We start from the raw sequence: 115,343 nt of genomic DNA on the forward strand, positions 1-115,343 counted from the left end.
TTGAATCAATCTTCCAAAAACATTGATAAATACGATGTTTTTGGAAGATTTACTTTTTATAAAGTGGCAAAGTCGGGGAGAAGGCGGAGCCTGGGGAATTGCCCTGCTCGCATCCTATATGGTGCATCGTGAGGAAGATGAAAATCTGGCAGATTTCCTGGCAGAAAAAGTATTTGCAGGAGAAACAGGAATTGAGATGCAGGCGGATCCGGAAGATGTGGCAGGTTTTAATACCTTTATTGAGCGGTACAAAGAAGGGTTCCCGATTGAACGAGCGGCAGTAGACCATCTGAAATAGACGTGCTATACTATCGGTAAAAAAGAAAGAAGGACAAAAAGAACGACATGCCGAAAGTACAGATGACAACACTGGGATATATCGAAAAAGAGGATGCCTATCTCATGCTTCACCGCGTAAAAAAGGAGCAGGACGTAAATGAAGGCAAATGGATCGGGATAGGAGGAAAATTTGAATACGGAGAAAGCCCGGAAGACTGTATGAAGAGGGAGACAGAAGAAGAGACCGGCCTGACCGTGACATCCATGAAATTCCGGGGAATTTTAACCTTTATCTGTGATAAACAGGATCCGGAATACATCTGTCTTTACACGATAGACGGATTTAGAGGGCAGATCCGGGATTGTGACGAAGGCGTACTGAAGTGGGTTCCAAAAGACGAGATTTCCCGCCTGAATCTCTGGGAAGGAGATAGGATTTTCTTTGACCTGATTCAAAAAGATGCACCGTTTTTCTCTCTGAAACTTCGTTATGAAGGGGATCAGCTCATGGAAGCAGTCCTGAATGGCGAAAAAGATCTTGTACATATTTTTGGGGACGTGTTCCGATGATCCGGAACACGTCCCCTTTGACAAATTTGTACTGAAAACAGGAGATTTCGATAGTACAAATCTTGGATTTTGTATAAATTGTGCGTGACATGTTTGGATAATACTCCAACTTGTATTGTACAGGTGAATGGGTTATAGTGGTAGTATAATGAAAGAGAGGCTTTGGAATGCAGAAGAAGTACGAAGAAGTGGTTGCGTGGATCAGAGGAGAGCTGCGTGAGGGCAGGCTGAAGCAGGGGGATAAGCTTCCGTCCGAGAATACGCTGCAGGTGAGGTTTGGTGTGAGTCGTCAGACGATCAGGAAGGCGCTTTCAGTGCTGGAGGAGGAACAGATTGTGCGGAGTGTCCGAGGAAGCGGGACATATATTGAGATTGGAAAGCAGAAAAGACAGCGTTCCATGAGGATTGCGGTGATGACGACCTATGTGGATGTCTATATTTTTCCGTTGATTGTAAAGGAGATTGAACGGGTATTGTCGGATGAGGGATATTTTCTTCAGCTTGCCGTGTCTAATAATGCGATTGAGAAGGAGCGGATGATTCTGAAGGATTTTATTCGGGAGAGATCAATCGACGGGCTGATTGCGGAGACAACAAAGAGCGGGATTCCGAATCCGAATCTGAAGCTATACAAGGAGCTGGAGCGGATGGGTGTTCCGATTCTGTTTATTAACAGTTTTTATCCGGAGCTTGATATTGCGCATGTGAGCCTGAATGACAGAGCGGCCGGGCGGATGGTGACGCAGCATCTTCTTGACTGCGGGCATATCAATATAGCGGGGATTTTCAAGGCGGACGATGGTCAGGGGCACCAGAGGTATGCGGGATATGTGGATGCGCTGATGGATGCGGATATCAAGGTCAAAGGAAAGCAGGTTGTATGGATCGACTCGGATGAGATCGCGGAGATGCGGGACGACTGCAGTAGAATTCTGAAGCGGATCAAGGGCTGCACGGCCTGTGTCTGCTATAACGATGAGGTCGCAAACAAGCTGGTTGGTATCTGTATGGATCAGGGAATCCGGATACCGGATGATCTTTCCATTGTGGGAATTGACAATTCCGATCTTTCGAGATTCTGTGAGATCCCGTTTACGTCGGCCGATAATCCGGTGCAGGAGCTTGGAAAGATTGCGGCTGAGATGATGATTGATAAGATACAGGGAATCGGAGACATTGAGACGGTGGAGCTTATGCCGGATCTGGTTATGCGAAATTCCGTGAAAGTGATTACACATATATAATAAATCAATATAACAGGAGGAGAAAACAATGTTAAAGCAGAAAAACTACAAGTTCTGGTTCTGTACAGGATCGCAGGATCTTTACGGAGACGAGTGTCTGGCTCATGTGGCAGAGCATGCGCAGAAGATCGTGGAGGCGCTGAATGCATCCGGAGTTCTTCCGTATGAGATTGTCTGGAAACCGACGCTGATCACAAACGAGCTGATCAGAAAGACCTTTAATGAGGCAAACACAGATGAGGAATGTGCAGGTGTCATCACGTGGATGCATACGTTCTCACCGGCAAAATCCTGGATTCTCGGACTTCAGGAATACAGGAAGCCGCTTCTTCACCTGCACACTCAGTTCAATCAGGAAATTCCATATGATACCATTGATATGGATTTCATGAACGAAAACCAGTCTGCACATGGAGGCCGTGAGTTCGGCCATATCTTTACCAGGATGGGAATCGAGAGAAAAATTGTTGTGGGACACTGGTCTGACAGACAGGTACAGGAAAAAATTGCATCCTGGATGCGTACAGCTGTGGGTGTGATCGAAAGCAGCCATGTACGTGTCATGAGGGTGGCCGATAATATGAGAAATGTAGCCGTAACGGATGGAGACAAGGTAGAGGCACAGATTAAATTTGGATGGGAAGTAGATGCTTATCCGGTTAACGAAATCGCGGAAGCGGTCGAAGATGTAAAAGAAGGAGAAGTAAGTTCTCTGGTAGAGGAATATTATGATAAATATGATATTCTTCTGGAAGGAAGAGATCCGGAAGAATTCCGGAAACATGTTGCCGTACAGGCACAGATCGAAATTGGATTTGAACGGTTCCTGGAAGAGAAGAACTATCAGGCAATTGTGACTCATTTTGGTGATCTTGGAAGTTTAAAGCAGCTTCCGGGGCTTGCAATCCAGAGACTGATGGAAAAAGGTTACGGATTTGGCGCAGAAGGAGACTGGAAGACTGCAGCCATGCTTCGGATTATGAAAATCATGACGGAAGGAATGAAAGACGCAAAGGGAACTTCCTTTATGGAAGATTATACCTACAATCTGGTTCCTGGAAAAGAAGGCATTCTTCAGGCTCATATGCTGGAGGTCTGCCCGACTATTGCGGACGGTCCGATCAGTATCAAAGTGCAGCCGCTCAGCATGGGTGACAGAGAAGATCCGGCACGTCTTGTATTCACGGCAAAGGAAGGTCCGGCGATTGCAACTTCTCTCATTGATCTTGGAGACAGGTTCCGCCTGATTATCAACAATGTCAATTGTAAAAAAACGGAAAAACCGATGCCGAAACTTCCGGTTGCAACCGCTTTCTGGACACCGGAACCAAATCTTCAGACCGGCGCAGAGGCATGGATCCTCTGTGGAGGAGCGCACCACACGGCATTCTCCTATGACATTACCGCGGAACAGATGGGAGACTGGGCGGATGCAATGGGTATTGAGGCGGTTTATATCGATAAAGACACCAATATCCGGAATCTGAAAAATGAACTCAAATGGAATGCAGCAGCATATCGTAAATAAGGAAGAATAGAAAATACAGGCCGTATCTTTGTATTCTGCCTCAACAGCTGTGCCGGGTTCGTGGAACAGGCAAAAGGACTGGAAATGGATGCGATCTCGGCGGCGGTTATCGGAGGTACGCTTCTGAGCGGAGGTGTCGGAACACCGATCGGTACGCTGTTCGGAGTCCTGATTAAAGGTACGATTACAAGTCTGATTACTACTCAGGGGACCTTGTCGAGCTGGTGGGTAAGAATTGTTCTTTCCGCATTGTTATGCTTCTTTATTGTCCTTCAGTCCATACTTGGAAAAGTCAAAGAGAAGAAATAGCGGATCAGTCAGGAAGCATTACAAAGAAAATGAAACAGTCTTTGTAATGCTTCTTTTCATGCAGAGAAATTAGGTGTAAAATAAAAGGCAGAAATGTTTGAAAGAAAGGAAGCCGAAAGGCGTATGGTAGATGAATGAAAAAGGAAAATTTTGGACAGACAAGGGCAGGTGTGCAGGCATCGCTTTACACAATGGAAAATGAAAATGGAATGGAGCTGAAAGTAACCGACTATGGTGCAACCCTTGTAAACATTATGGTAGTGGACAAAAACAGTCGGAAAAGGGATGTAGTACTCGGATACGACGATGTGTCCGGATATGAGACAGGAGCAAGTTTCTTTGGCGCAACTGTCGGCAGAAACGCAAACAGAATTGCGGGGGCTTCTTTTGAACTTGGTGGAAAGACATTCCGCCTGGACGCAAATGAAAATGGAAACAACCTGCACAGCGGACTGAACTTTTATAACAAGAGACTGTGGGAAGTAAAGCAGTCGGATGCGCAGAGTATTACTTTTGCCCTGTTCAGTCCGGACGGGGATCAGGGCTATCCGGGAGATGTCAGAATTGAAGTTACTTATACTTTGACAGAGAACAATGAAGTGAAAATTTCCTACAGGGCAATTCCGGGTGAAGACACAATTCTGAACCTGACCAACCACAGTTATTTTAATTTAAACGGAGAAGGGGAAAATACGATTCTGAACCATGTCGTACGTCTTGACGCAGATGCGTTTACAGAGACAGACGATAAACTGATTCCGACCGGAAAGCTGATCGATGTGACAGGAACACCGATGGATTTCCGTCAGGCAAAAGCGATCGGGCAGGATATCGGGGCAGACTATGAGCCGTTGAAGCTTGCAGGCGGATATGATCATAATTGGGCTCTTGGCAATCAGGGAAATTGTGAGAAAGCAGCAGAGGTGTATTCACCGGAAACCGGTATTTCGATGGAAGTCCTGACGGACCTTCCGGGAATCCAGATGTATACGGGAAACGGTATTGAAAATGAAACAGGAAAAGGCGGAAAGCATTACGGAAAACATGCGGCAGTCTGCTTTGAGACACAGTACTTCCCGGATGCGGTACATCACGAAAACTTTGAGGCACCGGTGTGCAAGGCAGGGGAGACTTATCAGACAACAACAGTATATAAATTCAGGATTCATGAATAAAATGCTCTTTTCTTGCATTTTGAAAAATTTGTGCTATAATAATGGACAGCTGGCGTAGTAAGGCAGAAAAGAATGACAACAGGTGACAGTTTTCATTAGGAGGATTTATTATGGCAAGAAAACGCACATTGGCAAAGGTAACTGCAAAGACAGAAGCTGCAGCGGCGGAAACTGCAAAAGCGGCAGCAGAGAAAACAGAGGCTGTGAAAGAAGCGGCTGTGGAAAAGACAGAAGCTGTAAAAGAAGCAGTAGCTGAAAAAACAGAAGAAGTAAAAGAGGCTGTGAAAGAAGCAGCAGAAAAGACAGTAAAGACTGCAAAGAAGACAGCTGCAAAAAAAACTGCAAAGAAAGAAATCAAAGTAAGGACATTTGTTCAGTACTTCGGAAAAGAAGTAGAGGAAAAAGATATGATCGCTGCAGTCAAAAAAGACTGGACAAAGGCAAATGGAAAAAAAGTGGGCGATATCAAAGATATCACACTTTATGTAAAGCCGGAGGAAGCTGCAGTTTACTATGTGGTAAACGGGACAGATTCCGGAAAAGTTGCATACTAATGTACGGAAAAAGGCAGAGAAGATACCATATGGTCAGAGGACGGTATGGTATCTTTTTTTGTGTGCCGGGGCGCCTGAATCAACAGATAATTTAAAAGGAAATAATGTAAAGAAAGAAAAAACAGATAGAAACAGAAAAATATATTGACAAAAATAAGAAGGGATGGTAATATTAGGACAAGAAAAAGAAATAGAAATCAGAAAGGATTTCAGAAAGGAAGGTACGGACCACCGAAAACACATTTATAACTCATATAATCTGAGAAAGGGAAGGTTAACGAATGACTGAAGAACCAACAAAGTGAGGATGGGCGTTGATGATCAGATAAGCATCGGCGTCCATCTTTCGTGTTGCGGGAATATCAGTTTTGTATTAAAATACAAGTAGGAGGGAAACGAAAAGAGTATCAAATAATATACAAAGGAGAGACAAAGATGGAAAGAGTATTTGAAGCAGCAGATCAGATAAGCCGGCTGCTCTTTGAAGATGGATTGAAGAACATGGATTTCTCGTGGATCTTTTCGGAAGGAGGAACAGTGGCAGCTGTTGTGGCTGGTGTGATCGCGCTGCTGATGGTTTTCTTTGGAGCGAAGTGTAAATATGTTCTGTTTGCTCTGCAGGGGCTTCTGCTTGGTGTGACTGCTGGACTGGCGGCGTCCTGGTATTTGAATCTGGACGGTTGGATCATGATCGGCGTATGCGCAGCAGCGGGAGTGCTTCTTGCAGCATTCGAGGCGGTATTCCGCAAATTCGGGGCATTCGTATTTTCGTTTGTGGCCATTTTTGTAAGTGCCCTGGCACTTGCGGGCGGCAGAGGCTACATTGCACTTGGCATCGCGGCAGCGGCAGCACTGTTATTTGCGATTCTGGCAGCCGTTTTCGGTGATCCGATGATTATACCGGTCATGGGAATCGGCGGAGGTGTTCTCGGCGGTATTGTAGCATGCCGCTACCTGCCGTTTGACAGTACAATTGCATTCTACGGAGTGAGCATTGCTCTGGCAGTTCTTGGAATCTGCATCCAGTATGCTCTGAAGTCAAGTAAGATTGCAAAGATCGAGCGCAGTAAAGCAAAAGAAATTCGGGAAAAGAAATCGGTAGAATCCGAAATCGAAATGGCGAGAAACATTCTGGATTCTGATGAGAACGAATAAACGAAAATGAATAAGGGAGAAAATCTGACTGTGGGAATCAGAAAATGCGGACAGTATTACTGCCTTTCTGAAAAAAGGGTATAATAAGCCTGTAAGCAAAAGGGGGCTTGTGTATGAAGCTGGATATGCATTGTCATGTAAAAGAAGGATCGATTGACAGCAAAGTAGGCATTGAAGAATATATCGAAAAGCTGATCGATAATGGATATGATGGAATGGTTGTTACCGACCACGATACTTATAATGGATACCGATACTGGAAAAATGAGTTGAAAGGGAAAAAGTACCAGGATTTTATGGTATTTAAGGGGATTGAATACGACACGAGAGATGCGGGGCATTTTCTTGTCATTATGCCGGAGGGGCGGAAAATGCGTCTTCTGGAGATGCGCGGGCTGCCGCTTACCATGTTGATTGATCTGGTACACAAAAATGGAGGTGTGCTTGGACCGGCCCATCCGTGTGGTGAAAAATATCTGAGTTTTACAAATACAAAGCGGTTTTATAAATCCCCGGAGCTGATTAAGCGGTTTGATTTTATTGAGGTATTTAATGCGTGCGAGTCTGAGGAGTCAAATGAAGGCGCGGCCAGACTCGCAAAGAAATATAATAAACCGGGAACCGGAGGCAGCGATGCCCATAAGATCGAATGTGTAAGTACCGCGTATACAGAATTTGCGGGAACAGCCACATGTGAAACCGAACTGATCAATTTGATCCGTCAGAATCAGATTGTAAAAGCCGGCGGAAGATTTTATAACAAAACGGTGAAAGATAAGATGGGGAAGGCAAATAAGCTTCTCGCATACAGTTTCTGGTTCTACAACAAAGGTGGAGAGCTTTTGAAACGCAGGAGCAGACAGAAAAAGATGAAGGTAGAAAGTCCAGTAGATCCGATTGATCCGATCGAGATTCCTTACCTGCGGGAGGCAAAAAAAGAAAAAATGCAGAAATTAAGAGACTAGCTGGAAAGGAGAAGGAATGGAGTACAAAGGATTGGTAAGACGGCAGAAAGAGTTTTTTAAGACAGGGAAAACGAAGAAAACGGGATTCAGGGTATTTTATCTTGGCAGACTTCTGAAATGGATGGATGAGAATGAGGCACGGATTCTGGATGCCCTCAATAAGGATCTCGGAAAATCCGGCACGGAAGGATATATGACTGAGATCGGAATGGTAAAAGAGGAAATCAGGTTTGCCATGAAACATCTGACACTTTGGGCGAAGCCAAGAAGAGTCAGGACGCCGGTATCTCAGTTCCCGTCTGCCTCTTTTATTTACAGAGAGCCTTATGGTGTCGTACTTATTATGGCTCCGTGGAATTATCCTTTTCAGCTTACGGTGGCACCTCTGATTGGCGCGGTCAGTGCAGGAAACTGTGCAGTCCTTAAGCCGTCTTCCTACTCGGTGCATACATCTGCGATGATTCAGGAGATGATTCGGGAAGTGTTTCCATCCTGCTATGTCACAGTTGTGACAGGCGGCCGGGAGGAGAACGAGGCGCTCCTCAATGAAAAGTTTGACTATATTTTCTTTACGGGAAGTCCGAAAGTAGGAAAATCCGTGATGGAGAAGGCAGCCAGACATCTGACTCCTGTCAGCCTGGAGCTTGGGGGAAAGAGCCCTTGCATTGTTGATGAGACAGCGGATTTAAGAACCGCGGCAAAACGGATTGTCTGGGGGAAGTTTTTGAATGCCGGACAGACCTGTGTGGCACCGGATTATGTACTGGTGCAGCACAGTGTAAAGAAAAGGCTGATTCATTATATTATCAGACAGATTCAGAAGATGTACGGCCAGGAACCGCTGGAAAATGAGGAGTATCCGGCGATTATCAACCAGAGGCACTTCAAACGTATCAGTGGACTGATCAATGAAAATAAAGTCATTTACGGCGGAAAGACCGACAGTACCACGCTTCGGATTGAGCCGACAGTGATGGACGGCATCACCTGGGATGACGCTGTGATGAAAGAAGAGATATTCGGGCCGGTTCTGCCGATCATGTCCTACTATGATCTGCGGGAAGCGGCAGCTGCCATTGAAGCGCAGTCAAGCCCGCTGGCGCTGTATCTGTTTACGAGGGACAAAAAAAGGGAGTCCTACATTCTTGAAAAGCTATCCTACGGAGGAGGTTGTATCAATGATACGGTAGTCCATCTGGCAACACCATATCTGCCGTTTGGAGGAGTAGGGCAGTCCGGAATGGGAAAATATCATGGGAAGGCAAGTTTTGATACCTTTACGCATGAGAAAAGTATCCTCAAAAAATCGGTTCTTGTAGACATTCCTTTCCGGTACCCGCCGTTTCGGGATCATCTTAATTTGATAAAAAAGTTTATGTAAAAAGACCCTTTCCGGGCGGCCTGTAATCAGCCGGAGACCGGAAAGGGTCTTTGTTTTCTCTTTTATTTAAAACAGCAGTCCGATATGGTAGAAAATCACTGCGAAAATCCATGCAATGACAAGCTGGAAGCAGGCGAACGCGACAGTGATACTTGTCTTTCCCACTTCTCTGTGGATCGTTCCGATCGTTGCCATACATGGAACATAGAGAAGACAGAAAACCATCATTGCGTAGGCGTTGGCTGCGCCAAATCCCATGGAAGCAAGGACAGATACCATGCTGTCCATACCTGCGGAAGTCGTAATATTGGCGATGCCAAAAAGAACGCTGCAGCTGGAAACAACGACTTCTTTTGCAGCAATACCGGAGATCAGAGCAACGGCGATCTGCCAGTACCCAAGTCCCGCCGGAGCAAGTAAAGGGACAAGGGCCTTTCCGATGATTGCCCCGAAACTCTCGGAAATATCGGATACAAAGCCATGCGGTCCAAGGTTCATGACACCCCACATTATAATGGAGGCGATGAAGATGACGGTACCTGCTTTGGAGAGATAGTCCTTTACCTTTTCCCATACATAGATGGCAATCGTGTGAGCATTTGGAGTCTTGTACTCCGGAAGTTCAATGAGCAGTGCGTGTTCCGCTTTACTACCGTCAAATTTTGAAATGACGAAAGTCGCCGTGATGGCCACCACAATACCAAGCAGATACATGGAGTAGCATACGAGCATGCTGTATTTTCCAAAAAACATGGAAGAGAACAGGACATAAATTGGAAGCCTTGCACTGCAGGACATAAACGGTGTAACAAGAATGGTCTTCAGCCGGTCTTTTCGGTGTTCCAGAGCACGGGATGCCATGACAGCGGGAACCGAACATCCGAATCCAAGAAGGAGCGGGATGAAAGCACGGCCGGAGAGTCCGAGACGGCTCATCAGATCATCCATGACGTATGCGACACGTGACATATACCCACTGTCTTCCAGAAAAGCAAGTGCCAGAAACAGGATGAAAATATTCGGCAGGAAAGTCAGGATGCCGCCTACACCGGAGATAATTCCATCCACGACAAGAGACTGAATCAGTGGATTCGTATGGACTGCGGAAAGTCCGCCGGTCACCAGATCCGAGAACCAGACAAGAGCCAGCTCAAAATATCCTTTCAGCCAGTCACCGACTGTAAACGTTACAAAAAATACAAAAGCCATAATCAGAAGAAAAATCGGAAGGCCAAGATAGCGGCTTGTCAGATAACGATCAATTTTTTCTGTCATTTCTGCTTTTGCGCTTTTGTTGACGAGAACCTCCTGAATAATTTCTTCTATAAAATCATATTTCTGATTGATGATATCTTTTTCCAGACTTTCAGAAGCTACATCATCCAGCATGACAGGATGATTTTTCATGACGACCGGGTCATGCTCCAAAAGCTTGATGGCATGCCATCTTTTATTTGAAAGATCAGGATCCTGTGCGGAGAGCCGTTCGATAAGTATATCGATTTTATCTTCGATTTCATCGCTGTATACCATGGCATATTCCGCATGATGGTTGTGGCGGTGGGAAGAACTTGCCTCTTTTTCCTGGTGGTGGTGGATCAGCGGATCCTGGCCGGTCAGCCCTTCGTGGTGTTTGACCGCATGCATCAGGATGGAAAGACCGGTCCGTTTTCTCGCGGAAACCGGTATCGCAGGGATACCAAGCATTTCCGGAAGACGGTGAAGGTCGATTTCCATGCCCCGTTCTTCTACGATGTCCATCATATTCAGTGCAAGAACGACAGGTTTTCCAAGCTCGATCAGCTGGAGAGTCAGATAAAGGTTGCGCTCCAGAGACGAGGCGTCCACAACGTCAACGATGACATCGACGTCATCACTCATAATACATTCTCTTGATACGGTTTCTTCCATTGTATAAGAAGTCAGACTGTAGATTCCAGGAAGGTCGATCAATTTGAAACGATCCCCTTCGTACTCGGTCATTCCCTCTTTTTTTTCGACTGTTACGCCCGGCCAGTTTGCCACTTTCAGATTAGCCCCTGTATAGGCGTTAAACAGAGTTGTTTTTCCACAGTTTGGATTACCTATGAATCCAACATTGATGATATCACCCATTATTCTGCCTCCTCCACTTCAATATGGTCAGCAATCCGCTTACCGAGGGCAAATCTTGTCCCACGGAACCGAACAGTCATAGCTCCCTTTTTATCATTATTCAAAATGGTAATCAAAGCCCCCTCGGTAAGACCGAGAGATTCGAGCCTGCGTTCCAGCGAAAGCTCCAGCTGAATGGATCTGACAATATAGGTGTGCTGGTTTTCCCCCATTTTTAATGTCATATTCATTCTCCTTTAATCGACAAATTATACACGCATTTTATATTATATAATAAATTTCGCAAGGCGTAAATAAAAAAGACCGGATGTGTTTCTTTCAAAAGGAAATTTCCTGCATTTAACTGCCGGTGATCAGCAGGGTAAAACTCAAAAAACAGATCGCACTCTGATTTTTTCTTGCACATCTGTAGATATCTATGATAGAATATGAGGAAAGGCAGAAGCCAGAAAAAGAGGAGGCGCAAAAGACATGGGAATGACAATGACGCAGAAGATCCTTGCAGCGCATGCAGGATTGGACAGGGTGGCGGCAGGACAGCTGATTGAGGCGAAGCTTGACGTTGTAATGGCAAATGATATTACCGGTCCGATGGCTGTGCCGGTATTCAGGCAGATGGCGGACAAGGTATTTGATAAGGACAAAGTTGTACTGGTACCGGATCATTTTACTCCAAATAAAGACATCAAATCAGCGGAAAATTCCAAATCAATCCGGGAATTTGCAAAAGAGCAGGGACTGACGCACTATTATGAGATTGGACAGATGGGGATTGAGCACGCGCTCCTTCCGGAAAAAGGAATCACGGTAGCAGGGGAGTGTATCATCGGAGCGGATTCCCACACCTGTACATACGGCGCGCTGGGAGCATTTTCCACCGGTGTTGGAACAACGGATATCGCGACAGGAATGGCGACCGGAGTGCTCTGGTTCAAGGTGCCATCCGCAATTCAGTTCGTACTGAAGGGAAAACCTGGAAAATATGTTAGTGGAAAAGACATTATTCTCCATATCATCGGAAAGATCGGTGTGGATGGAGCATTGTATAAATCCATGGAGTTCGTAGGAGAAGGACTTTCCGAACTTTCCATGGATGACCGTTTCACCATGGCAAATATGGCCATCGAAGCAGGGGCGAAGAACGGAATCTTCCTTGTGGATGAGAAGGCAGAAGCGTATATGAAAGAGCATTCGGACAAAGAATATAAGATCTACACTCCGGATGAGGATGCAGTGTACGATGAAGTGATCGAGATTGATCTTTCCGAAGTAAGACCGACGGTTGCATTTCCGCATCTTCCGGGCAATGCGCACACAATTGATGAGATCGAGACTATGGAGCCGATCAAGATCGACCAGGTTGTAATCGGATCCTGTACGAACGGAAGAATGGAAGACATGAGAAGAGCGGCGGCGATCCTCAAAGGTCATAAAGTACATCCGGGTGTGCGTGTGATTGTAATTCCGGGTACGCAGGCGATCTATAAGGAATGTCTGAAAGAAGGCATAGCGGAGATTTTCGTGGATGCAGGATGCGCATTTTCCACGCCGAGCTGCGGACCGTGCATGGGAGGACACATGGGCGTTCTGGCAGCAGGTGAAAAGTGTGTTTCCACAACAAACAGAAATTTTGTGGGACGTATGGGACATGTGGACTCTTTGATTTACCTTGCTTCTCCGGAGACGGCTGCGGCAAGTGCCATCAAAGGTTATATCGCAAATCCAGAGAAAGCAGGTGAATAGAACATGGAAGCAAAAGGACATGTATTTAAATACGGAGACAATGTGGATACGGATGTTATCATTCCTGCAAGATATCTGAATTCGTTTGACCCGCAGGAACTGGCATCCCACGCGATGGTAGATATTGATCCGGAGTTTGCAGGCAAGGTTCAGCCGGGAGATATCATTGTTGCAAGAAAGAATTTCGGATGTGGTTCTTCAAGAGAACATGCTCCGCTCTGTCTGAAAACAGCGGGAGTCAGCTGCATTATTGCAGAAACATTCGCACGGATTTTCTTCCGGAATTCCATTAATATCGGACTTCCGATTATTGAGTGCAAAGAAGCGGCCGAGGAGATTGAAGCGGGGGATGAAGTGGAGATCGACTTTGACAGTGGGAAAATTTTTGACCGGACAAAAGGGACTGAATATCAGGGACAGCCGTTCCCGGAATTCATGCAGAAAATCATTTCAGCCGGAGGCCTTGTAAATTACACAAATCAGAAGCTGAATGGATAAATCCGGTTTAACATATGGAAAATGGATGGTGAAAAGGGCGGCAGCACTTTTGGAAGGCATGCCGCCCTTTTTCCATCGGACTTTTAAAACGAAATCCGAAGGAGAGTGGCAGGACGAATGACAGAAAGAAAAGAAAAAGGAAGTGCGGCGGCACTTCTTCCAATAGGAGTATTTCTGGTATTGTTTCTTGGATCCGGGTTTATAAGCGGCGACTTTTATGCAATGCCTGCTGTGCTGGCATTTTTGCTGGCACTGTTTGTAGCTTTTGTGCAGGACCGGAAACATGATTTTAACGAAAAAATTCATATTATCGCAAAGGGAGTGGGGGAGGACAACATTATCACCATGAGTCTGATTTTCCTTTGCGCAGGCGGATTTTCCGGTGCGGTAACAGCTGCCGGAGGGGCGGACAGCGCGGTAAATTTTGGACTGTCCATCCTGCCGTCCCAGGTGGCGGTTGCAGGACTGTTCGTGATCGGATGCTTTATTTCGGTTTCCATGGGAACATCCATGGGAACGATTGCGGCTCTTGCTCCGATCGCAGCGGGTATCAGCGAAAAGACCGGATATGATGCAGCCATCTGTATCGGTGCGGTCGTATGCGGAGCCATGTTTGGAGATAACCTTTCCATGATTTCCGATACAACGATCGCGGCTGTCAAGACACAGGGATGTGAGATGAAAGATAAATTCCGTGAGAATTTTCTGATTGTACTGCCGGCGGCAGTGGTCACGATCGGGATATTCTTCATTTTGACATCCGGGCAGGATTTTCAGATGGAGGAGGAACTGATATACAGTATCTGGAAGATTATTCCGTATCTGGTAGTTCTGGTAGGCGCCTTGATCGGCGTGAATGTGTTTCTTGTGCTGATGACGGGAACTGTACTATCTCTTGCTGTGGGAGTATTATCCGGAGAGATTGCGGTCTCCGAGATGTTCCAGGTTTTAGCGCAGGGACCGGATGGAAGTGGCGGAATCATGGGCATGTATGACATTACGGTGATTTCCATTATCGTGGCATGCATTGTTTCCCTTGTACGGGAGATGGGAGGAATTACCTTTCTGCTGCAGATGATTAAAAGCAGAATCAAGAAAAAACGCGGCGCAGAGCTTGGTATCGCAGGACTTGCCTTTCTGGTGGACATGTGTACGGCAAACAATACGGTTGCCATTGTCATGACGGGACCAATCGCAAAGGATATCAGTGATGAGTACGGCATTGAGCCAAGACGTTCCGCCTCACTTCTTGATATTTTTACTTCCGTTGGACAGGGGATCATCCCATACGGTGCCCAGCTTCTGTCGGCAGCAAGTCTTACGAAGCTGACTCCGTTTGAAATTATGCCGTATCTGTACTATCCGGTTCTGATGGCACTGAGCGCAGTGCTCTTTATCCTGTTCCGGAAAAGGAAAATCGATTGAATGTTCCAATAGTTTATGGTATAATTTCTGAAAATTGCAGATCAGAAAAGGACAAGGAGGAAACGCCATGGAGTTGTTTTATAGAAGTACGAGAAACGAAAATGTCATGCTGACTGCTTCGGAGGCAATCTTAAAAGGACTCTCCGATGAAGGAGGGCTCTTTGTGCCGGAATATATTCCGAAGCTTCCTGTTCCGCTTGCGGATCTTGCCGGGATGGATTATCAGGAAACTGCCTATGTCGTGATGAAGCAGTTTCTTACCGACTTTACGGAAGAGGAACTTAGAGGATGTATCCGTGCAGCCTACGATGACAAGTTTGATAACGAAGAGATTGCACCGATTGCGAAGGTGGACGGAGTCTATTATCTGGAACTGTTCCACGGTCCGACGATTGCGTTCAAAGATATGGCGCTTTCCATTTTGCCGCACCTGATGACAACAGCTGCCAGAAAGCATCACGTCACTGACGAAATCGTGATTCTGACTGCCACGTCCGGTGATACCGGAAAGGCGGCCCTTGCCGGATTTGCAGATGTGGAGGGGACGAGGATCATCGTCTTTTATCCAAAAGGAGGAGTCAGCGATGTGCAGCGGCTTCAGATGGTAACACAGAAGGGGGACAATACGGCGGTCATCGCTATTCATGGAAATTTTGATGAAGCACAAAGCGGTGTGAAAAAGATGTTTGAAGATGAGAGACTCAAAGCAGAGCTTCAGAAAGCAGGCTTCCGGTTCTCGTCTGCAAATTCCATCAATATCGGACGGCTTGTCCCGCAGATTGTCTACTATGTCCATGCTTACGGGTGTCTCCTGAAACATGAAGAGATTCAGGAAGGAGAAGCGGTCAATGTCGTTGTTCCGACTGGAAATTTCGGAAATATTCTTGCCGCCTATTTTGCAAAACAGATGGGCGTTCCGATTGCGAAGCTGATCTGCGCCTCCAATGAAAATAAAGTGCTCTTTGACTTTTTCGAGACCGGAACCTATGATAAAAACCGGGAATTTATCCTGACAGAATCTCCATCTATGGATATTTTGATTTCCAGTAATCTGGAACGGCTGATTTACCTGATTTCCGGAAGAAATGAGGCGAAAAACCGTGAGCTGATGAAGGAATTAAACGAAAACGGACGTTACGAAATTACCGGAAAGATGAAAGCAGAGCTGTCCGATTTTGCTGCCGGGTATGCATCGGCGGACGAGATGAAGAAAGCCATCCGCGACACCTACGAGAATACAGGATATGTGATGGATACTCATACAGCGGTTGCTGCCGCGGTGTACGAAGCGTATCGCAGAGACAGCAACGATCCGGCAAAGACGATCATCGCATCAACGGCAAGTCCATACAAGTTTGCGGAAAGCGTTCTTAACGCCATACGGCCAGGCGAATATGAAGGTCAGGAAGGCATTGCCCTTGCCGATGAACTGAGCCGGCTTTCCGGGACAGAGATCCCGAAGGCGGTAGAGGAGATCAGAAATGCCGAAATCCGCCATACGAGAGAGTGCGATGCACAGGAGATGGAAGCGGCAGTGAAAGAAATTTTAGGACTGAGGTGACAGGGATGGATTCGATCTGGGGACTGATTGCCCTGGCCTGCGGACTGTATTGTATGGCCGGGTATTGGAAAATGATAAAAAAAGGAGAGATTTTTCAAAGTGTTCTGCTTCCGAAGGAAGTGAACCTGAAAAAATGTAAAGACACCAAGGCATACATAAAAGAGGCGGCACCGAAAGTGATGATTTTGGGGATCGTAGTGACCCTCTGGGGGATCTGTGATCTGGCCTGCACCAGTCTTGGTGTCGACAATATGGCCATTTTCTGGGGCACCTTTGTAATTGTGATGGTTGTGCTTGTGTGGTTTGGAATTACAACAGGAAAACTACGGAAAAAATATTTTTCATAAACGAATCATGTGAAAGACTTTGCGAAAACATTCCGCAGAGTCTTTTTTTGTTAAATCTGTATGGGAGATAGTGTGATGGACCACGGATATGATATAATGGAAAAAAAGCTAAGGGGACAGGGTATGGAGAAAACATATGGAATGATGGCGGCCGCTTCTGTGATCGAGGAGGTGCAGAAGGCTGTCATCGGAAAACAGGATTGTATTAAAAAGGTAATGGCCGCAATTCTGGCGGGCGGACATGTCCTGATCGAGGACATTCCGGGAGTCGGGAAGACGACGATGGCGGTCGCATTTTCAAAAAGTATGGGCCTGGACCGGCACAGGGTGCAGTTTACTCCGGATGTGCTGCCGGCGGATATTGTCGGCTTTTCTCTTTATGACAGGCAGACCCAGCAGTTTGTCTATCAGCCGGGAGCGGTGATGTGTAACCTGCTTCTGGCGGATGAGATCAACCGGACGTCACCGAAAACACAGTCAGCGCTTCTGGAAGTTATGGAGGAGGGACAGGTGACGGTGGATCAGAAGACATACCCGGTGCCGGATCCGTTTATTGTGATCGCGACGGAAAATCCGTTTGGTTCTGCGGGGACACAGATGCTGCCGGAGTCACAGCTGGACCGGTTCATGATCTGTATTTCCATGGGCTATCCGGATATCCAGGCAGAGATTGAGATCGTAAAGGGCAGTCAAAAAGGGAATCCGGCAGATGCGGTCAAGGCGGTAGTCGGAACGGAGATGCTTCTTGAGATGCGCGCGGAAGTGGAACAGGTCTATGTGCATGATGCGGTTTATGAGTATATCGGACGGCTTGTGGAGGCCACCAGAAACCATCAGATGGTCAGGCTTGGAATCAGTCCGAGGGGTACGATTGCGCTTGCAAAAGTGGCGAAGGCGTATGCCTATCTGGAAGGACGGACTTTCTGTATTCCACAGGATGTGGCGAAGGTGTTCCCGGATGTGGCGGTTCACAGGCTGTTTTTAAGTGCCAGGGCCAGGGCGGCCAGGATGGAATCTTCCCAGGTGATCGAGGAGATTCTTGCCATGATCACGCAGCCAAAGGCCGGAAAAGGGAGAAGAGAATGAAAAAATGGTTGTATCTGGCTGCCGTTCTCGCAACAGTTTATCTGAATCTCGTTTACGAGTGGCCGGACGGTAGATATATACTTGCGGTAGAACTTGTATTTCCGGTTATTTTGTGCCTTCAGGCCAGAATGATGGGAGCGAAGATCCGGATCTGCCCGCAGGGGGATTTTCAGATGGCGGAAGAAGGAGAAACGCTGAATATTCCTTTTGTAGTGGAAAACTGCGGAGTGTTTCGGATCCCGTTTCTCAGAGTACAGATTGAACATAAAAAGCAGACGGTGCGGAACCTGAAAAAAGGGGAGAAGCATACCTTTCTGTTTCCATATGAGGCCAGCGCTTGTGGAAAGCATGAAGTCAAAGTGAAAAAAGCGGTGACGACCGATGCTTCCGGTATGTTCAGGATCCGGATCCGGAAGTTGCAGTCTGTCCCTGCGGAGATTCACATTGTGCCGAAGGCGTATCCGGTGCTTGCCGAGATCAGCGAAGCGGTCCGCCTGTTTGTGACAGAAGGCGAAGAGTACGCAAAAGACCGGGGCGGGGACGATACGTCCGAGGTGTTTGACGTCCATGAATATCAGCCGGGAGACAGAATTGCCCAGATTCACTGGAAGCTGAGCGCGAGAACAGATGAGCTGTACATGAAGGAATTCAGTTTTCCTCTAGGAGCGGCTGTCATTCTTCTTCTGGATCCGGGTGAGTCGAAAATGACAGAAGAGGCGGGCAATGTGTTTTTGAATCTGGCGGCTTCAGCCGGACGGGCGATGGTGGAGGAATCCTGCCGGTTCTATGCGGTCTGGAAAGAAAGCAGGACACAGATTTTTAAAAGGTTTCTGGTGAAGAACGAGGAGACTTTTTACGACTGGCTTTTAGCGCTTTCTTCCACGCAGGTTTCCGAACTTGACAGACTTGACGAAGATCTGTACCGGCACGAATTTTTTGAACCGTACTTGAAAGCGGTGCGTATTGGCGGAGATCTGTCTATTCAGTGCGGAGAGGAGATGCCGGTTTTCTTTCACGAGAAAACATTTGTAGAAGAATTAAACAGGAGGGTATTGGAAATATAGGTGGTCAGGGAGTATGAACACAAAAAAGATAGATAGTAATCGATGGGAAAAAATCTGGATTCTTCTGTCTGCGGCAGCAGGAAGTAGCGGTGTATACTTTGCTTTCGGATCGGTATTCGATCCGGCAGCTGATATCCGCATGTTCGGAATCGGAATGCTGATGTTTGTGATCTGCTGGTTTCCGTATGTGTGGATGGAAAAATATGTATGGGCAGGATGTGCTGTGGGAATTCTTCCTGTGGTATGGTTCTGGTTTGTGCAAAGAGAGGCCATACAGGAGGGGCTGAAAGAAGAGGTCATCGGAAATTCCGTGCTGCAGATTCAGCAGTATTTCAGGGAAATACAAAGTACAGTACGGGTCCAGGCGGACGAAAAGACCATGGCAGCGGGGATGCTGGCACTTTGCGGCCTGTTTCTGGCAGTCTGCGTTCTGGCAGGATCCGTCCGGAAGCTACGCATGGTTGTGATTCTTCTCTATGCGGCAGTCTTTTCCTTTCCGTTTTTTACCGGAATGACAATCAGGGCGGAGGGAGCGGCGCTGCTTGGATGTGCGGTTCTCTGCCTTGTGATGGCAAGTCCGGTCAGCGCAAAACGCCCGCTTGTCATTGCGGCCGCTGCAGCACTGGCAACCGGCGTGCTGATTCCGAAACAGCAGATGGAAACCTTTTTTGCGGATCCGGCAGCATGGCAGGACCGGATCGAGGACTTCTTTACGCGGGCTGCATACGGCGGCGTGTCGGACGGGAAACTGGGAACTTTTGATGAAATGGTGGAAAGCGGTGAACTTCAGCTTGAGGTAACCCTTTCAGAACGGCCGGAGCAGGACGTTTATTTTCAGGGATATATCGGAACGGATTACCGTGACAGCCGGTGGGTAAAATCAAAGGAAACAGGAGGACTTTCCGAAGAAGAGATCAGCAGAGCACGAAATGCAGAGTATGAGACAGTGCGGGAAAACAGTGGACAGCTCGGATATCAAAGTGTGACAGCTGAAATTACAAGAAGAGGGGCAAGCAGAGCGTACCGGTACCTTCCGTATAAAAACAGCCAGACAGATGATTTTTATGGAGATACCTATGTGGAAGGCCGGGGAAGAAACTATGCGGTGGAAGCCGTTCTGGCAGGCGATATCGGAGAGTTGAAAATCAGTCCGGAAAATGTGGCATATGAGCAGACAGAAGATAGAGAAGCCTATACAGACTTTGTAAACGAAGCCTATCTGCAGGTGCCTGAAGAATTCCGTGAAAAGTGGGAGGATACGGCACGGATTCTTCGAGGAAGAACACTTCGCAGCACAGTCCGGGAGGTGGCGGATTATCTTGGAACAGTTGCAGATTATACAAAAAGCCCGGGGAGAACACCGGATGGAGATGATTTCGTTGAATATTTTCTTGGAGAAAGCCACGAGGGATACTGCGTTCATTTTGCTTCAGCAGGTGTGATGTTCCTGAGAATGAATGGAATCCCTGCACGTTTTGTATCCGGATATATCGCAAGACCGTCAGAGTTTGAAGAGACAGAAGACGGAATGTATCTGGCTGAACTCGATGACAGTACGGCACATGCCTGGGCGGAGGTTTACGTAGAAGGCTGCGGATGGCTTCCGGCAGAAATGACGCCGGCATACCGGCAGAATTCTGCGGGAGGAACATCAGAGCCGGACGGGCCTGTAAGTGTAGTGGGGGAGACGGATCCGCAGACAGAAGAACCGCAGACACCGGAGCAGGATTCTACGTCTCAGCAGGAACCACAGCCGGATACGCAGACAGATGTACAGGACGGAACAGGACAGTCATCAGAAAATCAAAACGGAGATGGAACGAGAGAGGAGATGCTTTCCGGAAGAATCTGGATAATCCCGGTATCTGCCGCCCTGGCAGCGCTTTGTTTACTTCTTTTTGCACGAAGAAGAAAATGGAGAAGCGTCCGGATGCAGAAAGACTTGCGGAACAAATATCTCAGGCTGTACCGGATTCTTTATCAGATGATGGAGTATGACAGGAAGAAACCGATTCCGGAGGACGAGGAAGAGATTTGCCGGATCCTGAAAGAAACCTATCATATTTCCAACAAGAGGAGCAGGAAGATCATCATCCGGTTGCTGGAAACAGCTTTTGGAAACAGAAATCCGGAGAAAAGAGATTTCAAAGAACTGGAAAAACTCTGTATTTCTGTACGGGAGAAAAGTATGGCGTCCAAAAATCTCTTCCAGAAATTTCTGTTTGTGTTTGGAAAAGGATTCTAAATAAATATTGAAAGATGAAAGCGGATACGGTATAATAAATCTAACCTGAAATGTTCGATAACTCTTGTAATTTTGAACCTACAAAACTTTAAACGGGATTCCTATTATCTCTGTAATATGTCAGGCCTCATTACATCAGTGGAAGGCAGAAAAGCAGATGCGGTTGCCCACCTAGCGGACTGCTAGGAGTCAAAATACAGGAGCCGGCATTTTGGGGGTGCGTACGAAAGAGAAAGAGCAGTCGTGATACGGCTGCTTTTTACTTTATAGCGGAAGTTTTCCGAAAAGGACGGCTTTTTTCGACATGTCTTTGAGGAGGTGTTTTGGAAAGGATGCCGCTTCGGAAACATACATATAAAAAACAGATGAGACATACATTAGGATAAATGCGGCGGACAAGGTGCGTAAGATGAAAAAACACTGGAACGGTAATTTTTTATATTATTTTGGCGGGATTATACTGAGTCTTTTTTTGTGCGTAGGATTGGTGCATATGGTTTCGGGCGGATATGAAGCGGAGACTGGAAAGAAAGCGGTTTCCAAGAAAGAAGAAACAAAAGAGAAGAAGACGCCGGAGGAGCAAAAAGGAAAAGAGGAGCAGGAGCAGCCCGTCATACGGGTCCTTTTAAAGACCGGAGGGTATACGGATGAAGTACATCCAAATGTAGCCGTATCGGCAGGGGGAGGACTTCTTCTCGAAGGAGCCGGAGGAAAGCGGGAAGCCAAAGAGGGCGAGACCGTGACGATTGCCCCGGATGATCCGTTGTTTGAGGGCGGAACCATCCGTGTAAAAACAAAAAAAGAGGGAGATAAGATTACGATTTCCAGTCTGAAGAGAGGATACGGAGTGCCTTCCTACAGGGGAGAACTGGAGTTGTTTTCTACCGCTCAGGGAATTGCTGTCATCAACGAGCTTCCTCTGGAAGAATACCTGTATGCAGTAGTGCCGAGTGAGATGCCGGCTTCCTATGAAGAAGAGGCACTAAAGGCACAGGCAGTCTGCGCAAGAAGCTATGCCTACTGTCATATGGAAGGGCAGGCGTATCCGGAATATAAAGCCAATGTGGACGACAGTACAGCTTATCAGGTCTATGGAAATTCTGCCGAGCAGGAAAAGACGATTGCCGCGGTGGACGCAACAATGGGAGAGAAGCTGAAGTATCATGACACTGTGGTGAAAGCGTATTATTTTTCCACTTCCTGTGGAAGAACCACCAATGTAGAGGCGTGGGGCACGAAAGTTTCAGATGCAAATTCATACCTGAAGGGGACCAGGGTGGAGGAAAACGGAACCTGCTATGAAAAAGATCTGCCGTGGTTTTCCTGGAGCTGTGATATCCCGGTTGAGACCGTTTCCAATCTCTTTGGACTGAATACCGGACAGGATGTCGGTACGATTTCGCAGATCGAAATTACAAAAAGGGGGGAAGGAGATGTGGCACTGGAAATGAAAGTAACAGGATCCAAAGGAAGCGCTGTGATCCGGACGGAAAATAAAATCCGTAGCGCACTTGGTGGAAACGGGTATAAAATCCAGAAACAGGACGGCACAGAGGCAGCATCTGCTAAACTGCTGCCGAGTGCATTTTTTACAGTAGAAAAGCGGGGGGAAAGTTTTCACATTAAAGGAGGCGGCTATGGACACGGAATCGGAATGAGCCAGAATGGGGCGAATGAAATGGCAAAAAAAGGGAAAGATTATATAACAATCCTTGGAATGTTTTATGATGGTGTGGAAATTACAGCGGATTGATGGTATGATAACAGGAAAAAAGGACAGAATGAGGTAGAATATGATCAAAAAACAGTGGGACCGGATCATGAGAATATTGGATCGAGCGGCACAAAGCCATGTCGGGGCGTATGCTGCTCAGTCTGCGTTTTTCTTTGTCCTGTCACTGATTCCGATTATCCTGCTTCTAATGACAATGGTACAGTATACGCCGCTTACAAGAGGCGATGTGATGACGGCGGTTACGGAGGTATTCCCGAAGACTGTCACGCCCTTCCTGATATCCATTATCAATGAAGTATACAGCCAGTCCACAGCAATCATTCCAGTGACGATCCTTGTCGCATTGTGGTCGGCTGGAAGAGGGGTGCTTGCGATAACGTCCGGACTCAACTGTATTTATCAGAGCAAGGAGACGAGAAACTATTTCTATCTGAGACTTAGAGCATCCGTTTACACGGTGCTGTTTCTTCTGGTTATAATTTCCTGCCTTCTCCTTGCCGTATTCGGAAACCGGATCAGCATTTTCGTAGAAATAAACGCTCCGGTGCTGCAAAAGGCAGTTGACTTTTTGATCCGAATCCGAACCTCTTTGACAGTCGGAGTAATGATGCTGTTCTGTATGCTCTTGTACCGCTTTCTGCCGGACGTAAAAATCAGAACCAAATGGAAGCATCAGATACCAGGATCTGTTTTCAGCGCAATTGGTTGGCAGATTATTTCCCTGATTTTCTCTGTCTATCTGGACATTTTTGAGGGATTTTCCACTATGTACGGGAGTTTGACGACCATTGTCCTTGTCATGCTCTGGCTGTACTTCTGTATGTACATGATTTTGCTTGGCGGCGTGATCAACATTACCATTTTCAAAGATAATCTGGATAAGGCTTGACAGACAGCGGCAGCACACCGTATACTGGAAAGGCAAAGAAATAAGAAATGAGGTGAAAGGATGATCATTACTTCCTGTAAATGTTAAGACAATGAAACATAACGTACACAGAAGACGCCGGAGGCGGATTCTGCCCGTACACATTGCAGGAAGAGACATTCTTTTTTCATTATAGAAACAAGAGGAAAAGATGGCCAGAAGAGTCATGAAAAGAAGAACTGTTCTTTTCATGACTCTTTTTCTTTTGGCGATGTTCGGGGACGTGTTCCGATGCACCGGAACACGTCCCCGGTATAGCCTAAGTTAAAGTCGGGCTTTTTTGCAGTGTGTGCATGGTGAAAGGGGATGATGAGATGTCGCAGATACAGATTACAGATCTTACTTTTTCGTATGATACGCATTTTGAGTCGATTTTTGAGCATGTGAGTGTGCTTTTGGATACGGACTGGAGGACGGGGCTGATTGGTCGGAATGGGACCGGAAAGACGACGTTTTTGAAGCTGTTATCGGGTGCGTATCCGTACCGGGGAAGGATCCGTATGTCGGAGACGGCGGAGTATTTTCCGGTGGATATCCGGGATGTGAGGAAGTCTTCTTTGGAGGTCCTGGAGGAAATTGATCCGGATTATGAGTTCTGGAGAGTTTTAAGAGAGATGGAATGGATGGGAATGGATTCGGCCATCCTGGAGCGGCCTTATGGGACGCTTAGTCCGGGAGAGCGGATCCGGCTACAGCTTGCGGTGCTGTTTGCCAAGGAGCATGCGTTCCTTCTGATTGATGAGCCGACAAATCATCTGGATGAGGAGGGGAGGCAGATGCTGGCCTCTTATCTGAGCAGGAAGAAGGGATTCCTTCTTGTTTCCCATGACCGGAGGCTTCTGGATGCCTGTACGGATCATACGATGGCGATTGAGCGCAGCAGCATCCGGATCTACAAGGGAAGTTTCCAGACATGGCAGAGAGAAAAGAGTCTGCGGGATCAGGCGGAGTTGGAGCAGAATCAGAAGCTGAAAAAGGAGATCCGCCATCTGGAGGCGGCGGCAAGGGAGGCCGGAAGATGGGCAGGTAATAAGGAGAAAGAAAAGATCGGTCATAAAGTGGGAGGACTGAAGCCGGACCGGGGTGCAATCGGCCATAAGGCGGCGAAGATGATGAAGCGGTCCAAGGTGCTGGAGCACCGGATGGAGAAGGCGGCTAAAGAAAAGGCAGGGCTTTTAAAGGACATCGAGACGGTGGAGGAACTGAAAATGTTTCCACTGGATTATGAGAAGGAGCGTCTTGTTTCCGTGGAAGGGATTTCGTTTGCCCGCGGGGACCGTCAGATTTTGAAAGACTTTTCGTTGGAAATCCGGCGGGGAGACCGGATTGCTTTGAAAGGGCCGAATGGCTGCGGGAAGACGACGATTCTGAAGCTGACTGCAGGGATCTATCAGCCGGATGAGGGAAGAATTCAGACCGGAAGCGGCCTGAAGATTTCGGTTGTCAGCCAGGATTCTTCTGAAATGAGAGGAACGCTGGCGGAGCTGGAAGAGGAGGCGGGACTTGATAAAACGCTGTTCCGGGCTGTTTTGAGGAAGCTTGATTTTTCCAGAGACCAGTTTGACAAGCGTCTGGAGGAGTACAGCGAGGGTCAGCGTAAAAAGGTGCTTCTTGCAAAGAGCCTCTGCGAGCCGTCCCATCTATATATCTGGGACGAGCCGTTAAACTACATTGATATATTCACAAGAATTCAGATTGAGAATCTGATTCTTGAGCGGAAACCATCCATGATCTTTGTAGAACACGACAGTGTATTTACCGAACGGATTGCAAAGAGCGCTGTACGTTTCGAAAAAGATCCTCAAAGCGCCGGATTTAAAGCAGTTTTCGAGAGTTCCGGACTTGACAAAGAGCAGGGGGATGTTTAAAATAAAGAAGATACAGTAAAGGCTGTGAATGTGTCAGTAGGATATCTGATCTCCGACAGAGAGAAGGAGCCGCAGGCTGGAAGCTCCTTTCGATTTGACAGATATGCCGAATTTCCCACAGGAGCTGCATTTCTGAACAGAGAGTAAGAAATGACGTGTAGTGCACGTTACGCATACAAGAGAGCCTGCCTTTTGACGGCAGGAATCAGGGTGGTACCGCGGATTGATTCTCCGTCCCTTTTTGGGGCGGAGTTTTTTTGTTTACCGGAAAGGATTGGACTTTCCTGAATACGAAAAGCCTTCTGTTCGGTACAGGCTGCCTTGGTTGATGAGTAAAGGAGGAAAATCATGAAAGAAAAGCTTCAGAGCATCAGAGAAGAAGCATTAAAGCAGATCCAGTCTGCAGATGTGCCGGAAAAATTAAATGATGTACGTGTCAGGTTTTTAGGTAAAAAAGGAGAACTGACAGCAGTTCTCAAAGGAATGAAAGATGTAGCGGCAGAGGAACGTCCGAAAGTCGGACAGATGGTCAATGAAGTCCGCCAGGAAATCGAAGGTATTCTGGATGAGACAAAGAAAAAGATGGATGCAAAGATCCGGGAAGAAAAATTAAAAGCTGAAGTGATCGATGTTACGCTTCCATCCAAAAAGAATGTAGTGGGACACCGTCATCCGAACACTATTGCCCAGGAAGAGGTAGAGCGGATCTTCATCGGTATGGGATATGAAGTAGTCGAAGGACCGGAGATCGAATACGATCTCTATAACTTTGAGAAGCTCAACATCCCGGCAGATCATCCGGCAAAAGATGAACAGGATACATTCTATATCAATAAGGATATCGTGCTCAGAACCCAGACTTCCCCGGTACAGGCTCGTGTCATGGAGCAGGGGAAACTTCCGATCCGTATGATCTCTCCTGGACGGGTATTCCGTTCTGACGAGGTGGATGCAACGCATTCTCCGTCTTTCCATCAGATCGAAGGACTTGTAGTAGATAAAAATATTTCTTTTGCGGATCTGAAAGGAACGCTGGAAGTTTTCGCAAAAGAGCTGTTCGGACCGGAGACAAAGACAAAATTCCGTCCGCATCATTTCCCGTTCACAGAGCCAAGCGCCGAGGTGGATGTGACATGCTTCAAATGTGGCGGAAAGGGCTGCCGTTTCTGTAAGGGATCCGGATGGATCGAGATCCTTGGCTGCGGAATGGTACACCCGCACGTGCTGGAAATGTGCGGAATTGACCCGGATGAATATACCGGTTTCGCATTCGGTGTAGGGCTTGAGAGAATTGCCCTTCTGAAATATGAGATCGACGACATGAGACTGCTGTACGAAAACGACATCAGATTCTTAAAGCAGTTCTAGGATAAGGGAGGAAAAAAGATCATGAATACATCATTATCATGGATTAAAGCATATGTCCCGGATCTGGACGTGACAGAGCAGGAATACACAGACGCCATGACACTGTCCGGTACCAAGGTGGAGGGATATGAAAAGATGGATGAAGATCTGGACAAGATCGTGGTAGGGCAGATTGAGAAGATCGAAAAGCATCCGGATGCGGATAAGCTTGTAATCTGCCAGGTGAATATCGGAAGCGAGACAATTCAGATCGTAACCGGAGCGCCGAATGTGGAAGAAGGACAGAAAATTCCGGTTGTTCTCGTGGGAGGCCGTGTAGCAGGCGGACACGATGGAAGTAAAACGAAAGGCGGAATTGAAATCAAGGCCGGAAAACTGCGCGGAGTGGACAGTTACGGCATGATGTGCTCCATCGAAGAGCTTGGTTCTACAAAAGAAATGTATCCGGAAGCACCGGAAAACGGAATCTATATTTTCCCGGATGATGTGGAAGTTGGTGCAGACGCCATTGAAGTACTTGGACTTCATGATGCGGTATTTGAATATGAAGTCACATCCAACCGTGTGGACTGCTTCAGCGTGATCGGAATCGCAAGAGAAGCAGCGGCAACATTCGGAAAGAGCTTCCATCCGCCGGTTGTTAAAGAGACCGGAAATGAGGAGAATGCTTCTGACTATATCAAAGTGACTGTCAAGAATCAGGATCTCTGCTCCAGATACTGCGCAAGAGTCGTAAAAAATATTAAAATCGGACCGTCTCCAAAGTGGATGCAGAGAAGACTTGCATCTGTCGGAATCCGCCCGATCAACAATCTTGTTGATATCACAAACTACGTGATGGAAGAATACGGACAGCCGATGCACGCTTACGATCTGGATACCATCGCAGGAAAAGAAATCATTGTCAGAAATGCAGAAGACGGTGAGACATTCACGACACTGGACGGTCAGGAGAGACACCTTGACAAAGACGTACTGATGATCTGCGACGGCGAAAAATCCATCGGAATTGCCGGAATCATGGGAGGCGAAAATTCCATGATCACAGATCACGTGCACACTGTTCTGTTTGAGGCAGCATGCTTTGACGGGACAAATATCCGTAAGTCCAGCAAACGTGTAGGACTGCGTACCGATGCATCCGGAAAATTTGAAAAAGGACTGGATCCGAACAATGCAAAGGCAGCGATCGACCGTGCATGCCAGCTCGTAGAAGAGATGGGCGCAGGTGAAGTAGTCGGAGGAACTGTAGATGTATATGGAAAGGTAAAAGAGCCTGTCCGTGTTCCGTTTGATGCAGATGCCATCAACCGTCTTCTTGGAACAGATATTTCTAAAGAAGAGATGATCGGATACCTTGCAAAAGTAGAACTTGCCTACGATGAAGAGACAAACGAAATCGTGGCTCCGACCTTCCGACATGACATTTTCCGCCTTGCGGACCTGGCAGAGGAAGTGGCAAGATTCTACGGCTATGACAATATTCCGACTACCCTTCCGAAGGGAGAAGCGACAACAGGAAAGCTTTCCTTCAAGCAGAGAATCGAAGCTTCCGCAAGAGAAATCGCGGAGTTCTGCGGATTCAGCCAGGGTATGACATATTCCTTCGAGAGTCCGAAAGTATTTGATAAACTCCTGCTTCCTAAGGATGCGCCGGAACGTCAGGCAATCCAGATTTCCAATCCACTTGGAGAGGACTACAGCATTATGCGTACCATTTCCCTGAACGGAATGCTGACTTCCCTTGCAACGAACTATAACCGGAGAAACAAAGATGTAAGACTCTATGAGCTTGGAAATATTTATCTTCCGAAATCACTGCCGCTTACCGAACTTCCGGAAGAGAGGATGCAGTTTACACTTGGAATGTACGGAGAAGGCGATTTCTTCAGCATGAAAGGTGTTGTGGAAGAATTCTTTGAAAAGATCGGCATGCGCAAAAAAGAACAGTACGATCCGAACGCGGGCAAATCCTTCCTGCATCCGGGACGTCAGGCAAATATTGTTTATGAAGGAACCGTTGTCGGTTATCTTGGAGAAGTTCATCCGGAAGTTGCGGACAATTATGGCATTGGCGGACGTGCATACGTTGCAGTCATCGATATGCCGGAAGTGGTTGCACGCGCAACATTTGACCGGAAATACAGCGGAATCGCAAAATTCCCGGCTGTGACAAGAGATATCAGTATGGTAGTTCCAAAAGAGATCCTTGCAGGGCAGATCGAGGCGATGATTGAGCAGAGAGGCGGAGAAATTCTGGAAAGCTACAATCTGTTTGACCTTTATGAAGGCGCTCAGATCAAAGAAGGATACAAATCCATCGCATATTCGATTGTATTCCGTGCGAAAGACAGAACGCTTGAGGAATCAGACGTGACGAAAGCCATGAAAAAGATTCTCAACGGTCTGGAGAGCATGGGCATCGAACTGAGACAGTAAAGAGGAATCGTCATCATGATGAAAAAAGAAGACTTTTATTTTGAACTGCCGCAGGAACTGATCGCGCAGGACCCGCTGGAGGACCGCTCCGGCTCGAGACTCCTTGTCCTTGACAAGGAGTCCGGTGAGATTGAGCACAGAACCTTCCGGGACATCAAAGAGTATCTGGAGCCGGGAGACTGCCTGGTGATCAATGATACCAAAGTCATTCCGGCCCGGCTGATCGGGTCCAAAGTGGGAACAAATGCAAAGATCGAGATTCTGCTTTTAAAGAGAAAAGAAAATGACATCTGGGAAACCCTTGTAAAACCCGGAAAAAAGGCAAAGCCCGGGACGAAAATCAGCTTTGGCGAAGGGCTTCTCATCGGAGAAGTGCTGGACGTGGTGGATGAAGGAAACCGCCTGATTCAGTTTTCCTACGAAGGAATCTTTGAGGAGATTCTGGATCAGCTTGGACAGATGCCGCTCCCGCCGTATATCACCCATCAGCTGGAGGATAAAAACCGCTATCAGACCGTGTATGCAAAACACAGCGGATCCGCGGCAGCTCCGACGGCAGGCCTGCATTTCACGCCAGAGCTTCTGGAAGAAATCAAAGAAAGCGGTGTCGAGATCGCTCATGTGACACTTCATGTCGGGCTTGGCACCTTCCGCCCGGTGAAAGTGGAGAATATTCAGGAACACCATATGCACTCGGAGTTTTACCGGATTGAGGCTTCTGAAGCAGAAAAGATCAATCGTGCAAAACGGGAAGGACACAGGGTGATCTGTGTCGGAACGACAAGCTGTCGCACGGTGGAGTCGGCGGCAAAACCTGACGGAACACTCTCAGAATGCAGCGGATGGACAGAGATTTTCATCTATCCGGGATATCGGTTTAAAGTACTGGACTGCCTTCTGACGAATTTCCATCTCCCGGAATCGACTCTGATTATGCTGGTCAGTGCACTGGCAGGAAGGGAGCATGTGCTTCATGCATATGAGGAAGCAGTAAAAGAACGCTACCGTTTCTTCAGCTTTGGGGATGCCATGCTGATCCGGTAACAGACAGTATAAAAAAAGAAAACTGGAAGCAGAAATCTATGGGCTTTGGATTCTGCTTCCAGTTTTTTCTTTTGAGGGTTGGAAGGTTTATGTTTGGTTTCATAGTTAAATAACTATTACAATACATACTATACCGGAAAAATATGAAAGGAATGTGTACGCCGGATAAAAGGATTCTTAAAAAACGAAAGAAACTATTAAAAAAGTCTTTACGATCCGGAAATACTATCTGGATATAGTAAAACCACGGCCTCCAACGTAGTTGACGTTGTCGATGACAGTAAAAGCAGTAGGATCAATCGTATAAATCATCTTTTTTACATCGTTGATCTTCCGGTACGGCAGAATGGTAAGGATCACCTTGGATGGATCCAGATGATATCCGCCCTCTGCCTGAAGGAAAGTCAGACCAAGATCAAAGGTATGAAGAAGTTCCTGACGGATCTTTTCATGCTCGGAAGAAAAAATCAGAAGCTGGACTTCTGAACGGCCGTAGGTGATGACCTTATTAACCATGATACTGGTAACAAGTATGACAATAATTCCGTAAACTGTCTGAAGAAGTGGCTTTGAGACTGCCTGCAGAAGAATCACGGTGCAGTCGCACACATACATGACAACAGAGACAGGAATGCGAAACTTCTTATTGAGAACAACACCGAGAATGTCAAATCCGCCGCTGGAACCATTTGCCCGCAGGATAATGCCGCTTCCGATTCCAAGAAGACATCCGGCAAGAAGGCTGCTCAGAAAAGGATCCTGAGATAACGGAAGAAACAGGTCGATCTGGGAGAAGACATCCAGAAGGACCGGAAACAGGAAAGTCATAATCAATGTTTTAAAAATGAATTCCTTCCCGGCAAACAGCCATCCGACAAGAAACAAAAGGATATTGATACAAAGTACAATCGCAGACAGAGGGAGCGGAAGCAGGTTCTGCAGAATAACAGACAGACCTGTCACACCTCCTGCCACAAAATTCTGAGGCAGTACGAAGAGACCAAATGCGGCAGCCGTCATGGTGCCTCCTACTACGATCAGGAGATAAGACAAGAGTTTTTTCTTCATAATATAGTACCTCCAGGGATTTGATAAGTTTCGATCTGTACTATATGGTACAATCTGAAAGCACGGAACGTCAAGTTAATGCGTTGAACTGAAAAAAGCTCCCGGGCAGGACTGTAACTGCCGGAGAGCTTTTTGAAAGCGGAGATGGTGGGAGTCGAACCCACGCGCCCTTGCGGACCTATCGCATTTCGAGTGCGACCTCTTACGACCACTTGAGTACATCTCCATAGTCGCTGATAGAATCAGCTTATATATTATATCAAAAGATCTATAAAAAGAAAAGAGAAAATCCGGAAAAAAATCAACTTGCCTTTTGTAGAAAGACAACTGTCTTTGTATGCGAGAAAAAGACAAGTGAGATTAAAATGTTTGTCAGAGACGGAAAAAATGCTTGAAATTTTACAAAGGAGGGAGTATTATTAAGATAGAAATTAGGCAGTTTGTCAAAAGAACGGAGGAATTCAAAAATGAGCGATAACATGATGTGGGCATTGGTAAAAGAGAAACCGGAAGCAGGTTTATGGATGAAAAGAGTACCGATTCCGGAAGTAGGACCAAATGATGTAAAGATCAAAATCCACAAAACGGCTATCTGCGGTACAGACGTACATATTTATCAGTGGAATGAATGGGCACAGCATACGATTCCGATCGGACTGACAGCAGGTCATGAGTATGTCGGAGAAGTCGTAGAAGTAGGTCCTGGAGTACAGGGATTCAAGATCGGAGATCTCGTATCCGGTGAAGGACATATCACATGCGGCAAATGCCGGAACTGCCTGGAAGGACACAAGGAAAACTGCAAAGATGCAAAAGGTGTTGGCGTTAACAGAAATGGTGCATTTGCAGAATATCTTGTAATTCCGGCTTCCAATGTATGGCCGTGCAATCCGAATATCCCGGAAGAGATGTATGCGATTTTTGATCCGTTCGGAAACGCTACACATACAGCTCTTTCCTATGATATGCTGGGAGAGGATGTTCTGATTACAGGCGCAGGCCCGATCGGAATTATGGCAGCGGCAATCGCAAAATTTGCAGGAGCAAGACACGTTGTTGTTACAGACCTGAACCAGTATCGCCTGGATCTTGCAACAAAACTTGGGGCAACAAGAACAGTAAACTTAAAAGAAGAAAAACTGACAGACGTCATGAAAGAAATTGGTATGACAGAGGGGTTTGACGTAGGTCTTGAAATGTCCGGAAGCCCGGCAGGACTTTCTGATATGATTCACAATATGAAACACGGCGGAAAGATCGCGCTTCTCGGACTTCAGGGAACAGAAACGAAAGTCGATCTGGAGACAGTAATCTTCAATGGTCTGAATATCCGCGGTATCTATGGAAGAAAAGTATGGGATACCTGGTACAAGATGTCCACAATGCTTCAGGCAGGACTTGATATTTCCCCGATCATTACACACCGCTTCGACATCAAAGATTACGAAAAAGGATTCGAGGCAATGATCTCCGGAAATTCAGGAAAAGTAGTACTTGACTGGTCTCATATCAATGACTAGGCAAGCGATCGAAGATAAGAAAGGAAGATAGATTCAAATGGCACGTAAAAATGATATTTTAAGCATTTATACAAAAACAGTAGATGAAATCAAAGAAGCAGGCCTTTTCAAAGGGGAAGCTCCGATCTGCTCTCCTCAGGGAGCAAAAGTAGTTCTGGAAGATGGAAAAGAGTACCTCAACATGTGTGCAAACAACTATCTGGGACTTTGTAACAACCAGAGACTGATCGACGCTGCAAAGCGTACTTATGATGAAAGAGGATTCGGTGTTGCTTCAGTACGTTTCATCTGCGGAACACAGGACATTCATAAACAGCTGGAGAAAAAGATCTCTGATTTCCTTGGAACAGACGATACTATCCTTTACTCCTCCTGCTTTGACGCAAACGGCGGTCTGTTTGAGACAATTCTGAAAGCAGAAGACGCAGTCATCAGTGATGAACTGAACCATGCTTCCATTATCGATGGAGTACGTCTCTGCAAAGCAAAGAGATATCGTTACAAAAACAATGATATGGAAGATCTGGAAGCAAAATTAAAAGAGGCAGATGAAGCCGGAGCAAGAATCAAACTGATCGCTACAGACGGTGTATTCTCCATGGACGGTATCATCGCAAACCTGAAAGGTATCTGTGATCTTGCTGACAAATACAATGCACTTGTTATGGTAGATGACAGCCATGCAGTTGGATTTGTAGGCAAAAAAGGCCGTGGTACAGCAGAATACTGTGGAGTAGAAGGCCGTGTAGATATTATCACGGGAACACTTGGAAAAGCCCTGGGCGGAGCATCAGGCGGATACACATCCGGACGTCAGGAAATTATTGACCTGCTTCGTCAGCAGAGCCGTCCGTATCTGTTCTCCAACTCTCTTGCACCGGCAATTGTCGGAGCAAGCATGGAACTGTTTGATATGTTAAGCGAAAGCACAGAACTCCGTGACCATCTGGAGGAAGTTACTACTTACTACCGCCAGAAACTGGATGAAAATGGATTTGACGTTATTCCGGGAACACATCCATGTGTGCCGGTTATGATCTACGATGAGAAGACAGCTGCTGAATTCGCTAAGAGAATGATGGAAAAAGGTGTTTATGTCGTAGCATTCTCCTATCCGGTAGTACCGAAGGGAAAAGCAAGAATACGTACACAGGTATGTGCAAGCCATACAAAAGAAGATATCGATTTCATCGTAAAATGCTTCATCGAAGTGCGTGAAGAAATGGGACTGAACAAATAACATTATATTGTGTAGCCATGATAGCAGAAAGACGCCGGAAGGCGTCTTTTTGCATGAAAAGAAAAGTACGGTCCGGGTCAATGTAAAATCTTGGAGAAAGATATTGCTTTTCTGCGGAAAAGGAGTATAATGATTAAGATTTCATAAAAATTATATAAAATTTTTTTGTTTGCGCAGGAGGAGTCATGAATATCATTATTGTAGGAGCTGGAAAAGTAGGAACAACAATTGCAGACCAGCTTAGCTCTGAAAATCATAATATTACGATTATTGACCTGAATCAAAAGAAAGTGGAAGAGGCGGAAGAAGAGTTTGATGCGATGGGAATTGTGGGAAACGGTGCCAGCCATCAGGTACAGGTGGAGGCCGGTGTCATGGATGCGGAACTTCTGATCGCAGTTACCGGTTCAGACGAATTGAATCTTCTTTGCTGCCTGATCGCGAAGAAGACGGGAAAGTGCCAGACAATCGCGAGAGTAAGAAATCCGATTTACAGCAAGGAAGTAAACTTCATCAAGCGCCAGATGGGCCTGTCGGTTGTTATCAATCCGGAGCTGACGGCCGCTCAGGAGATTTCCCAGCTGCTTCGTCTTCCGTACGCCAAGAAGGTTGATACATTTGCAAGAGGAAGGGTGGAAATGATCAAATTCCGGATGAATCCGGAACTCCATATGGATGGACTTCAGGTCGCGGATATTATTTCCAAAATGAAGTGTGACATTATGATCTGCGGCGTGGAGAGACAGGGACAGGTTGTGATCCCGAACGGAGATTTTGTTCTGAAGAACAACGATATGGTATCCATGATGGCAGTGCCGAAGGAGACGGCAAAGTTCTTCCGCAAAATGGGGATTCCGACCCATCAGGCAAAAAGTACACTGATTGTAGGCGGGGGCACGATAGCATACTATCTTGCAAAGCAGCTTCTCGAAATGAGGGTGGATGTCAGAATTATAGAACAGAATAAAGAGCGGTGTGAGATGCTCAGTGAACAGCTGCCGGAAGCTACGATTCTTCAGGGAGACGGAACTGACAAGGAATTTCTCCTGGAAGAGGGTCTGATGCATGCGGATTCCTTTGTGGCGCTGACCAATATGGATGAGGAAAACCTGATGCTTGCACTGCTTGCACGAAAATACTCGAACGCAAAACTGATTGCCAAGGTCAACCGGATTCACTTCGAGGAAGTAGTGGATGAACTGGATATTGACAGCGTTATCTATCCGAAAAACCTTGCGGCGGATCACATTGTCCGCTATACAAGAGCGATGCAGAATTCCCTTGGAAGCAATGTGGAGACTCTTTACAAAATCCTGGACGGACAGGCGGAAGCGCTGGAGTTTGTCATCCGGGAAGATTCCAGTGTCACAAATCAGAGGCTTATGGATCTTCCGTTAAAGGATCATCTGCTTGTATGTTATATCAGCAGATATGGAAAACTGAAGATGGCCCGTGGACAGGACATGCTGAAAGTAGGGGATTCCGTGATTATCGTGACAACTCACAAGGGTCTTCACGACATTGCGGATATTCTGAAATATTAATGAGAGACCAGACGGGGAAAAGGAGTAAAGACTATGAATTATTCTATGGTAATGTATATCGTAGGGTGGATACTGAATTTTGAAGCAGCGTTTATGCTTCCTTCCTGTCTTGTGGCGATGATTTATCAGGAAAAATGCGGAATTTCTTTTTTGATTACAATGGCAGCTGCACTGGTAATCGGAATACCGCTGACGGTTCGGAAACCCAAAAACAAAGACTTCCATTCCAGGGAAGGATTTGCCAGCGTTGCCCTTGGATGGATTGTACTGAGCATCGTGGGGGCGGTACCATTTGTGATAAGCGGAGTGATTCCAAATCCGGTGGAAGCGTTGTTTGAGGCAGTATCCGGATTTACAACCACCGGATCCAGCGTTCTGACGAATGTGGAGGTAGTGCCGCGCTGTATTCTCTTTTGGAGAAGTTTTACCCACTGGATCGGCGGAATGGGAGTACTCGTTTTCATTATGGCGATTCTGCCGCTGAGCGGAGGAAAAAATATCAATCTGATGCGGGCGGAAAGTCCGGGACCGTCCGTCACAAAAATGACTTCCAAAATCAAGAGTACGGCAAAAGTTCTGTATCAGATCTATATTGTCATGACAATCATTCAGATCATACTTCTTCTGATCGGGAAGATGCCTTTGTTTGACGCACTTACCATCACATTTGGAACGGCCGGGACCGGCGGCTTTGGAATTAAGAACGACAGTCTTGCCGGATATTCGCCGTATCTGCAGTATGTAGTGACAACTTTCATGATTTTGTTCGGTGTTAATTTTAATTTTTATTTCCTTCTGCTTCTGAAAAAACCGATAGAAGCATTAAAAAGCGAGGAAGTCAGATGGTATTTTGGGATCATTGCGGCGGCCGTGCTTGTGATCTTTTTGTATATCCGGTCTTCCTATCCGACCGCAGAAGAGGCTTTCCGGCATTCTGCTTTTCAGGTGGGATCTATTATTACAACGACCGGGTATGCAACGACAGACTTTAACCTCTGGGCACAGGTGCCCCGGACCATTCTGGTCATGCTGATGTTTGTAGGGGCATGTGCGGGAAGTACCGGAGGAGGAATCAAGGTATCCCGTATTCTGATTCTCGGAAAGACCATCAGAAAAGAACTGAACCAGCTTGTACATCCTACCGGAGTCAAGAAACTTCAGATGGACGGACGGCTGATTTCACAAGAAGTACTCAGGGCTGCAAATGTCTATATGATTATTTATATTCTGATTTTTGCGTTTTCGGTACTGCTGGTTGGAATTGATGATTTCGATCTGGTAACAAATTTTACAGCAGTAGCAACGACATTAAATAATGTCGGCCCTGGACTTGAAATGGTCGGGCCGACAGGAAATTTCAGTGCGTTCAGCAATGGAACGACACTCGTTATGATCTTTGACATGCTCGCCGGAAGGCTGGAACTGTTTCCGCTTCTTTTATTATTCCATCCGGGAGCATGGAAAAAGTTTTGATTACATATCAGGAAAGTGGATAGAACGGGCAGAGGGGTTTCAGACACTGTCCGTTTTCTTCATGGAAAGAACAGCGGATGCTGCAGGAAACCGGGAGTTCCACCTGAAAATGCTCTTTTGTAAATTCTACTGCACTTAAAATAGCAAGGAATGAATCCCGTTTGCAGCATCTTGGACCGCCGTGAGTTCCAATGTTTTCCAGAGACCTGGAGGTCATTTGATTGGAAAGCCCCCAGGAAGTACCGGCAAGAGGAGTTGCCTTTGAGAGGATGGAGCAGTATATTCCAGTGCTGACTCCGGCACCGCAGCATCCCCAGAAGCCGCAGACACCGCCAGGCACCTGTTTGCCACGTTCTTCCATTAAAGAGAGTGCTTCCTCAAGATCGATACTGCCTCCACAGTTTTTATAAGCGGTCAGAAGGGCGGAGCCGACGAGGATATGGTGTTCAGGTCCATGCATATAGATAAAAGGATTCTGCATGATCTGCTGTGCGATCTGAATCGGATCTTTCAGATCCGTGGAAAGGCAGAAGTCCCGGATGGCTTCAAGTCCCTTTGCTTCGTGACAGGAATCGCAGACAAAATGTCCATCTTCACAGCAGGCATTGGATAAAAACGTCTGATGACAGATGGAACATTCCATTTCCTTTGCGTGTTCTGTATAAATCAATTCTTTGCCGCAGATTAAGCAGGCGTTTGGATTCCGTTTCATGTGTTTATTCTCCCTGGTTTTCATTTTTACATTTAAAATCCACAGGATGCCAGAAGCATATCGATCGCATCCAGAAGAGAAGCTTTTTCTTCCGGAAGGCGTCCCTGGATGGTATAGGTATTGAGGACGGTAGTGTCATGGAACATGCAGTCTTTGACGGTCAGATTTTCCAGCATGATCCGTTCCTCCCAGAGCATCTCGGCATCGTTCATCATGTCGAAGTGCCCTTTCTTTGCATCCTTATAAAGCGGGGTGTCCGGCCAGAGTTTCAGCTTCAGACACCAGATATCCGCCGGGTGCAGCTGGTTTAGCAGCCGGGCGGTGGCAAGGGCATGGTGGACGGAAAAACGGCGCCCGCCAAGTCCAAGAATAATGGTGACATAATATTCGATTCCCACAGCCTCCAGCCTTCGAAGCTGTACAAGCATATCCATGGAGGTGACTCCTTTATTCTGCTCAAGCAGGATGGAATCACTTCCGCTTTCCAGTCCGATGTGGAGGGTGGAAAGTCCCATCTTATGGAGCATCCGAAGCTCTTCATCCGTTTTCCGTGCAATGTCGTCTATGCGGGAATACATGGAAAATTCGTGAATATTCGGCATATACTGATCTGTCATATCAAAAATCTGGCAAAGCTTCTGATAATCGAGAACAAAGGCGTTTTCTCCCAGCAGAAAGAGCCGGTACGCATCCGGGCGGAAACGGCCCAGGATCTGCATGTTCCGCCGGATCTGTTCCATGGAATGAATCTGGAACGGGTCCTTTGCAAAGTCGCAGAACCGGCATTTCGCGTGGCTGCATCCAAGGGCAACCTCCAAGGCCGCGCAGTCCTGTTCGCTTGGCGGCAGATAGATCGTATCGTGTGTATAGATGGAGGCGAATAATTCTTCATTGGTCATCATAAGACACCCCTTTCTTTTCGAAAGATTATACGGTAAGTGTGTGCAGAGCTTCAAAAAATCCCGGATAGGAGACATCGACACACTGTTCTTCCAGAATCGTTGTTTCCCCTTCAGAGGCAAGTCCTGCCACAGCAAATGCCATGGCGATACGGTGGTCCATGTAAGGGTGGATTTCGGCACCGTGGAGCGGTTTCCCGCCCTGAATAATCATGCCGTCGTCGGTTGGAGTGACATCTGCGCCCATGGCCTTCAGATTTTCCGTTACGGTCCGGATCCGGTCGGTTTCTTTCACTTTCAGCTCTGCCGCATCGCGGATGATGGTCTGGCCCCTGGCAAATGCGGCAAGGACGGCGATCATCGGAATTTCATCGATCAGCGTCGGGATTACCGTTCCCTCGATGCAGACGCCGTGAAGACTGGAACTGCGTACGAGAAGATCTGCGGTCGGTTCTCCCGCACCCTGATTCTGATTGAGATAGGTAATATCGGCCCCCATATCTTTGCAGACCTTTAAAATTCCAGCACGGGTTTCGTTGATCCCCACGTTTTTAATCAGAACTTCTGATCCCGGTACCAAGAGGGCGGCAGCGATAAAATAGGCCGCGGAGGAAATATCGCCCGGTACAAGAATGTCCTGGGCGTAAAGCTCTTCACATGGAGAAATCCGGATTTCGGCGGAGCCGTCTTTTAGGATCTCTGTATGAAGATCGGCTCCAAACTGGGAGAGCATCAGCTCGGTATGGTTTCTGGAAAGAGCCGGCTCATGGACAGAAGTCTCTCTGTCAGCATACAGCCCTGCAAGGAGGATGGCCGATTTGACCTGGGCGGAGGCTACCGGAGAATCGTAGTGGATTCCGTGAAGATCCATGCGACCGTCGATCTGAAGTGGGGCACAGTCATTTCCGCGGAGACTTTTGATCTGTGCGCCCATCATGGAAAGCGGGTGGATGATCCGTCCCATAGGTCTGGAATTTAATGACGCATCTCCGGAAAGTACAGAAGTAAAATTCTGGGCGCTTAGGATTCCGGAAATCAGTCTTGTAGTTGTACCGCTGTTTCCCACATCCAGTGTGGCGGCAGGAGCGGTAAGCCCGCGGATTCCTTTGCCGTGGACGAGAATCCGGCCGTCAGATTCTTTTTGGATTTCAATTCCCATCTGACGGAAGCATCCGATGGTAGAAAGGCAGTCCGCACCCTCCAGAAAGTGGCGGACGGAGGTCACGCCCTTTGCAAGGGCTCCGAACATAATGCTTCTGTGGGAGATGGATTTATCTCCCGGTATGGTAATCTCTCCTTTCAGAGGAGAGGATGATTTGATCTGTCTCATAAATAATCTCCCTTATATCATTTTCGGCTATCAGGAACGCTCATAGACCGTATAGCGGTGTCTGCGGAGAACCTGGGCTGCCTTTTCCTGAGCGACACCTTCATAAAATTCAATTCTGAGAACACCTTCTTCGAACTCGCGGTTGTGAATGATCCCGATATTTTTAATACTGATATTATTGGAGGCAAGGATGGTTGCGATGGTGGCAATCCCGCCCGCCTCATCGATGATATCACAGTAGATGGCAAAAAGCTTTTTGATCGGTCCGGCGGAAATATCCGGAACAGAATTCCGGTAGTTCCGTGAAGTGTCGAAGAAATTGTAGATTCCCTGGGAATCGCCTGCATCAATCAGCTTTTTGGCATCCTCCAGTGTCTTGATGTAGTTTCCGAGAATCTCGGAGACATTTTCCCGGTTTGTCATAAGGACGTGTTCCCACATCGTCGGGGAAGAGGATGCAATCCTTGTGATATCCTTAAAACCGCCGGCGGCTAATAGTTTCATCAGTTCATCCGTCGTATCATGATCCCGGACGAAATTGACAAGGCCGGAGGCGATTACATGCGGCAGATGACTGATCGTTCCTGTGATGTAATCGTGCGTCCTGCAGTCCAGTGTGACCGGAATCGCGCGGATTGCCTGAATAAACTCTGTGAAGGCCTGTATTTTTTCCTTCTGTTCAGGTCTGGACGGAGAGAGAATATAGTAGGAATTCTCAATCAGAACCGCCTTGGAATTCACATATCCGGATTTTTCTGATCCTGCCATCGGGTGTCCTCCGATAAAAAAGTCGGAGAGCCCAAGTTTTTCCACCTCCTGATGGATCGGCGTCTTGACGCTGCCGACATCGGTCAGGATCGTTTTCTCTGAGAGAAACGGCTTTATCTGGCTTAAATAGGCAGAATTGTAAATGACCGGTGTGCACAGAAACAGATAGTCACACCCTTTGAAATTTTCGTCAATGACTGTTACCGCCGTATTGATGACCGATTCGGCAGTTGCAAGGGCCAGCGTTTCCCGGCTTTTATCAAAAGCGACGATCTCACTTTCCGGAAAATACTGGCGGATGGCCTTTGCGATCGAACCACCGATCAATCCAAGCCCGATAAATCCTGTTTTCATAATTAAGTCCTCATCTTTCCTGATCTTGTTATTTCTTCCATTTTAGAAGATTTTCAGATGTTTGTCAAAATACATCTGACAGAATCCATATTCAAAATGTTCAAGTAATAGTCAACTATTCAGCCATGCAGCTTAGATTCGCAGCTCGCGCTGCTTTTCGCTGCTTACGCAGCTGAATCTTCGCTTATGGCTAAACGCCATATGTCCTGAAACAACTCAAACCTTCTGCAAGCAAGCTTGCGCCAGGTTTTCATTGTTACAGGCCGCATGGCTGAATAGTTATAGAGACATTGTGAAAATTCAATAAAAGAGTTGTAAAATTACGAAAAATTTAGTACAATATACCCATGATTACTGTTAAAACAAGAACGGTAAAATTTGAGCTAGAAAATCAAGGAGGCAGCACTATATGAAAGTTTACAGGACGGATGAAATCAGAAACGTTGTTTTGTTAGGTCATGGCGGATGCGGAAAGACAAGTCTTGCAGAAGCGATGGCCTATGTATCAGGCGCGGTAAACAGGATGGGAAAAGTAGGGGACGGAAATACCATCAGCGATTTCGATAAAGAGGAACAGAAACGCGGATTTTCTATCGGCACGAGCCTGATCCCGATCGAATGGGAAAAAGCGAAAATTAATGTGCTGGATACACCGGGATACTTCGACTTTGTAGGTGAAGTGGAAGAAGCTGTCAGTGTTGCGGATGCAGCAGTCATTGTTGTTTCCGGAAAAGCGGGCGTAGAGGTCGGAACGGAAAAAGCATGGGAACTCTGCGACAAATACAATCTGCCGCGTATGGTTTACGTGACAGAGATGGATGTGGACGACGCAAGTTTCCGTCAGGTTGTGGAGACACTCCGTGAAAAATACGGGAAGGTGATCGCACCGCACTTCATGCCGATCCGTGAAAACGAGAAGCTCGTCGGATACGTTAACATTATCAAGAATGCGGGACGCCGCTACACAGAGATTGGAAAGAGGGAAGAATGTGAGATCCCGGATTACTGTATGGAATATCTCCAGCAGTACAGAGAAGCATTGATGGAATCAGTGGCAGAGACCAGTGAGGAATTCCTGGACCGCTATCTTTCCGGAGAGGAGTTTTCCATTGAGGAGATCCGTTCCGCGATGCGTACGGAAGTAATGGATGGAGATATCGTTCCGGTAGCAATGGGATCCAATCTTCAGGCACAGGGGGTTGCAAACCTTCTTTCTGATATTGTACGGTTCTTCCCAAGCCCGGCAAACCGTGAATGTGTCGGCATGAACCGGAAAACAAATGCCATCTATGAGGCAAATTATGATTTTGCGAAAGCAAAGAGTGCATATGTATATAAGACCATGGTGGATCCGTTTATCGGAAAATATTCTTTCATCAAAGTGTGCTCCGGCGTTATCAAAGGTGATGACGTGCTGTACAATGCAGACACAGATGCAGAGGCAAAGCCGGGCAAGATTTACACGATGCTTGGAAATAAGCCGATTGAAGTATCAGAGCTGTTTGCAGGAGATATTGGGGCCATTGCAAAACTGACCACTACGAAGACAGGAGATACACTTTCTACAAAGAACACACAGATTGCATACGCAAAAACCGAGTATTCCCAGCCTTATACCTACATGAAATATACGACCAAGACCAAGGGAGATGAAGATAAGGTATCCCAGGCACTTTCCAGAATGATGGCAGAAGATGTGACGATGAAGGTTGTCAATGATACAGAAAACAGACAGATTCTTCTGTACGGCATGGGAGACCAGCATCTGGAAATTATTGCAAGCAAACTCGCCTCCAGATATAAAGTAGAGATTACTCTTGAGAAACCAAAGGTAGCATTCCGCGAGACGATCCGGAAGAAATCCGATATTGATTCCAAATATAAGAAACAGTCAGGAGGACACGGACAGTATGGTCATGTCAAGATGACATTCGAGCCGTCCGGTGATCTGGAAGAGCCATTCGTATTTGAAGAAAAAGTCGTAGGAGGAGCGGTTCCGAAGAACTACTTCCCGGCTGTGGAAAAAGGTCTCCAGGAAGCTGTACAGAAAGGACCTCTTGCCGGATATCCGGTAGTCGGAGTGAAAGCAACGCTGTACGATGGTTCCTATCATCCGGTAGACTCTTCTGAAATGGCATTTAAGACCGCAACGATCCAGGCATTCAAGAAAGGAATCATGGAAGCATCTCCGGTACTTCTTGAACCAATCGCATCCCTGAAGGTAACAGTTCCGGATGAATATACCGGTGACGTTATGGGTGATCTGAACAAGCGCCGCGGCCGTGTGCTTGGCATGAATCCGGTCAACGGAGGAAAACAGGCAATTGAAGCCGATGTTCCGATGATGGAGCTTTACGGATACTGCACGAACCTCCGTTCCATGACAGGAGGACGCGGTACTTATGAATATCAGTTTGCAAGATATGAGCAGGCTCCGTCCGACGTTCAGGAAAAAGAGATTGCAAACAGAGCAGCAGAAGAATAATCGTACCTTGAAAGAACGTACATAAGAGAGGGTCCGGCTATGCGGGAAAGAGCGTATGGCCGGACCCTTGTTTTCGTAAGAAAAGAGTGTTATAATTGCTTACCATAACCAGTCAATGAAATAAAGAAGAGGAGAAGCTATGAAAAAGACAAAAATGAAAGTTCTGACTGTAATTGGCCTGATTCTGCTTGCCGGTATTTATTACTATGTGAAGCTTCCGGCTATCAATATCCATGCTGCGGGATTCTGGACTTTCCTGCTTGTGGTGATTGCGGCTCTTGCGGTTATCTACATTGGAAAGAAAAAACTGTTCCGAAAAGAGGAGATCAAACAGTCCGGGATCGCAAAAGGTCTGATCGGTCTTTTCGTGCTGATCGGTGTTATTTATCTTGGAGGAACACTCCTTTCTTCACCGATCATCAACGCGAAAAAGTATCAGAAGCTCCTGACTGTGGAGGAAGGGGATTTTCAGACAGATATCAAGGAACTTTCCTTTGACCAGATTCCGCTTCTGGACCGGGAGTCTGCAACCCTTCTTGGAAACAGAAAGATGGGAAGCATGGTGGACATGGTGTCCCAGTTTGAAGTGGATGAGCTCTACAGCCAGATCAACTATCAGGACAAGCCGGTCCGGGTATCGCCGCTTCGCTATGCGAATGTAATCAAGTGGTTTACGAATCAGTCTGAAGGAATTCCGGCCTATATCCGGATCGATATGACAACACAGTCTACAGAACTCGTTATGCTCGATGAAGGAATGAAATATTCCACCAGCGAATATTTTAACCGGAATATCCACAGACATCTCCGTTTCCGGTATCCGACCTATATTTTCGGAGAACTGAGTTTTGAGATTGATGATGAAGGTGTGCCGTACTGGGTTGCTCCGGTGAAGAAATTCAATATCGGGTTGTTTGGAGGCGAGACGGTAGGACGGGTTGTGCTTTGCAACGCGATTACCGGAGAGACGACAGACTATGCCATCGATGAAGTGCCGGAGTGGATTGACCACGCTTATGATCCGGATCTTCTGATCCAGCTCTACGACTATTACGGAACGCTCAAACATGGATTCTTTAACAGTATTCTGAGCCAGAAAGACTGCCTGAAGACAACAGACGGATATAACTATCTGGCCATTGATGACGATGTCTGGGTATATACCGGAGTGACATCGGTCAATGAAGACCAGTCCAACGTTGGATTTGTCCTGATGAATCAAAGGACGATGGAGACGAAGTTCTATGAAGTGGAAGGAGCGACGGAGAATTCTGCCATGTCCTCGGCGGAAGGCCAGGTACAGAATCTCCATTATACGGCGACATTTCCGCTGCTTTTGAATATTTCCGGTGAGCCGACATACTTCATCGCGCTCAAAGATGACGCGGGCCTTGTGAAAAAATATGCCATGGTCAATGTTCAGAAATATCAGGTCGTGGCGATCGGGGACACCGTCAGCAAGTGCGAGGAAAACTATCTTGAACTGATGAGGGAGAACGGGATCGAGACAGATGACAGTGCCGCAGCAAAAGAAACAAAAACCATTACCGGTACGATTACCAGAATCGCTCAGGGCGTTGTGGAAGGAGATTCCCACTTCTACGTGATGGTAGAAGGTTCGGATGAGATCTTTGATGTTTCGGTCGTTGATTTTATTGATATCATCAAATATGATGTTGGACAGGAAGTGACGATGGAATACCGGGAGGGTGAAAAGACCAATGTGGTACTTTCCCTCAACGGTGAAGAAAAGAATCCGATTGAAGAGGAGACCGAAGAAACAGACAATAATATCGGGACTGCTTTGCAGGAAGAATAAAAGCAATAAAACAAGGAGACGGGATATCGACCGTCTCCTTGTTTTAAAAAACGAACTGCTGTCTGATCAGGTAAGGACTCTTTGTGGCAGCAGTTCGTCAGCCGGCATTATCAGTTCAGATAAGTACAGCCCTCAGCGTCTACAAGATGGAGATCATCTTTTCCTGCACTGATGCTTACATAAAAATCAAGATCACACTCTTTTGAAATTTTCTTCAGCTTTTCAACAAATTCCGGGATATCATCAAGAGAGATATGTGCATGTTTCAAAATAGCGTCGATAAAAATCGCCTTAATATCGTGATCTGCACTTGTCATGCCATAAATAAATCCAAGATAGGCATCAATATTGTCGATCGCTTCATAGTCATCCATGCAGATCGCACGGATATCAAAAGATAAGCTGTATGTATCGCGGTGGCTTTTTTTGATAAAGAATACGTGTCCGTCGGACTCCTTTGCCGCTTTGTTGGCAAGTTCAATCATCTGCTGTGTTTTTCCGCTCCCTTTCGGGCCTGTCAATAAATTAACCATATGCATTATCTCCTTTAGCTATATATTTTTCGTACTGAAATGACTTGTGATTATTATACACCTATCAGGGATTTTAAACAATCCTTTTTTGTCAAATTCCACAAAAGAAACTCGAAAAGAATGAAAATAACGAAAAACATTCCAATAAATCCAGAAAAAATCAAATATGGAAAAATTATAGGAAAAAAGGTGGAAATCTTGACAAAGGGAGATGATATGAGTAAAATGAACAGGTATAAAAAAGTACAGAGAAAAACGTCAGATGAGGAATAGTAAGAGCCGATGTTTTTTCAGAGAGCTGCCGTATGGTGCGAGGCAGCAGGACAGACACTCCCAACTCGCCTCGGAGTTCTTCTGGTGAACTCTAGTAGCCGGAAGCGGGTATTCCCGTTACAGATGAGAGTGCGCCGGTCTGCGGACGGGCGAAGAAGAGTGGTACCGCGTGGGCTTTCATGGCTTTCGTCTCTTGGATATGTTCAGAGACGGAAGTTTTTTTATTCTATAGATAATCCAATGGATTTATCAGGAAGCTTTTGCGGGTATAAAAGAAAGCATAAAATGGTTACTATATTATGTGAGGAGGAAATCAAAGATGCCGACACCTTATAATCACAAGGCAATCGAGAAAAAGTGGCGTGCACACTGGGAAGAGCATCCGGTGAATGTACAGGAAGATGAGAGAGGAAAACATGAGAAATATTACTGCCTCGATATGTTCCCGTATCCGTCAGGAAACGGTCTGCATGTCGGACACTGGAGAGGATATGTCATCTCCGATGTATGGAGCCGTTACAAACTGCTTCAGGGATACTATATCATTCATCCGATGGGATGGGATGCATTCGGACTTCCGGCAGAAAACTACGCGATCAAAATGGGCGTTCATCCGGCAAAGTCCACAGCGGAAAATGTAAAGAATATCAAGAGACAGATCAATGAGATCGCGGCTCTTTACGACTGGGACAGAGAGGTCAACACGACAGACCCGAACTTCTACAAATGGACCCAGTGGATTTTTGTAAAGATGTTTAAGGCCGGCCTTGCTTACGAGAAGGAGTTCCCGATCAACTGGTGCCCGTCCTGTAAGACCGGACTTGCAAACGAGGAAGTTGTCAATGGAAAATGTGAGCGCTGCGGTACGGAAGTAACAAAGAAGAACCTCCGTCAGTGGATGCTCAAGATTACCAAATATGCAGAGAGACTTCTGAACGACCTGGACAAACTGGACTGGCCGGAGAAGGTTAAGAAGATGCAGACAGACTGGATCGGTAAATCCTACGGTGCCGAGGTAGAGTTCCCGGTGGATGGAAGAGATGAAAAGATCACTGTCTACACAACAAGACCGGATACACTTTACGGCGCAACCTTTATGGTACTGGCTCCGGAGCATGCTCTTGCAAAAGAACTTGCAACCGATGAGACAAGAGAAGCAGTGGAGAAATATATCTACGACGCTTCCATGAAGTCTAATGTTGACCGCCTTCAGGATAAGGAAAAAACCGGAGTTTTCACAGGAAGCTACGCGGTCAATCCGATCAACGGAGCAAAGGTGCCGATCTGGCTGTCTGATTATGTACTGGCTGACTACGGTACCGGAGCAATCATGTGCGTACCGGCACATGATGACCGTGACTTTGCATTTGCAACAAAATTCAACATTCCGATCATTCAGGTTATCGCCAAAGACGGAAAAGAAATTGAAAATATGACAGAAGCCTACACAGAGGCATCCGGAACCATGATCAATTCCGGAGAATGGAACGGCATGGAATCCGCTGTTCTGAAAAAGGAAGCTCCGGTGATGATCGAAGAGCGCGGTATCGGAAGAAAGACCGTCAACTACAAACTGCGTGACTGGGTATTCTCCCGCCAGAGATACTGGGGAGAACCGATCCCGATTGTACACTGCCCGGACTGCGGCGCTGTACCGGTGCCGGAGGATCAGCTTCCACTGACGCTGCCGGATGTAGAGTCCTACGAGCCGACAGGAACAGGAGAATCTCCGCTTGCTGCGATTGATTCCTGGGTTAACACAACCTGTCCGGTCTGTGGAAAGCCGGCCAAGAGAGAGACCAACACCATGCCTCAGTGGGCAGGTTCCTCCTGGTATTTCCTGCGTTACGTAGATCCGCATAATGATAAAGAACTGGTTTCCAGAGAAAAAGCGGACGCGATGCTTCCGGTTGATATGTATATCGGAGGTGTGGAACATGCGGTACTTCACCTTCTGTATTCCCGTTTCTACACGAAGTTCCTGTGCGATATCGGCGTGATCGATTTTGATGAGCCGTTTATCAAGCTCTTCAATCAGGGTATGATTACCGGAAAGAACGGAATCAAGATGAGTAAGTCCAAAGGAAATGTCGTATCTCCGGACGATCTTGTAAGAGATTACGGATGCGACTCTCTGAGAATGTATGAACTCTTCGTTGGACCGCCGGAACTGGATGCGGAGTGGGATGACAGAGGAATCGACGGGGTATACCGTTTCCTGAACAAGCTCTGGAATCTTGTAATGGACAACAAAGACAAAGACGTAACACCATCCAAGGAAATGATCAAACTCCGAAACAAGATGGTATACGATATTACAACACGTCTGGAAAGCTTCAGCCTGAATACGGTAATTTCCGGATTCATGGAATACAACAACAAGTTTATCGATCTTGCCAAGAAAGAAGGCGGAATTGATAAAGAGACACTTTCCACGATCGCAGTACTGCTTGCACCGTTCGCACCGCACATGGGTGAAGAACTCTGGGAGCAGCTGGGACACGAAGGAAGCGTATTCCATGCGGGATGGCCGACCTACGATGAAGAAGCTATGAAAGACGATGAAATCGAAGTGGCTGTACAGATCAACGGCAAGACAAGAGCTGTTGTAACAATCTCCGCAGAAGCAGGCAAAGACGAAGCGATTGCTGCCGGCAAGGAAGCAATTAAAGAAAAACTGACCGGAAATATCGTAAAAGAAATCTATGTACCGGGAAGAATCATCAATATTGTAATGAAATAAGCAGGAAAGAGCCAGGAACCCTTGCAGACAGGGGCCTGGCTCTTCTCTCGCTTGACGGAATATGAGAGAAAATGCCGAAATTCTTTACCGGCCATTTAAAACGTTGAGACCGGGAGACGAGAGAAGCGGTTAAGGAATCTTACATCAAAGACAGGAATTGTAGGAGAGAAAATCAGCGGATGTAATATTGTAGAAGTTTGGAGGACTTTCTGCTAATATAAGAATTAGTAAAACAGAAATGAGGAAGGTATATGAAAGAGGAAGAGAAAATTTTTGCGGGGAAAATGTTTGATCCAAGAAAACAGGAGCTGAAGGATATCAAGCACAAAGCTCATGCTGCATGTCAGAAATATAATATGATGGACGAGTTTGATTCCGACAGAAATGAAGTGATTCGCGATATTCTGGGAAAAGTGGGAAATGTGTTTTATTTTCAGGGCCCTGTGCAGTTTAATTATGGATGTCATACTTTTATCGGGGAAAATTTCTTTGCTAATTTTAATCTGACGGTTATGGATGATGGAAAAATTTTCATTGGTGACAATGTCTGTTTTGGCCCGAATGTTTCTTTGATGGCAACTTCTCATCCTCTTATTGCTCAGGAGAGGATGGGGCTGGACGAAGATGGAAAGACAACGATGGCAGAATATGCGGACGAAATTCATATCGGTAATAATGTCTGGATTGCATGTAATACGGTTGTAATTGGGGGCGTGCATATAGGAAATAATGTCGTGATTGGCGCAGGCAGTGTTGTGACAAAAGATATTCCGGATAATTATCTTGCATTTGGTAATCCGTGCAGACCGGTAAGGCCAATTACAGAAAAGGACAGCAAGAAGGAGTTGATTCTTCCGGAAGATAGAGAGCATTTTTCGTACAATTTGAACTGTATAATCTGATCAGAGGTGGTTCTATTGAGTGAAAAATAATCAGGCAGTCTTAATGTTTCACTTGACAAAAAAATATCTATCAGGGCAGCATAAAGCAGAAAAAGATATTTGCTTTATAGAAATCACCTATAAATATACCAATTCATATTCGGTTATCTTGTATGGTACAGGGATATGATTTTGGATAATATTAACAAAATTCAAAAAAATTACAAAAAAGGGTTCATTTTTTCGCAAAATGTATTATACTTAAAGATAGTGAAAAAAATGTCAGAAAGGGGATAATCATGGCAAAAATTACAGAAGGCTACATGCCGTACTTAGGTTATCAGACTTATTACAGAATTGTTGGGGAAAGAAAAGATAATGGAAAGGCACCATTGATTTGTCTTCACGGAGGACCGGGGTCTACTCATAACTATTTCGAAGTACTGGACAATGTTGCAGACGATGATGATCGTATGATCGTTATGTATGACCAGATCGGATGCGGAAATTCTTATCTGGACGGACATCCGGAACTGTGGAACCAGAAAGTATGGTTAGACGAGCTGGAAGCTTTGAGAAAACACCTTGACTTAGATGTATGCCACATCATTGGACAGTCCTGGGGCGGAATGATGCAGATCGCATATGCAGTTGACTATGATCCGAAGGGTGTTAAGAGTTTCATCATTTCAAGCGGCCATCCAAGCAGTTCTCTTTGGGAAAGAGAAGGTCTTCGCCGTATCAAAATGATGCCGCAGGATATGCAGGATGCAATTAACCATGCTCTTGAAACAGGTGATTTCACAGGAGAAGCTTACGATGCTGCAGTTGCAGAATACATGGATAGATATTGCAACTACTGGATTGGAGAAGATGCTCCGGAGTGTTGTACAAGACCGAAAAAATCAGGTTCTGAGTCTTATGTTGAAGGATGGGGACCAAACGAATTCGCACCTACAGGAACACTGAAAGACTTTGAATACATTGACAAACTTGACCAGATCAAGATTCCTTCTCTGATCTGCAGTGGTATTTCAGATCTTTGTTCTCCACTTGTAGCTAAGACCATGGCAGACAGAATCCCGAATTCTAAATGGATCCTTTGGGAACGTGCAAGACATACATGTTTTGTTGACAGACATGATGATTACTGCGTAGAACTCATCAAATGGATGAATCAGTACGACTAATCTGCTTGAATGTATGAAGTAAATAAAGGGCGCTGCTCTATCATCTGAAAAGTGACAGGGCGGTGCCCTTGTCTTATAAATAATACTCTTGTGTCCAGAACATGCCTGTGATAGGATAGTAAAAATAATCACCTTCCTACTGGGCGGATGTTCCGGGGCAGTTTAAAGTCTTTATCGACAGATGTACGCCATGGTGTAATACACACGAACCTCATGCGTCTGTCCGGGGGGGGAAAAAAAGGCTATGCTGTTGTATTAAGAACGGGACCAAATATGAAGGAATGCGAACGGATTATTAAAACACTCGAACACTTCTATGGACATCTGGAAATTGAGTGCTGCGGAAGCCTTGGACTATGCTCCGTAGAATGTAAAGAGGATGCGAAGAAAAGGAAAGAGGAAATTATAGAATTTTGCAGCCGGATTTAACCCGGCTTTACATAAGAAAAATGGAGGATGTATGAAAAAAGTACTTGTAACAGGGGGAACCGCATTTGTAAGCAGATACATTGCAGAGTACTATGTTGGGAAAGGATATGATGTCAGTGTACTGAACAGAAACACGAAGAAACAGTCTGACGGCGTGCGGCTGATCGAGGCGGACCGGTATCATCTGGGGGATCGTCTTCGTGATCTTCATTTTGATGTTGTGATTGATACAGGCTATACGGCAAAAGAAGTGGAGCTGCTTCTGGATGCGCTTGGAAGTTATGAAAATTATGTTTTCATCAGTTCCAGCGCAGTTTATCCGGACAATCTCCCGCAGCCGTTTGCGGAAGAAACGCCGCTTGCTGAGAATACATACTGGAGAAAATACGGTACAGACAAGATCGAAGCAGAAGCAGTGCTGCAAAAGAGAGATCCGGATGCATTTATTATAAGGCCGCCGTACTTATACGGGCCGATGAATGATATCTACCGGGAAGCCTTTGTATTTGACTGTGCGATGGCAGACCGGCCGTTTTATCTGCCGGGAGACGGCAGTCTGAAACTGCAGTTTTTCCACATTCAGGATCTGTGCAGATTTCTGGATATTCTACTGGAGAGAAAACCGGAACAGCATATTTTTAATGTGGGAAATCCGGAAATGATTTCTGTCCGGGACTGGGCCGGGCTCTGTTACCGTGCTGCGGGGAAGACAGCGGAATTTGTAAATGTTCAGGAAGCGGTTGAACAGAGAAATTATTTCAGTTTCTGTGAGTATGAATACCAGCTGGATGTGACCAGACAGTGTGCACTCATGCCGGATACAGAACCATTGGAGGAAGGACTTTCGGAAGCCTTTGCGTGGTACAGACAGAATCAGGATCAGGTGGAGAAGAAGCCGTTTTTTGATTACATTGACATGTATCTGAAATAGAAGAAACCTTTCGGTATATACTGCCAAACCAAAAGATACTTCTGATGTGGAGATCCGGGATTTATAATAAAATCGAAAGCAACAGATTGATCTCAGCATAAAAGGCAGTAAGGGACAGCGGAATTCCGAGAGAAGAAATTTTTATCACAAGCAAGCTCTGGCTTCAGGATTATGGATATGAAGCAGCAAAGAAAGGATTGGAGACTTCTCTGGAAAAACTGGGTATGGACTATATTGACCTGTATCTTCTGCACCAGCCGTACGGAGACGTGGCAGGAGTATAGAAGGCTCTTGAGGAAGCAAAGGAAGATGGTGTCCTGAAATCCATCGGCGTAAGCAACATGACTCCAAAGATCTGGAAAGAATTCCTGCCGCAGGCATCCACCATTCCGGCAGTTAATCAGGTGGAATGCAACCCGTTTTTCCAGCAGAAAGAATTAAAAGCATTACTTGCAGAACATGATGTGAAAATTGAAGCATATCAGCCGTTGGGAAGTGGAAATACTGCAATGCTTTCTCATCCGGCAGTGACAAAGATTGCAGAAAAATACGGCAAAAATGCCGGACAGATTGTTCTTCGTTTTGAACTTCAGGAAGGTCTGATTATTCTTCCGAGGTCCACAAATCCGGAACGAATTGCGGGAAATATCGATCTTTTTGATTTTGAACTGACAGAAGAAGAGATGAACGCAATCCGTGCAATGGATACCAGAAAGGGAAAACACGATCCGGAAGCACCTGGAATTGCAGAGATGCTGCTTGCAAACTATAAGATTCACGATTGATTTTTGAGAACAAAAATAGTGAATCAAAAAGAGGCAGGAGGCTGAAATTGCGATAAAAAAGAGCAAAGTACTGGTCGGACTTCTGGCAGCGCTGATGCTTCTGGCAGGATGTGAGCAGGAACAAAGCGATACGGTGGATGGAGCAACGAGACGACCTATCTGGGAACGCCGGACCGGCCGAATGATTTAAAAATGTGCTGGACAATGCCATGGCAGACGGGAAAATCGAGCCGATGATTGTGGTCTGCCCGACTTACAATAATGAAAGTGAAGAGGACAGTGCCGATTATTCTCTGGCACTTCAGCTGACCGAGAATTATCACAATGAGCTGGTTAACGATCTGATTCCGGCTGTCGAGGGGACTTACAGCACCTATGCGGAGGAAACTTCGCCGGAAGGGCTGCGGGCATCGAGAGACCACCGGGCATTCTGTGGATTCTCCATGGGATCTGTAGCAACATGGAGGACATTTGAGTACTGTCTGGATTATTTCCGCTACTTCATGCCGTCCAGCGGAAGCCTTACGAACGATGGAGAAGTTATGGCGTCGATGGTACAGGATTCTGGACATGACTGGGATGATTTCTTTATTTTTGCGGCATCCGGTACGGATGATTTTGCCTATTCCTCTTTCAAAAACCAGATTGAGGCAATGGCAGGCGAAAACAGCGGAACATTCCGTTATACGGACAATGAAGGGGAGGGCAACCTTTATTTCCTCGAACAGGAAGGCGGCACTCATAACGGGGAGTATGCGATGGAATATTTTTATAACGGATTGTGCTGGATCTGGAAGTAAGAATCCAGAGAAGGCAAATTGACAAAATCTTATCTTTCCTATATACTTTTAAGCCAGGGGCAGCGATTGACGCTGCCCTTTTAATCAGGGAAATGTACCCGGACAGAAAGCAGGTAACGGAAGATGACATTACAGCAGTTAAGATATATTGTGACCGTGGCGGAGACAGGAAATATTACAGAGGCGGCAAGGCAGCTTTTTGTTTCGCAGCCAAGTCTCACCAATGCCATCCGGGAACTGGAAAAGGAGATGCAGATCACGATTTTTCACCGCACCAACAAGGGCGTGACGATTTCCAATGAGGGTGATGAATTTCTCGCATATGCAAGACAGGTTCTGGAGCAGACCAGCCTTCTGGAAGAGCGCTTTTTGAACAAGAAAGAACGGCGTTCCAGATTTTCCGTCTCCTGTCAGCATTATTCTTTCGCGGTCAACGCCTTTGTGGATGTGATACGTGAATTTGGCGGGAAAAAGTACGATTTTACGCTGAGAGAAACCCAGACCTACGAGATTATCGAGGATGTCAGCCGGCTGAAAAGTGAGATCGGAATCCTCTATACTTCCTCCAAAAATGAAGAAATCATTCAGAAGATGATCCGGATGAACGGACTGGTATTCCGTGAACTATTTGTGGCAAAACCCCATGTGTTTCTGTCAGCAGAGCACCCGCTGGCAGGGGAGGAGATGGTAACGCTTGACGATCTGGCGGACTATCCGTATCTTTCCTTTGAGCAGGGAGAATACAATTCCTTCTATTTTTCGGAAGAGATTTTAAGCACGCTGGACCGCAGGAAAAACATCAAAGTCCGGGACCGGGCAACATTGTTTAATCTGGTGATCGGACTTAACGGATATACGGTCAGTTCCGGAGTGATCAGTAAAGAGCTGAACGGGGAAAATATCATTGCACGGCCTCTGGATGTGGATGAGAAGATGCGGATCGGCACCATCACGCAGAAAAACATGCCGCTGAGCCGTTACGGGAAAGCATATATGGAAGCTTTAAAACAGCATATTCCACACATACAGCGTCTGTCATAGTTTTACGCTATGGCGGAACGCTGTTTTTTTGTATTTTTCAAATGGATGGAGAAGCGGTATACTGAAACCCATCAGAAAACTGACAGGAAAAGAATGGAGGAAGACATCATGGCAAAACAACATGCACCGTTTCGATATGATTATGTAGGAAGCTTTTTACGCCCGGAAAAATTAAAGGAGGCAAGGAAAGCACTGGAAGAAGGAAAAATTACAGCAGAGGAATTAAAGGCTGTGGAGGATGAGGCGATCCGGGATCTGGTAAAGAAGCAGAAAGAGGCAGGATATCATGTGATTACAGATGGAGAATTCCGCCGATCCACATGGCATCTGGACTTTATGTGGGGATTTGAGGGAGTGGCTCATAAAAAGACAGAACAGGGCATCGCTTTTCAGGGAGAAGATGCAATGCTCGATGATACCTGGCTGACCGGAAAAATCCGGGTGGGCACACATCCGTTTGTAGAGCATTTCCGGTTTGTCAAAGCGCTGGAAGATGAGCATACCGTGGCAAAACAGACGATTCCGGCACCGGCCCAGTTTTTTGCCCAGATGCTGATTCCGGGAAATCTGGAACAGACAAGAAAGGTTTATAAGACGGACGAGGAACTGATGGAGGATATCGCAGAAGGTTACCGGAAAGTGATCAGGGATCTGTATGATGCGGGATGCCGGAATCTTCAGCTTGACGACTGTACCTGGGGACTTCTTGTGGCGGAAGGATTTGCCGGAAGCAGGGAAGAAATCCAGGAAAGTGCAGAGAAATTTGTAAAAGTCAACAATCTGGCCATCCAGAATCAGCCGGAGGATCTGGTGATTACAACACATGTCTGCAGGGGGAATTATCATTCCGCATACTTCAGCAGTGGAGCTTACGATCCGATTGCAAAACCGCTGTTCGGAGAAGAACAGGTAGACGCATTCTATCTGGAATATGACGATGAGCGTTCCGGAAGCTTTGCACCGCTTGCGGAAGTGACCGGAGAGAAAAAGGTAGTACTTGGACTGATTACAACAAAGTCACCGGTTCTGGAAGAGAAAGAAGAAGTGAAAAAACGGATTTATGAGGCGGCAAAATACATTCCCCTTGACCGGCTGTATTTAAGCCCGCAGTGTGGATTCGCTTCCTGCGAGATCGGGAATAAGCTGACTGAGGAAGAACAGTGGGCAAAACTTGCGCTTGTAAAAGAGATCGCGGAAGAAGTATGGGGGTAAAAAAAGAAAAAACAGGGTCTGTTTTGGGACAGGCTCTGTTTTTTTATGCATGAAGATTGTTTCTCATGACAGATCTTTTCGGTAGACTCTGGACATGACACCGACAGCATTTTCCATCATCTGATAAAAGGAATATCCGTATGTTTCATACAGCCCGGTTTCTCCGGTAGCGATGAACACTTCTCCTGCGCCGTCCTCTTTTGCAGTCCTGCACGCATGATCCAGAAGAAGTCCCATATACCGGTGGCCTCTGTACTGCGGGAAGGTATAGACAAATCCGATCCAGGGACCAAGGTCTGTATTTTTGATGTCATCGATGTCTGATAAGGTGCAGAATGAGACCAGCTTTTTGCCTTCTGTCAGAAGAAAAAGTCTCACATGATTACCGCAGAATTCATGGATCTCATTCTTGCTCAACAGTTCATAGAGAAACTGACCTGCGCTCCAGTCGCTTTGCCTGATTTCCTCAAGCCAGTGTGCCTGATATTTTGTGCTGAAATATTCTTTGATTTCCATTGTTCCCTCCTGATCTCCGCCTGTTTTTTTCTATTTTACAAGGAGTCAGAGAAAAAAGAAAGAGATATGGAAGAAAATGAGAAACGGAATGTTTCCTTGCTTTTCTTAAAAGCCCTGATATGATACACTGATAGCAGAAATGACAGAGAAGAGGAGGGAACGTCAATGGGAAATCAATCTGCACAGAGCTGTAGCAGCTGTGCTTACTATATTTATGATGAAGAGTATGACGAATATGTCTGTGATGCCGCGATGGATGAAGACGATTATGTCCGGCTGCGTATGGAGCCGCATTATGCCTGTCCGTATTATCGGAACGGGGATGAATACCGGGTTGTGCGAAAGCAGATGTAAAGAAAGAGACCGTAAAAGATGACAAAAGGAGAAAACGAAAGGGGACGGTTATGAAAAGAAAAGTACAGGAATATTTTTTCTATTTTATGCTTTATTCTATGATTGGATGGATTTATGAGGTGTTTTTGGAAGTCGTTGTGTACCGCTGGGGCTTCTCCAACAGAGGAGTGCTGTTTGGCCCGTATTGTGTGATCTACGGCTTCGGAGCACTGATTTTGATTTTTACACTGGGAGGTCTTCAGAAAAAGAAGATTTATCTGGGGAAGATTCTGGTGACGCCGCTTCTGGTATTTGTGGGAATTGTTGTGATTACCACGGTGGTAGAATTGATCGGAAGTTATATTATGGAATTTACTTCCGGCGGCTGGATGTGGGATTATACCCGGTTTGCCTTTAACTTTCAGGGGCGGATCGCGCTGAATCCAAGTATCCGTTTTGGTATTGGAGGAATGATTTTTCTGTATGTGCTGCAGCCGCTGTTTGTCAGGCTGACAAAGAAAATTCCGGAGAAGGCATTTTCTGTGCTGACCGGAGTTCTGGCAGTGCTGTTTATCATCGATGTTGCGGCATTGATTTTACAATAAGTTCGAGGTGAAAACGATGGAAATGTTGAAAATCAGAAAAGAGGAAAAACAGGACTATAAAGAGGTGGAAAATCTGATCCGGAAAGCATTCTGGAATGTGTATGTTCCGGGATGTTCGGAACATTATGTAGCACATGAACTCAGAGCTCATGAGGACTTTGTGCCGGAACTGGATCTGGTTGCCGAGCTGGACGGCAGGATCGTGGCAAATGTCATGTATACGATTGCAAGGCTGACAGATGAATCGGGCGAGGAAAAGAAAGTGCTGACATTCGGCCCGCTCAGTGTCCTTCCTGAGTACCAGAGAAAAGGAATCGGGAAACAGCTTCTGGAAGCTTCCTTTGAGATTGCGGAAAAAATGGGCTATGATGTAATTGTCATTATGGGAGATCCGAATAATTACGTATCTCGTGGATTTAAGAGCTGTAAACGGTTTTCTGTCTGTCTGGAAGGCGGGATATTTCCGACCGGAATGATGGTAAAAGAGTTAAAACCGGGAGTGCTGGATGGAAGAACATGGTACTACAGAGAAAGTCCGGCTTTTGAAATCGATATGGATAAAATCGAAGAGTTTGATCAGATGTTTGAGCCGAAAGAGAAAAAAGTTCAGCCAAGCCAGGAGGCATTTTATATAATCAGTAATTCTACCATAAACTAACTGATCCGGCACAGGAAGGTGAGAGCTATGAATATCACAGAACAGGTGAAACAGGTGCTTTATGAACAGGGAGCAGCGCTGGTCGGAATCGGGGATATGCGCCCGGTTCAGTTGTGCCGTTTTCCGGAAGGGATTTCAGTTGCGGTTCCCATCCCGAAGCATGTCATTGAGGATTTAAAAACAGCTCCGACAAAAGAATATTATGAGCTGTATGGAAGCTTAAATGCGAAATTAAATACGATTGTAACAGCGGGGGAAACATTTCTGAAAGAACAGGGGTATCATGCCTGGGCGCAGACAACAGACCGGGTAAAAGTAGATGAAGAAAACTGTTCTGAGATTCCGCATAAAACAGTGGCCGTCCGGGCGGGGCTTGGATGGATCGGGAAGAACTGCCTGCTGGTGACGCCGGAATATGGTTCAGCTATCCGGATTTCCTCCCTTTTGACGGATGCGCCTTTAGAATGTGCACAGCCGATGGAGAAATCCAGATGCGGCGGGTGTTCACTCTGCGTACAGCAGTGCCCGGCAGGAGCACTGAAAGGGAATCTCTGGAGTGCAGGAATGGAGCGGGAAGAGATCGTTGATGTCAATCGATGCTATCAGAAGCAGAAAGAGATCATGTACGCCAGCACCGGAATTGATACAGATCTGTGCGGGAAATGCTTTGCCGTTTGTGCATACACGCAAAACTATCTGAAAAAACAATAGAAGTAAAGTGAAACATGGGAGAGAAAAACGATGTGTGAGTACCATATCATGAATTTAAGAGAAAAACCGCAGTGGAAGCAGAAAGCAGCACAGTGGTTTCATGAAAAATGGAATGTTCCGGTGGATGCATATCTGGAAAGCATAGAAGAAAGTCTGAACAGTGAAAATCCGGTGCCGCAGTGGTATCTGGCTGTAAAAGAAGAACAGATCATCGGTGGAATCGGAGTGATTGAAAATGATTTCCATGATAGAAAAGATCTGACGCCAAATGTCTGCGCGGTATACGTGGAAGAAGAATTTCGATGCCGCGGGATTGCAGGAAAGATGCTGGAGACTGTCTGCCGGGACATGAAAGAAAAAGGTATCGATACGCTCTATCTCATCACAGACCATGACTCCTTTTATGAACGGTATGGATGGGAATTCTACTGTATGGTGCAGGGAGACGGAGAAGAAGAGATGACGAGGATGTATGTACATCGAGAGAGATAGGAAGCAAGACTATGATCATTAAAATAGGAAAGTATGATTATACAGAAGTTTGGGATGGTGTACTATATAAAAAGCTTTCCAATTATCCTCAGGTTTCTGACTGGGAAATCAGGACAATTATTGAGTTCATCGATTATGAAAGCATGTATGGAAGAAAATGTCAGCTGATTTGTGAAGATAAACAACTTTTACAAACAATAGAGAATAGTATTTTAGAAAAAGAAAAATTTCAGCGTGTTCCAGTTCCGGAGAAAATTACCGAGTGTACAGCATGCCGGTACAGAAAAGGATGCTGTACAAAGTTTGTATGTCATACCACCTCTCTGGAAAATGCATTAAAAATTTTAAAATCAGGTCGTCTTCTTTCCGCTTTACGTGCAAGAAACTTAACAGTAAATGAACTGATGGCGGAAAAAAGAAATGCAGCCAATGACCCGGCAGACTATTTTGAATATATCATGTTCACATGGGGAAACTGTCAGGCGGGAGACAGACTGGTAATGGAAAGAAAGCTTGACAGATTTCCGACAGAGCAGGATTTAAGCAGGGACTTTACGCCGGGAGTCCGGTTTTATTTTCGATATGAGGATCTGATTCGTCATCCGAATGTAGTTTTTGACGGTGTTCTTCCTCTGAAAATAAGAGATGAACTTAGTTTGAAAGACTGGTGTTTGGCTGTGATTGTTCCGGCTGAATGGGAACAAGATATTGAGCAGGAAGTACCGGATAATTTAGCGGGCAGGGTCATTTATTTAGAAAATGATTGCAAAGACATCTGGGACTGGTCAGAAAAGGTGTATCAGAAAATAGAATCTTTAGATCGATAAAACACTAGGAGAAAGAACGTGAAAATTGTAGTGCATACGATGGAATATCATGGCGGAGTGATTGTGTCAGATCTGCCTGTGAAAAATTATTCGGACGCTGTTTATCATGAGTATAAGAGGATTTATAATGAATGTTTCCGGGATATGAGAAAAGCATTACAGATATTTCCGGTAGATTGCTGCAACAGTAAGGAAGAACTGCAACTCAAAAAAGAAAAAATTTATGTTCTTGAAATTGATAACAGATTCATCGGTTCGGTTGCCATATATGATAATGAAATTGATGATTTAATCGTGGAAAAAAGCTTTCAAAGGATGGGATATGGGGAGGCGCTATTGCAATTTGCAATTTCTTACCTGCAAAGTAATCACGTTTCTCCAATCGTTCTCCGGGTTGCAGACTGGAATCAGGGAGCAGTCAAAATGTATTTGAAAAATGGCTTTTCTATCATCAAAACAGACGTGATTTGAGTTTATGTAGCCTATAAATGTATAAACATCGTAAAGGTGTAGAGAGACAAATTGAATGAGAGGTGAATGGCATGGAGCGTTGCGGCTGGTGTATGTGCAATGAGAAAATGATGAAGTATCACGATGAAGAATGGGGTGTCCCGCTCCGGGATGACCAGAAGCAGTTTGAGTTTTTGATGATGGAAGTCATGCAGTGCGGACTGAACTGGAATATGATGATTCAGAAGCGGGAAATTTTCCGTGCCTGCTTTGATTCCTTTGATTTTGATAAAGTGGCAGAATACGGAGAGGCAGATATTGAAAGGATTATGGGAACCGAAGGTATGATACGCTCCCGGAGAAAGATCGAGGCGGTGATCCATAATGCCAAATGCTTTCAGAAGATCAGGGGAGAGTTCGGCACTTTTTCTGATTATATCTGGAGTTTCACAAAAGGGAAAACATATCTGTATACCGGGCATCAGAAAGGAGAGGTTCCAGCCAGAAACGGCTTATCTGACAGGATCAGTAAAGATCTGAAAAAGCGGGGATTAAAATATATGGGTTCGGTGACCGTTTACTCCCATCTGCAGGCATGCGGCATCATCAATGACCACAAGGAAACGTGTTTCCGGTATCAGGAATTGTTAGAAATGTCGGATGCAGTATATAAAAGAAGAGATAAAGAGCAATAGAAACGGGGCGGATAAAATGATCAAGTATCAGGATATTGTTTTGTTAAATGGTATATTGGAAGAGAGCGGTACACGATTTCATGTGGGGTATAAAAATGAGGAGACCGCCTGCGTCATTCCGCCGGGAGAATGCTGTCTGACAGAGGAAGCAAGAGAGAATGCGGTAAAATGTATTCAGGAATACTATGCATCAAAAGGCGAAGAAGTATGTTTTTCAGAAGATGGATACTATTTTTCGTGTTTTTTCAAAGACTGAGGATAGTATGACTAAACTTTAAAATATTATTTTAGACCACAATTAATTATTCTTGATTTGTATTGTATATTCTATTTTGCATGATATATTATTTGTAGTAATATTTTCATTGGGAGGGCAATTATATGAAAATTGTCTCTAAGCGAAAAAATATTTCTTTGTTTTTATTACTGCTGACCGTCATTACCACGCTTAATGGAGTTAGTATGGGATTTGCATTGTACTTCCGCAAGACGACCTCCTTATTAGGTGAACTTCAAATGATGATTCCAGCTACTGTGACATTTTTAGTATTTTGGATTTCGCCACATAAAAGTTCCCGATTTCCTAAGTATGTATGCAAAGCTGTCTTTGCTATGGATATCCTGCTGATTGCAGGTACTGTTTTGGAGTGTCTGCCATTCCCGTTTTTTTTAATCAAATCTGTGTTGAGTATTCTGTTTTATCTTGGCATGCTAATCTTTTATCTTGCTCTTTTCCTGGAATCAACTGAGGTAAAAAATGCTTACGGTTTGTGTTGCAAATCAAATGTTAAAACAATATTCTTTTATTTGTTTTTATTTCTACTCCTTCAGGCAGGTGTCTGTTTGATTCAAACTGTTTTCGATTATTTTACCGGAAACCGCCAGGCATTTCGGATTTTTATGGAAATATACAGTCATCTGCCTTCGGCCCTTCCTATAATGGCTATTAACTTCTTTTTTGCCTTTCTTCCGTTTTTTGGAGAAGAATATGGTTGGCGTGGGTTCCTTCAACCACAGATGCAAAAACAGTTTGGCATGAAAAAAGGAATCATTTTGACAGGAGTAATATGGGGGATCTGGCATCTTCCTATGATTTTATTTCGCTATCATTCATCAACACCTATATTTGATATCGTTGATCAAATCTTGTTCTGTGTTTTGATTGGTATATTTTTAGGATATGTTTATCTAAAAACCCAAAATATATGGATTTGCACAGCAATTCATTTTCTTAATAATCAAGTGATATATAAACTTTTTTCGTCCACTTCAGCAACTTCTTCATCGAATTCAATGACTGAAGAAGTTGTTAGTACGATTGCACTTTTCCTGGTATATGGTCTGTTTATACATTCAAAGGTATTCCGGGAGAAAGAGACCATCGATGATTTCCTCTTGCCACGGAATCTACCAGAGTTTTCTCAGAATGAGCTGGAACAGGAGAATTCTAAATAATTAAAAAGGCACCTTGACTTTTCAAAAAAGTGTGTATATAATATCTACATTTACACACAAAACAAGAAAAGAGGGTGAAAAAGATGAAGCATATTGACATCAAAAAACTATTGACAGACGCCGAAAGCTATGTTGATACTTCGGTTACAGTCTGCGGGTGGGTGAGAACTGCCAGAAATTCCAAAAGCGTTTCCTTTATTGAATTGAACGATGGTACTTGTCTGAATAATATCCAGTTGGTGATTGACAAGAATGAAGTGGAAGTAAATAAAAATGCGTTCAATGTGGGAGCAGCGTTAAAGGCAGTCGGTTCTTTTGTCAGATCCGAGCGCAACGGTTATGAAATTCAGATTCAGACGATTGAGGTGCTTGGTAATTGCCCGTCTGATTTTCCTCTTCAGAAAAAGCGTCACACGGTAGAGTTTTTGAGGACGATTCCGCACCTTCGTGTGCGCACGAGATATTTTGAGGCATTATTTGCGGTTCGTGATCAGCTGTCCTATGCGGTTCACGACTATTTTCATAAAAACGGATATAAATATGTTCATACTCCGATTATTACGGGAAGCGACTGTGAAGGAGCAGGGGAAATGTTCCGTGTTACCACACAGCCGTGGGATGCGAGGGCAGAAAACGGAAGCGCCTATCTGGATGAAGAAAGCTATTTTAAAGACGACTTTTTCGGAACGAAGGCAGGACTGACGGTTTCCGCACAGCTTGAAGGCGAAATGGCGGCCATGGGTCTTGGAAGAATTTATACGTTTGGTCCGACTTTCCGCGCGGAGCACAGCAATACGACACGTCATGCGGCGGAATTCTGGCAGGTGGAGCCGGAAGTCTGTTTTGCTGATATCGATGATATTATCGAGATTGGCGAAGACTTTATTAAATCGATTATCAGGGATGTTATGGAGCACTGCCCGGATGAAATTCAGTTTTTCAACCAGTGGGTGGATAAAGGGCTGATCGAGAAGCTGAACCTTGTGCTTGAAAGTGATTTTGGGCGGATGACCTACACGGAGGCGGTGGAAATTCTGCAGAAATCGGGAAAAGAATTCCAGTATCCGGTGGAATGGGGATGCGACCTTCAGACCGAGCATGAGAAATACCTGACGGAAGAATATTTAAAGAAGCCGGTGTTTGTAGTAGACTATCCGGCTGATATCAAAGCCTTTTATATGAAACAGAATCCGGACGGGAAAACAGTTGCCGCAACGGATCTGCTCGTTCCGGGGATCGGAGAGATCATCGGATGCAGCGAGAGGGAAGCGGATATGGGAAAACTTGTTGCTGCGATGGAAAAGCGCGGAATGCCGCTGGAAGAATATCAGGCATATCTGGATACAAGAAAATACGGAAGTGTACCGCACAGCGGATTCGGCCTTGGATTTGACCGGATGCTGATGTATGTGACGGGAGTATCCAACATCCGGGATACCCTGTTGTTCCCAAGAACAGTGGGAAATCTGTTCTAACAGCAAAACAGATGATAAAGAGGGAAGAATAATGTATCAGACTTATATTTTTGACTTATACGGAACATTGGTTGACATTCATACGGATGAGACTAAAATAGAAGTGTGGGAAAAAATGGCTCTATTTTACGGGTATTATGGAGCATATTATACGGCTGAAGAACTTCGGCAAACATACCGGGAGTTGACCTTGGAAGCGGAAAAAGAGGCATTGCGCCACGACAGCCATGAAAGCTTTCCAGAGCTTCAGATCGAGGACGTCTTTCTGGAATTATTCCGCCGGAAAGGGGCAGACGTCCTAAAAGAGACTGCGGTGTATGCCGGTCAGTTTTTCCGGGTTCTTACGACAGAGTATATCCGGCTTTATGATGGGACACGGGAACTTCTGGAGGCTTTAAAAGCCTCCGGAGGGTTCCTCTATCTATTGTCCAATGCTCAGAGGATATTCACAGCGTATGAGATGAAGGCACTTGATATTTTCCGGTATTTTGACGGGATTTATATTTCTTCCTCCTATGGAGTCAAAAAGCCGGACCGACGCTTTTTTGAGCTCCTCCTCGAAAAGGAAAAGATCAAAAGAGAAGAGGCTGTCATGATTGGAAATGACGGGATCTGCGATATCCAAGGCGCAAAAGATGCCGGCATCGACACGTTTTATATCCGGTCTAATATTTCCCCAAAAGAGGAGACACCGGATGCGGACTTTGTACTGGAAGAAATGAATCAGAGCCGGGTTAAGGAAATGCTGCTTTCCGGTAAGAAAAAGAAAGCCCTGCGGCTTCGCCCTTACCGGGAGGAAGATGCCAAAGCGCTGGCACAGCTTTTCTATGATACAGTACATACGGTCAATGCGGCTGATTATACAAAGGAACAGCTGGATGTGTGGGCTCCGAAAGAGCGTGATCTTTATACATGGAACCAATCCTTTTTTCTGCATCGGACGATAGTTGCGGAACAGGACGGCAGAATTGCCGGCTTTGGAGATATGGACGAGACCGGATATCTGGACCGTCTGTATGTGCACAAGGAGTTTCAGAGGCATGGGATTGCTGCGGCGATCTGCGATGCTCTGGAAGGAGGATCGGAAGCAGAAGAGTTTGAGACCCATGCTTCGATTACGGCCCGGCCATTTTTTGAGGCCAGAGGCTATGAGATGATCCGTGCCCAGAAGGTGGAAAAACAGGGGATTTTGCTGACTAATTATGTAATGCGAAAAAGAAGACAGTAGAGGAGAAAAGGGATGAAACTGTTAATCAAACAAAGAGTATTTTCATGGACGGATACCTATGATATTTATGATGAATACGGGAATGTCCGTTATTTTGTGAAAGGAGATTTTTTCTCGATTGGACACCGGCTCAGAGTTTATGATGCCACTCAAAATGAGATCGGTATGGTTCAGGAGAAACTGCTGCATCTCCTCCCGACCTTTGAAATCTATGCAGGAGGACAGTTTTATGGTACTGTTGCAAAGAAACTGACGTTGCTCCGTCCTAAATATATGGTGGATTATAAAGGATGGCAGGTCGAGGGAAACATGATGGGCTGGGAATACGATGCCTTTGCAGGCGGTGTTCTGGTGATGCATATTTCCAAAGAGATTTTCCACTGGGGAGATACTTATGTGATTGACATTGCAGATTCTGCAGATGAAATTATGGCACTGATGCTGGTGCTTGCGATTGACGCGGCAAACTGTGCATCTAATTAAGCAGAGAGGGAAACTGAGAAATACGAAATCCTATGAAAAAGTCAAAAATTGTATCGATTTTGATCGGAGCGGCATTGTTTCTGGCAGTGGCGCTTCCGGTCGTTTTTCTGGAAGCCGTGATCGGCGGTTTTATTATGAAGCTATTCGGATTCCACTATAACTCTATGAAAAGTGTTTTTCTGTTTTTTCTGGTGGCAGTTGTAGCAGATGCACCTTTGGAGATTCTGGCAAAAGCACTTCCAAAAGCGATGATGAGCCTTGGATGGATCCGAAAATCCGGAAGATTCTTTCTGTGGTATGTGTTGGATATGCTGTTTGAGATGATGACGCTGGCGGGTGCAGACCTGTTTATGGACAGCGTCCGTGCGGAGGCGGCAGGAATTCTGGTTGTGTCCGCACTTTCGTCTGCAATTACTGTCTGGCTGGACAGAAAAGATGAGGATTCGCCCGGAAATGAGATAAAGGAGAATAAGCATGGTAAAAATTGAGAAAGAAAAATGTATTGGATGTGGAAAATGTGTTCAGGACTGTGTAGGACATGCCCTGAAGCTGGAAGACGGAAAGGCGGCAGTAAAACGGGAATGTATTCTTTGCGGACACTGTGCCGCGATCTGTCCGATGGATGCGGTGAAGATTACGGAATATGAAAGTGATGAGATGATTCCGTATGAAAAAGAGCGTTTCCAACTGGATCCGGAAGTATATGCAAATGCAGTGAAATTCAGAAGAAGTGTCCGGAATTATAAAGAACAGCCGGTGGAAATAGAGAAAATCCGGAAGATTCTGGATGTGGCGGCACATACGGCAACGGCAAAGAATGAACGTAAAATGAAATTCGTGATTGTACAGGACAGGCTGGATGAATTCAAAGAGATGGTCTTTGAAGGAATCGGTGAGGAGCTGGAACTGCACAAAGGGGAAAAGAGTCCGGTGACAGCGCTGCTTTACAGCTTTTATAAAGGGAGAACACGGGATCCGAAGGAGGAATTTCTCTTCCGGAACGCACCGGCGGTACTTTACATTATGGGAGAACGCCTGGATGACGCAGGACTTGCAGCCCAGAATATCGAAATGATGGCTCAGGCGCTTGACCTTGGCGTGCTGTATAATGGCTATCTGAAGGCGGCAACGATGTGCTCTGAAAAGGTAAGAAACTTTCTGGACAAAGAGGGAAGGCCGGTGGCAGTCTACATGCTGATCGGATATCCGGCGGTAACCTACAGAAGAACTGCGCCGAGAAAAGAAGCGGAATACGAAATCTTGTAAAATCGGATTGACAAGTAAATTTGAATGTGTTATATTCGTTCCAAGCAATGGAAAGGGAGTAGCTTAAACCTTCTTCGGAAGGTCGATTTGTAATCGTCAGCCGGTATCGAGAGGTACCCGTAGCAAATGAGATAGCAAGACTTTTATTGTGGCAGATGTCATGATAGGAGTCTTTTTTATTTGGTATGAAATTCAGAAGGAGAGGAAAATGAGATGGAAGCAGTAATGATGAGAGAGGATCTGAAGTGTGCAGAAGAAGCAGGAGTACAGGCGCTTGAAAGCCTGTATACAGTCAGAGAAAAGTTAAACAGTGCAAAAAAATGGGGAATTCTGGACATTTTTGGGGGAAGCATGATCAGCACCTATATGAAACATTCCCGAATCAATGAGGTAGAAGGAATGATCGAGCAGGCGAGAATCAGGCTGACAGATTTTCAGAAAGCATTGCGGAAAGTAGAAGTATCACCGAAACTTCAGACTGAAATCAGCGGATTTCTTACCTTTGCGGATTTCGCATTTGACAACCCGATTACAGATTATCTGGTGCAGACAAAGCTTCAGAGCCTGGGTGAAGAAGTGGAAGACACGATTCAGCTGACAGAAGAGCTTCTTGCACATATCAGAACACAGTAGGAGGGACGAACAGCGAGGAAAAGTTTATAGAATTTTTAGAAAATGATTGACACAGCCTTAAATCATAGTATATACTGACAGTAGAAAACAGCATATGATAGCGTGTTACTGAATTTCAGGCATGAACTATCCTTACACATTCCGCACAGTAGCCGGAGTGTATGATGGGAGAAGTTCATGCTTTTTTGTTTTCAGAAAATACTGCTGTCAGATCAAAGAGAGGAGAGAAACTATGAAAGACAAAATTTTTGGTGTTCTTCAGAGGATTGGACGAAGCTTCATGCTTCCGATCGCCATTCTTCCGGTTGCCGGCCTGCTGCTTGGAATCGGAAGCTCGCTGACGAATGCGACGACGATTGAGACATATCATCTGGCAGGAATCCTTGGAGAAGGAACAGTGCTGAACGCATTATTCACGATTATGACAAAAGCGGGAAATGCGATTTTTGACAACCTGCCGATTATCTTTGCCGTAGGTGTGGCAATCGGTATGGCAAAGAAAGAAAAGGAAGTAGCAGCGCTTTCTGCGATGATAGCGTTTCTTGTTATGAATGTTACCATCAACGCAATGCTTCAGATTGACGGGACCATCCTGGCGGACGGCACGGTTGCTTCCGATGTGCTCAGCGGTACGGTGGCAAGTGTCCTTGGTATTCAGACATTGCAGATGGGTGTGTTTGGAGGTATCATTGTAGGACTTGGCGTGGCGGCGCTTCACAACAGATTCCATAAGATCGTGCTCCCGAATGCGTTGTCATTCTTCGGTGGTTCCAGATTTGTGCCGATTATTTCCACTATCGTTTATGTGGGTGTCGGTATTCTTCTGTTCTTCGTATGGCCGTTCGTACAGAATGGAATTTACGCGCTTGGAGGACTGGTAACAGGAACCGGTTATGTCGGTACTTTGATTTTTGGTATTATTAAACGTGCATTGATCCCGTTTGGACTGCATCACGTATTTTACCTTCCGTTCTGGCAGACCGCAGTGGGTGGAACGATGGAAGTGGCAGGACAGCTTGTACAGGGCGGACAGAATATTTTCTTCGCACAGCTTGCTGATCCGAGCACCGTGCACTTCAGTGCAGACGCGACGAGATATTTCTCCGGAGAATTCATTTTCATGATCTTCGGACTTCCGGGAGCAGCCCTTGCAATGTACCATTGTGCAAAGAAAGAGAAGAAAAAACAGGCCGGCGGTCTTTTGCTTTCCGCAGCACTGACCTGTATGCTGACAGGTATCACAGAGCCTCTGGAATTTTCCTTCCTGTTTGTGGCTCCGCTGCTTTTTGTAGTTCAGGTGATTCTGGCAGGTGCGGCATATATGATTGCTCACATTCTGAATATTGCTGTGGGACTGACGTTCTCCGGAGGATTTATCGACCTGTTCATCTTCGGTATTTTACAGGGCAACGACAAGACAAACTGGATGCGGATCATCCCGGTAGGTATTATTTACTTTATCCTTTACTATGTGATTTTCCGATTCCTGATCCAGAAATTCAATTTGAAGACACCGGGGCGTGAGGATGACGATGCTGAGACCAAACTGTATACGAAAGCGGACTACAAGGCAAAACAGGGTGCAAAGGATCAGAATGGTTCTGTGTCAGGAGGAGATGAGAGAAGTATTCTTATCACTCAGGGACTTGGAGGAAAGAAAAATATTTCCGATGTGGACTGCTGTGCAACAAGATTGCGCTGCACAGTTGTGAAACCGGAACTGGTAAATGATCAGATTCTGAAACAGACCGGTCCGTCCGGAATTGTGAAGAAGGGACAGGGAATCCAGATTATCTACGGACCGTCTGTTACCGTTGTAAAATCCAATCTGGAAGACTACCTTGTGAATGCTCCGGATGAAGAGTACATCGCACAGGAGACAGCTCCGGAACCGGAAGAAGAAAAGAAAGAAGAAACGAAAAATACAGTAGAAAAGACAACGAAAAAGGTGCTTTGCTCACCGTTTACAGGGGAGGCGCATCCGATCACAGATACTCCTGACGAAGCGTTTGCAGGAAAGATGATGGGAGACGGATATATGGTTATGCCGGAAGAAGGAGTTGTCTATGCACCGGAAGACAGTACAGTAAGCTTTGTATTCCCGACAAACCATGCGATCGGCCTGACGACACAGGACGGCGTAGAATATCTGCTTCATATCGGTGTCGATACGGTAAAACTGGAAGGAAAAGGCTTCGAGATGTTTGTAAATAACGGAGATTTCGTAAAAAAGGGAGACAAACTGATGGCTTTTGATATACAATATATAAAAGAGCATGCGAAATCCGAAGCCTGCATTGCGGTATTTACAGGACTGACAGAAGAGGAAGAAATTGTAATGAAGGCATCCGGGCATGTAAATGCACAGGAGGATATTGCGGAGATCGTGAGCTGCTGATTGTAAAGGAGCTTATGTCAGATGTATCGAATTATCAAAGTATTGAATAACAATGCCATTCTTGCCCTGGACCGTGAGAAGAAGCGGGAGATCATTCTGCTCGGAAACGGGATTGGATTCGGGAAACATCCGGGCGAAGAGTTGAAAATGATCAAAAATGCCAAAATTTATACGCTGGTGACGAAGAAAAAACAGGTCTCCGCATTGAAGGTGGTCAACGGCATCAAGCCGGTATATATCGAGGCTACAGGGCGGATTCTGGAGGAAGCGGAGAAGGTATTTGAGCATGTCAGCCATGACTCCCTGCTCCCTCTGGCAGATCATATCGCCCTTGCGGCAAAGCGGGCGGAAGAGAAGAGGCAGATACCAAATCCGTTTACGCCGGACATCAAGGTACTGTTTGAAAAAGAGTACGAGGTTGCCCTGAAAGGGCGGGAAATCATCCGTGAGATGACTGGTTCCGAGATCTCTGATGATGAGGTCGGATTTATCTCTCTGCATATTCATTCGGCCCGTACGGATGAGAAGGTTTCCGAGACACTGGATAATACCCGGATCATCAATGAAGGAATCAGGATGATTGAAGAGCAGTTTCAGATTGATGTGGAACCGGATTCTCTTGCGTATAACCGTATGATGAGCCATATTTACTACATGCTTGTACGGACACGCAAAGGCGAGCAGGTGAAAGCGGACTTAAATGAATTCGTACAGCTGAAATATCCGAAAGAGTTTGAGGCGGCAGTGAAGATCTGTGCCTGGATGGAAAAAGAACTGAAGACGGAAGTGAAACGGGAGGAAATCGGATTTCTGGCGATCCATATTTTACGGATTGTAGACCGGGAATAGATAGAGCAGAAAATGTTTCAAAAAAGAGATCCCTGCAGGAAGCAAGGGGCGGCCGTAAGGCCCGGATTCCTGCGGGGATCTTTTGCGTCTGTTCCGGTTTTACAGATTAGATGATTTTGGTTGTCCACTTTGTGCAGTCCCACACTTCGGATACCACATCCCGGTAGAACTCCGGTTCGTGGCAGATCAGAAGGAGACTTCCACGGTATTCCAGAAGTGCTTTTTTCAGTGCTTCCTTGGCGTCCACATCCAGATGGTTGGTCGGCTCGTCCAGAAGCAGGATATTCGTGTCACGGTTTACGAGTTTACATAACCGGACTTTCGCCTGCTCACCTCCGCTTAATACCCGGATCTGGCTTTCGATATGCTTGGTAGTCAGGCCGCATTTTGCAAGGGCAGACCGCACTTCGTACTGATTGAAGGATGGAAATTCATCCCAGATTTCATCGATGCAGGTGGCGGTGTTTTCGCCTTTGACTTCCTGCTCGAAATATCCGATCTGGAGATTTTCTCCCAGCTCACAGCTTCCGCTCAGCGATGGAATCAGCCCGAGGATGCTCTTTAAAAGCGTTGTTTTCCCGATTCCGTTTGCTCCGGTGAGCGCAATCTTCTGGCCGCGTTCCATGGAGATGGAAAGAGGCTTGGAGAGAGGCTCGTTGTATCCGATCACCAGATCCTTTGTCTCAAAGAGAATCCGGCCCGGTGTCCGCCCGTAGCGGAAGTGGAATTCCGGTTTCGGACGTTCCGCTGCAAGTTCGATTTTCTCCATCTTGTCCAGCTTTTTCTGACGGGACATGGCCATGTTCCGTGTGGAGACCCGGGCTTTATTCCGTGCCACGAAATCTTTCAGCTCGCTGATTTCCTGCTGCTGTCGGCGGTAGGCCGCCTCCAGCTGTGCTTTCTTGACAGCGTAAACTTCCTCAAAATGCGTATAGTCGCCTACATAGCGGTCGAGTTTCTGATTTTCCATGTGGTAAATGATGTTGACAACGTCATTTAAGAATGGAATATCATGAGAGATCAGGATAAAAGCACTTTCATATTCCTGAAGATAGCGCTTCAGCCAGGCAATATGCTCTTCATCCAGATAGTTGGTCGGCTCGTCCAGAAGAAGGATGTCCGGCTTTTCCAGAAGCAGTTTTCCAAGAAGGATTTTAGTACGCTGTCCACCGCTTAAATCGGTGACATCCCGGTCCAGGCCGATGTCCAGAAGACCGAGGGCTCTTGCCACTTCCTCCACCTTGCTGTCAATGGTATAGAAATCGTGCATGGTCAGGGTGTCCTGAATGGTTCCGAGCTCTTCCATCATGGCAGTCATTTCATCTTCCGAAGCATCTCCCAGAGAATCACAGATCTGATTCATCTTTTCTTCCAGTTCAAAGAGCCAGGAAAAGGCGGATTTCAGTACGTCCCGGATGGTCATCCCTTTTTCCAGGACCGTGTGCTGATCCAGATAGCCGACACGGACATTTTTGGACCATTCGATTTTCCCTTCATCCGGTGTCAGATGGCCGGTAATCATATTAAAAAACGTGGACTTTCCTTCCCCGTTTGCGCCTACCAGTCCGATGTGTTCACCGCGGAGCAGGCGGAAGGAAACATCCGAAAAGATCGCACGGTCTCCAAAACCGTGTGACAGATGTTCTACATTTAAAATACTCATCACTCAAACTCCTTATGATACAGTCTTTCCCTATTGTACAGGAAAACCGAAGGATTGTCACCCGGAAAAACAGAATTCTCTTTCAGTCGTTAGTTTTGTCTTACAGCGGGAAATTTGATACAATAAGGACAGAGTGAAGGAAGTAAGGAGATTGTAATTGTATAACATCTAAATCAACATGCAGATCAGAAAAGGAGGACAAAGATGAAGGTAGGAATTATCGGAGCGGGCGGAATTGCCGTCACTATGGCGAAGACATTAAATGAGATGGAGGACGCAACAGCATATGCAGTGGCATCCCGTGACCTTGCAAAGGCACAGGCATTTGCCGAAAAGAATCAGATAGAAAAGGCGTACGGTTCTTATGAGGAACTGTTTGCAGATCTGGAGGTGGAACTTGTCTATGTGGCGACTCCGCATTCCCATCATTATCAGTATATGAAGATGGCGCTGGAAGCCGGAAAACCGGTGCTCTGTGAGAAGGCATTTACGGCAAACGCCGCACAGGCGGAGGAGATTTTCCGGATTTCCGAGGAAAAAGGGATCTTTGCGGGTGAGGCAATGTGGACACGTTTCCTTCCATCCAGAGCCATGATTGACGAGGTGATCCGTTCCGGAGAGATCGGGAAGGTCCATATGATTACGGCAAATCTCGGCTATGATATCAAAAATGTAGAACGGCTTCGTAATCCGGAGCTTGCCGGAGGGGCGCTTCTGGATGTGGGTATTTATCCGCTGACTTTTATCCGGATGATTACCGATGCCAAAATCAAGTCCATGGATACGTCCTGTGTCAAGCTGGAGACCGGAGTTGACGCGCAGAATGCAGCCACATTTATTTTTGAAGACGGATGTATGGCATCGATGCACAGCAGCATGTTAGGCGGAACAGAGCAGGCAGGAATCGTCTACGGCGACAAAGGATATCTGATTGCATGGAATATCAATGATGTGGACAGGATTCAGGTTTTTGACAACAGCAGAAAACTGATCCGGGAGATGGAAACGCCGGAGCAGATTACCGGATTTGAGTACGAAGTACGGGCAGCTATGGAAGCTGTACGTGCGGGAAAAACGGAATGCCCGCAGATGCCTCACAGTGAGTCGATCTACATGATGCAGCTGATGGACAGCATGCGAAACGCATGGGGCATCCGTTTTCCGTTTGAAAAGTAAAAAAGAGCAGTCAGTTTCGGCAGGCTTCGATGAAGGCGGAGAAGATCCGGCTCATTTTCCGGGAGGTCAGATACATACATTCCGGATGCCACTGGATGCCAAGCAGGAAAGGATGCCTGATTCCTTCCACCGCTTCAATCAGTCCGTCCGGTGCGAGGGCACAGATTCGGAGAACTTCTCCCGGATCTTTGACTGCCTGATGGTGGAAGCTGTTGACTTTGGCCTGCTTTCCGATCAGGTCGGACAGCATTGTATCTTCCAGTGTGCGGACGAGATGGACAGGATCATGCCGGAAAGCGGCAGCGGGGCTGTGGTTAAAGAAATCCGGCTGCTCGGACAGATCCTGGTAAATGGTGCCGCCGCAGGCAAGAGTCAGAAGCTGCATTCCCTTGCAGATACCGAGGACCGGCTTTTCAGAGTGCTTCAGAAGAAAGGTGAGAAAGTCAAGTTGGAACCGGTCGAAGTCGTAATCGATTGTTCCAAGTTCCGGGGATGGGAACTGGCCGAACAGAAGAGGATTGATATCGGCGCCGCCGCAGAAGAGAAAACCGTCGTATTTTTTCAGACATGCCCGAAAATAGGAGAGTTCCATGTCCTCGTAAAAAGGAATCAGAAAAGGCAGTCCGCCGTGATCTGCGGCCGCCTGTATGTACGGAAGACTGGTAAACATGCGCCCGTGTTCTCTGGCGCACACAACGATACCGATGGAAGGGGAATTCTGTTTCATATCTGATTTCCTTTCTGCTTATATTAGATTATAATGGTATCAGTTTATGAAAAGGAGTCGTTTCTTATGAATCTGATTGACATGCACTGTGATACGGTATGTGAATTATTGTCCAAAAATATGCCGGATCAGGATCTGAAAAAGAACCATCTGAAAGTAGATATAGAAAAAATGAAGCGGGGAGGATCCATGGCACAGTTTTTTGCCTGCTTTGTGCCGCTGGTGGAATTTCTTGGAAAATCGAAGCACGAACAGGCATATGAATATGTCAGAAGGATGGCCACGTATCTGAAAAAGCAGATCTGGATCTATCCGGATGAAATTGCTTTTGCAGGAAATGGAAGCGACCTCGAACGGAACAGGAAGGCAGGAAAGATTTCCGCATTTCTGACACTGGAAGAGGGCGGAGTGATCCATGGAGAACTGGAGCGGGTGCAGGGACTGTATGATATGGGAATCCGCCTGATCACATTGACGTGGAATTATGAAAACTGCATCGGTTATCCGAACAGCCCGGATGCACAGGTGATGGGAAAGGGACTGAAGCAGTTTGGCTTTTCCGTGGTTGAAGAAATGAACCGGATCGGGATGATTATCGACGTCTCCCATCTGTCAGAGGGCGGCTTCTGGGATGTGGTTTCTCACAGCAAAACCCCTCCGGTGGCGTCTCATTCCAATGCACGGGCGCTTCGGAATCATCCGAGAAATCTTTCGGATGAACAGATCCGGGCGCTTGCCGAAAAAGGAGGGATTGCCGGCCTGAATTTTTATCAGGAGTTTCTTGGGAAAAGCGGTTCCTGCCTGATCGAAGAGATGGTAAGCCATGTCCGGCACATGTACCAGAAAGGCGGAGAAGAAGTTATCGCCATTGGAACGGATTTTGACGGCTTTGGCGGAGCAGAGAAGATGGAGATCGAAGACATCGGTGCGATGCCCCTTCTTTACGATGCGCTCGGAAAGGCCGGATTTACCGGGCGGCAGCGGGAAAAGATCTGGTACGGCAATGCAAAACGTGTGATCGACACGGTGCTTTAGTTGAAAGTTTCAGAGGGAGAAATATATGGTAGAAGTAGTATTTGGTGCAAGTGAGGCGGCTTCATTGAAAATGTCCCGGCTGCGAAACCGGGCGGACGAGATTATCTGTCTGGATCTGGGACTGGACGTTGGAGAGATCCGGAATCTGGATAATGAAAACAAAAGAAGCAATGCGCTGGAAACCTTGTTCCGTGACGGGACAAAAGCGGGAGAGCGCGTGTGGAAAGAATATAAAGAACGAGTCAACAGATACAGTGTGATGCCGGAGAGATTGAGAACGCTGGCGGCAGAGGGGAAGCCTGTCCGTATCTGGTACGGCAGAGCACCTTATGAAGTGTGCGGCTATTATTATACCTGTCACCTGTTAAACGATTTGACCGATCAGATCTCGGCAGTGAAACTACCGGACGTCCTGTTCCGTCAGGATACCAACATGCCATATGAGGTATCTACGATGGGAGAGATTGTGCATGAGGAATTTCCATCGCTCCTTGCGTATGAAAAACCGTTGAATGAGTGGGAAATCCAGATCGGGACGATGCACTGGGAGAGACTTGTGCAGGAGAACGCAGTACTCAGAGCCTCTGTCAATGGAAAGCCGATGAGCGTTCGGGAATCCTTTTATGACTTCATGATCGAAAACACGTTGACAGAAGAACCGCAACAAGAAGCAGAGGTTCTTGGAAACGTTCTGGGAGAATATGAGCCGGGAATCGGAGACGGCTGGCTGGCACACCGGATTGAAGCCGGGATCAGGAAAGGAACAGTCCGGATCGCAAAAGATGACAGAAATCCATTTGAAAGATGGATCTGCAAGAAATAAAGGAGGAGACAGCATGATCCGGAGAGGCGTGACCGAGGATCTTGCGGCGGTTGCCAGAATTCAGTATACATTTGAAAGATAAAAGAGAAACATAGCGTATTGCCAAAGCGGGCCCCGGCAGCCGGTGAGCTGTCGGGGCCACGCTTTTTATCTTTTTGGAGATTTTAGTGAATCAGGATTTCTAATTTGTCTTTTCCTCATTATACCTTTTTTCTGATGCCTCTGTTTTTACCGAATACCGGATAAACACAAGGCTGGTCAGCAGAATCATGCAAAGGCCGGAAATGAAAAACCAGACATTCACGCCTACTTGTTCTGCTATCGGACTGCTGAAAAGTAATCCAATCGGCATTGTAACGGAAGAAATCAAAGTAAGTACCGAAAATGCCCGTCCCATTTTTTTGGGAGCAACGGTTTCCTGTATATAAGCAGTCAGTGGAATTGTATGAACATTTCCGGAAGCGCCCAGGCAGATACAGCTTGCTGCAAAGAAGAACCAGCCAACATAAGTCGGAGGTATGACGCCGCAGATCAGAGATGTGATCCCCATTCCAAACAGACCGATAAAAGAAACCCTGATTTTACGTTCTACTTTTAAAACGCTGGAAAACAGGAGGGATGCTACCATCATGCCGACGGCAAAGGACAGCTCCACAGCACTGCCGTGCATGGCTGACAACTGAAAATAATCGCTTGTCATCAATGGATAAAAAGAAGAGAGCGGTGCGTAAAAGAACATGCAAAGTGCTTCTGCGGCAACAATGTAAAACAGTCGTTTATCTTCTTTAAATACCTGTAACCCCTCTTTGATTTCTGCAACAAAATGCTGTTCTTCCTTGTCTGTTTTTTCCAACTTTGGGATTTTCACAATGGCTAATGCGCTGCTTGCTAAAATTGCTCCTGCCACATCACTCACCAAAACGATGGACATAGGGAAGAGTGAGTATAAAACTGCGCCGATGACCGGCCCGATCAGGAAAGAACCGGAACTTAAAAGCTGCATCCACCCATTGGTTTTGATCAGTTGGTCTTTTGGTACAAGCTGCGGAATAATGGACTGTATGGCCGGCTGCTGAAAGGTGCTGCCAATCCCTCTGACACAAAGCATAATACATACTGTCCATACAGGCAGGTCAAAAAAGTACAGCATCACTGCGTAAATCAGTGCAGTGATTCCCATTGCCATGTCCGAAAAAATAGAGATAAACTTTCGGTTGTAACGGTCTGCCGCAATGCCTGCAATCGGGCTGAATAACGACATCGGGAGATAGGCGACAAGTCCTGATATTCCCAGCATGAAAGGCGAAGATGTCTTCTCAGCAAGCCACCAGATCAAGGCAAACTGAACACCGTGGCTGCCCAGCATGGAAACTGCCTGTCCTAATGCAACGATGATAAATTGTGATTTCCACTTTTGTATTTTTTTCATATTCAATTGTCCTCTCATTTTCAAAATAGTTTTTCAAACAGGGGACAATATCAAGTACGATAATCCCCTTAGTGTACTGATGCCGACATCAAGCCACCTCCCTTCCAAAGATCATTCTTCCCTGTATTTATAGCAGGGCTTCCATATATTTCTTTAATCCGTCACGATATTTTTTCGTAAGAGCCAGGTATTGTTGCTGTTCTTCCGGAGTCCACTCACTCCAGATTTTGTTTTCGATTTCGTGTAAAGGATAGATTTTTTCCAATGAAAATTTCTGCCCTTTTTCAGTCAGACAGAGAATGGTATTTCTGCCTTTCCCTTGTTCCAGATATACAATTTCTTCTTTTTCTAATTTGCGGATGGCAGAATTGATGGTCTGGCGGCTGATGCCTGTGAGTCTGCTGATCTCACTTTGCAGACATTTTCCGCCTTTCTCGCAGAGTACATATAAAATATTCTGAACACTGTCTGAAATTCCCGTTTTTACAGCGGCTTCATGATATAAAGCATTGATTTCGCCTGCCAAATAAGTATATTGTTCTGCTCCTAAGTAGTGCATATGCTCACCCCTTGTCCGATTTCGTACATTGTACATTATATCCGATTTCGGACATAAGTCAAGAGATTTTTTATGAAATAGTAGGGAAATGAAAAAACGGACAGTTGCGTCTGCAAATGTCCGTTTTTAGCTTATAAGGAAATTCGTTTATTCCACTGTAATCCAGTACCGTTCAAAGTTTACCTGTTCTTCCGGTTCCCAGACAGTGCCGTCATAAACGCCGCCGTTTGCAAGGATCGTCTTCCGGCTTGCGACATTGGTATCCACGCAGGAGACCATTACCTTTTCCAGTCCGAGTTCTTTGCAGTATGGAAGACAGTCGTGAAGCATCTGCTTTGCGTATCCCTTACGACGTTCGCTTGGACGGATGGAGTAGCCGATATGTCCGCCGTATGTTTCCAGAAATGGAGTAAAGGAGTGACGGATCTGGATGGTACCGAGGATTTTGCCGTCAGACTCTCTGACATAGATAAACTGAGTCGATGGTACCATATCCTCAGGGATATCATCGCCCTTTTCAAAGCGTACTGTGTGTGCTACCCATTCTGCCGGATCTTCCATGTCGGCCAGAGGGCCGCAGCCATTGAGAGGGCTCCCCGCATCGAGAAACTCCTGACGATAGGAGCGGATCTCATCCGAAAAGGAAATGTCCGGTCGTTTCAGTGTTAAGATTTCCATTTTTCTTTCCCTCCCTCACAGGTATGATTCTAATAATCTTACCAGAATAGGCTTAGAAATTCCAGTGTTTTTTCACCTCTGATACATAAAGATGCCAAAAACTTCCGGAGAATAAACATTCCCCGGAAGCTGGTTTATAATTATGCATGATTATGAATTATTTCTGATTATTTTTCTCTTCCATCAGCTTCATGGCGCGAACTTTCAACGGAAGTCCGAACAGGTTGATGAAGCCGTCAGCGTCGTGGTGATCGTAAAGATCGCCGGTTGTAAAGCTTGCAAGTGATTCATTGTACAGAGAATATGGAGAGGTTGTTCCGGCTTTGATGATGTTGCCTTTATACAGTCTGAATTTTACTTCTCCTGTCACATATTTCTGTGTGGATGTTACAAATGCCTGGATTGCTTCACGAAGCGGTGTAAACCATTTTCCTTCGTAGACAACCTGAGCGAGTTTGTTGCCCATGTTTTTCTTCACTTCATAGGTAGCGCGGTCGAGAACGAGTTCTTCCAGCTGCTGATGTGCTTCCATCAGGATCGTTCCGCCAGGAGTTTCATAGACACCACGGGACTTCATGCCGACAACACGGTTTTCCACGATATCGATGATACCGATGCCGTGTTTTCCGCCGAGTTTGTTGAGCTCTGTGATGATTTCGGAAACTTTCATCTCTTTGCCGTTCAGCGTTTTCGGTACGCCGCTTTCGAATGTCATGGTCACTTCTTCCGGTTCATCCGGTGCTTTTTCCGGTGTTACGGTAAGTACGAGCAGATCATCGTAGTTTGGAGCCTGGGACGGATCTTCCAGTTCCAGACCTTCGTGGCTGATATGCCAGAGGTTCCGGTCACGGCTGTAGCTGTGTTTTGTATCAAATGGAAGATCAATGCCGTGCTGTTTGCAGTATTCGATCTCATCTTCACGGGACTGCATGGTCCACAGATCTGTCATTCTCCATGGAGCGATGATCTTCAGATCCGGTGCGAGAGCAGTGATTCCAAGTTCAAAGCGGATCTGGTCATTTCCTTTTCCGGTTGCACCGTGGCAGATTGCTACGGCATTTTCTTTTCTTGCGATTTCCACAAGTTTCTTTGCGATTCCCGGACGAGCCATAGCAGTACCGAGCAGGTATTTGTTTTCATAAACAGCGCCTGCCTGTACGCAAGGCATAATGTAGTCTTCGCAGAATTCATCTACGATATTTTCAATATAAAGCTTGCTTGCGCCGGACATTTTCGCACGTTCTTCCAGTCCGTCAAGCTCCTCTCCCTGACCGCAGTCGATACAGCAGCAGATGACATCATAGTTAAACGTTTCCTTCAGCCACGGGATGACAGCGGTAGTATCCAGTCCGCCTGAGTACGCCAGTACAACTTTTTCTTTCATATCTATATCCTCCTGAAATTTTGTTTTCGTCAATCACATGTGTTACTATACACCTTTTTTTATAATTATGCAACAGAAAAATGTAGAAAATCAGATAAAAATAGAAGATTTTTCGAGAGACAATGCATAATACACAAAAAAATATTCATAAAAGAAGAATAATTATACAAAAAATATGTGTATTTATACTTGTGAAAGGAAAAAAAAGGTTGTATACTAAAGACTACAAGCAAAACAGCTCGATTCCAACAGAGCATTCTATAGAAAGAAAAGAAAGGATCGAAAGAATCATGATAAAAGCAGGAATCATCGGAGCGACTGGATATGCCGGAGGAGAACTGGTCCGGATCCTGATGGGTCATAAGGACGTGGAGATCAAATGGTACGGTTCCAGAAGTTATATCGATCAGAAATACGCAGCAGTTTACCAGAATATGTTTCAGATTGTAGAGGACGTCTGTAAGGATGACAATATGGAAGAACTCGCAGATCAGGTGGATGTGATCTTCACAGCAACGCCGCAGGGATTTTGCGCTTCTTTATTAAATGAAGACATTCTCTCCAAAGTCAAAGTGATTGACTTAAGCGCGGATTTCCGTATTAAAGATCAGAATGTATACGAGGAATGGTACAAGATCGAGCACAAGAGTCCGCAGTTTCTGCCGGAGGCAGTGTATGGACTCTGTGAGATCAACCGGGAGCAGATCAAAGGGGCGCGGATTCTCGCCAATCCGGGATGCTATCCGACCTGTTCGATTCTCTCCATCTATCCGCTTGCAAAAGAAGGACTGATCGATATGAATACACTGATTATCGATGCCAAGTCCGGGACATCCGGAGCGGGAAGAGGAGCAAAGGTGGACAATCTTTACTGCGAAGTGAATGAAAACATCAAAGCATACGGAGTGGCTTCCCACCGGCACACACCGGAGATCGAGGAGCAGCTGACCTACGCATCCGGTGTAAAGACAGTCCTGAATTTTACACCGCATCTGGTGCCGATGAACCGGGGAATTCTGGTGACAGCCTATGCTTCCTTAAAGAAAGAAGTTTCCTATGAAGAAGTGAAAGCAGTCTATGACCGCTATTATGAGAATGAGCAGTTCGTAAGAGTGCTTGAGAAAGGCATCTGCCCGCAGACTAAATGGGTGGAAGGCAGCAATTATGTAGATGTGAACTTCCAGCTTGACCCGCGGACGGGCAGAGTGATCATGATGGGAGCAATGGACAATCTGGTGAAAGGAGCAGCAGGACAGGCGGTACAGAATATGAATCTGATGTTTGGTCTTCCGGAGAACGAAGGACTGAATCTCGTACCGATGTTCCCGTAAGAGAAAATGAAGATTCGGATAATGACAATTGAGGATTATGACCAGGTGTATCACCTCTGGAAAACGATTCATGGATTTGGAATCCGCAGCATCGACGACTCAAGAGAGGGTGTGGAACGTTTCCTGAAGAGGAATCCGACGACCAGTGTAGTGGCAGAAGAGGACGGGAAGATCGTAGGATGCATTCTCTGCGGTCACGATGGAAGAAGAGGATGCTTTTACCACGTCTGTGTAGAGGAGGCATACCGCAAGCACGGAATCGGTCGCCAGATGGTGGCTGCGTCCATGCGGGCGCTGCAGGCAGAGGGGATCAACAAGGTATCTCTGATTGCCTTTACACAAAATGATATCGGGAATGCATTCTGGAACCGGATCGGATGGACGAAACGGGAAGACCTGAATTATTATGATTTCACTTTAAATGAAGAAAATATTACAGTATTTATAGAATAAAGATGCCGGGCAGAATCCGGGATCAGAACGGAGGATGGGAACATGAAGATAGTAGAAGGCGGAGTGACAAAGGCAAAAGGATTTGAGGCAGCAAGCACCGCAGCGAAGATCAAATACGAGGGCAGGACGGATATGGCACTGATTTACAGTGAAAAGCCGTGCGCGGCAGCAGGAACATTCACGACGAATGTCGTAAAAGCAGCGCCGGTGAAATGGGACCGTCAGGTAGTGGATTCCGGAAAACCGGTACATGCTGTCGTTGTTAACTCCGGCATTGCAAATGCCTGCACCGGAGAAGAAGGAATGTACTACTGTGAGGAGACTGCCAGGGCGGCAGCGGAAGCACTCGGAATTCCGGCAGACAGCGTAGCCCTTGGATCGACCGGAGAGATCGGACGCCAGCTCCCGATTGACCGTATGAAAGCAGGAGTCAAGGCACTTGCGGAGAAAAAGAATGATTCCATCGAGAATGGAACACTGGCGGCAAAAGCCATCATGACGACAGATACCGTAGAGAAGGAACTGGCAGCTGAGATCGAAGTTGGCGGCGTGACAGTGACTATCGGCGGAATGGCAAAAGGTTCCGGAATGATTCATCCGAATATGTGCACGATGTTAAGTTTCATCACCACAGACGCAGTCATTTCCAAAGAGGCGCTTCAGAAGGCGCTGAGCGCGGATGTGCAGGATACTTATAACATGATCTCCGTAGATGGAGACACCTCCACAAATGACACCGTACTTCTCCTTGCAAACGGAGTAGCCGGAAATGAGGAGATCAAAGAGGGAACACCGGAGTATGAGGCATTCTGCCAGGCACTTCATGAGATCAATGTTTATCTGGCAAAGAAGATTGCAGGAGACGGCGAGGGAGCCACGGCTCTGTTTGAGGCAAAAGTCATCGGAGCCGAGACAAAAGAGCAGGCAAAGACCCTGGCAAAATCCATCGTATGCTCTGACCTTACGAAGACAGCCATTGCAGGACACGATGCCAACTGGGGACGAATCTTCTGTGCCATGGGATATTCAGGGGCACAGTTCGATCCGGAGAAGGTTGATCTGTTCTTCGAGAGCAAGGCAGGAAAGATTCAGATTACGGAAAACGGTACTGCTGTTGCCTACAGCGAGGAAAAAGCGACAGAGATTCTCTCGCAGCCGGAAGTGACAGCCATTGCGGACATCAAGATGGGAACGGAAGAAGCATCTGCATGGGGATGCGACCTTACATATGATTATATTAAAATCAATGCGGACTACAGAAGCTAGGAGGTAGGAAAAATGGACAAGAGTATGCAGAAATATCTGGACAAGGCAGAAGTGCTGATTGAAGCGCTCCCGTACATTCAGCGTTTCAACAGAAAGATCATCGTAGTAAAATACGGCGGAAGCGCCATGCTCGATGAGGAACAGGAAAAGAGAGTCATCCAGGATGTAGTCCTGTTAAAGCTCTGTGGATTCAAGCCGATTATCGTTCATGGCGGCGGCAAGGAGATCAGCAAGTGGGTTGACAAAGTCGGAAAGGAAACGAAGTTTGTCAACGGATTCCGCGTAACAGATGAAGAGACGATGGAGATTGCGGAGATGGTACTTTCCAAAGTCAACAAAAAGCTGGTACAGCTCGTGGAAGAGCTTGGAATTAAATCCATCGGAGTCAGCGGCATTGACGGCGGACTTCTGAAAGTGACGAAAAAATACGTGGACGGCGAGGACATCGGATATGTAGGAAGCGTCTGCGACGTAGAGCCGAAGATCCTCTTTGACCTTCTGGAAAAAGATTTCCTTCCGGTAGTCTGCTCCGTTGGTCTGGACAATGATTTCCAGGCATACAATGTCAATGCGGACGAAGCTGCATGTGCTATCGCAAAAGCGGTGAAAGCGGAGAAACTTGCCTTCCTGACAGATATCGAAGGTGTCTACAAAGATCCAAAAGATCCGGAAACATTGATTCCGGAGCTTTCCGCAGAAGACGCGATCCGTCTGATCAATGAAGGCTACATCGAAGGCGGTATGCTTCCGAAGCTGAAAAGCTGCATCGATGCGCTGGAAAACGGAGTTTCCCGGATTCATATTCTGGACGGTCGGATTCCGCATTGCCTGCTGCTTGAGATCTTTACCAACAAAGGAATTGGTACAGCAATTTTAAATGACAAGGAGTGTCGGTATTATCATGGATAAATCATATATGGACTCCGTACAGAATGCGCTTGTACACACATACAATCCGGCTCCAGTGATCCTGGAGTATGGAAAAGGTGCGTATCTGTACGATACGGAGGGTAAAGCTTATCTGGATTTCGCGGCCGGATATGCGGTAAATTCTCTCGGATACGGAAATAAAGAGTGGAATGAGGCTCTGAAAAGCCAGATTGACAAGCTGGCCCACACTTCCAATCTTTACTATCATACAAGAACAAAAGAGGCGGCAGAAGCGCTGAAGAGGGTGTCCGGGATGGACCGGATCTTTTTCTGCAACAGTGGCGGCGAGGCGGTGGAAGGTGCATTGAAAGCATCAAGAAAATACGCCTATACAAAAAAGAGTGGAAGATTTGAATGGATTGCCATGGAAGAATCTTTCCACGGACGGGGATTCGGTTCTGTTTCCGTGACAGGCCACAAAGCTTATCAGGAGCCGTTTGAGCCGCTTGTTCCGGGTGTGAAGTTTGCAAAGCTTAATGATCTGGACAGTGTGAAAGCACTGGTGACAGACAGGACCTGCGCCATCATTGTAGAGCCGGTGCAGGGCGAAGGCGGAATTAACGTGGCGACGGAAGAATTCATGAAAGGAATCCGCAAGATCTGTGATGAAAACGATATTCTGATGATCTGCGATGAAGTACAGTGCGGCATGGGCCGGACCGGCTCCTTCTTTGCATGGCAGGAATACGGCGTGCGTCCGGATATTATGACTATGGCAAAAGCCATCGGAAGCGGATTCCCGGTAGGGGCGTTTGCCATGACGGAGAAAGTGGCAGAGTATTCACTTGCCCCGGGAGACCACGGTACGACTTACGGCGGCGGACCGCTTGCCTGTGCGGCTGTGGCAAAGACCGTTGAGATCTTTGAAGAGAAACACATTCCGGAGCATGTTAAGGAAATCGGAGCTTATCTGAAAAAACAGCTTGAGGAACTGGCAAAGAAACACGACTGCATTCTGGCCTGCAAAGGAAAAGGTCTGATGCAGGGAATACAGCTCAGTATTTCTCCGGCGGAAGTGACGAAAAAAGCACTGGAAAAGGGACTGCTTCTGATCAGCGCAGGAAGTGACGTAATCCGGTTTGTACCGCCTCTGATTATCACAGAAAAAGAAGTGGACGAACTGATACGGATTCTGGATGAGATCCTGGAATAAAGAATAAAAACCGGCATACTGGAAAGACTACCTTCTTATATAGAAGAAAGGAGGGATTTCCGGTATGACCGGTTTTATTATTGCATTGATTTCCGGTGCGCTGATGAGTGTGCAGGGTGTTTTTAATACACAGGTGACGAAGACGGCGGGAATGTGGGTCAGTAATATGTGGGTCCAGTTTTCTGCATTTATCGTCTGTCTGATCGTCTGGTTTTTTGCAGGCAGGGATTCCGTTGGAAGTCTGATGGAAGTACAGCCAAAGTATATGCTGCTTGGAGGAGCCATTGGTGCGGGCATCACCTGGACTGTAATCAAAAGCATGGATCAGCTGGGGCCGGCAAAGGCGGCGCTTCTGATTGTCATTGCGCAGTTGATAGTGGCTTATGTCATTGAACTTTTCGGACTCTTTGGAATGGACAAAAGTCCGTTTGAATGGAGAAAGGCGGGAGGGCTTCTGCTTGCGCTGATCGGAATTGCGATTTTCCAGTGGAAATAGAGTTGTAATTTAAAAAGAAATTCGTTACAATAGAACTATCTGCATAGAGGGGGCTTTTATCGGCTGCGGTAAAGGAGTACTATGCATAGAAAGAAAAGAAAATTGTTTTGTATGGCGGCAGTTCTGATTTTTCTGGTGTTTGCAGGATGCGGCGGTAAGGAGGCCGAACCGGAAGAGACGGTGGTGCTTCTGGAGGAAGAGTCAGAGAAGGAGGCTGTTTTGGAAGAAGATACTGAGCAGAAGTCTGCCGGGGAAGAAGAGTCAAAAAACCGGAAGAAGACAGAGACGGAGATGATTGTTGTCTACGTCTGCGGGGAAGTCCAAAAAGAAGGTGTTGTGACGCTTCCTGCCGGAAGCAGAGTTTATCAGGCGATCGAGATGGCGGGCGGCGTGACTGAGGAGGCCGAGGCTTCCTGGCTGAATCTGGCGGAGGTTCTGACAGATGGAGCCAGGATTTACGTGCCGGACAAAGAGGAAGTAAGCGGAGCAAATCCGGCAATCCCGCAAGGAGCCGGAAGCGGATCCCCGGAAGCAGCCGGTGGGCTCGTCAATCTCAACCAGGCTTCCAGGGAGGAACTGATGACGCTTCCGGGGATCGGTGAGGCAAAGGCTGAGGCGATTCTTCAGTACAGAACAGAACATGGGAACTTTGATTCCATCGATGAAATTAAAAATATTTCCGGTATCAAGGATGGAGTTTTTGAAAAGATTAAAGATAAGATAACAGTGTAGCGAGGGAGAAACATGGCAAAAAGGGTATTGGTTGTAGACGATGAAAAACTGATTGTAAAAGGAATACGCTTCAGTCTGGAACAGGACGGCATGGAAGTGGACTGCGCATACGACGGGGAAGAAGCTTTGGCCTATGCACGGGACAATGATTACGACATGATTCTTCTGGATATCATGCTTCCGAAGCTGGACGGGTTTGAAGTATGCCAGCAGATCAGAGAATTTTCGGATGTACCGATTGTGATGCTGACGGCAAAAGGCGACGACATGGACAAGATTCTTGGACTCGAGTATGGTGCGGACGACTATATCACAAAGCCGTTTAATATTCTGGAGGTAAAGGCAAGGATCAAGGCCATCATGCGCCGGACAGGCAAGAAGGAAAAAGATGGAAAAGATGCGAAGGTCATTGTCAAAGGAGACTTAAAGCTTGACTGTGAGAGCAGAAGAGTATTTTCCAAAGACAGAGAGATTAACCTGACGGCAAAAGAATTTGATCTTCTGGAACTTCTGGCCCACAACCCGAACAAGGTATATTCCAGAGAGGATCTGTTAAATCTTGTCTGGGGATATGAGTATCCGGGCGATGCAAGGACTGTGGATGTACATATCAGAAGACTTCGTGAGAAGATCGAAGTGAACCCGAGTGATCCGAAATATGTATATACAAAATGGGGAGTTGGTTACTATTTTAGGGGGTAAGTTAAAACTCAGGCACCATCCGTTTAAAAGTCTCAGGTTTCTGATTTTCCTGCTGATTCTTTTTATGGGAATGGTGCCGTGTCTGATTTTACGTTTTGTGGTTCTGCGGTCCAACGAGAGCCACTCTGTCTCAATCCGCATGGCAGAGATTCAGAATCAGTGTACGATTCTCTGCAACCAGCTTTCCGTGCTGGACACACTTTCGGGAGATATCCCGGAGACGATCGACGCGGAGATCACACAGTTTTCCAACATTTATAACGGCCGGGTCATGATTATCGATCAGTCTTACCGGATCATTGAGGATTCGTACGATCTGGATGCGGGCAAGACGATCATTTCCGGTGATGTGATCAAGTGTTTTGAAGGTGAAACAGTCAGCAATTATGACGACCGGAACAGCTATATCGAAGTGACGTCTCCGATTCAGGGGACTGCGTCCAAAGAGATTGTCGGTGTTATGCTCGCTAGTGTTTCCACGGACAATATTGTGGATATTCAGGAAAATCTGAGACAGACGCTGGATATTATCATCATTACGGTGTTTGTTGTATTGATTGCGGTGGGCGTGCTGATCAGCTTTTACATTACGCGTCCGCTGAACCGGATTACAAAAGCAGTCGAAAACATGACAGAAAGTTATGAGGAAGACGATCTCCATGAAAATGCATTTCTGGAGACCATCCGGTTTTCGGAGGCGTTCAATAAGATGATCGGAAGATTCAAGGTTCTGGACGAATCGAGACAGGAATTTGTTTCTAATGTCTCACATGAGTTGAAGACGCCGCTTACTTCCATGAAGGTGCTGGCGGATTCTCTTCTGTCCCAGGAGGAAGTGCCGGCAGAGCTCTACCGGGAGTTTATGGGAGATATGTCGGAGGAGATCGAACGGGAGAACAAGATTATCAACGATCTGTTGTCTCTTGTGAAGATGGATAAGACTTCCAATGATATGAATATTGAAATGATGGATATCAACCTCATTGTAGAGCGGATTTTAAAAAGACTCAAGCCGATTGCACAGAAGCAGAATATCGAGCTTGTTTTTGAGACATTCCGTACTGTGGAGGCGGAAGTGGATGAGACCAAACTTTCCCTCGCAGTCAGCAATCTGGTGGAAAATGCCATCAAGTACAATCATGAAAATGGCTGGGTGCATGTATCGTTAAACGCAGACCATAAGTTTTTCTATTTAAAAGTGGCGGATTCCGGAATGGGAATTCCAAAAGAAGCGCAGGAACATATTTTCGAGAGATTCTACCGCGTGGACAAATCTCATTCCAGGGAAATCGGAGGAACGGGACTTGGGCTTGCCATTGCACGAAGCGCTGTGATCATGCACAGAGGGGCTATCAAAGTGTACAGTGAAGAAGGGGAGGGCACGACGTTTACCGTGCGGATTCCGTTGAAATATGTGGCAAATGCAAAATAAGAGGAGGAGACCATGAAAGGAAAAAGGATTGTATCATTTCTGCTTGTTATACTCATGGCGTCTGGTCTCCTGTCCGGCTGCAGGAGAGGAGAGCAGGTCAAGCAGGGAGAGTTTGGACTGTTTTACTTAAGTGCGGATAAGACGGAACTTGTGAGAATTGCCGGGGAAAAGAAAGACGGGTCAAAGGCGGAGCAGGTACAGTATGTGCTGGATGCACTGGAAAAACCGGCTGAAGAGTCAGAGGACTATCAGACCCCGTTTCAGAATGACGTGAGGGTGGAAGAGTTTGAGATCGACGGGAAACAGGTGGATCTTACTTTTAATGAGAAATACACATCTCTGGATGCCGCAGAAGAAGTGCTTTTGAGAGCGGCGGTTGTAAAATCACTGGTACAGATCTCCGGGATTGATTATGTCTCTTTTTATATCGGAGAGGAGCCTTTGATGGCGGCAGACAATACGCCGGTCGGCCTGATGAGTAACGAGGATTTTATACAGAATGTCGGATCTTCGCTCCACTCCTATCAGTCTACGTCACTGACGCTTTATTTCGCCAACAAAGACGGGGACAAACTGGTTAAGGAAACGGTAAATAATGTCCGGTACAACAGTAATATCTCCATGGAACGTCTGGTGATTGAGCAGCTGTTGAAGGGGCCGTCCTCTTCGGGAGCCTATGCAACGATTCCGGCCAATACCAAGATCTTGAGTGTATCCACAAGGGATCAGATCTGCTATGTCAATTTTGATCAGGAACTGATGAACATGAAATCCAATGTAAAGCCTGAGATCCTGATTTACTCGATCGTCAATTCGATTGTGGAGAGCGGGATGGCAGGCCAGGTACAGATTTCCATCAACGGTGAGAGTAATATCAACTTCGGCGAAAGCGTTCCGCTGGACCAGCCGCTGTCGAGAAATCTGGATCTTGTGGAAGGAGAAAAATAAAGATTGAAAAACAGGCCGCTTGCAGTAATGTGCCTTGTTTTTCTTGTGATCCGCTGTCTGGTCTTCTGGGCGGGAGCCAAATGGGAGTTCCCGCCGGAAGTACTGCGGATGGACGGAGAAAAGATCTGTGTGAGCGGGCGTATTTTTAAAAGAGAACAAAGGGAAAAGGGTCCGACATGGTATCTTCGTGCGGGAGACAGGGCGTATATCATCTACAGCTCCGAGTGGAGCGATTACAGGATCGGCAATACGATCATAGTCACAGGCACCTTTCATCTGTTTGAAAGGGCTTCTAATCCGGGAACATTCGATTCCCGGTCTTATTATCAGAATCAGAATATCTACGGAATGATCTTTCCGGAATCAATCAAAGTTACAGACAACACAATTCAATATGGAAAAGAATGGATTGCCTCTCTTCGGGAGCGGTGGAAGAAAGAACTTCTGGACAGAATGGGGGACGAGGGTGCGGTTTTAAGCGGAATTCTCCTGGGAGATAAAAGTGCCCTGGATCCGGAGGTGAAAGAGCTGTATCAGAAAAACGGAATTGCTCATCTTCTGGCGGTCTCGGGGCTTCATGTGTCCTTTATCGGTCTTTTGATTTACCGGACAATGCGAAAGGCGGGAGTCCCGTTTTCTGGAAGCGCCGCCCTGGGTATACTTGTTTTGCTCCCGTATGCGGTGATGACGGGATTCAGTGTCTCGGCAAGAAGAGCAGTTTACATGTATTTTATCCGGATGGGAGCAGAGGTGACGGGAAGAGTCTATGACCTTTTGACAAGCCTTGTCGTTTCCGCTGCTGTGATTGTGGGGACAGCGCCTCTTTCCGTATTTGATCCGGGATTTCTCCTCTCGTTTGGTGCGATCTTTGCCATCTGGGGAGGGGAAGAGCTGCGAATCCGGTTGGAGGAACTGAAAGAAAAGGAAAGAAAAAAAGAGAAAACTCCTGGAATAAAAAGGAAGAAAACCATCCGGCAGAAACTGCTTTGGGCAGTGTATCCGGGGCTGTGCATTCAGCTTCTGACCTTTCCTGTCCTTCTTTCTTCCTATTATGAATTTCCGCTGTACTCGGTCCTTGTGAATATCTGGGTAATTCCGATGATGTCGGTTGTCATGGGAGCCGGTCTTTTGGGAAGCATCTGCTGTCTGGTGCTGCCCCCTCTTGCGGATGTCATTCTCTGGATCAGTAAGGCGGTTCTGATGTTTTACGAATGGAACTGCCGGATCATGCTGAAACTGCCTTTTGCAAGAATTGTCACCGGAAAGCCGGATACAATCCAGATTCTTCTCTATCTGTTTTTGCTGATGCTGGTATATCTGCTGTTCCGAAAAGGAAAGGGAAAATCGGGGATGTCCGCCCTTATATTTGCACTGACTCTGCTTCTTGGCCCATGGAGCCAGCATTACGGAGAGCTGAAAGTCACCATGATAGACGTGGGTCAGGGGGATGGGATTTTGATCCGGATGCCGGGAGGACTGGACTGTCTGGTAGACGGAGGAAGCACATCGGAAGAGATGCTGGCAAAATACACGCTGGAGCCGTTTCTGGAAAGCAAGAGAATCCGGATGTTGGATTATGTCCTGATTTCCCATGGGGATACGGATCACATCAGCGGGATACAGGAAATGCTGGAGCGCCAGGAGGTGGGCGTCGGCATCCGGACACTGGTTCTGCCCGAGCAGCATCTGTGGGATGAAGGTCTTGAAAATCTGGCACGGACCGCAAAAAGAGCAGGGACAAAAGTGCGGACCATGAAAGCGGGGGAAGCAATCCGGGACAGGGCAGGGACAGAGCTTTCCTGTCTTGGCCCTTCCGAAGAATATGGAGGAGAACCGGGAAATGAAGCATCCATGATTTTAAAACTTTCCAGCGGGAAGTTTTCCATGCTCTTTACCGGGGATCTGGAAGGAGCAGGAGAAGAAGACTTCTTACAGGGAGAAAGCGGTTCAGGAACCTATACCGTACTGAAAGTTCCCCATCACGGTTCTGACGGAGCAGCGACAGAAGCGTTTTTAGAACAGAACAATGCAAGGTATGCACTGATTTCTGCGGGAAAAGACAATCCATACGGACATCCGGGAGAAAAGCTTCTGAAACGTCTGGAAACCTGTGGAATCCAGACATTCTGTACAAAAGAGGACGGAGCCATCACATTGCTGGTCAAAGGGGAGACAATGACCATCCGAAAATTTTTGGAATAGGGTGTTTACGGAAAAACATGTTCTATGCTAGAATAGCGGTATGAAAAGTTTAAATGAAGATCTCAAAACAGGACAATTTAAACAGGTATATCTTTTGTACGGTGAGGAGAGCTATCTCAAAAAGCAGTATAAGGACAGGCTTTCCAAGGCGATGCTCCCCGAAGGGGATACGATGAACTATGCGTATTACGAGGGGAAGGGAACGGATGTCAGACAGGTCATCGATCTTGCCGAGACGCTTCCGTTCTTCGCCCCGCGACGACTGATTGTGATGGAGGACACCGGATTTTTCAAAGGCGCCTCTCCGGAGCTTGCGGAGTATATCCGCAGCATGCCGGAGACGACGTGCTTTCTTTTTGTGGAGAGCGAAGTGGACAAGCGGGGAAAGCTATACAAGGCGGTAAAGGAAAAAGGGCGCATTGTGGAGATGACCAGACAGGACGGCAATACTTTGCAGAAATGGGTACTCTCCATGGTGAAGAAGGAAGGACGGCAGATTACCCAGTCGACGGTCCGGTATTTTCTCACGAAAGTCGGGGAAGATATGGAAAATATCCACGGCGAGCTTGAGAAGCTGTTCTGCTATACTCTTGGGAAACAGGAGATTACCATTCATGATATAGAAGAAATCTGTACGACCCACATAGACAACAAGATTTTCGACATGGTCAATGCCGTGGCAGATCAGAAGCAGAAGCAGGCGCTGATGTATTATTATGATCTGCTGGCCTTAAAAGAGCCGCCGATGCGGATTCTCTTTCTGATGACACGGCAGTTCCGTATTCTGCTGGAAGTATCTGAGATGAACAGACGGGGATACGGGAAAAAAGAGATCAGTGAAAATGTCAAGGTTCCGCCGTTTGCGGTGGGACGCTATCTGGCACAGGCACAGAAGTTTTCTCCTTCCAGTCTTCGGCAGATTCTGGAGGACTGTGCTTCGACAGAAGAGGAGGTCAAGACAGGAAGGCTTGCCGATACAATGGCGGTGGAGCTTCTGATTGTACAATACAGTAGTTAATATAAGATACAGCAGTTATAATGAGTTGATTGGAGGATTTTACATTGTCAGTAATTGATCAAAAACATATACGGAATTTCTGCATCATTGCCCATATCGACCATGGGAAGTCGACGCTTGCGGACCGGATCATTGAAGATACCGGACTTCTGACAAGCAGGGAGATGCAGTCCCAGGTACTGGATAATATGGATCTGGAACGGGAAAGAGGAATCACAATCAAGGCACAGACAGTCCGCACAGTCTACAAGGCAAAGGACGGGGAGGAATACGTTTTCAACCTGATTGACACGCCGGGACATGTGGACTTTAACTATGAGGTATCCAGAAGCCTTGCGGCCTGCGACGGGGCAATTCTCGTGGTGGACGCGGCACAGGGCGTGGAAGCACAGACGCTTGCAAATGTCTATCTGGCACTGGATCACGATCTGGATGTTTTTCCGGTAATCAATAAGGTCGATCTGCCGAGTGCGGATCCGGACCGTGTGGCAGAAGAAATTGAAGACGTCATCGGAATTGAAGCCACAGACGCACCGCGGATCTCCGCCAAGACCGGACTGAATATCGACCAGGTGCTCGAAGAGATCGTGCATAAGATTCCGGCACCGGAAGGAGATCCGGAGGCCCCGCTTCAGGCACTGATCTTTGATTCGGTCTATGATTCCTATAAAGGAGTCATCGTATTCTGCCGGATCAAAGAAGGAACCGTAAAAAAAGGAACCAAAATCCAGATGATGGCAACCGGGGCAAAAGAAGAGGTTGTAGAAGTCGGCTACTTCGGAGCCGGACGCTTTATTCCATGTGACGAACTGAGCGCAGGAATGGTCGGCTATATCACCGCCAGCATCAAAAATGTAAAAGACGCCAGAGTCGGCGATACCGTTACAGACGCAGATCGTCCGTGCGACGAGCCGCTTCCGGGATATAAGAAAGTCAACCCGATGGTATACTGCGGTATGTACCCGGCAGACGGAGCCAAGTACCCGGATCTCCGGGATGCCCTTGAGAAGCTTCAGCTAAACGACGCTTCCCTTCAGTTTGAGCCGGAGACGTCCATTGCACTCGGATTCGGATTCCGCTGCGGATTTTTAGGACTGCTTCATCTGGAAATTATCCAGGAGCGTCTGGAGAGAGAATACAATCTGGATCTCGTCACAACCGCACCAAGCGTTATCTATAAAGTCCACAAGACTAACGGCGAAGTCATCGAACTTACAAATCCGTCCAACCTGCCGGAGCCAAGTGAGATCGACTACATGGAAGAGCCGATGGTCAAAGCGGAGATCATGGTAACCTCCGAATTCATCGGGGCAATCATGGACCTCTGTCAGGAACGAAGAGGAGAATACCAGGGAATGGAATACATCGAAGCGACCAGAGCGGTCCTTCACTACCACCTGCCGCTCAATGAGATCATCTACGATTTCTTTGACGCCCTGAAATCCAGATCCAGAGGATACGCATCCTTCGACTATGAGATGCTCGGATACAAACAGTCCTCCCTCGTGAAACTCGACATTCTTGTCAATAAAGAAGAGGTGGATGCCCTTTCCTTCATCGTTTTTGAGGGAAGCGCCTACGACAGAGGACGCAAGATGTGCGAAAAATTAAAAGAAGAAATTCCAAGACAGCTGTTTGAGATTCCGATCCAGGCAGCCATCGGCGGAAAGATCATCGCAAGAGAAACAGTAAAAGCACTCAGAAAAGACGTCCTTGCAAAATGTTATGGAGGAGATATCTCCCGAAAACGGAAACTCCTCGAAAAACAGAAAGAAGGAAAGAAACGAATGCGCCAGGTAGGAAACGTAGAGATCCCACAGAAAGCATTCATGAGCGTACTGAAACTCGACGACAAATAGTCAGAATTTTCTAATTTTTTTCATTGGGGACGTGTACCGATGCACAGGTACACGTCCCCAATAATGATTATGAAATGAGGATAAATAGATGAAACAAGAACTGGAAATATATATTCATATACCTTTCTGTGTGCAGAAATGTGCGTATTGTGATTTCCTGTCCGGCCCTGCCGGAAAGGAAGAACAGGAAGCGTATGTCCGGGCTCTTCGGAGGGAGATCAGTACTGCTTCGAAAATGGCAGAGGAATATGAAGTCAGCACCGTCTTTCTGGGAGGCGGTACGCCGTCGATTCTGCCGCCGGAGGCAGTTGACGGGATTCTCAGGACGGTGAGGGAATCATTTTCGCTTTCTCCGAATGCGGAGATTACTATGGAACTCAATCCGGGGACTGATGGAAAAGAGAAGATGGAGGCTTATAGAAAGGCCGGGATCAACCGTTTGAGTATCGGGTTACAGTCTGCGGATGACCAGGAGCTCCATACTCTTGGAAGAATTCATACATGGCAGGATTTCCGAAATACGTATGAAGCGGCGAGAAAGGCAGGTTTTGCCAATATTAATATCGATCTGATGTCTGCAATTCCGGGTCAGACACTGAAAAGTTATGAGAAGACACTGGAACGGGTATGCAGTCTTTGTCCGGAGCATATCTCGGCGTACAGTCTGATTCTGGAGGAAGGAACGCTGTTTTGGGATTGGTATGAAAAGACGGATCATCCAAAGGACCATCCGCCCCTGCCGGATGAGGAGACTGAGCGGCAGATGTATGAGCGGACAAAAGAGATTCTGCAAGGATACGGATATGAACGGTACGAAATTTCCAATTACGCAAAGAAAGGGAAAGAATGCAGACACAATATCGGTTATTGGAGAAGAATTCCGTATCTGGGATTTGGAGTCGGGGCAGCCTCTCTTTTTGAAGAGCAGAGGTGGAGTAATCTCCGGGACAGGAAGAAATATGTGGAAATCTGGAGTGAAAACGAGCCGAAAGAAGCGCTGCTTCTGACAAGGGAAGAAGTGCAGAAACTATCCGGGCGGGAAGCTCAGGAAGAGACGATGTTTCTGGGGCTTAGAATGATGGAAGGTGTTTCCGAAGCAGAGTTTGCGGCGCGGTTTCACCATACGGTGGAAGAAATTTATGGAGATGAGATCCGGGAACTGGAACAGGAGCATCTCATGCAAAGAAAGCAGGGGCGTATTGCCTTGACAGACCATGGAATTGATGTGAGCAATTATGTGATGGCCTGCTTTCTGAAGGAAGAGGAGGAAGAAATATGATCAATTTGATTCTGGCAATTCTCTGCAGCGCAGGAGTTTCGGTTTTTATGCGTGCAAGCGAGACGTACTGCCGGGGAAAATACGGCATTCTGCTGATGAACTACGCAGTCTGTGTTATTGCAGGACTTTTGACAACGGGGAAAAACCTGGGGCATGTCGGGGAAAACGGCACTATGACGGCGGTAGGATTTGGTATTGGCACGGGCCTTCTTTACTGCGGATCCTTTATTCTTCTGCAGTGGAATGTGCGGAAAAACGGCGTTATCCTGTCCTCTACCTTTATGAAGCTTGGCGTGATCGTCCCGTCCGCGCTTGCAGTCCTCTGGTTTGGAGAAAAACCGGGATGGAACCAGGGAATCGGACTTCTGATTGCGGTGGTTGCCATTTTGCTCATCAATCTGGAGAAAGGAGCGGTCCGGACGGGAGGAAGCTCCAAGGCCGGACTTGTACTTCTTTTACTTGGCGGAGGCCTGGGAGATGCCATGGCCAAGTTTTATGACGCATACGGGAAAACATCCTTTGGAAGCTTTTTCCTGATGCTTTCCTTTCTTGTTTCCGGAGTAATCAGTGGTCTGCTTGTTGCACGAAACAGGGAGCGGATTACAAAAAATGAAATTCTATTTGGAGTTCTCATTGGAATTCCAAATTATTTTTCGGCCCGGTTTCTGCTGTGGGCACTGGCCGATGTCCCTGCGGTCATTGCCTATCCGACCTATAGCATTGCGGCGATGGCGGTAATAGGAGTAGCAGGAGTGATCCTTTTCAAAGAGAAACTTACGAAAAGGCAGTGGGTAGCGTATGGAATGATAATCCTTGCTGTGGGACTTCTGAATATGTAGAAAGACACAAAAAAGATACAGAATCGGTGTTGACAAATGTGTGCGGGAGTGCTAAATTAGTAAACGTAGATATTAGCACTCGAAATAAATGAGTGCTAATAAGACGGAAGGAGGATCTGAATGGAATTAATCCGGGAACTGAGTGAAAGAAAACTGAAGATATTAAAAGCAGTCATTCAGAACTATCTGGAGACAGGTGAGCCGGTTGGTTCCAGAACAATTTCCAAGTACACCGATCTGAATTTAAGTTCCGCTACAATCCGGAATGAGATGGCGGATCTGGAAGAACTTGGATATATTTTTCAGCCTCATACGTCTGCAGGACGTATTCCGTCTGACAAGGGATATCGGCTTTATGTCGATATGCTCATGCAGGATAAAGAGCAGGAAGTGACGGAAATCAAGGAACAGATGCTTCAGAAGGCGGATAAGATGGATCAGCTTTTGAAACAGGCGGCGAAAGTACTGGCTAACAATACAAATTACGCCACGATGGTATCCGCGCCTGTCAGCATGAAAAACCGGCTGAAATTTATTCAGCTTTCCCAGGTTGATGAGGAACAGTTGATCGCAGTCATTGTGCTGGAAGGAAACATTGTCAAGAACCAGATCATCCGGGTTGACCAGGATCTGGGAAGCGAGACGCTTCTAAAGCTGAACATGCTTTTGAATACGACGCTGAACGGCATGTCCATCGATCAGATTACACTGGGACTGATTGCCAAGCTCAAAGAACAGGCAGGCATTCACAGCGGAGTGATCAGCGATGTGCTGGATGCGGTAGGCAATGTGATTCAGCTCGATCAGGACATGGAGATCTATACAAGCGGAGCCACCAACATTTTCCGTTATCCGGAATTATCCGACAAGCAAAGCGCACAGGAAATCATCAGTGCCTTTGAGGAAAAACAGCAGCTTTCGGAACTTGTCACCCAGACACTTTCCAGTGACACTAAGGGAATACAGGTTTATATCGGAAATGAGACTCCGGTACAGAACATGAAGGACTGCAGTATTGTGACAGCAACCTATGAATTAGGAGAAGGCATGCAGGGAACGATAGGGATTATCGGACCGAAGCGTATGGACTATGAACATGTCATGGACACACTGAAAACACTGCAGACTGAGCTGGATACGATATTTCACAAAAAAGAATAGAGCAAAAGCAGAAAGGTGGTATCCTGGTGGGAGAAAGTAAGAATCAGGAAGAAATGGTAAAAGAGGCCGTAGAAGAAGCGAAAAAGCAGGCTGAGCAAAACGGTGAGATTCCTGTAGAGGATGAAACCGCACAGGATGAAGCGGAAGAGACCGGCGCGCCGGAAAGCACAGACGGCCAGGAAGCTTCGGACGACGGCAAAGAAAAGAAGGGATTCTTTAAAAGAAAGAATAAAAAGGATCCAAAAGATGAGAAGATCGAAGATCTGACCGATAAGCTGACACGCCAGATGGCGGAGTTTGACAATTACAGAAAGCGTACTGAAAAAGAAAAATCGGCCATGTATGAGATTGGAGCAAAGGACATCATTGAGAAGATCCTGCCTGTTATCGATAATTTCGAGAGAGGGTTCCAGAGCGTTGAAGACGGAAAGAAAGACGATCCGTTTGTAGACGGCATGGATAAAGTATATAGACAGCTTATGAAGACGCTGGAAGACGCAGGCGTCAAGCAGATCGAGGCCCTGGGACAGGAATTCAATCCGGACTTTCATAATGCGGTGATGCATGTGGAAGACGAAGAAGCCGGTGAGAATATTATCGTGGAGGAATTCCAGAAAGGGTATATGTACCGTGACAGTGTGGTAAGACACAGCATGGTAAAAGTAGCTAATTAAGAAAAATGAAATAAATCAGGAGGAATGCATTATGGGCAAAATTATTGGTATTGACTTAGGTACAACAAACAGTTGTGTTGCTGTAATGGAAGGTGGACAGCCGACCGTTATCGCAAATACAGAAGGCGCAAGAACGACTCCATCTGTAGTCGCATTTACAAAGAACGGAGAACGTCTTGTAGGTGAACCTGCAAAACGTCAGGCAGTTACAAATGCAGACAAAACAATTTCTTCCATCAAAAGGAAGATGGGAACAAATGAGAAAGTAAACATCGACGGAAAACAGTATTCTCCGCAGGAGATTTCTGCAATGATCCTTCAGAAACTGAAAGCAGACGCAGAAGGATACCTTGGTGAGAAAGTGACAGAAGCAGTTATTACAGTGCCTGCTTACTTTAATGATGCACAGCGTCAGGCAACAAAGGATGCCGGTAAAATCGCAGGACTGGATGTAAAACGTATCATCAACGAGCCTACAGCAGCAGCACTTGCTTACGGACTTGACAATGAAAAAGAACAGAAGATCATGGTATACGACCTTGGCGGCGGTACATTCGACGTTTCCATCATCGATATCGGAGACGGTGTTATCGAAGTACTTTCCACAGCCGGAAACAACAGACTTGGCGGTGACGACTTCGACCAGAAGATCACAGACTACATGCTGGCTGATTTCAAGGCAAAAGAAGGCGTAGACCTTTCTAATGACAAGATGGCTCTTCAGAGATTAAAAGAAGCGGCAGAAAAAGCAAAGAAAGAACTTTCTTCCGCTACAACAACCAATATCAACCTTCCGTTCATCACAGCAACATCTGAAGGACCGAAACATTTTGATATGGATCTGACAAGAGCAAAATTTGATGAACTGACAAGCGATCTGGTAGAAAAGACAGCAGAGCCTGTTCAGAGAGCGCTTTCTGACGCAGGACTTCGTCCGTCAGATCTTGGCCAGGTACTTCTGGTAGGTGGTTCTACACGTATTCCGGCTGTACAGGATAAAGTAAGACAGCTGACAGGAAAAGAGCCAAGCAAATCTCTGAATCCGGATGAATGTGTTGCACTTGGTGCTTCCATCCAGGGTGGTAAACTTGCCGGAGAAGCAGGCGCAGGCGACATCCTTCTTCTTGATGTTACACCACTGTCACTTTCCATCGAAACAATGGGTGGTGTTGCAACAAGGCTGATTGAAAGAAATACAACAATCCCGACAAAGAAGAGCCAGATCTTCTCTACAGCTGCAGACAACCAGACAGCAGTAGATATCAATGTTGTACAGGGTGAAAGACAGTTCGCAAGAGACAACAAGTCCCTCGGACAGTTCAGACTGGATGGAATTCCGCCGGCACCACGTGGAATCCCGCAGATTGAAGTAACATTCGATATCGATGCAAATGGTATTGTAAATGTATCTGCAAAAGACCTTGGAACAGGAAAAGAACAGCACATCACAATTACAGCAGGTTCCAACATGTCTGATGAAGATATCGACAGAGCAGTTAAAGAAGCAGCAGAATTTGAAGCGGCAGACAAGAAGAGAAAAGAAGCTGTTGATACAAAGAATGAGGCAGATGCGATTGTATTCCAGACAGAAAAAGCACTTAAAGATGTTGGAGACAAGATCGATGCAGCCGGAAAATCAGCAGTAGAGGCTGATATTCAGGCTCTTAAGGATATCCTTGCAAAATATCCGAATGCAGAAGAAATGACAGAAGCGAATATCGCTGAAATCAAAGCTGCAAAAGAGAAACTGATGACAAGTTCTCAGGAACTTTTCACAAAGATGTATGAGCAGGCAAATCCACAGGGCGGTGCTCAGGGAGCAGGACCTCAGGGTGGAAATGCACAGTCAGGACCGGCACCGGAAGGATATGACGATGTCGTAGACGGAGACTATAAAGAAGTATAATCCTGCCGGATAACAGGCAGAACACAGAGATTGCGCCCGGCGCAATCTCTGTGCGTGTGTGGATTCCGGCTTGATCCGGGGTCCCCGATACCGAAATGTAGGATACGCGGCAGCGCCTACTGTATAGAAAGGGAAGGTAACGATTATGGCAGAGGCAAAGAGAGACTACTATGAAGTCCTGGGAGTATCCAGAGATGCCGATGACGCAACACTGAAAAAAGCATACCGTCAGCTTGCGAAAAAATATCATCCGGATATGAATCCAGGAGATGCGGAAGCAGAAAGAAAGTTCAAAGAAGCTTCTGAAGCGTATGCTGTATTAAGTGATCCGGATAAGCGCCGTCAGTATGATCAGTTTGGTCATGCGGCATTTGAAGGCGGCGGTGCAGGCGGTGCAGGCGGATTCGGCGGCTTTGATTTCAGCGGTGCGGATTTCAGCGATATTTTCGGTGATATTTTCGGAGACTTTTTCGGCGGCGGAAGAAGAAGCGGCCGCACCAGTAACGGCCCGATGAAGGGTATGAATATCCGGAAAGGAGTCCGGATCACCTTTGAAGAGGCTGTGTTCGGCTGTGAAAAGGAAATTGAGATCGTTCTGAAAGATCCATGTGAGAAATGTCAGGGAACAGGAGCAAAACCGGGAACCAGTCCGGAGACGTGTCCGAGATGTGGCGGCAGAGGCCAGGTTGTCTACACCTCACAGTCTTTCTTTGGAACGGTGCAGAATGTACAGACATGTCCGGACTGTCATGGCTCCGGAAAGATTATTCGTGAAAAGTGTCCGGACTGCGCAGGAACCGGTTATATCTCAAGCAAGAAAACCATTCAGGTATCAATTCCGGCCGGAATCGACAATGGACAGAGTGTCAGAATACGGGACAAAGGTGAGCCGGGTACCAATGGAGGACCAAGAGGAGATCTGCTTGTGGAAGTAACGGTATCCAGACATCCGATCTTCCAGAGACAGGACATGAATATTTTCTCCACAGCGCCGATTTCATTTGCACAGGCAGCCCTCGGTGGAGATGTGCGCATCAAGACGGTGGATGGGGAAGTCATTTATACTGTTAAACCTGGAACAAAGACAGATACGAAGGTAAGACTGAAAGGCAAAGGAGTACCGTCCGTGCGGAATCCAAAGGTGAGGGGAGACCAGTACGTCACCCTTGTGATCCAGACACCGGAAAAATTAAGTCCGGAAGCAAAGGAAGCACTCAAACGGTTTGACGCTCTTTCAGGCAATTCCCTGAATCAGCCGGAACCGGAAAAAGAAAAACCGGAGAAACTGAAGAAAAAAGGCTTTATGGACAAATTAAAAGAGACCTTCGAGGAGAGGGACGATTAAGAAAACATACAGCTGCGGGGAGAAGCAACCCGCAGCTTTTTTTTCTGCTGAAAACCCGTTCGGAAGATTTTCTGAAAACCTATTGACAGGGCTTGCAATTCTATGTATAGTTAAAACGGAATGTATGAATAATTGCTCATATGTTTTAATAAAATACCGGAATTCCAGGATTGAGACAAATGCCAGGATCCGGAATGGTTATACAGGCTGGCAGTGGGAAGCACAGGCCTGCCGGAAGGGAAAAGGAAAATGACGAAAAAGCAGAAAAAGATGCTGGTAAGAATTGCTGTGGCATTTCTTCTCTATGCAGTACTCTTGATTCTTAAAGAGACAGGAACTGTGAAAGGAATGAAAGAATTTCCGAAAGGATTTCTTCTTTATCTGATTCCATATCTGGTAATAGGCTGGGATATTTTGTGGAAGGCAGCCAGAAATATCCGGAACGGACAGATTTTTGATGAAAACTTTCTTATGACGCTTGCTACTTTCGGGGCATTTGGAGTAGGTGAATATGCGGAAGCGGTTGCCGTCATGCTCTTTTATCAGGTAGGGGAATGGTTCCAGAGCTATGCGGTGAACCGTTCAAGGGCATCGATCGCGGAACTGATGGATATTTGTCCGGAGTATGCCAACATGGAGGAGGATGGACAGCTTGTCCAGGTCGATCCGTATGATGTTCAGACTGGAAGTGTGATTATCATTAAACCGGGTGAGCGGATTCCGCTTGACGGAGTGGTGGTGGATGGAACTTCTATGATCGATACATCCGCATTGACAGGAGAATCGGTTCCAAGGAAAGTGACTCCGGGATCCGATATCATCAGCGGATGTATTAACGGAAACGGTATCCTCCATGTACGTGTGACAAAAGAGTTTGAGAATTCTACAGTTTCCAAGATTCTGGAGATGGTGGAAAATGCCAGCAGCAAGAAGGCAAAAGTGGAAAACTTCATTACCAGATTCGCAAAGTATTATACTCCGGTAGTTGTCATTGCGGCAGTGATTCTTGCGATTCTCCCTCCAGTCGTTCTGGGAGGAGGATGGAGTAACTGGATCCAGAGGGCGTGTATCTTTCTCGTGATTTCGTGTCCGTGTGCTTTGGTAATCTCTGTACCGCTCAGTTTTTTTGGTGGTATCGGGGCTGCATCCAAGGCCGGGGTACTTGTGAAAGGAAGCAATTATCTGGAAGCGATGGCGGATGTGGAGACAGTTGTTTTTGACAAGACCGGAACACTGACAAAAGGGGAATTCAAGGTGACTGAGGTTCTCCCGGAGCAGAAGAAAAGGGAGCTTTTAACCCTTGCCTACGCGGCGGAAGCGTATTCCGATCACCCTATTGCCCAGTCCATACGGGAAGCATATCTGGAAGAAAAAAAGGATGTAACGCCGGAAAAGATCAGTGATGCAAAAGAAATCTCAGGATGCGGGATCTGTGCCGTTTACCGGGGAAAAGAGCTTCTTGCCGGAAACGGGAAGCTGATGCAGACATATGGGATCTCGTTTGAGCCGTACCGGGGTATCGGAACGGTTGTATATCTCGCATTGGACGGAAAATTTGAAGGAACAGTTGTAATTTCCGATACGATCAAAGAGCAGGCGCCGGAGACAATCCGCCTTCTCAAACAGTCCGGCGTGAAAAAGACCGTGATGTTAACCGGAGATAAAAAAGAGGCCGGGGAGGAAGCGGCAAAAGAGCTGGGAATCGATGAAGTCTATACAGAACTACTGCCGGGAGATAAGGTAGAACTGGTGGAACAGCTTCTTGACGAGATGAGCGGCAGTGGAGAAAAAAGAGCAAAACTTGCCTTTGTCGGGGACGGTATCAATGATGCTCCGGTTCTTGGAAGGGCAGATGTGGGAATTGCCATGGGAAGCATGGGATCAGATGCGGCCATTGAGGCGGCGGACATTGTCCTGATGGATGATGATACGGCCAAAATCGCGAAGATTACGGCGATTGCCAGAAAGACCATTCGGATTGTCCGCCAGAATATTGTATTTGCTCTCGCGGTGAAGGCGCTCGTGCTGGTTCTGGGCGCATTTGGAATGGCCAATATGTGGGAAGCGGTTTTTGCCGATGTCGGAGTTGCAGTCATCGCAATCCTTAATGCCATGCGGGCGCTGAAGACAGACGGCAGTAAATAGGAAAAAGATGTTGTAAAGAAGCAGGAATGTGTGTTTACTTTACGGCATCTTTTTGGCATACTAAATCATGAACAGATAAAAGGAGATGGGGAAACATGCTGAAAGTAGAACACCTTTCTTATGAAATAGAAGAAGATGGAAAAAAGCAGGAAATACTAAAAGATGTCAGCTTTGAAGTAAAAGACGGAGAGATGCTCGTTGTGACCGGACCAAACGGTGGAGGCAAATCCACGATTGCCAAACTCATGATGGGGCTTTATAAAGCGACCGAAGGGAAGATCTGGCTGGACGGGCAGGACATTACGAGTCTTCCGATTTATGAGCGTGCGAAAGCTGGAATTGGTTTTGCGTTTCAGCAGCCGCCCCGGTTTAAAGGAATGACTGTCAGAAGACTGCTGAGCCTGGCTGCGGGAACGGATCTTCCGAAGCATATCTGCTGCGGGCTTTTGAGCCGGGTAGGCCTCTGCGCGGAGGAATATCTGGACCGGGAAGTGGATGCGACTCTTTCCGGAGGCGAGATGAAGCGGATCGAGATTGCCACGGTTCTTGTGAAAAAGCATAAGCTCTGCATTTTTGATGAACCGGAGGCCGGGATTGATCTTTGGAGTTTTGCCATGCTGGTAGAAGAATTTCAAAAGCTTCATACGGAGAAAAAGGAGAGTCTGCTTCTGATCTCTCATCAGGAACGGATTATTCAAATGGCGGACCGTGTCATGATTATTGACGGCGGACAGGTGACAAAGTGCGGACCAACACAGGAGATTCTGCCGTATCTGACAGGAGAAGCCATCAGCCATCCACAGTGCCTGAAAAATCAGGGCGCAGCGGTATAAGAAGGAAGAAGGTGCAAGAAGATGATGCTGGATAAGATTACAGAGAAAGTACTTCGTATGATTGACGGGGAAGGATTCAAACAGGAAGGAGCCTTCAATCTGCGTGAAAACGGAATTTCCATCTGCCACGGGGACAGCGAGCATGTCAAAATCCGCAAAAAAGAGGACAGGCAGGGAATTGATATCTATATTGATAAAGATACGAACGGAGAGACGGTACACATTCCGGTTGTTGTTTCCAGTTCCGGAATGACAGATGTTGTCTACAACGATTTTTACATTGAGGATGGAGCAAAGGTAACCATCATTGCAGGATGCGGAATCCACAATTCCGGATGCAACGATGCAAGACATGACGGAATTCATACGTTCCATATCGGAAAGAATGCGTCCGTCCATTACGAAGAAAAGCATTATGGTGAAGGAGAAGGAACAGGAGCCCGTATCTTAAATCCGGTAACCGATATCTATGTCGGCGAAAACTCCATTTTTACCATGGACACGGTACAGATCGAGGGAGTGGACTCGACAAAAAGGGAAACCGATATTACCATGGAGGCGGGAAGCCGTCTTACCGTGACAGAAAAACTGATGACACACGATAAACAGGAAGCGGTCTCCAACATGAAGGTGATTATGAACGGGGATGCAAGCTCGGCACAGATCATTTCACGGTCCGTGGCAAAGGGAGAGTCCATCCAGACCTTCCATCCGAGGGCAGTCGGAAAGGCTGCCTGCCATGCCCATATTCAGTGTGATTCGATTATTATGAATGATGCTCAGGTACGCTCCATTCCGGAGATTGACGCGAGAAATGTGGATGCTCAGATTATACATGAAGCGGCAATTGGAAGGATCAACAGTGAACAGCTTTTGAAGCTTCAGACGTTTGGACTTAATGAGGAGGAAGCGGAAGGCGTCATCATTGAAAATTTCCTCAACTAAACAGAAAGGAAAAAACAGGGAGGTTATGCCTCCCTGTTTTGACTACATCTTCACATCATTTAAATCCATAATTTCCTTGTGGCTGTATACATGCTGCTTTAAGGCCTCAAAACTTTCCGGGCTGATGACATGTTCAATCCGGCAGGCGTCCTGAGTGGCAGTTTCCCTGGAAACGCCGAGATACATCAGGAAGCTGGAAAGAAGGGTGTGACGCTCGTAAATGGTCTCAGCAATCTCATGCCCCTTTTCTGTCAATGCGATATAGCCGTCCTTGTCCATCAAAATATATCCATTCTCCCGCAGGTTTTTCATGGCGACACTGACACTCGGCTTTGAAAAAGAAAGAGCAGTTGCGATATCAATAGAACGGACATTTCCTTTTTCTTTTCCCAGCATCAGGATTGTTTCCAGATAATTTTCAGCGGATTCCTGTATCTTCAACAGAGTGCCTCCTTCCATATATAGTATCTTTGTAGTTTAGGATAACATATTTGTTGTGATAGTTCAAATACTTCTGAAAAATGAACCGGGAAATGGCAGCAGGAAAAAGATTATGGTAAAATAGGCTAAGAAACAGTCTTGGAAGGAGGACGATAGATGCGGAATTTTACATATTGTGTGCCGACAGAGATTGTGTTTGGAAAAGACACAGAAGTTTCCTGCGGCAGAGAAGTGAAAAAGCATGGAGGGACAAAAGCGCTGATTGTATACGGCGGAGGCAGCGCCAGAAGATCGGGGCTGCTGGAGCGGATTGAAAAGTCGCTGGAAGAAGAGGGAATCGCCTATGCAGAGTTTGGAGGCGTAAAACCAAATCCAGGGCTTGCATTTGCGGAAGAGGGGGTGGAAAAAGGGATCCGGGAGAAGGTGGATTTTATCCTGGGCGTAGGTGGAGGCAGCGCTATCGATACGGCCAAGGCCATTGCCCATGGAGTGGCAAATCCCGGGATTCCTCTTTGGGATATCTGGATGAAGAAAGTGCCTCTGACCAGGACGACAAAGGTCGGCGTTGTGCTGACGATTCCGGCCGCGGGAAGTGAGACAAGCGACTCTGCGGTCCTTACCAATGAAGTGATCGGGAAGAAATCGGGTCTCGGAACGGAGCTGAACCGGCCGGCCTTTGCCATTATGAATCCGGAGCTTACCTTTACACTTCCGAAATACCAGATCGGATGCGGGATTGCGGATATCATGATGCACACACTGGAACGGTATTTTATTCCGGACCAGAAAAACCGGATGACGGATGAGATCGCGGAGGGACTTCTGCGGACCGTTATCGACAGTGGAAGAAAGGCGCTTCAAAATCCGGCGGATTATGATGCCATGAGCGAGCTGATGTGGTGCGGCAGTCTTTCCCATAACAACCTGACGGGCCTTGGAAGAGCTGGCTATGGACGCGACGATGAATGATACCGTCCGGCTTTCCGTACTCCGCCCGCTCGACGCTTCCGATGTGCTGGAAATTTTCCGGAAAGCCAATCACTAGCAATTGCCAAAGCAGGAGAAAAGGTGTTATACTATAACAAGATGCAGTAATACACTGTAAATATCGATAAGAGGAGTGACAGACGATGAAAGTAGTAGCAACAGAAAAAGCACCAAAAGCATTAGGGCCTTATTCTCAGGGATATGTATCAGGAGGAGTATTTTACTCAGCAGGACAGATTCCGATCAATCCGGCAACGGATACAGTAGAGGCTGACACAATTGAAGGTCAGGCAGAGCAGGCATGCAAGAATGTCGGCGAAGTATTAAAAGCAGCAGGAACAGATTTTGATCATGTTGTAAAGACAACATGCTTCTTAAGCGATATGGCTAATTTTGCAGCATTTAATGAAGTATACGCAAAATATTTCACATCCAAACCGGCAAGAAGCTGCATGGCAGTGAAGGAACTGCCGAAGAATGTACTTTGCGAGATCGAAGTGATCGCAGCAGTAGAGGAATAGGAGCATTAAAGACATGGCAGAAGAAAAGAAACAGGAAAGCTGTCCTTCAGAAGGATGTGCCGGATGTGCTCATGCATCGACATGTACCAGCCAGAAGAAGGATTTCAGAAAACCGGCGAATCCGTATTCAGCGGTCAGAAAAGTGATCGGAGTCATCAGCGGAAAAGGTGGAGTCGGTAAATCCATGGTTACGGCATCCCTTGCAAGAATGATGATTGAGAAAGGATATACGGCGGGAATTTTGGATGCAGATATCACAGGGCCATCGATCCCGAAGATGTATGGAATCCATGAGCAGGCCCTTGGAAATGAAGAGGGAATGCTTCCTTGCGTAGCAAAAGACGGAACGAAGATCATGTCTGTCAATCTGCTTCTGGAGAAAGAAGATACCCCGGTCATCTGGAGAGGACCGATCATCGCAGGCGTGGTGACTCAGTTCTGGACCGATGTCATGTGGGGTGACGTAGATTATCTCTTCGTAGATATGCCTCCTGGAACCGGAGATGTACCGCTTACGGTATTCCAGTCTCTTCCGGTGGACGGTGTCGTAATTGTGACATCTCCGCAGGATCTTGTCAGCATGATTGTAAAGAAAGCATATCATATGGCAAAAGACATGAATATTCCGGTACTTGGAATCGTGGAAAACTTCAGTTATCTGGAGTGCCCGGACTGCGGACGGAAGATCGAGGTCTTTGGAAAGAGTCATATTGAAGACATTGCAAAAGAACTGGAGATTCCGGTACTCGGCCGGATTCCGATCGATCCGAAGCTGACAGAAGCAGTGGAAAACGAAGCCTTTGACCAGGTGAACAATGCATACTTAAGCGATGCAGCACAGGTGTTGGAATCATGATCGATTATCGCCTTTTAAAAGAACAGATGGATGCACTGACCGGGACGCAGAGCCGTCCTATTCCGAATCTGGCCAATGCGTCCGCATTACTCTGGCAGATACTCCCGGATCTGAACTGGGCCGGATTTTATCTGATGGAGGATGGAGCGCTTTACCTTGGACCATTTCAGGGAAAGACAGCCTGTATCCGGATCCCTCTGGGACAGGGAGTGTGCGGAACTGCGGCACAGAAAGATCAGGTGCTCAGAGTGTACGACGTACATGAATTTGAAGGGCATATCGCCTGTGACAGCGCATCGAATTCCGAGATTGTCCTTCCGATCCACGACGGAGACGACGTCATTGGAGTGCTGGATATTGACAGCCCGCTTGTGGGACGCTTTTCCGAGGAAGACGAAGAGGGATTAAAGGAAATCGTAAGAGTGCTGGAGAAAAACTGCATATGGAAATAATCAGAAACTCTGTACAGACAGAACATTGCCTGTATGGAGTTTTTTAATTTCTCCTTGCGCATGCCGAACGTATGTGCTATCATAATAAAAAGAACATATGTTCGAAAAGAGGAGGGGAGATACGTGGATTGTTTTCGGATTCAGAAAGAAAAGACGCTGTATGAGAAGCTGAGCATTCTCTCTGACGCAGCCAAATATGATGTGGCATGTACTTCCAGCGGCACTCAGAGAAGGGGAGACGGAACTGGAATCGGGAATTGCGAGAAAGCAGGGATCTGCCACAGTTTTACGCCGGACGGACGGTGCGTCTCCCTCTTAAAGATCCTGTTTACCAATGAATGTATTTTTGACTGTAAGTACTGTATTAACCGTGCGTCCAATGATGTGGAGCGGACATCCTTTACCCCGGATGAGGTCTGCCGTCTTACGATTGAGTTTTACCGGAGAAATTATATAGAAGGATTGTTTTTAAGTTCCGGTATTATGAAAAGTCCGGACTATACGATGCGCCTGATTTATGAGACTTTATACCGGCTGCGGTCACAGTACCGGTTTCAGGGTTATATTCATGTAAAGGCAATACCGGGTGCATCTCAGGATCTGATTCGGATGACGGGATTTCTTGCGGACAGAATGAGTATTAATCTGGAGCTTCCTACGGCTGAGAGCCTGCATCTTCTGGCACCTCATAAGAGCCGGAAAAATATTTTATCTCCGATGCGATATGTACAGAAGAAACGGGAGGAGAATACACATGAGCTTGCGCTGTACCGGCACGCGCCGCAGTTTGTTCCGGCAGGACAGAGTACGCAGATGATTATCGGGGCAACACCGGAGAGCGATTATCAGATTATCCGTGTGGCAGAGTCTCTTTATCAGAAGTTTGAGTTAAAGAGGGTGTTTTACTCGGCGTTTGTTCATGTGAACGAAGATTCTGCCCTTCCTGCAAGGACGGACCTTGGGCCGCCGCTTCTTCGGGAGCATAGATTGTACCAGGCGGACTGGCTTCTGCGGTATTATCATTTTTCGGCAGAGGAGCTTTTATCGGAAGAACGCCCGAATTTCAATCTGGTTCTGGATCCGAAGTGCGACTGGGCCCTGCGGCATCTGGAGTATTTTCCGGTGGAGGTCAACCGGGCTGATTACCAGACGCTGCTTCGGGTGCCGGGGATCGGCTATACATCCGCCAGACGGATTGTGCGGGCAAGAAGAACAGGAACGCTGGATTTCACAGATTTGAAGAAGATGGGCGTTGTGTTGAAGCGGGCGCTTTATTTTGTGACATGCAAAGGGAAGATGATGTATCCGATACGGATGGATGAAGATTATATTTTAAGGAATCTTCTGGATCCGAGGGAGAAGCTTCCGGGGAGACTTGGGGAGATTACCTACAGGCAGCTGTCGCTTTTTGATGACATGAAGATCGGGGAAGTGGGAAGATGAAACGAAGATATATCTGTACGGAGACCATGACAGGAGTACTTTCCGCCATCTATGATGCGTGGACTTATGACAGAAGCGATCAGGAGGCAGGGATTGTTTTCTGGGGCAGTGTGCAGCAGGAGATGTTCTGTGAGTACCGGGAAGTAAAAGAAGAGGAAAAGAAGGCAGAGGCAGTCCGCAGGCTGATTCACCGCCATCTGGGAGAGGAGGCTGAACTGTCTGTCGGATATGCCTTGCTTTCAGAAGATCCCGGAAAGGGAACGGCGATTCTTCGTATGATGATGGAGGCAAGAAACCTTCCCGACGGGAAGAAGATTATGGGGCATCTCTCCCATCCGGAGGTGCGCCGTGTGTTTGAACTGAGCAGAAATGTTGGCAGGGAAACACATGCGTGGAAAGAGTTTCTTCGTTTTCAGGAGCTGGAAGGAGGGATTCTTTATGCCAGCATTACACCGCATAATTTTGTCCTTCCGGGGATTGCTGATCATTTTTCCAACCGGTTCCCGCTGGAAGATTTTGTGATCTGCGATGAGACACATGCTTCTTTTCTGATCCACCCGAAACAGAAGCCATGGCTGATTATCAGAGATGAAGAGCGCAAATGGGAAATAGAAAAATCGTTTTCGGAAAAGGAAAAAGAGTGGCAGAGATTATGGAAGGGATTTAAAAAGAGCGTGACGATTCAGGAAAGGAAGAATTTGAAGCTTCAGCAGATGAATATGCCGCTGCGCTACCGGGGCGAAATGATGGAATACCGGGACGGAGAGCAGTCTTAGGACAGGAGTTTCATTTTGCGGATTTTTTGAGCGGTTTCGACAAAGAAAAGAGGAAAACCTGGAAAATACTGGCATTTTTACAGATTGATTTTCAAAAAAGATGATGGCATAATACATGGGAACACAGAAGGGAGTGTATTCAAATGGAACATAAACGAAAAATCAAATTGACCCCTGCAGATGTCCATGAGTTTGTCACATCCGCAGAAAAGTGCGATTTTGATATCGATGTATTTTACAATCGATTCATCGTAGATGCCAAATCGATTTTAGGCGTTTTCAGTCTCGATCTGAACAAAACTCTGACTGTGCAGTATGCTGGAATCGATCCGCATTTTGAAGCAACTTTGAATAAATTCTGTGTCGCATAAGGCGGCATTTGGCAGGGTATAAAAAAGAAGTGTTTCCATTCCGACAAGACGGGGAAGCACTTCTTTTTTATACTGTGTTTATGTTATAATAAACAAGATTAGACAAAAATGAAAGAAAAGACGTGACCCGGGATGGAAGAGAAAAAAGAGGAGAAGGTACGGATTTCGGTCCGAAATCTGGTGGAGTTTATTCTAAGAGAGGGAGATCTGGACAGCAGACAGGGAGGCACAGCGGATAAGGAGGCCATGCTGCTTGGGGGAAGGATTCATCGGAAAATTCAAAGACAGATGGGAGGCGGATATCATGCGGAGGTGCCGCTTCAGATTGTCGTGCCGTGTGAGAAACTGGATATTATAGTGGAGGGAAGAGCGGACGGAATTATTGAGGAGGATGGCCGGACCGCAGTGGATGAAATCAAGGGAATCCTGCAGGATCTGGATCTGATCAAAGAACCGAAGAAGGTGCATCTGGCCCAGGCAAAGTGCTATGCCTATATATATGCCAGCATAAAGGAACTTTCTGAAATCGGAGTACAGATGACCTACTGTCAGATGGAGACAGAGGAAGTAAAGCGTTTTTATCAGACTTTTTCCTGTGAAGAACTGAAGAAATGGTTTTTTGATCTGGTGCACCGGTATGAAAAATGGGCCGTTTTTCAGATAGAGTGGAGGCAAAAGAGGAATCAGTCCATCAAACAGGTGGAGTTCCCTTTCGGTTACCGGGAAGGGCAGAAAGATCTGGTGGTATCGGTGTACCGGTCGATTCTCAGGAAGAAGAAGCTGTTTATTCAGGCTCCGACAGGAGTAGGGAAGACGATGGCGACAGTGTTCCCTGCGATAAAGGCAGTTGGCGAAGGACTGGCGAATCAGATCTTCTATCTGACAGCCAAGACGATCACAAGGACAGTGGCGGAAAAGGCTTTCCTTACGTTAAAGGAGCAGGGACTGGCCTGCAAGGTTATTACTCTGACTGCAAAAGAGAAGATCTGCTTTTGTGAAAAAGCGGAATGCAATCCGGATGCCTGCCCGTATGCGAAAGGACACTTTGACCGGGTCAATGATGCGGTCTTTGATATGCTGACCCACACCGATGATATGAGCAGGGATCAGATTGAATCCTATGCAAGAAAGCATACCGTATGTCCGTTTGAGATGGCGCTGGATCTTTCTGTCTGGACTGATGCGGTCATCTGTGATTACAATTATGTATTTGATCCGAATGCCCATCTCAGGCGCTTTTTCGGAGAAGGAGCGAAGAAGGAGTATCTCTTTTTGATTGACGAGGCGCACAATCTGGTGGAAAGGGGGAGATCCATGTACAGTGCCTCCATCTGCAAGGAAGATTTTCTGGAGGTCAGAAGAGCGGTAAAAGAGGAGGATGCAAAACTGGGAAAAGCCATCAGCGGGTGTAATGAGCAGCTTCTGACACTGAAAAGGGAATGCCCGGGACATGCTTTATATTCCAGTATCTCCCATTTGGTGCTCCGTCTGATGAATGTGATGACCGAAATAGAGCGTTTTCTGGAAGAGTGCAGTCAGGAAGAGATTCGGGAGAAGGTGCTGGATCTGTATTTTGAGATTCGGGACTTTCTGTATATTCATGATAAACTGGACGAAAATTATATGATTTATACGGAGCTTACCGAAGAAGGGAAGTTTTATGTCCGGCTGTTCTGCGTGAATCCGGCGGTCAATTTAAGCGAGTATCTGAATTATGGAGTCAGCACGATCTTCTTTTCGGCCACCCTGCTTCCGATTCAATATTATAAGAAGCTGTTGAGCACGCAGACAGATGACTATGCGGTGTATGCCCATACCCCGTTTCCGGAAGAGAATAAAAGTGTTCTGATCGGAAGCGATGTTACGACCCGATATACGAGGCGCAGTGAGGAGATGTACGAGCGGTATGCCAGATATATGTTGGAGACGGTTCGAAAGAAAAATGGGAATTATCTTGCCTTTTTCCCATCCTATCGGTTTTTAAATGATGTGTATGAGGCCTTTTTGGCACTTCAGAAAGAAGAGGAGGAGATTTTCTGCCTGATTCAGGATCCGGGCATGACGGAGGAAGAACGGGAAGAATTTCTGAATTACTTTGAGGAAGAGCGGGACGGATCACTGATCGGATTCTGCGTGATGGGCGGGATTTTTTCAGAGGGGATCGATCTGACAGAAGAGCGGCTGATCGGGACGTGGATTGTCGGCACAGGACTTCCCCAGGTCTGTCTGGAGAGAGAGCTGTTAAAGCAGTATTTTGATGAAAAAGGAATGAGCGGATTTGATTATGCCTACCTGTATCCTGGAATGAATAAAGTCATGCAGGCGGCTGGACGGGTGATCCGAACCGATACGGACAGAGGAATGATTTTTCTTCTAGACGACCGTTTCCTGCTTCGACAGTACCGGGCGGTCTTTCCCAGAGAATGGAGCAAGGCTTTCTCCATCCGGCTTCCCCAGACGGCCGAAGCGGTGGCTGCATTCTGGGATGAAACCAGGACGCAGCCATAGAACACTCCGAAAACGTAAGGATCCGGCTGTGATCCAAAGATTAGAAGTAATCGAGAAAAGCCTGTACAGACCGGGACATCGGAATCCGGTCATTGTAGGCGATCAGGAGCTGCCGCTTTGGCAGCTCTTCTTTTG

At 46.5% G+C, this 115,343-nt stretch carries 106 protein-coding genes, 1 tRNA gene, 1 other RNA gene, 3 pseudogenes and 2 other annotated features (1 of these 113 running past the window's edge); of the genes and pseudogenes, 93 read left to right on the forward strand and 18 right to left on the reverse strand.

What is annotated here, in order from left to right; genetic code table 11:
* Positions 1-40 precede the first annotated feature (40 nt).
* The 10 genes and pseudogenes from FGQ85_RS03965 to FGQ85_RS04010 all read left to right on the forward strand — a co-directional run bounded on the left by FGQ85_RS03965 (position 41) and on the right by FGQ85_RS04010 (position 9,160).
* Positions 41-298: a hypothetical protein gene (locus FGQ85_RS03965; RefSeq protein WP_138372736.1), complete on the forward strand. Its 258-nt coding sequence runs from the start codon at positions 41-43 to the stop codon at positions 296-298.
* Between the two features lie 47 nt (positions 299-345).
* The gene (locus FGQ85_RS03970; RefSeq protein ID WP_087167471.1) at positions 346-849 is read left to right on the forward strand and encodes an 8-oxo-dGTP diphosphatase; all 504 of its coding nucleotides are present in this window, start codon (positions 346-348) and stop codon (positions 847-849) included.
* 167 nt (positions 850-1,016) lie between these two features.
* The gene (locus FGQ85_RS03975) at positions 1,017-2,093 is read left to right on the forward strand and encodes a GntR family transcriptional regulator (protein WP_087167470.1); all 1,077 of its coding nucleotides are present in this window, start codon (positions 1,017-1,019) and stop codon (positions 2,091-2,093) included.
* Between the two features lie 28 nt (positions 2,094-2,121).
* Positions 2,122-3,621 carry an L-arabinose isomerase gene (araA, locus tag FGQ85_RS03980; RefSeq protein WP_138372737.1) on the forward strand — a complete coding sequence of 500 codons (1,500 nt, stop codon included), beginning with the start codon at positions 2,122-2,124 and terminating at the stop codon, positions 3,619-3,621.
* Between the two features lie 30 nt (positions 3,622-3,651).
* Positions 3,652-3,930: pseudogene (locus tag FGQ85_RS03985) on the forward strand (sugar ABC transporter permease YjfF); the annotation flags it as partial.
* A gap of 134 nt (positions 3,931-4,064) precedes the next feature.
* Positions 4,065-5,105, forward strand: a complete 1,041-nt coding sequence (locus FGQ85_RS03990) for an aldose epimerase family protein (protein ID WP_087167464.1) — start codon at positions 4,065-4,067, stop codon at positions 5,103-5,105.
* A gap of 110 nt (positions 5,106-5,215) precedes the next feature.
* Entirely contained in the window at positions 5,216-5,659 is a 444-nt protein-coding gene (locus FGQ85_RS03995; protein WP_087167463.1) for a DUF6465 family protein, read from the forward strand.
* A 435-nt stretch (positions 5,660-6,094) separates the two neighbouring features.
* Complete coding sequence (locus FGQ85_RS04000; protein ID WP_118637493.1) at positions 6,095-6,814, forward strand: hypothetical protein; 720 nt, start codon at positions 6,095-6,097, stop codon at positions 6,812-6,814.
* A 113-nt stretch (positions 6,815-6,927) separates the two neighbouring features.
* Positions 6,928-7,779, forward strand: coding sequence for a PHP domain-containing protein (locus FGQ85_RS04005; RefSeq protein WP_087254525.1), 852 nt, complete (start codon positions 6,928-6,930; stop codon positions 7,777-7,779).
* Positions 7,780-7,795: 16 nt separating this feature from the next.
* Positions 7,796-9,160, forward strand: coding sequence for an aldehyde dehydrogenase (locus tag FGQ85_RS04010; protein WP_087167460.1), 1,365 nt, complete (start codon positions 7,796-7,798; stop codon positions 9,158-9,160).
* A gap of 66 nt (positions 9,161-9,226) precedes the next feature.
* On the opposite strand, the gene feoB is transcribed toward FGQ85_RS04010, so the two are convergent.
* Positions 9,227-11,275, reverse strand: a complete 2,049-nt coding sequence (gene feoB, locus FGQ85_RS04015) for a ferrous iron transport protein B (RefSeq protein ID WP_087167459.1) — start codon at positions 11,273-11,275, stop codon at positions 9,227-9,229.
* The gene (locus FGQ85_RS04020; RefSeq protein WP_087167458.1) at positions 11,275-11,499 is read right to left on the reverse strand and encodes a FeoA family protein; all 225 of its coding nucleotides are present in this window, start codon (positions 11,497-11,499) and stop codon (positions 11,275-11,277) included. The genes feoB and FGQ85_RS04020 overlap by 1 nt, the downstream gene beginning before the upstream one ends.
* Before the next feature lie 247 nt (positions 11,500-11,746).
* Here FGQ85_RS04020 and leuC point away from each other — a divergent pair, with 247 nt between their 5' ends.
* The 15 genes from leuC (at position 11,747) to queA (ending at position 30,626) form a co-directional block, all read left to right on the forward strand.
* Positions 11,747-13,018 (forward strand): 3-isopropylmalate dehydratase large subunit, encoded by a 1,272-nt coding sequence (gene leuC / locus FGQ85_RS04025; protein ID WP_138372738.1) that lies wholly within the window; start codon positions 11,747-11,749, stop codon positions 13,016-13,018.
* Positions 13,019-13,021: 3 nt separating this feature from the next.
* Positions 13,022-13,516 carry a 3-isopropylmalate dehydratase small subunit gene (gene leuD, locus FGQ85_RS04030; protein ID WP_087167456.1) on the forward strand — a complete coding sequence of 165 codons (495 nt, stop codon included), beginning with the start codon at positions 13,022-13,024 and terminating at the stop codon, positions 13,514-13,516.
* A gap of 117 nt (positions 13,517-13,633) precedes the next feature.
* Positions 13,634-14,941 (forward strand): Na+/H+ antiporter NhaC family protein, encoded by a 1,308-nt coding sequence (locus FGQ85_RS04035; protein WP_138372739.1) that lies wholly within the window; start codon positions 13,634-13,636, stop codon positions 14,939-14,941.
* Positions 14,942-15,008: 67 nt separating this feature from the next.
* Entirely contained in the window at positions 15,009-16,502 is a 1,494-nt protein-coding gene (gene thrC, locus FGQ85_RS04040; RefSeq protein WP_138372740.1) for a threonine synthase, read from the forward strand.
* A gap of 5 nt (positions 16,503-16,507) precedes the next feature.
* Positions 16,508-16,849 carry a hypothetical protein gene (locus FGQ85_RS04045; protein ID WP_138372741.1) on the forward strand — a complete coding sequence of 114 codons (342 nt, stop codon included), beginning with the start codon at positions 16,508-16,510 and terminating at the stop codon, positions 16,847-16,849.
* 123 nt (positions 16,850-16,972) lie between these two features.
* The gene (locus FGQ85_RS04050) at positions 16,973-17,935 is read left to right on the forward strand and encodes a MoxR family ATPase (protein ID WP_242960092.1); all 963 of its coding nucleotides are present in this window, start codon (positions 16,973-16,975) and stop codon (positions 17,933-17,935) included.
* Positions 17,932-18,999 (forward strand): DUF58 domain-containing protein, encoded by a 1,068-nt coding sequence (locus tag FGQ85_RS04055; protein ID WP_138372742.1) that lies wholly within the window; start codon positions 17,932-17,934, stop codon positions 18,997-18,999. The genes FGQ85_RS04050 and FGQ85_RS04055 overlap by 4 nt, the downstream gene beginning before the upstream one ends.
* Positions 19,000-19,012: 13 nt before the next feature.
* Positions 19,013-21,244 (forward strand): transglutaminase-like domain-containing protein, encoded by a 2,232-nt coding sequence (locus tag FGQ85_RS04060; protein WP_138372743.1) that lies wholly within the window; start codon positions 19,013-19,015, stop codon positions 21,242-21,244.
* 39 nt (positions 21,245-21,283) lie between these two features.
* Positions 21,284-21,466, forward strand: a non-coding RNA gene (gene ssrS / locus FGQ85_RS04065) — 6S RNA.
* A gap of 271 nt (positions 21,467-21,737) precedes the next feature.
* Entirely contained in the window at positions 21,738-22,997 is a 1,260-nt protein-coding gene (locus tag FGQ85_RS04070) for a SpoIID/LytB domain-containing protein (RefSeq protein ID WP_243128482.1), read from the forward strand.
* Between the two features lie 40 nt (positions 22,998-23,037).
* Entirely contained in the window at positions 23,038-23,868 is an 831-nt protein-coding gene (locus FGQ85_RS04075; protein ID WP_087167449.1) for a YihY/virulence factor BrkB family protein, read from the forward strand.
* A gap of 353 nt (positions 23,869-24,221) precedes the next feature.
* Positions 24,222-25,775: a ribosomal protection-like ABC-F family protein gene (gene abc-f, locus FGQ85_RS04080; protein ID WP_138372745.1), complete on the forward strand. Its 1,554-nt coding sequence runs from the start codon at positions 24,222-24,224 to the stop codon at positions 25,773-25,775.
* 15 nt (positions 25,776-25,790) lie between these two features.
* Positions 25,791-26,017, forward strand: a binding site (T-box leader).
* Positions 26,018-26,123: 106 nt separating this feature from the next.
* Entirely contained in the window at positions 26,124-27,143 is a 1,020-nt protein-coding gene (gene pheS, locus FGQ85_RS04085) for a phenylalanine--tRNA ligase subunit alpha (RefSeq protein ID WP_087167447.1), read from the forward strand.
* Positions 27,144-27,164: 21 nt separating this feature from the next.
* Positions 27,165-29,582: a phenylalanine--tRNA ligase subunit beta gene (pheT, locus tag FGQ85_RS04090; protein ID WP_138372746.1), complete on the forward strand. Its 2,418-nt coding sequence runs from the start codon at positions 27,165-27,167 to the stop codon at positions 29,580-29,582.
* Between the two features lie 18 nt (positions 29,583-29,600).
* The gene (gene queA / locus FGQ85_RS04095) at positions 29,601-30,626 is read left to right on the forward strand and encodes a tRNA preQ1(34) S-adenosylmethionine ribosyltransferase-isomerase QueA (RefSeq protein ID WP_087167523.1); all 1,026 of its coding nucleotides are present in this window, start codon (positions 29,601-29,603) and stop codon (positions 30,624-30,626) included.
* A gap of 225 nt (positions 30,627-30,851) precedes the next feature.
* Here queA and FGQ85_RS04100 read toward each other — a convergent pair whose 3' ends face one another.
* Together FGQ85_RS04100 and FGQ85_RS04105 are read right to left on the reverse strand one after the other, a co-directional pair.
* Positions 30,852-31,694, reverse strand: a complete 843-nt coding sequence (locus FGQ85_RS04100; RefSeq protein WP_087167445.1) for a YitT family protein — start codon at positions 31,692-31,694, stop codon at positions 30,852-30,854.
* Between the two features lie 139 nt (positions 31,695-31,833).
* Positions 31,834-31,920: transfer RNA gene (locus FGQ85_RS04105), tRNA-Ser, on the reverse strand.
* Positions 31,921-32,176: 256 nt separating this feature from the next.
* Here FGQ85_RS04105 and tdh point away from each other — a divergent pair.
* The 4 genes from tdh (at position 32,177) to FGQ85_RS04125 (ending at position 37,471) form a co-directional block, all read left to right on the forward strand.
* Positions 32,177-33,214, forward strand: a complete 1,038-nt coding sequence (tdh, locus tag FGQ85_RS04110; protein WP_343215524.1) for an L-threonine 3-dehydrogenase — start codon at positions 32,177-32,179, stop codon at positions 33,212-33,214.
* 37 nt (positions 33,215-33,251) lie between these two features.
* Entirely contained in the window at positions 33,252-34,454 is a 1,203-nt protein-coding gene (locus FGQ85_RS04115) for a glycine C-acetyltransferase (protein WP_138372747.1), read from the forward strand.
* Positions 34,455-34,639: 185 nt separating this feature from the next.
* A complete protein-coding gene (gene trkA / locus FGQ85_RS04120; RefSeq protein WP_087167442.1) occupies positions 34,640-35,998 on the forward strand; it encodes a Trk system potassium transporter TrkA in 1,359 nt (452 codons plus the stop codon).
* 33 nt (positions 35,999-36,031) lie between these two features.
* A complete protein-coding gene (locus FGQ85_RS04125; protein ID WP_138372748.1) occupies positions 36,032-37,471 on the forward strand; it encodes a TrkH family potassium uptake protein in 1,440 nt (479 codons plus the stop codon).
* 7 nt (positions 37,472-37,478) lie between these two features.
* Here FGQ85_RS04125 and FGQ85_RS04130 read toward each other — a convergent pair whose 3' ends face one another.
* Genes FGQ85_RS04130 through FGQ85_RS04145 form a run of 4 tightly spaced genes read right to left on the reverse strand, consistent with a single transcriptional unit; the run spans position 37,479 to position 41,534 of the window.
* Positions 37,479-38,183: a DUF5714 domain-containing protein gene (locus FGQ85_RS04130; protein WP_138372749.1), complete on the reverse strand. Its 705-nt coding sequence runs from the start codon at positions 38,181-38,183 to the stop codon at positions 37,479-37,481.
* Between the two features lie 32 nt (positions 38,184-38,215).
* Positions 38,216-39,085: a radical SAM protein gene (locus tag FGQ85_RS04135; protein ID WP_242960090.1), complete on the reverse strand. Its 870-nt coding sequence runs from the start codon at positions 39,083-39,085 to the stop codon at positions 38,216-38,218.
* Between the two features lie 25 nt (positions 39,086-39,110).
* Positions 39,111-40,412 carry a 3-phosphoshikimate 1-carboxyvinyltransferase gene (gene aroA, locus FGQ85_RS04140; RefSeq protein ID WP_138372750.1) on the reverse strand — a complete coding sequence of 434 codons (1,302 nt, stop codon included), beginning with the start codon at positions 40,410-40,412 and terminating at the stop codon, positions 39,111-39,113.
* A gap of 30 nt (positions 40,413-40,442) precedes the next feature.
* The gene (locus tag FGQ85_RS04145; protein ID WP_138372751.1) at positions 40,443-41,534 is read right to left on the reverse strand and encodes a prephenate dehydrogenase; all 1,092 of its coding nucleotides are present in this window, start codon (positions 41,532-41,534) and stop codon (positions 40,443-40,445) included.
* 409 nt (positions 41,535-41,943) lie between these two features.
* Here FGQ85_RS04145 and FGQ85_RS04150 point away from each other — a divergent pair, with 409 nt between their 5' ends.
* Positions 41,944-44,019 (forward strand): elongation factor G, encoded by a 2,076-nt coding sequence (locus FGQ85_RS04150; protein ID WP_087167436.1) that lies wholly within the window; start codon positions 41,944-41,946, stop codon positions 44,017-44,019.
* Positions 44,020-44,158: 139 nt separating this feature from the next.
* Positions 44,159-45,838 carry a CvpA family protein gene (locus tag FGQ85_RS04155; protein ID WP_138372752.1) on the forward strand — a complete coding sequence of 560 codons (1,680 nt, stop codon included), beginning with the start codon at positions 44,159-44,161 and terminating at the stop codon, positions 45,836-45,838.
* Positions 45,839-45,948: 110 nt separating this feature from the next.
* On the opposite strand, the gene FGQ85_RS04160 is transcribed toward FGQ85_RS04155, so the two are convergent.
* Positions 45,949-46,371, reverse strand: coding sequence for a hypothetical protein (locus tag FGQ85_RS04160; RefSeq protein ID WP_087167434.1), 423 nt, complete (start codon positions 46,369-46,371; stop codon positions 45,949-45,951).
* Between the two features lie 120 nt (positions 46,372-46,491).
* Here FGQ85_RS04160 and FGQ85_RS18290 point away from each other — a divergent pair, with 120 nt between their 5' ends.
* The 10 genes and pseudogenes from FGQ85_RS18290 to FGQ85_RS04205 all read left to right on the forward strand — a co-directional run bounded on the left by FGQ85_RS18290 (position 46,492) and on the right by FGQ85_RS04205 (position 56,656).
* Positions 46,492-46,644, forward strand: a complete 153-nt coding sequence (locus FGQ85_RS18290; protein ID WP_158099245.1) for a hypothetical protein — start codon at positions 46,492-46,494, stop codon at positions 46,642-46,644.
* Positions 46,621-46,841, forward strand: a binding site (T-box leader). It overlaps the preceding gene by 24 nt.
* Before the next feature lie 122 nt (positions 46,842-46,963).
* On the forward strand, positions 46,964-49,387 hold the full coding sequence (leuS, locus tag FGQ85_RS04165; RefSeq protein WP_138372753.1) for a leucine--tRNA ligase: 2,424 nt from the start codon (positions 46,964-46,966) through the stop codon (positions 49,385-49,387).
* Positions 49,388-49,638: 251 nt separating this feature from the next.
* On the forward strand, positions 49,639-50,289 hold the full coding sequence (locus FGQ85_RS04170) for a sugar O-acetyltransferase (protein ID WP_087167431.1): 651 nt from the start codon (positions 49,639-49,641) through the stop codon (positions 50,287-50,289).
* 278 nt (positions 50,290-50,567) lie between these two features.
* Positions 50,568-51,458: a proline iminopeptidase gene (gene pepI, locus FGQ85_RS04175; RefSeq protein ID WP_087167430.1), complete on the forward strand. Its 891-nt coding sequence runs from the start codon at positions 50,568-50,570 to the stop codon at positions 51,456-51,458.
* A 273-nt stretch (positions 51,459-51,731) separates the two neighbouring features.
* A complete protein-coding gene (locus FGQ85_RS19100) occupies positions 51,732-51,887 on the forward strand; it encodes a hypothetical protein (RefSeq protein ID WP_330677587.1) in 156 nt (51 codons plus the stop codon).
* Between the two features lie 31 nt (positions 51,888-51,918).
* Positions 51,919-52,818 (forward strand): NAD-dependent epimerase/dehydratase family protein, encoded by a 900-nt coding sequence (locus tag FGQ85_RS04185; RefSeq protein ID WP_138372754.1) that lies wholly within the window; start codon positions 51,919-51,921, stop codon positions 52,816-52,818.
* Between the two features lie 122 nt (positions 52,819-52,940).
* Positions 52,941-53,603: pseudogene (locus tag FGQ85_RS04190) on the forward strand (aldo/keto reductase).
* 209 nt (positions 53,604-53,812) lie between these two features.
* Positions 53,813-54,403, forward strand: coding sequence for a hypothetical protein (locus tag FGQ85_RS04195; protein ID WP_138372755.1), 591 nt, complete (start codon positions 53,813-53,815; stop codon positions 54,401-54,403).
* A gap of 123 nt (positions 54,404-54,526) precedes the next feature.
* Complete coding sequence (locus FGQ85_RS04200; protein ID WP_138372756.1) at positions 54,527-55,444, forward strand: LysR family transcriptional regulator; 918 nt, start codon at positions 54,527-54,529, stop codon at positions 55,442-55,444.
* A gap of 108 nt (positions 55,445-55,552) precedes the next feature.
* Positions 55,553-56,656, forward strand: a complete 1,104-nt coding sequence (locus tag FGQ85_RS04205; protein WP_087167522.1) for a 5-methyltetrahydropteroyltriglutamate--homocysteine S-methyltransferase — start codon at positions 55,553-55,555, stop codon at positions 56,654-56,656.
* Between the two features lie 63 nt (positions 56,657-56,719).
* Here FGQ85_RS04205 and FGQ85_RS04210 read toward each other — a convergent pair whose 3' ends face one another.
* Complete coding sequence (locus FGQ85_RS04210) at positions 56,720-57,172, reverse strand: GNAT family N-acetyltransferase (RefSeq protein WP_087167424.1); 453 nt, start codon at positions 57,170-57,172, stop codon at positions 56,720-56,722.
* Between the two features lie 165 nt (positions 57,173-57,337).
* Here FGQ85_RS04210 and FGQ85_RS04215 point away from each other — a divergent pair, with 165 nt between their 5' ends.
* The 19 genes and pseudogenes from FGQ85_RS04215 to FGQ85_RS04300 all read left to right on the forward strand — a co-directional run bounded on the left by FGQ85_RS04215 (position 57,338) and on the right by FGQ85_RS04300 (position 71,730).
* Positions 57,338-57,526 (forward strand): DUF6472 family protein, encoded by a 189-nt coding sequence (locus FGQ85_RS04215; RefSeq protein WP_138372757.1) that lies wholly within the window; start codon positions 57,338-57,340, stop codon positions 57,524-57,526.
* A 50-nt stretch (positions 57,527-57,576) separates the two neighbouring features.
* The gene (locus FGQ85_RS04220; protein WP_087167422.1) at positions 57,577-58,110 is read left to right on the forward strand and encodes a putative ABC transporter permease; all 534 of its coding nucleotides are present in this window, start codon (positions 57,577-57,579) and stop codon (positions 58,108-58,110) included.
* Positions 58,111-58,126: 16 nt separating this feature from the next.
* Positions 58,127-58,768 carry an N-acetyltransferase gene (locus FGQ85_RS04225; protein ID WP_347563045.1) on the forward strand — a complete coding sequence of 214 codons (642 nt, stop codon included), beginning with the start codon at positions 58,127-58,129 and terminating at the stop codon, positions 58,766-58,768.
* 27 nt (positions 58,769-58,795) lie between these two features.
* The gene (locus FGQ85_RS04230; RefSeq protein ID WP_138372758.1) at positions 58,796-59,479 is read left to right on the forward strand and encodes a 4Fe-4S double cluster binding domain-containing protein; all 684 of its coding nucleotides are present in this window, start codon (positions 58,796-58,798) and stop codon (positions 59,477-59,479) included.
* A gap of 30 nt (positions 59,480-59,509) precedes the next feature.
* Entirely contained in the window at positions 59,510-59,971 is a 462-nt protein-coding gene (locus FGQ85_RS04235; RefSeq protein WP_087167420.1) for a GNAT family N-acetyltransferase, read from the forward strand.
* An 11-nt stretch (positions 59,972-59,982) separates the two neighbouring features.
* Complete coding sequence (locus tag FGQ85_RS04240; RefSeq protein ID WP_138372759.1) at positions 59,983-60,798, forward strand: phosphate ABC transporter ATPase; 816 nt, start codon at positions 59,983-59,985, stop codon at positions 60,796-60,798.
* Positions 60,799-60,816: 18 nt separating this feature from the next.
* Entirely contained in the window at positions 60,817-61,269 is a 453-nt protein-coding gene (locus FGQ85_RS04245; protein ID WP_138372760.1) for a GNAT family N-acetyltransferase, read from the forward strand.
* Positions 61,270-61,340: 71 nt separating this feature from the next.
* Positions 61,341-61,943, forward strand: a complete 603-nt coding sequence (locus tag FGQ85_RS04250; RefSeq protein ID WP_138372761.1) for a DNA-3-methyladenine glycosylase I — start codon at positions 61,341-61,343, stop codon at positions 61,941-61,943.
* 16 nt (positions 61,944-61,959) lie between these two features.
* On the forward strand, positions 61,960-62,199 hold the full coding sequence (locus FGQ85_RS04255; RefSeq protein WP_138372762.1) for a hypothetical protein: 240 nt from the start codon (positions 61,960-61,962) through the stop codon (positions 62,197-62,199).
* A gap of 125 nt (positions 62,200-62,324) precedes the next feature.
* A complete protein-coding gene (locus FGQ85_RS04260; RefSeq protein WP_138372763.1) occupies positions 62,325-63,398 on the forward strand; it encodes a type II CAAX endopeptidase family protein in 1,074 nt (357 codons plus the stop codon).
* 83 nt (positions 63,399-63,481) lie between these two features.
* The gene (gene asnS, locus FGQ85_RS04265) at positions 63,482-64,873 is read left to right on the forward strand and encodes an asparagine--tRNA ligase (protein ID WP_087167415.1); all 1,392 of its coding nucleotides are present in this window, start codon (positions 63,482-63,484) and stop codon (positions 64,871-64,873) included.
* A 31-nt stretch (positions 64,874-64,904) separates the two neighbouring features.
* Positions 64,905-65,567 (forward strand): annotated as a pseudogene (locus FGQ85_RS18730) (HAD family hydrolase); the annotation flags it as partial.
* Positions 65,568-65,645: 78 nt separating this feature from the next.
* Positions 65,646-66,101: a GNAT family N-acetyltransferase gene (locus FGQ85_RS18735; RefSeq protein WP_343284047.1), complete on the forward strand. Its 456-nt coding sequence runs from the start codon at positions 65,646-65,648 to the stop codon at positions 66,099-66,101.
* Between the two features lie 12 nt (positions 66,102-66,113).
* Entirely contained in the window at positions 66,114-66,584 is a 471-nt protein-coding gene (locus tag FGQ85_RS04275) for an LURP-one-related family protein (RefSeq protein ID WP_087167413.1), read from the forward strand.
* Positions 66,585-66,616: 32 nt separating this feature from the next.
* Positions 66,617-67,072, forward strand: a complete 456-nt coding sequence (locus tag FGQ85_RS04280) for a YrvL family regulatory protein (protein ID WP_138372764.1) — start codon at positions 66,617-66,619, stop codon at positions 67,070-67,072.
* The gene (locus tag FGQ85_RS04285) at positions 67,059-67,850 is read left to right on the forward strand and encodes a nitroreductase family protein (protein WP_138372765.1); all 792 of its coding nucleotides are present in this window, start codon (positions 67,059-67,061) and stop codon (positions 67,848-67,850) included. The genes FGQ85_RS04280 and FGQ85_RS04285 overlap by 14 nt, the downstream gene beginning before the upstream one ends.
* Before the next feature lie 213 nt (positions 67,851-68,063).
* Positions 68,064-68,483 carry a hypothetical protein gene (locus FGQ85_RS04290; protein WP_118635755.1) on the forward strand — a complete coding sequence of 140 codons (420 nt, stop codon included), beginning with the start codon at positions 68,064-68,066 and terminating at the stop codon, positions 68,481-68,483.
* A gap of 232 nt (positions 68,484-68,715) precedes the next feature.
* Positions 68,716-70,881, forward strand: coding sequence for a PTS transporter subunit IIABC (locus FGQ85_RS04295; protein WP_138372766.1), 2,166 nt, complete (start codon positions 68,716-68,718; stop codon positions 70,879-70,881).
* 21 nt (positions 70,882-70,902) lie between these two features.
* Positions 70,903-71,730 (forward strand): PRD domain-containing protein, encoded by an 828-nt coding sequence (locus tag FGQ85_RS04300; protein ID WP_138372767.1) that lies wholly within the window; start codon positions 70,903-70,905, stop codon positions 71,728-71,730.
* A gap of 106 nt (positions 71,731-71,836) precedes the next feature.
* Here FGQ85_RS04300 and FGQ85_RS04305 read toward each other — a convergent pair whose 3' ends face one another.
* Complete coding sequence (locus FGQ85_RS04305) at positions 71,837-73,393, reverse strand: ABC-F family ATP-binding cassette domain-containing protein (protein ID WP_087167407.1); 1,557 nt, start codon at positions 73,391-73,393, stop codon at positions 71,837-71,839.
* Between the two features lie 204 nt (positions 73,394-73,597).
* Between FGQ85_RS04305 and FGQ85_RS04310 the strand changes: the two genes are divergently transcribed.
* Positions 73,598-74,569 (forward strand): Gfo/Idh/MocA family oxidoreductase, encoded by a 972-nt coding sequence (locus FGQ85_RS04310; RefSeq protein WP_138372768.1) that lies wholly within the window; start codon positions 73,598-73,600, stop codon positions 74,567-74,569.
* A gap of 10 nt (positions 74,570-74,579) precedes the next feature.
* On the opposite strand, the gene FGQ85_RS04315 is transcribed toward FGQ85_RS04310, so the two are convergent.
* Positions 74,580-75,296, reverse strand: coding sequence for a gamma-glutamyl-gamma-aminobutyrate hydrolase family protein (locus FGQ85_RS04315; protein WP_138372769.1), 717 nt, complete (start codon positions 75,294-75,296; stop codon positions 74,580-74,582).
* Positions 75,297-75,362: 66 nt separating this feature from the next.
* Between FGQ85_RS04315 and FGQ85_RS04320 the strand changes: the two genes are divergently transcribed.
* Together FGQ85_RS04320 and FGQ85_RS04325 are read left to right on the forward strand one after the other, a co-directional pair.
* Positions 75,363-76,331, forward strand: a complete 969-nt coding sequence (locus FGQ85_RS04320; protein ID WP_138372770.1) for a dipeptidase — start codon at positions 75,363-75,365, stop codon at positions 76,329-76,331.
* 25 nt (positions 76,332-76,356) lie between these two features.
* Positions 76,357-77,154, forward strand: a complete 798-nt coding sequence (locus FGQ85_RS04325) for a DUF1835 domain-containing protein (RefSeq protein WP_138372771.1) — start codon at positions 76,357-76,359, stop codon at positions 77,152-77,154.
* A gap of 181 nt (positions 77,155-77,335) precedes the next feature.
* Here the strand turns inward: FGQ85_RS04325 and FGQ85_RS04330 are convergent, their stop codons facing one another.
* The 4 genes from FGQ85_RS04330 to FGQ85_RS04345 form a co-directional block, all read right to left on the reverse strand.
* A complete protein-coding gene (locus FGQ85_RS04330) occupies positions 77,336-78,583 on the reverse strand; it encodes an MFS transporter (protein ID WP_138372772.1) in 1,248 nt (415 codons plus the stop codon).
* Between the two features lie 127 nt (positions 78,584-78,710).
* Positions 78,711-79,142 carry a MarR family transcriptional regulator gene (locus tag FGQ85_RS04335; protein ID WP_087167400.1) on the reverse strand — a complete coding sequence of 144 codons (432 nt, stop codon included), beginning with the start codon at positions 79,140-79,142 and terminating at the stop codon, positions 78,711-78,713.
* Positions 79,143-79,289: 147 nt separating this feature from the next.
* Complete coding sequence (locus FGQ85_RS04340; RefSeq protein ID WP_087167399.1) at positions 79,290-79,820, reverse strand: GNAT family N-acetyltransferase; 531 nt, start codon at positions 79,818-79,820, stop codon at positions 79,290-79,292.
* Positions 79,821-79,977: 157 nt separating this feature from the next.
* The gene (locus FGQ85_RS04345) at positions 79,978-81,204 is read right to left on the reverse strand and encodes an argininosuccinate synthase (RefSeq protein WP_087167397.1); all 1,227 of its coding nucleotides are present in this window, start codon (positions 81,202-81,204) and stop codon (positions 79,978-79,980) included.
* 290 nt (positions 81,205-81,494) lie between these two features.
* On the opposite strand from FGQ85_RS04345, the gene argC reads away from it, so the two are divergent.
* The 22 genes from argC to FGQ85_RS04455 all read left to right on the forward strand — a co-directional run bounded on the left by argC (position 81,495) and on the right by FGQ85_RS04455 (position 106,853).
* Complete coding sequence (argC, locus tag FGQ85_RS04350) at positions 81,495-82,535, forward strand: N-acetyl-gamma-glutamyl-phosphate reductase (protein ID WP_087167521.1); 1,041 nt, start codon at positions 81,495-81,497, stop codon at positions 82,533-82,535.
* Between the two features lie 6 nt (positions 82,536-82,541).
* The gene (locus tag FGQ85_RS04355) at positions 82,542-82,988 is read left to right on the forward strand and encodes a GNAT family N-acetyltransferase (protein WP_118635744.1); all 447 of its coding nucleotides are present in this window, start codon (positions 82,542-82,544) and stop codon (positions 82,986-82,988) included.
* A 42-nt stretch (positions 82,989-83,030) separates the two neighbouring features.
* Positions 83,031-84,254, forward strand: coding sequence for a bifunctional glutamate N-acetyltransferase/amino-acid acetyltransferase ArgJ (gene argJ, locus FGQ85_RS04360; RefSeq protein WP_138372773.1), 1,224 nt, complete (start codon positions 83,031-83,033; stop codon positions 84,252-84,254).
* Positions 84,255-84,266: 12 nt separating this feature from the next.
* On the forward strand, positions 84,267-85,163 hold the full coding sequence (gene argB / locus FGQ85_RS04365) for an acetylglutamate kinase (RefSeq protein WP_087167394.1): 897 nt from the start codon (positions 84,267-84,269) through the stop codon (positions 85,161-85,163).
* Positions 85,156-86,337, forward strand: a complete 1,182-nt coding sequence (locus FGQ85_RS04370; RefSeq protein ID WP_087167393.1) for an aspartate aminotransferase family protein — start codon at positions 85,156-85,158, stop codon at positions 86,335-86,337. The genes argB and FGQ85_RS04370 overlap by 8 nt, the downstream gene beginning before the upstream one ends.
* 64 nt (positions 86,338-86,401) lie before the next feature.
* Positions 86,402-86,833 carry a DMT family transporter gene (locus FGQ85_RS04375; RefSeq protein WP_087167392.1) on the forward strand — a complete coding sequence of 144 codons (432 nt, stop codon included), beginning with the start codon at positions 86,402-86,404 and terminating at the stop codon, positions 86,831-86,833.
* 81 nt (positions 86,834-86,914) lie between these two features.
* Positions 86,915-87,565 (forward strand): helix-hairpin-helix domain-containing protein, encoded by a 651-nt coding sequence (locus FGQ85_RS04380; RefSeq protein WP_138372774.1) that lies wholly within the window; start codon positions 86,915-86,917, stop codon positions 87,563-87,565.
* Positions 87,566-87,577: 12 nt separating this feature from the next.
* Positions 87,578-88,267, forward strand: a complete 690-nt coding sequence (locus tag FGQ85_RS04385) for a response regulator transcription factor (RefSeq protein WP_087167390.1) — start codon at positions 87,578-87,580, stop codon at positions 88,265-88,267.
* A 64-nt stretch (positions 88,268-88,331) separates the two neighbouring features.
* The gene (locus tag FGQ85_RS04390) at positions 88,332-89,699 is read left to right on the forward strand and encodes an ATP-binding protein (protein WP_347563046.1); all 1,368 of its coding nucleotides are present in this window, start codon (positions 88,332-88,334) and stop codon (positions 89,697-89,699) included.
* 12 nt (positions 89,700-89,711) lie between these two features.
* Entirely contained in the window at positions 89,712-90,647 is a 936-nt protein-coding gene (locus FGQ85_RS04395; RefSeq protein ID WP_087167388.1) for a GerMN domain-containing protein, read from the forward strand.
* A gap of 3 nt (positions 90,648-90,650) precedes the next feature.
* Positions 90,651-92,849: a DNA internalization-related competence protein ComEC/Rec2 gene (locus tag FGQ85_RS04400; protein ID WP_138372776.1), complete on the forward strand. Its 2,199-nt coding sequence runs from the start codon at positions 90,651-90,653 to the stop codon at positions 92,847-92,849.
* A 40-nt stretch (positions 92,850-92,889) separates the two neighbouring features.
* Positions 92,890-93,867, forward strand: a complete 978-nt coding sequence (gene holA / locus FGQ85_RS04405) for a DNA polymerase III subunit delta (RefSeq protein WP_087252997.1) — start codon at positions 92,890-92,892, stop codon at positions 93,865-93,867.
* A gap of 44 nt (positions 93,868-93,911) precedes the next feature.
* Positions 93,912-95,726, forward strand: a complete 1,815-nt coding sequence (gene lepA, locus FGQ85_RS04410) for a translation elongation factor 4 (protein WP_087167385.1) — start codon at positions 93,912-93,914, stop codon at positions 95,724-95,726.
* Positions 95,727-95,814: 88 nt separating this feature from the next.
* Positions 95,815-97,005: a radical SAM family heme chaperone HemW gene (gene hemW, locus FGQ85_RS04415; protein ID WP_138372777.1), complete on the forward strand. Its 1,191-nt coding sequence runs from the start codon at positions 95,815-95,817 to the stop codon at positions 97,003-97,005.
* Positions 97,002-97,844, forward strand: a complete 843-nt coding sequence (locus FGQ85_RS04420) for an EamA family transporter (protein WP_138372778.1) — start codon at positions 97,002-97,004, stop codon at positions 97,842-97,844. The genes hemW and FGQ85_RS04420 overlap by 4 nt, the downstream gene beginning before the upstream one ends.
* A gap of 120 nt (positions 97,845-97,964) precedes the next feature.
* Positions 97,965-99,005 carry a heat-inducible transcriptional repressor HrcA gene (hrcA, locus tag FGQ85_RS04425; protein ID WP_087167382.1) on the forward strand — a complete coding sequence of 347 codons (1,041 nt, stop codon included), beginning with the start codon at positions 97,965-97,967 and terminating at the stop codon, positions 99,003-99,005.
* A gap of 23 nt (positions 99,006-99,028) precedes the next feature.
* Entirely contained in the window at positions 99,029-99,679 is a 651-nt protein-coding gene (gene grpE, locus FGQ85_RS04430) for a nucleotide exchange factor GrpE (protein ID WP_343215492.1), read from the forward strand.
* A 31-nt stretch (positions 99,680-99,710) separates the two neighbouring features.
* Positions 99,711-101,585, forward strand: a complete 1,875-nt coding sequence (dnaK, locus tag FGQ85_RS04435; protein ID WP_087167381.1) for a molecular chaperone DnaK — start codon at positions 99,711-99,713, stop codon at positions 101,583-101,585.
* Between the two features lie 145 nt (positions 101,586-101,730).
* Complete coding sequence (dnaJ, locus tag FGQ85_RS04440; RefSeq protein ID WP_138372779.1) at positions 101,731-102,930, forward strand: molecular chaperone DnaJ; 1,200 nt, start codon at positions 101,731-101,733, stop codon at positions 102,928-102,930.
* Between the two features lie 249 nt (positions 102,931-103,179).
* Complete coding sequence (locus FGQ85_RS04445; RefSeq protein ID WP_087167379.1) at positions 103,180-105,075, forward strand: heavy metal translocating P-type ATPase; 1,896 nt, start codon at positions 103,180-103,182, stop codon at positions 105,073-105,075.
* Between the two features lie 95 nt (positions 105,076-105,170).
* Positions 105,171-105,908, forward strand: coding sequence for an ATP-binding cassette domain-containing protein (locus FGQ85_RS04450; protein ID WP_087167378.1), 738 nt, complete (start codon positions 105,171-105,173; stop codon positions 105,906-105,908).
* A gap of 24 nt (positions 105,909-105,932) precedes the next feature.
* Positions 105,933-106,853: a SufD family Fe-S cluster assembly protein gene (locus FGQ85_RS04455; RefSeq protein WP_343215491.1), complete on the forward strand. Its 921-nt coding sequence runs from the start codon at positions 105,933-105,935 to the stop codon at positions 106,851-106,853.
* A gap of 42 nt (positions 106,854-106,895) precedes the next feature.
* On the opposite strand, the gene FGQ85_RS04460 is transcribed toward FGQ85_RS04455, so the two are convergent.
* Positions 106,896-107,294 (reverse strand): metal-dependent transcriptional regulator, encoded by a 399-nt coding sequence (locus tag FGQ85_RS04460; RefSeq protein ID WP_087167376.1) that lies wholly within the window; start codon positions 107,292-107,294, stop codon positions 106,896-106,898.
* Positions 107,295-107,450: 156 nt separating this feature from the next.
* On the opposite strand from FGQ85_RS04460, the gene FGQ85_RS04465 reads away from it, so the two are divergent.
* From FGQ85_RS04465 to FGQ85_RS04500, 8 genes are all read left to right on the forward strand, one after another.
* On the forward strand, positions 107,451-108,263 hold the full coding sequence (locus tag FGQ85_RS04465) for an iron-containing alcohol dehydrogenase (protein ID WP_087167375.1): 813 nt from the start codon (positions 107,451-107,453) through the stop codon (positions 108,261-108,263).
* 161 nt (positions 108,264-108,424) lie between these two features.
* Positions 108,425-108,802 (forward strand): RidA family protein, encoded by a 378-nt coding sequence (locus tag FGQ85_RS04470; RefSeq protein ID WP_087167374.1) that lies wholly within the window; start codon positions 108,425-108,427, stop codon positions 108,800-108,802.
* 13 nt (positions 108,803-108,815) lie between these two features.
* Positions 108,816-109,658 carry an Mrp/NBP35 family ATP-binding protein gene (locus tag FGQ85_RS04475; protein ID WP_087167373.1) on the forward strand — a complete coding sequence of 281 codons (843 nt, stop codon included), beginning with the start codon at positions 108,816-108,818 and terminating at the stop codon, positions 109,656-109,658.
* The gene (locus FGQ85_RS04480) at positions 109,655-110,110 is read left to right on the forward strand and encodes a GAF domain-containing protein (RefSeq protein ID WP_118635735.1); all 456 of its coding nucleotides are present in this window, start codon (positions 109,655-109,657) and stop codon (positions 110,108-110,110) included. Before FGQ85_RS04475 ends, FGQ85_RS04480 begins: the two co-directional genes overlap by 4 nt.
* A gap of 123 nt (positions 110,111-110,233) precedes the next feature.
* Positions 110,234-111,553 (forward strand): putative DNA modification/repair radical SAM protein, encoded by a 1,320-nt coding sequence (locus FGQ85_RS04485; protein WP_243097567.1) that lies wholly within the window; start codon positions 110,234-110,236, stop codon positions 111,551-111,553.
* Positions 111,550-112,329: a TIGR03915 family putative DNA repair protein gene (locus FGQ85_RS04490; RefSeq protein ID WP_138372780.1), complete on the forward strand. Its 780-nt coding sequence runs from the start codon at positions 111,550-111,552 to the stop codon at positions 112,327-112,329. The genes FGQ85_RS04485 and FGQ85_RS04490 overlap by 4 nt, the downstream gene beginning before the upstream one ends.
* A 143-nt stretch (positions 112,330-112,472) precedes the next feature.
* Positions 112,473-112,700, forward strand: coding sequence for an HPr family phosphocarrier protein (locus tag FGQ85_RS04495; protein ID WP_087167369.1), 228 nt, complete (start codon positions 112,473-112,475; stop codon positions 112,698-112,700).
* 132 nt (positions 112,701-112,832) lie between these two features.
* On the forward strand, positions 112,833-115,208 hold the full coding sequence (locus FGQ85_RS04500) for an ATP-dependent DNA helicase (RefSeq protein ID WP_138372781.1): 2,376 nt from the start codon (positions 112,833-112,835) through the stop codon (positions 115,206-115,208).
* A 40-nt stretch (positions 115,209-115,248) separates the two neighbouring features.
* Here FGQ85_RS04500 and FGQ85_RS04505 read toward each other — a convergent pair whose 3' ends face one another.
* Positions 115,249-115,343, reverse strand: partial view of a LysR family transcriptional regulator gene (locus tag FGQ85_RS04505; protein WP_171027881.1) — the final stretch only. It continues 778 nt past the right edge of the window; 95 of the gene's 873 nt are visible here — the last part of the coding sequence; its start codon lies beyond the right edge, outside the window; the stop codon is at positions 115,249-115,251.

The sequence above is a fragment of the Pseudoflavonifractor sp. BSD2780061688st1 E11 genome (assembly GCF_005844125.1).
Lineage (GTDB): Bacteria > Bacillota > Clostridia > Lachnospirales > Lachnospiraceae > Sellimonas > Sellimonas catena.

What these genes read in the sequence shown, in the direction of transcription:
- FGQ85_RS03970 (WP_087167471.1), top strand. Translation starts at nt 346, where the DNA reads ATGCCGAAAGTACAGATGACAACACTGGGATATATCGAAAAAGAGGAT.
- FGQ85_RS03975 (WP_087167470.1), top strand. Translation starts at nt 1,017, where the DNA reads ATGCAGAAGAAGTACGAAGAAGTGGTTGCGTGGATCAGAGGAGAGCTG.
- araA (WP_138372737.1), top strand. Translation starts at nt 2,122, where the DNA reads ATGTTAAAGCAGAAAAACTACAAGTTCTGGTTCTGTACAGGATCGCAG.
- FGQ85_RS03990 (WP_087167464.1), top strand. Translation starts at nt 4,065, where the DNA reads ATGAAAAAGGAAAATTTTGGACAGACAAGGGCAGGTGTGCAGGCATCG.
- FGQ85_RS03995 (WP_087167463.1), top strand. Translation starts at nt 5,216, where the DNA reads ATGGCAAGAAAACGCACATTGGCAAAGGTAACTGCAAAGACAGAAGCT.
- FGQ85_RS04000 (WP_118637493.1), top strand. Translation starts at nt 6,095, where the DNA reads ATGGAAAGAGTATTTGAAGCAGCAGATCAGATAAGCCGGCTGCTCTTT.
- FGQ85_RS04005 (WP_087254525.1), top strand. Translation starts at nt 6,928, where the DNA reads ATGAAGCTGGATATGCATTGTCATGTAAAAGAAGGATCGATTGACAGC.
- FGQ85_RS04010 (WP_087167460.1), top strand. Translation starts at nt 7,796, where the DNA reads ATGGAGTACAAAGGATTGGTAAGACGGCAGAAAGAGTTTTTTAAGACA.
- feoB (WP_087167459.1), bottom strand. Translation starts at nt 11,275, where the DNA reads ATGGGTGATATCATCAATGTTGGATTCATAGGTAATCCAAACTGTGGA.
- FGQ85_RS04020 (WP_087167458.1), bottom strand. Translation starts at nt 11,499, where the DNA reads ATGACATTAAAAATGGGGGAAAACCAGCACACCTATATTGTCAGATCC.
- leuC (WP_138372738.1), top strand. Translation starts at nt 11,747, where the DNA reads ATGGGAATGACAATGACGCAGAAGATCCTTGCAGCGCATGCAGGATTG.
- leuD (WP_087167456.1), top strand. Translation starts at nt 13,022, where the DNA reads ATGGAAGCAAAAGGACATGTATTTAAATACGGAGACAATGTGGATACG.
- FGQ85_RS04035 (WP_138372739.1), top strand. Translation starts at nt 13,634, where the DNA reads ATGACAGAAAGAAAAGAAAAAGGAAGTGCGGCGGCACTTCTTCCAATA.
- thrC (WP_138372740.1), top strand. Translation starts at nt 15,009, where the DNA reads ATGGAGTTGTTTTATAGAAGTACGAGAAACGAAAATGTCATGCTGACT.
- FGQ85_RS04045 (WP_138372741.1), top strand. Translation starts at nt 16,508, where the DNA reads ATGGATTCGATCTGGGGACTGATTGCCCTGGCCTGCGGACTGTATTGT.
- FGQ85_RS04050 (WP_242960092.1), top strand. Translation starts at nt 16,973, where the DNA reads ATGGAGAAAACATATGGAATGATGGCGGCCGCTTCTGTGATCGAGGAG.
- FGQ85_RS04055 (WP_138372742.1), top strand. Translation starts at nt 17,932, where the DNA reads ATGAAAAAATGGTTGTATCTGGCTGCCGTTCTCGCAACAGTTTATCTG.
- FGQ85_RS04060 (WP_138372743.1), top strand. Translation starts at nt 19,013, where the DNA reads ATGAACACAAAAAAGATAGATAGTAATCGATGGGAAAAAATCTGGATT.
- FGQ85_RS04070 (WP_243128482.1), top strand. Translation starts at nt 21,738, where the DNA reads ATGGTTTCGGGCGGATATGAAGCGGAGACTGGAAAGAAAGCGGTTTCC.
- FGQ85_RS04075 (WP_087167449.1), top strand. Translation starts at nt 23,038, where the DNA reads ATGATCAAAAAACAGTGGGACCGGATCATGAGAATATTGGATCGAGCG.
- abc-f (WP_138372745.1), top strand. Translation starts at nt 24,222, where the DNA reads ATGTCGCAGATACAGATTACAGATCTTACTTTTTCGTATGATACGCAT.
- pheS (WP_087167447.1), top strand. Translation starts at nt 26,124, where the DNA reads ATGAAAGAAAAGCTTCAGAGCATCAGAGAAGAAGCATTAAAGCAGATC.
- pheT (WP_138372746.1), top strand. Translation starts at nt 27,165, where the DNA reads ATGAATACATCATTATCATGGATTAAAGCATATGTCCCGGATCTGGAC.
- queA (WP_087167523.1), top strand. Translation starts at nt 29,601, where the DNA reads ATGAAAAAAGAAGACTTTTATTTTGAACTGCCGCAGGAACTGATCGCG.
- FGQ85_RS04100 (WP_087167445.1), bottom strand. Translation starts at nt 31,694, where the DNA reads ATGAAGAAAAAACTCTTGTCTTATCTCCTGATCGTAGTAGGAGGCACC.
- tdh (WP_343215524.1), top strand. Translation starts at nt 32,177, where the DNA reads ATGTGGGCATTGGTAAAAGAGAAACCGGAAGCAGGTTTATGGATGAAA.
- FGQ85_RS04115 (WP_138372747.1), top strand. Translation starts at nt 33,252, where the DNA reads ATGGCACGTAAAAATGATATTTTAAGCATTTATACAAAAACAGTAGAT.
- trkA (WP_087167442.1), top strand. Translation starts at nt 34,640, where the DNA reads ATGAATATCATTATTGTAGGAGCTGGAAAAGTAGGAACAACAATTGCA.
- FGQ85_RS04125 (WP_138372748.1), top strand. Translation starts at nt 36,032, where the DNA reads ATGAATTATTCTATGGTAATGTATATCGTAGGGTGGATACTGAATTTT.
- FGQ85_RS04130 (WP_138372749.1), bottom strand. Translation starts at nt 38,183, where the DNA reads ATGAAACGGAATCCAAACGCCTGCTTAATCTGCGGCAAAGAATTGATT.
- FGQ85_RS04135 (WP_242960090.1), bottom strand. Translation starts at nt 39,085, where the DNA reads ATGATGACCAATGAAGAATTATTCGCCTCCATCTATACACACGATACG.
- aroA (WP_138372750.1), bottom strand. Translation starts at nt 40,412, where the DNA reads ATGAGACAGATCAAATCATCCTCTCCTCTGAAAGGAGAGATTACCATA.
- FGQ85_RS04145 (WP_138372751.1), bottom strand. Translation starts at nt 41,534, where the DNA reads ATGAAAACAGGATTTATCGGGCTTGGATTGATCGGTGGTTCGATCGCA.
- FGQ85_RS04150 (WP_087167436.1), top strand. Translation starts at nt 41,944, where the DNA reads ATGAAAGTTTACAGGACGGATGAAATCAGAAACGTTGTTTTGTTAGGT.
- FGQ85_RS04155 (WP_138372752.1), top strand. Translation starts at nt 44,159, where the DNA reads ATGAAAAAGACAAAAATGAAAGTTCTGACTGTAATTGGCCTGATTCTG.
- FGQ85_RS04160 (WP_087167434.1), bottom strand. Translation starts at nt 46,371, where the DNA reads ATGGTTAATTTATTGACAGGCCCGAAAGGGAGCGGAAAAACACAGCAG.
- FGQ85_RS18290 (WP_158099245.1), top strand. Translation starts at nt 46,492, where the DNA reads ATGAAAATAACGAAAAACATTCCAATAAATCCAGAAAAAATCAAATAT.
- leuS (WP_138372753.1), top strand. Translation starts at nt 46,964, where the DNA reads ATGCCGACACCTTATAATCACAAGGCAATCGAGAAAAAGTGGCGTGCA.
- FGQ85_RS04170 (WP_087167431.1), top strand. Translation starts at nt 49,639, where the DNA reads ATGAAAGAGGAAGAGAAAATTTTTGCGGGGAAAATGTTTGATCCAAGA.
- pepI (WP_087167430.1), top strand. Translation starts at nt 50,568, where the DNA reads ATGGCAAAAATTACAGAAGGCTACATGCCGTACTTAGGTTATCAGACT.
- FGQ85_RS19100 (WP_330677587.1), top strand. Translation starts at nt 51,732, where the DNA reads ATGAAGGAATGCGAACGGATTATTAAAACACTCGAACACTTCTATGGA.
- FGQ85_RS04185 (WP_138372754.1), top strand. Translation starts at nt 51,919, where the DNA reads ATGAAAAAAGTACTTGTAACAGGGGGAACCGCATTTGTAAGCAGATAC.
- FGQ85_RS04195 (WP_138372755.1), top strand. Translation starts at nt 53,813, where the DNA reads ATGGCAGACGGGAAAATCGAGCCGATGATTGTGGTCTGCCCGACTTAC.
- FGQ85_RS04200 (WP_138372756.1), top strand. Translation starts at nt 54,527, where the DNA reads ATGACATTACAGCAGTTAAGATATATTGTGACCGTGGCGGAGACAGGA.
- FGQ85_RS04205 (WP_087167522.1), top strand. Translation starts at nt 55,553, where the DNA reads ATGGCAAAACAACATGCACCGTTTCGATATGATTATGTAGGAAGCTTT.
- FGQ85_RS04210 (WP_087167424.1), bottom strand. Translation starts at nt 57,172, where the DNA reads ATGGAAATCAAAGAATATTTCAGCACAAAATATCAGGCACACTGGCTT.
- FGQ85_RS04215 (WP_138372757.1), top strand. Translation starts at nt 57,338, where the DNA reads ATGGGAAATCAATCTGCACAGAGCTGTAGCAGCTGTGCTTACTATATT.
- FGQ85_RS04220 (WP_087167422.1), top strand. Translation starts at nt 57,577, where the DNA reads ATGAAAAGAAAAGTACAGGAATATTTTTTCTATTTTATGCTTTATTCT.
- FGQ85_RS04225 (WP_347563045.1), top strand. Translation starts at nt 58,127, where the DNA reads ATGGAAATGTTGAAAATCAGAAAAGAGGAAAAACAGGACTATAAAGAG.
- FGQ85_RS04230 (WP_138372758.1), top strand. Translation starts at nt 58,796, where the DNA reads ATGAATATCACAGAACAGGTGAAACAGGTGCTTTATGAACAGGGAGCA.
- FGQ85_RS04235 (WP_087167420.1), top strand. Translation starts at nt 59,510, where the DNA reads ATGTGTGAGTACCATATCATGAATTTAAGAGAAAAACCGCAGTGGAAG.
- FGQ85_RS04240 (WP_138372759.1), top strand. Translation starts at nt 59,983, where the DNA reads ATGATCATTAAAATAGGAAAGTATGATTATACAGAAGTTTGGGATGGT.
- FGQ85_RS04250 (WP_138372761.1), top strand. Translation starts at nt 61,341, where the DNA reads ATGGAGCGTTGCGGCTGGTGTATGTGCAATGAGAAAATGATGAAGTAT.
- FGQ85_RS04255 (WP_138372762.1), top strand. Translation starts at nt 61,960, where the DNA reads ATGATCAAGTATCAGGATATTGTTTTGTTAAATGGTATATTGGAAGAG.
- FGQ85_RS04260 (WP_138372763.1), top strand. Translation starts at nt 62,325, where the DNA reads ATGAAAATTGTCTCTAAGCGAAAAAATATTTCTTTGTTTTTATTACTG.
- asnS (WP_087167415.1), top strand. Translation starts at nt 63,482, where the DNA reads ATGAAGCATATTGACATCAAAAAACTATTGACAGACGCCGAAAGCTAT.
- FGQ85_RS04275 (WP_087167413.1), top strand. Translation starts at nt 66,114, where the DNA reads ATGAAACTGTTAATCAAACAAAGAGTATTTTCATGGACGGATACCTAT.
- FGQ85_RS04280 (WP_138372764.1), top strand. Translation starts at nt 66,617, where the DNA reads ATGAAAAAGTCAAAAATTGTATCGATTTTGATCGGAGCGGCATTGTTT.
- FGQ85_RS04285 (WP_138372765.1), top strand. Translation starts at nt 67,059, where the DNA reads ATGGTAAAAATTGAGAAAGAAAAATGTATTGGATGTGGAAAATGTGTT.
- FGQ85_RS04290 (WP_118635755.1), top strand. Translation starts at nt 68,064, where the DNA reads ATGGAAGCAGTAATGATGAGAGAGGATCTGAAGTGTGCAGAAGAAGCA.
- FGQ85_RS04295 (WP_138372766.1), top strand. Translation starts at nt 68,716, where the DNA reads ATGAAAGACAAAATTTTTGGTGTTCTTCAGAGGATTGGACGAAGCTTC.
- FGQ85_RS04300 (WP_138372767.1), top strand. Translation starts at nt 70,903, where the DNA reads ATGTATCGAATTATCAAAGTATTGAATAACAATGCCATTCTTGCCCTG.
- FGQ85_RS04305 (WP_087167407.1), bottom strand. Translation starts at nt 73,393, where the DNA reads ATGAGTATTTTAAATGTAGAACATCTGTCACACGGTTTTGGAGACCGT.
- FGQ85_RS04310 (WP_138372768.1), top strand. Translation starts at nt 73,598, where the DNA reads ATGAAGGTAGGAATTATCGGAGCGGGCGGAATTGCCGTCACTATGGCG.
- FGQ85_RS04315 (WP_138372769.1), bottom strand. Translation starts at nt 75,296, where the DNA reads ATGAAACAGAATTCCCCTTCCATCGGTATCGTTGTGTGCGCCAGAGAA.
- FGQ85_RS04320 (WP_138372770.1), top strand. Translation starts at nt 75,363, where the DNA reads ATGAATCTGATTGACATGCACTGTGATACGGTATGTGAATTATTGTCC.
- FGQ85_RS04325 (WP_138372771.1), top strand. Translation starts at nt 76,357, where the DNA reads ATGGTAGAAGTAGTATTTGGTGCAAGTGAGGCGGCTTCATTGAAAATG.
- FGQ85_RS04330 (WP_138372772.1), bottom strand. Translation starts at nt 78,583, where the DNA reads ATGAAAAAAATACAAAAGTGGAAATCACAATTTATCATCGTTGCATTA.
- FGQ85_RS04335 (WP_087167400.1), bottom strand. Translation starts at nt 79,142, where the DNA reads ATGCACTACTTAGGAGCAGAACAATATACTTATTTGGCAGGCGAAATC.
- FGQ85_RS04340 (WP_087167399.1), bottom strand. Translation starts at nt 79,820, where the DNA reads ATGGAAATCTTAACACTGAAACGACCGGACATTTCCTTTTCGGATGAG.
- FGQ85_RS04345 (WP_087167397.1), bottom strand. Translation starts at nt 81,204, where the DNA reads ATGAAAGAAAAAGTTGTACTGGCGTACTCAGGCGGACTGGATACTACC.
- argC (WP_087167521.1), top strand. Translation starts at nt 81,495, where the DNA reads ATGATAAAAGCAGGAATCATCGGAGCGACTGGATATGCCGGAGGAGAA.
- FGQ85_RS04355 (WP_118635744.1), top strand. Translation starts at nt 82,542, where the DNA reads ATGAAGATTCGGATAATGACAATTGAGGATTATGACCAGGTGTATCAC.
- argJ (WP_138372773.1), top strand. Translation starts at nt 83,031, where the DNA reads ATGAAGATAGTAGAAGGCGGAGTGACAAAGGCAAAAGGATTTGAGGCA.
- argB (WP_087167394.1), top strand. Translation starts at nt 84,267, where the DNA reads ATGGACAAGAGTATGCAGAAATATCTGGACAAGGCAGAAGTGCTGATT.
- FGQ85_RS04370 (WP_087167393.1), top strand. Translation starts at nt 85,156, where the DNA reads ATGGATAAATCATATATGGACTCCGTACAGAATGCGCTTGTACACACA.
- FGQ85_RS04375 (WP_087167392.1), top strand. Translation starts at nt 86,402, where the DNA reads ATGACCGGTTTTATTATTGCATTGATTTCCGGTGCGCTGATGAGTGTG.
- FGQ85_RS04380 (WP_138372774.1), top strand. Translation starts at nt 86,915, where the DNA reads ATGCATAGAAAGAAAAGAAAATTGTTTTGTATGGCGGCAGTTCTGATT.
- FGQ85_RS04385 (WP_087167390.1), top strand. Translation starts at nt 87,578, where the DNA reads ATGGCAAAAAGGGTATTGGTTGTAGACGATGAAAAACTGATTGTAAAA.
- FGQ85_RS04390 (WP_347563046.1), top strand. Translation starts at nt 88,332, where the DNA reads ATGGGAATGGTGCCGTGTCTGATTTTACGTTTTGTGGTTCTGCGGTCC.
- FGQ85_RS04395 (WP_087167388.1), top strand. Translation starts at nt 89,712, where the DNA reads ATGAAAGGAAAAAGGATTGTATCATTTCTGCTTGTTATACTCATGGCG.
- holA (WP_087252997.1), top strand. Translation starts at nt 92,890, where the DNA reads ATGAAAAGTTTAAATGAAGATCTCAAAACAGGACAATTTAAACAGGTA.
- hemW (WP_138372777.1), top strand. Translation starts at nt 95,815, where the DNA reads ATGAAACAAGAACTGGAAATATATATTCATATACCTTTCTGTGTGCAG.
- FGQ85_RS04420 (WP_138372778.1), top strand. Translation starts at nt 97,002, where the DNA reads ATGATCAATTTGATTCTGGCAATTCTCTGCAGCGCAGGAGTTTCGGTT.
- hrcA (WP_087167382.1), top strand. Translation starts at nt 97,965, where the DNA reads ATGGAATTAATCCGGGAACTGAGTGAAAGAAAACTGAAGATATTAAAA.
- dnaK (WP_087167381.1), top strand. Translation starts at nt 99,711, where the DNA reads ATGGGCAAAATTATTGGTATTGACTTAGGTACAACAAACAGTTGTGTT.
- dnaJ (WP_138372779.1), top strand. Translation starts at nt 101,731, where the DNA reads ATGGCAGAGGCAAAGAGAGACTACTATGAAGTCCTGGGAGTATCCAGA.
- FGQ85_RS04445 (WP_087167379.1), top strand. Translation starts at nt 103,180, where the DNA reads ATGACGAAAAAGCAGAAAAAGATGCTGGTAAGAATTGCTGTGGCATTT.
- FGQ85_RS04450 (WP_087167378.1), top strand. Translation starts at nt 105,171, where the DNA reads ATGCTGAAAGTAGAACACCTTTCTTATGAAATAGAAGAAGATGGAAAA.
- FGQ85_RS04455 (WP_343215491.1), top strand. Translation starts at nt 105,933, where the DNA reads ATGCTGGATAAGATTACAGAGAAAGTACTTCGTATGATTGACGGGGAA.
- FGQ85_RS04465 (WP_087167375.1), top strand. Translation starts at nt 107,451, where the DNA reads ATGCGGAATTTTACATATTGTGTGCCGACAGAGATTGTGTTTGGAAAA.
- FGQ85_RS04470 (WP_087167374.1), top strand. Translation starts at nt 108,425, where the DNA reads ATGAAAGTAGTAGCAACAGAAAAAGCACCAAAAGCATTAGGGCCTTAT.
- FGQ85_RS04475 (WP_087167373.1), top strand. Translation starts at nt 108,816, where the DNA reads ATGGCAGAAGAAAAGAAACAGGAAAGCTGTCCTTCAGAAGGATGTGCC.
- FGQ85_RS04480 (WP_118635735.1), top strand. Translation starts at nt 109,655, where the DNA reads ATGATCGATTATCGCCTTTTAAAAGAACAGATGGATGCACTGACCGGG.
- FGQ85_RS04490 (WP_138372780.1), top strand. Translation starts at nt 111,550, where the DNA reads ATGAAACGAAGATATATCTGTACGGAGACCATGACAGGAGTACTTTCC.
- FGQ85_RS04495 (WP_087167369.1), top strand. Translation starts at nt 112,473, where the DNA reads ATGGAACATAAACGAAAAATCAAATTGACCCCTGCAGATGTCCATGAG.
- FGQ85_RS04500 (WP_138372781.1), top strand. Translation starts at nt 112,833, where the DNA reads ATGGAAGAGAAAAAAGAGGAGAAGGTACGGATTTCGGTCCGAAATCTG.